The organism is Paenibacillus sp. JT31N7, from assembly GCF_059692095.1.
In genome coordinates this window covers 172431-287773 of record NZ_JCAUAT010000004.1, presented here as the reverse complement: position 1 = coordinate 287773, position 115343 = coordinate 172431, and the positions used below count along the sequence as shown (strand labels likewise).

Genomic DNA, 115343 nt, shown 5'->3' with positions numbered 1-115343 from the left:
CGGCCGGGAAGCCTTCCGGACAGACCGGGTCAGCCACGGCCCCGGACTGTGCGGCTGCCTGACCGGCCGTTATCGTCCCGGGTTGCGAGCCGGGCTGTGCCCCCGAATGCGCGCCGGTCCGCATTCCCGTCTGCGTGCATGGAGCCGCCGGATATGCAGAGCCTGCGGCAAATCCACCGGCTGCCGCGGAGGCCGGCACTTGCACAGGCATCGTATTTTCCTCCGCGAAAATTTCGCCGATCCGGCCCGCGGAAGCCCGCGCGCGCACAAACATGTTAAACACCATGGAAATCAGCATGAGCGAAAACAAAATTTGCGTCATGTAATTGACGAAAGCGATAATATGACCGGCCTGCATCTGGCCCTGGTCTACACGGAGACCGCCGAGCCATAGGACAGCCACAATCCCGAAATTAACCGTGAGCGTAATCCCCGGGTTAAATGCCGACATAACCCTCATGGCCTTAACCGACCGGGAACGGTACTCCTCGTTCGCCCCGCCGAACTTGCCGACTTCGTAATCGAACCGGTTGAAGGCTTTGACGACCCGGACACCGGACAAATATTCCCGCATAATCCCGTTAACCCGGTCAAGCGCCTGCTGCACCTTGATAAAATACGGAAAGCCGACCTTCATATTGATCGCGATCAGAATGCCTACAACGGGAACGACAACGGCCAGAATAACGGAGAGCGGCGGATTCAGACGGGCCGCCATAATCAAGCTTCCGATGCAAAGCAGCGGCGCTTTGACGAATACGCGCATCAGGCCGTTCACGAACATCTGAACCTGCGTAACGTCATTGGTTAACCGGGTGACCAGGGAAGCACGGTCGAACCGGTCGATATTTTCAAAAGACAGGGACTGGATTTTGCGGAATAAATCCGACCTGAGCTCGGCTCCGAATTTCTGCGAAACGTGGCTCGAAATCACATTGCGGACCGACGCAGATATGGCCCCCAGCGCCGTCACCAGCAGCATGATCCCCCCGACCCGCCAGACGTAATCCATCTGTTTGCCGGCTACGCCCACATCAATGATTTTGGACATCAGCGTAGGCAGCATAAGATCGCACAAGGCTTCCAGGGTCAGAAAGGCGACAGCGGCGCTAAAGGGCTTCCAGTACTTCCTTATGTATTTTCGCGAAATGGGCATCCTGTCTCACCTGTCCGTCCTCGTAAACTGTAAGTAAACCACTATGGAATAGTTCTATTATCCACCATACTCCGCTCCTTTTCAAAAGTCACGAGCTTCTCTTTTTTACGTGATATCCGGCAAAAGCAAAAAGAACCGCCGGTGCGCAGGGCACTGGCGGCTCTTCCGTAACATTAAGATTCGGAGACGACGGTAAAACGCTCATTTTCATGCTTCGGCTGTTCAATCTCGTCCAGAACGGCGGCTGCAAAATCTTCATAACTCACGTAGCTTTTACCTTTGGAGTTAACGAGCAGGTTATCTTTGCCCGTACGGTACTGCCCCGTTCTCTCACCGAGCGCGAAAATCGCGGACGGGCTGACGAACGTCCATTTGATGCCCTCGGTGTTTTGCAGGATTTCCAGGTTTTTGCCCTGATTAGAAGCCGTTGCAAAATAGGCGGCCGGGAAATCCGGCGTTTCCAGCACGCGCGTCGTTTTCGCTTCGTCCACGAACAGGCTGCCCGCTCCCCCGACGACGATCAATTTCGTCTCCGGTGCGCCTTTCAGTGCTTCGATCAGCACGTTGCCCGCGTCAACATGGAGATGCTCCTGTCCCGGAGCCGCTCCGAAAGCGTTGACGACGATATCGAAAGCTTTTAGATCGGACGCGGTCAGATCGAAAACGTCCTTTTCCAGAACGGCCGTGCCTTCTGTGCTTACTTTAGCCGCGTCCCTCACGATTGCGGTAACTACATGCCCTCTGTCCTGCGCTTCTTTCAAAATACGGCTGCCGGCTTTGCCGCTTGCCCCGATAATAGCTATTTTCATAACGGATTCCTCCCGGATGATGATTTCATAGTACATTGCCTCTTGTATGTAACCATTATAGTTACAGGTTGCCGGTTTTGTCAACTGTGGCTTATACTGTCTATTTTTCAAAATCGACAATGGCGGGGGATATTATACATCTCGTTCAAGTCAATTCATGCCCGCAACAGGCCAATATTTTATGCGACCTACACACCCAACCAGCTTCTCTCGTTCCAAAAATTATGCTATACTGTGTATAACACTGCGTTTAACGTAGTACTGGATTAGCGTATAAAGTTTCTTTTTGCATCTATACTAAAAAGAGCCTTCACCGTTGGCGCGGTGAAAACTCTTTAGGACCCGAAAGGCTGTGGAACACCACGGCGTGCAAGCAAAACTAAATGTTAGTGCAAGCGAAAACCACCGTTTAGGCTCCGAACCTACTTAGCGGTGGTTTTTTCGCTTGTTCCGCAATTTACGACGCGCCCAGCGATAGAGCTTACGTATACCCAACACAAGGCTCAGTAACGTTACGATCCAGCGAAGTACGTCATAAAACGCCACAAGTGCGACCATCGGCCTCACCCCCTTTCGGGAAGCTGCGCCGTGGTCTGAAAATATCCACCGTTATTCAAAGTCCATAAAACCGATTATAGCATGTCCTTTCCAGACTTCTCCATTGAACTTTTGTTTCCGAACGCTGAAACTTTCAGGAGAAAGACACCGAAAATAGTCTTACGTCCAATCATCTCGGAGCCCTTCGCTCGTATCCTCAAAAAGTTAAAATTCGGTTACAGTTTGTCTCCGGATGGGTAATGTTACCTCTCTGTAACCCACCTTGAGGCAAGGGATGCCTATAATAAAACCGGACAACCTAGGAGGGATACTTATTATGAAAAAATCATTTAAACTTCTGACAATCGGCCTGGCAGGCTCCTGTCTGCTGGCGGCCTCAGCCGGAACTTCTTACGCGAATAGCACGGTACAGGCGCCTGCGGCCGCTTCTGTGTCCGCTGAGGCGGAACCAGCAGCCACTTCGGTTAAAAACGGAGCTGTGCAGGTGACAACCAAAGAAATAAAAGAAGAATCTCCCGAACTGAGCGTCGATCTTCAGATTCCCGTTATACAGGGGATGAAAGATACGCAGTATCAGGATGAGCTTAACGATATTATTTACCGGCATGCCATGAAAGATGTCGAGGCCGTACGCAAACAGGCTCAAGGTGACCTGGCTGCCGCCAACGGTTCCGCAAGCGAGCTGGCCATGCCTTATTCGGTCGATTCGGTAGTTGAAGTAAGCGCATCGGGCGGTCAGGAAGACGCGAACCGCCTGTCGCTGCGGGTGGTAACTTCCGTTTATACGGGAGGCGCTCACGGGATGCCGCGTGTGGATACCTATAACGTCCTGAATGCGGAGGAAGCTCAGATAGTTGAGCTGAAAGATTTATTCGGGGAAAATTATAAAGCGATTATCGACAAGCAGATCGGTCAGAAAATCGCCAAACATCCGGATGATTTCTTCGAAGACGCGTTCTCCGGCATTACCGATACGCAGTCCTTCCAGATCAAGGACGGTAAAGCGGTAATCGTGTTCTCGCCTTACGAAATCGCCCCTTATGCCGCAGGTATCCAGGAGTTCTCCATCCCTATCTCCCAAGGAGGCAGTTCCTCGGCACCTTCCAGTCTCGTAGTGGGCGGCGAAGTGCTGTCAGAGAAGCAGGGCTCTCTCTACACCACAGCGGCAGGCACCACCATGGTTCCCCTGCGCGTTACGGCCGAGAAGCTGGGCTTCCAGCTTAAATGGAACCAGGAGCAATGGGCCGCCGAGCTGTCCAAAGGCGCGGTATGGACAAGCGTTTACAAGGGAAAAGATGCGTACACCATCAACAAGATGGCTCCGATTTCCCTTGGCGAAGCGGCCGTCATTAAAGAAGACGGCAGCATGTACGTGCCGGCTTCCTTCTTCTCCAAGGTGCTGAAGGCCGACGTCACCGTAACCGGCGATCAGCTCGTAATCAAATAAAGCAGGCCTTCACAGCGGCCGGCGCACAGACCATGCACATCCCCTTATAACCCGTTTAAAGAAGCGATTCCGCTCTTTAAGCGGGCTTTTTTTGCGATACCCGACCGTCTTCTCCCAAAAAAACATGCAAAAAAGCCCCGTCACTCCCCCGAAGGAGAATGCCGGGACAATATGTTCAGATCGGTTGATTCCGGAAAATTTCCGGACCGTTCTTAGTAAGCCAGAGCAAACAGGCCATGAATGTGAGACAGGTAACGGATGTTACTTGCTTCCTTCATGAGCGATGCAGGCAGGCCTTTCAGGCGGGTTTGGTTGCCGCCGATCGAACCGATTCCGTCTTTGCGGCCCAGGCTTCCGAGTGTACCGGAGAATACGGGCGTGAAGACGTCCATCGGTGCGCCTTTCTGTGCCGCGAAGAGGTTGTAACCGACCACTTCGCCCATCTGCCAAGCCAGTTGTGCGGTTGGCGGGTAAGGGCGCTCTGCACCGGCCGGGAATACAACCGCGCAGTCGCCTGCGAGGAATACGTCCGGGTGGGACGTGGACTGCATGAACTCGTTGACCGTCGCGCGGCCGCGGTTCACTTCGATGCCGGAGTTAGCGACAACCGGAGTTCCTTGTACGCCGCCCGTCCAGACGAGCGTGCTGGTTTCGATTGTGCTTCCGTCTTTCAGGGAAACGACGGATTCCTGCATTTCGGTGATCGCAACGCCCGTCAGGAACTTTACGCCGCGCTTCTGCAGGCTTGTCGTGGCGCGCTCGATCAGTTCCGGATGGAAGCCCATCAGGATGGAAGGAGCTGCCTCTACGCAGTACAGGGAGACGTCGTTGAAATCGACGCCTTTGCTGCGGCACAGGCCAGGCAGCATGTCGGCGAGTTCGCCCACAAGCTCGATACCGGTCAGACCGCCGCCGCCGACTACGAATGTCGCGTCCGCTTTGTTTTTGGTCTGGCTGTAAGCTTCGATGCGTGCTTCCACGTGCTCGCGGATGCGGTTGGCGTCGTTAACGGATTTCAGCGTGAAGCTGTATTCCTGGAGGCCAGGAATGCCGAAAAACGCCGTTTCGCTGCCCAGGGCAACGACGAGCTTATCGTAATCGAACGATTTGCCGTTCGAAAGAATGACGCGCTTGCTGTCCGCGGAAATCGTTTCGACCGTGCCGATTTCCAGGTTGATGTCTTTGCCGCGCAGGAGCTTTTCCAGAGGCAGGGCAACTGCTTTCTCGTGCAGATTACCTACAGCCAGGCGGTGCAGCTCGGTAATGATTTGATGCGTAGGAAAACGGTTGACAACCGTAATCGTAGCTTCTTCCGCAGTCAAGTGTTGACGGGCTGTCAGTGCGCTGAGCAAGCCGCCGTAACCGCCACCTAAGATCAAAATATGCTTTGACATACTCATCCTCCATTCTTGTTTCAGCTTACCTTATGATTTAACGCTGTTGCTGCCGTTCGGCTTGAACATCCAAGAATGCCTGTACGAAACGGAATGTCTTTTGTACTTGCGGGTCTTTCAGCATTTTGAGAAGTCCGAACAGACCGATCGAGGAATGTTCCGCTTGAGCGCGGTCGTTTGCTTCGATTGCAGCGGCAGCTACGCCTTTGGCTTTCTCGGTGATCGGCTTAACAAACTCGTTCATACCGCCTTTGAGGTCGTCGATCAAAACTTGGTCGCTCGCAACGCTTTGAGCCAAATCGTAAGCTTTGGTAAGAATCGTAACCATTTCCGCCAATTTCGGCAGATTCTCCACGAGAACGGTTAAAGACTCCTGAACCTCTGGCTTCATCAACTGATCAAGGACATCCTGTGTTTCCCTTTTTTCGGTAGTGATTGGGGTTGGATTGGATGTTTCTGACATAAGCTAACGTCCTCCTTTGCTTTGAAATAGAAGCCCGTTTATTTTTCGATCCCTGCCTAGCCATCGAGACGTCTTCTGTCTTCGCATAAGTTTCCCTATTCGAGATAAATGAAAACACGCGGCCTGATAAGATTGTAACATTTTTCACATAAAAGGAAGAAGGTTTTTCTTGGCTGCGAGTCCATTACTTGCAAGGTCGGGAAAAATGTCGAACAGGTCGAAACGGAACCCTATGTACTCCTATTATACCTCCGTCTTGCTGACAAGAGAAAAACAATTTTTTACACATGTGAATAATTTGTGACAAAAATCATTTCTTTTTGCGCCCCCACACCTAAAGCAGGTATACGTGCTTGTCTATTCCAGTAATTCCTCGGATTTTATTGCCAGAAGGGACAAGTCTTCGATAAAATATTTCATCAAAACCGGCCTCCGCCGGACCGCTAAAGGATGATAGGAAAAAGCTATCGGCAGCCCCATTACGGTATGCCATCCGCCCCTTAAGCCTTTGACGTCCTTCTCCTCGTCTGCAAACAAGGTCTGGACGACCGTGTTTCCGAAACCGAACAAAATTTGCGGATTTTTGGCTCCGAGCTGGGCCTTCAAATGAGGAAAACACGCGGCCCTTGCCGCAGGCTTGTCATACGCTCTGACCGGACGGCATTTGAGCAGATACGTGACATACACGGATCGGATGTCCAGCCCTGCTTCATGCAGACCGACCTGCAGCGTTTCCCTCGTTCCGCAGAGGAACGGATCGCCTTCCCGGTTTTCCCGGGCACCCGGATTGTCCAGGATCAGCACGATTTTCGCACCCGGGTCCCCTTCTCCCCAGACGACCCGCTGCCGCTGATCCGCCAGCTCGCACAACCTGCAGCCTGCTGCATGAGACGGGGTTTTTTCTTCCGGCAGGATGGAGGGGGTAAAATTCGCCATGGGCATTGCACCGACCTTCGGTTTTGGAAGTAGTATGACCCTTCGGCTCTTTCTTTACTTGCTTTCCCCTGAGTTAAAACCGGAGGGCAATTAAAAAACCACCCGCATGAAATCAGCGGGCGGTCGGGGCTGCGGCAGCGTTAGCGCCAAACCTCGGTATTTCGAAACCGGGCTATGCCTTCGGCCTTTTAAAAAGCTGGTTCATCACCTCGGAGAAAATAAGACCGGCGGCAATCGAACCGGAAATCATAAACGCTTTGGCGGCAAGCTGGACGGCAAGATTATAGTCGTTTTCCACGAAAGAACGCATCGCATCGTAGGCCATGCCTCCCGGAACGAGGGGAATGATCCCGGCCACACTGAACACGATAATGGGGGTCTTGTAGACACGGGCGAAAACCCGGGATATCACCGTCACGAAGAATGCCGCAGCCAAAGTGGCCACGATGGCATTGGTATCGCTCCGCACGAGAGCGACGTATACGAGCCAGCCCATCATCCCTACGAAACCGCACTGGATCAAAGTATTCCGGGGAACGTTAAAAATAATGCCGAAGGCGGCGGAGGCGATATAACTCGTTACGAGCTGTGCAATCATTGAGGGATTCCTCCGTTAATAAAATGAAAAGACGACCGCGATTCCGGCTCCGATGGCAAACGCCGTCAAGAAAGCTTCCGCGCCCTTGGACAAGCCGGACACGAGATGGCCCGCCATCAAATCCCTCACGGCGTTCGTGATCAGCAGACCCGGCACAAGCGGCATGACAGAGCCGATGATGATTTTGTCCAGCTCCTGCCCAAGCCCTGTCCATATAAACAGAGAGGCCAGCATGCCGATGATGAAGGAAGCCAGAAATTCGGCTACGAACTTGATCAGTACATAACGGTGAAAAATAAGGAACCCGATAAAGCCCAGCCCGCCCGTGACGACGGCCGGAAGAAAATCGGGCCAGCCGCCGTTGAACATAATCGTAAAACAGCCGCTGGACACGGCCGCCGCCGCAATCTGGAGGGCAACGGGGTAGGCCAGATTGGCCTTGTCCACCTTGAGAAGCAGCCTGTGAGCTTCCTGAAGGTCAAGCTGTCCGTCGCTTATTTTGCGGGAGAGGCCGTTGACCAGCGTCACCTTGTGCAAATCGGTGGACCGCGTGGAGATCCGGACCAGCTTGGTCGGATCGCTGCCGTCCACGGAGAATATAATCCCCGTCGGGGTCACGAAGCTGTGGGTATGATGGATGCCGTAAGAGGCCGCGATGCGGGTCATCGTATCTTCCACCCGATACGTTTCCGCTCCGTTCTGGAGCATAATTTTTCCCGCCAGCAGGCACACATCTACGATTTTATAAGTCTGACCGGGACTGGACGCCTGTTCCATCGCGCACCTCTTCCTGTGGATGTAGCTAAGATGCTTGCCTGCACGGCCGCCGTTCTCAATCCAGCAGCTCCGTCAGCCGGGTAAACTCGCTTTCGCTCAGGTCTCTCCATTTTCCTTTGGGGAGTCCGTCCAGCTTGATATTCATGATGCGCACCCGCTGCAGCCGGTACACCTGATACCCGAATGCCTGGCACATGCGCCGGATTTGCCGGTTCAGCCCCTGCGTCAGGACGATCCGGAAGGTATGGTCGTTGATGCGGGTAACCTTGCACGGTTTCGTCTTCGTCCCCAGAATGCGGACGCCCGTGGACATGCCCTGCACAAAGGAGTTCGTGATCGGCTGGTTCACGGTAACGATATATTCTTTCTCATGATTATTTTCCGCACGCAAAATTTTATTGACGATATCCCCGTCATTGGTCATGAGGATAAGGCCTTCCGAGTCTTTATCGAGACGGCCGATCGGGAAAATTCTCTCCGGGTGCCGCACGAAATCGACGATATTGCCCGGAATGTGACGCTCCGTCGTGCACGTGATGCCAACCGGTTTATTCAACGCTATATAAACGGACTTCTTCTTGGTCCCCAGCGGCTTGCCGTCGATTCTCACATCGTCCCCCGGCTCGGCCGTACTGCCCAGCTCCGCCGGAACCCCGTTAATGGTCACACGTCCGGCTTGCACAAGCTCATCCGCTTTTCGTCTGGAGCAAATGCCTGTTTCGCTAATGAATTTATTGATCCGCATGAAGCTGCTATCCCCTTCTTTTACCTGTTAGGTTGTGAGTTCCCACCGATTTATATGCCTGTATTGTACCATAATCGGATGCAATTCGCGCCGCCGCTCTGTCACAAAAACGGCTCCTTCCCCGTCTTGATGGCATTACACCCAAACGGAAGATGAGAAAGATATACGTTTTGGGCAGGGGAGAAGTGCACGGCAACGGGAAAGCACGGAATTTCAGGGAATAGCAAGTTAAATCAAGGCTCCTGGAACTCGGCAAAAACCATCAGCAGCAGGGCCGCAATCAAAGCCCCGGCGACCAGAAAAACGCTCCCTGTTGCGGCAATTTTCAGAAACCCTCGCCCCTCTCTCAGCATGCCGGCATAACCCAGCACAAGGCTTGCGGCGAGCGAACCGATGGCGGTATAAAAAAGCAGCCGAATGCCCACCGACTCGCCTCCGGCAGGATTCTCCGAGATCAGGTAGCTCCCGACAAGCATCAGAACGCCCAGACTGCTTAACAGCGTAGAGCCGGTTCCTAACTTCTTTTTCGATTCCATGGCAGCCTCCGTAATCGTGAGATTTCTTCCATATACACCATTCATACGAAGCAGAACGAAGAAGTTTCCGGATGCCGGTAGAAAAAAGGGAAACGCCCGTCTCTTTTGAGGAGATCCGGGCGTTTTTGTCTGTCGAATAGGGCTTACGTACAATTCAATAACGCGGGAACCCGGAGAGAATGCCTTGAGAGGCCGCGGTTCGCCCCATTCGGCGTTCACTCTACAATCTCATGCACCGGTTTTCATCCTGCGCTGCAGAGCACCCGGTACGCGGTACGGCGTTGCGCAGCGATGGTCACGTACCGGTGGTAGTCGCACACGGTAAGACGGCAGCCTGTTTACTGACGGCTGCCGCTTGTTTTTACGGCTGTTCTTCCCCCACGAGGAAAGTCAGCTTTTTTCCTAGAACCGAGATACTCGCCGGAGTCTGCACATAAATTTCCCCGTCCATATCCGCCTGCATAGGCTGATCCGTGGTCAGCTTCAAGGAAGTGGTGCGGATGAACTCGAAGCTGCTTTTCTCTGAATCCCATTCCTGGAAATTTTTGATTTTGAACAGCTCCTTCAGAAGCGGAAGACCGGCTTCACGGATAATCGCCACATCCAGGACGCCGTCGTAAAGAGCATCCGAAGCCAGGGGCAGCGGCCTTGTGCCGAGAAACCGGCCGTTTGCGACGAAAAGCATAACCGCTTCCCCGCCCGTCTGCCCGCTGTCGTGTTCCAGCGTGAAGCGGAAAGGATTTGCGGACGTTACCGTCTGGAGCGTGCTGATAAAATAACTCAGCTTGCCGATCGTCCCTTTCAGCTGCGGGTTGATATTGACCGAAGCATCGGTAATAAGGCCGATACCGAAGAAGTTGGAGAAGTACCGGTCGTTGGCCTGTCCGATATCTACCTGCTGTGTCTTCCCCCGCATAAGAGTCTCCGCGGCCCGTTCCAGCTCTTGGGGAATTTGGAGCGCCCGGGAGAAGTCGTTGCATGTCCCGCCGGGAAGAATGCCGACGACGGGCGGATCGGCCAGGGGCGCCAGCCCGTTCACGCATTCATGGACCGTTCCGTCGCCGCCCAGTACGAGAAGGAGATCCGTCTCCTCGCCCCGTTCCCGGCAGATCCGCTCCGCATCTCCCGGTTCCTTCGTCTGCACCAGCGTGAGTTCCTCAATCCCCGCCGCAAGCGGACCGATCACCGCTCCAAGCCTGCTGCCCGTTTCCGCCTGTCCGGCGCTGCCGTTATGAATCAGAATCGCTTTTTTGAACATGCTCCCGTCTCCTCCGCTTACACCAATTTCCATCTCTAGCCAGTACTTACCCCGCTGCAGAAATTCAGATCACTTTTCCGGAAACTCGTATCCGGGTTTCGCCATCCCGCTTGCCCGCGTTTACTCCGTTTGCACGCGGCCCCTTATCCGGCTGCACGTCCTTCCTTACGGACCGGCTTTTTCGAATTGACGAACCAGATGCCGATCAGCACGAAGACGATGCCCGTCACAGTGCCTGCCCTCAAAGTCTCACCCAAGAAAAGAACGCCCGACAGAACGCCGATGACCGGTACCAGCAGCAGGGAAACGGATGCTTTGCCCGCCTCGGCGCGCGATAAAATATGGAACCACAGAACGAAAGCGAACGCGGAAGCGACAATGCCCGCAAAGCCGACATAAACCGCAGGCATAAGTCCCCAACGGCTCTCCCCGTGTTCAAAAACGGCCGAATACAGGAACAGCCCCGCCGCTCCCGCTACCATCTGCCAGGTCGTAAACTGGAGGTTGTCGCAGTGGGCCAGCTTGCGCTTGATGATCACGTTGGAAACGGCCCAGGCGAGCCCCGACGACAGAGCCAGCAGCATGGCCCAGAAGCTTCCTCCGAGACGCACGTCCAAAGCGAAGAACATGCCGATGATCCCTGCGATCAGCCCGATCGTTTTGCGGGTCGTAAGCTTTTCGCCCGGAATGAGAAAGTGCGCCATCAGCGTCAGCCAGAGCGGCATGCTGTACGTCAGCACGGAGGTAAGTCCCGCACTGATATCCTCCAGCGAAATCTGGATCGCCAGATTGAAATAGGCCGTCTGGAGAATGCCGCACAGGATAAACCATTTCAAGTCTTTCCGTGACGGAAGCGGAACCTTCTTGAACAGACAGAACAGCAGCAGAGCGGCCGCCCCCACTCCGAAGCGGTACCCCGCGAACAGTACGGGAGGAAATACGCCGTTAGCAAGCTTCATAATGACCCAGTTGTAGCCCCAAATGAGGCATAAAAGTCCGATTAACCCGTTCAACCGCCAACACCTCTTTAATCGAATCACACCTTGCGGAGCTTTTCCGAAAATTTTCGCCCCGTGCGCCTCCGCCTTTCCTTAACGAAAAAAAGAGAAGATGCACCTTTCAGGCACCTTCTCTCATTCTATCATTTATCCAGAAAATTGGGAGAAATCCGTAAAATCTCATCAAATTTCTTTTCTTTGAAAATAACCCAGACCGGACAGGAAGAAAACGACGAAGCCTCCCAGAATGACATAGATCAGCGTTTCAAAAGAAACGTGGAGCGAGCCGAAGCTGTCATCCGTCGCCGGGAGCATCGCCAGGAACGGCTGCGCCCATGGATAGAACGGGCCGTACGTTTCGGAATTGGCCACCAGAATGTTCGGCAGCGTAAAGATAACGTTGAGCGCAAGCGGGGCGGCGAAGCTCACCCAGGCGACGGATACCGAGAGCTGCAGCGCCGCCAGCGGCAGGGTAGCCAGCCAGCCTCCGAGGACGGGCCACAGCAGGTGGCTCCAAGGGATGCTTGCGCCGAGCCCTTTGATCAAGCCCGCTCCGACCAAGCCGCCAAGGAACAGCAGCTGGGTAACGGCGAGCAGTCCGATGACGAGCATGAACTTGGCGATGAACAGGTTGGAGCGCGACACCGGAAGGGCCAGCACCTGCTTCCAGCCTCCGCCCGTATGCTCGTAGCGGCACACGAAAGCCGCGAATACGCCGGTCAGCAGCGGGAGGAACAGCATCGCATGAATGACGGCCATCGTGCTCAGCAGGAGCGCCCATGCGATCAGCGGTTCATTCGATGGCAATGTCATGGCTAGCCCGGCCGCAAAAGCGAGCAGCGGCGAGATGAAAATCAGCAGCCAAATGTTCGTTTTGCGCAGCTTCAGCCACTCGGCACCCAGTATTTTAAAGAAAGCGGCCATCTCAGTTCACATCCTGTCTTGTAAAATGAGTCAGCCCGATCAGGAACACGACGATGCCCGTGCCGATTCCAAGCCAAACGTTAAGCTCGGGCCGTCCGGCCTCGTTCACGAGCAGCGGCCATTTCCACAGGAACCAGTCCGGCAGCCGGATGGAAAAGAGGCTCAGTACGGTTCCCAGAATTCCCGCCGTCAGCGGGATGGCCTGATTTCGGACCGCTACGGACAGCCACAGCTGAATGGACAGGATCGGGATGCCGGCGAGAAGCGGAAACAGGCTGATGCGGATGAGGTGCATAACGGGAACGTTCATCCCGAAGCCGAGCAGGAAGCCCAGAAGCACGGATCCCGCCGCCAGCAAGAGGCACGACACAAGCAGCAGGATGAGAACGAGCAGCAGCTTCGACATGAAGACGCTGAAGCGGGAAACCGGCAGGGCCAGCAGCTGCTTCCAGGAATTTCTCTGATGCTCGTAGCCCGCGATCATCGACGTCAGCAGCGTCATGCCGAGCAGCAGAGCCGGGGCCGCTAGAAACTGGACGTTCGAGAGCAGCCCGTACCAGAGATCGTTCGCGTACTGCTTGGTCAGGTAGTCGTAACGCAGCCCGAAGTTAACGGCCTGCAGGCCGACCACGCCTGCGGGACCGAGCAGCACGAGGAACCAGACAAGCGTCCGGCGGATTTTCAGGAAATCCGCGGCCAGTACTCTGCCGGTCATAAGCTGTCTCCCTCCCCTACCAGGTCCAGGAAGAAATCTTCCAGCGATTTCTTCTTCTCTTCTACCCGGTAGACGGAGTGTCCCGCCTGGACCAGGCCGGTTACAACCTGCGCGATCTTCTCATCGGGAATTTCCTCGAGAAGAAGCGAAGACTCGTCGGCCACCGCGAAGCAGCCGGCCGAGGCGGCGGTACGCAGCGCCTGCTGCGGCGCGTCTACCGCAATGCGGATCTGGCCGCCCGCCTTTCTGCGCAGGCTCTCGATCGTGTCTTCGAAGATCATCGAGCCGCCGCGGATAATGCCCACGCGGCTGGCCATCTGATCCACCTCGCTCAGCAGGTGGCTCGATACCAGCACCGTCACGCCGTATTGCTGCGGCATGCTTTTGATCAGCTCCCGGATCTCTAGGATGCCTGACGGGTCGAGCCCGTTGGTAGGCTCGTCGAGCACGAGTAGCTCGGGGCTGCCCAGCAGCGCGGCGGCGATGCCCAGACGCTGCTTCATCCCGAGCGAGTAGCCCTTCACCGGGCGCTTCGCTTCTTTCGTCAGGCGGACAATCGCCAGCACTTCGTCGATCCGCTGTTTCGGTACGTCGAGAATACGGCGGATAGCCTCCAGATTTTCGTAAGCGGTCAGATGGCCGTAGTAGGAAGGGTATTCCACCAAGGAGCCGACCTTGCGCAAAATCGCCAGCTTCTCCTTGCGCAGGTCTTTGCCGAACAGCTGGACCGTCCCCTTCGTCGGGCGGATCAAGCCGAGCAGCATCCGTATGGTCGTCGTTTTCCCCGCGCCGTTGGGCCCCAGAAAGCCGTAAATATCTCCTTTTCGGATTTGGAGATTTACGTTGTCCACGGCAGTTCTCAATTTGTATTGTTTGGACAACCCGAAGGTTTGAATAATCATTTCGTTCATGGAAAATCACCTCGCCCCTTATGTTAAAGAGCGAAGGTTAATCCCAGGGTGCGGATTGTTTAAAATTCGTTTAAAATCACCGGTCGCGGGGGAACAAATAGATCGACGTTCCTTCCGGCGAGCTGACGACGTCCCAGCCCAGATGCATGTCTTTCACCATCAGGGCGACGATCGTGAGGCCGATTCCGGCCCCCTTCTCCGCCGACGGCGCCTTCATGCCCGGACCCTTGTCCTCGATCACCAGAGCGGTCCGGCCTTCCCTCTCCTCGGTGCGCAGCCCGATATATCCGCCGGACTTGGCGTGGCGAAGCACATTCTGGAACAGATTGTCCAGAATCCGGTTCATCCACTGGGGATCGGCTTTCCAGTATACGGGGTGCTCCGGCACACCGACGTCCATGACCATGCCTTCTTCCTCGAATACGGGATACCAGGCGGCGGCGGACGTCCGGGCGAGCCGGGCCACGTCGATTTCGGTCCGCTGGAGCGGGTACTTCCCGGCGGAAAGCAGCGTATACGACAACAGGTTATCGATGAGCCGGTTCAGATCGTCGGACTTCGCCTCAATCAGCGTCAGCGAAGACTTGCCTGCCGTAGAAATCGGCTCCTTCCGCAAAGAATAAGCATGACTGCGGATAATCGTCAGCGGCGTGCGCAGATCGTGGGAAAGATTCGCGATCAGCTGCTTTCGCAGGCCTTCCTCTTTCCGCTCCCGCTGGCGGCTCGTCGTCAGCTCCTCGATCATCCGGTTGAAGGCCAGCTCCAGCTGCCCGATTTCGTCCTTCTTGCTGACGGCTATCGGATGGGGGATATCCCGGCCCTCCGGCAGCGCCATCGCCTCCTCCAAGTGAACGAGACGTTTGCGGATGCGGTAGAAAAACAGCCACGACATGAACAGGAACAAGCCGAAGGCCAGCAGGACGAGGCCGATGACATACCTGTCGCTGTAAATAGGCCGTTCCTCCTTCATCAGCGCCCGCGGAATCTGCATCACCATAAACCCCTGAGCAGCGTCTTCTCCCACGAAAGCGACCGCTGTAAAAGGATCGCCGTCGTAGCTCTTTTTCATAAAAGAGATCGTATCGGCCGCTTCCCAGACAGCGGGAAGATCCGATCGTTCAGGCAGGGTTAAACGCGTTTTGCCGCTGCCGTCGACCCAGAACAGATCCGCCTTCGGATACTTCTCCTTCAGCTCCCGCATCCGCTTGTCGATTCCCTCGTCTCCGGCACCCTGCAGCTTCTTGGCCTCCCCGTGCCAGAACTTCTCGATGTCATTCCCCCTCGCATAGGGGTTGGTCTTCCGGTTCTCTTCCTGGGTCTTGAACGAATGCGGCAAATAATACAGAACAGCGGCCATCGGAAAAATTACCGGCCAAATCAGCATCGCGAACACCACGATGCACAAATATTTGACCAGCAGCGAGTGACGCCACTTCATGCTCTCACCCGGTAACCGATGCCGCGGATCGTTTCCACGATTTCGGGCTGGCTGGGGTCCCGTTCGATTTTTTCGCGAAGATAGCGGATATGAACCATCAGCGTTTTGTCCCCGTCGATGTAAGGGTCTCCCCAGACCCCTTCATACAGCTGTTCTTTTGTAAGAATCTGATTCGGATGACGCAGGAAGTACATGAAAATCTGAAATTGTTTTCCCGTCAAAATAATTTCTTCTCCGGTCCGCGTGTCCACGATCCGGTTCTCCTCCATATTTACCTGCAAATGATGCAGCGTGAGCTCCGCCTGCGCCAGTTTGCCCGTACGCCGCAGCAGCACTTCGACACGAGCCGCCAGCTCATCCGGATGAAACGGCTTCGTCACGTAATCGTCCGCGAACTGAAGGCCCTGCAATTTATCGTCTATGGAGGTCCGCGCGGAGAGCATCAGAACGGGCGTATCCGGGTAATTCTTTTTCATCCGCTGCCCGATCGAAAAACCGTCAAGTCCCGGAAGCATCACGTCCAGAATGACCAGGTCGCTTTTCTCCCAGTATTCCGCCGCCTTCTCTCCGGATTTCAGCCAGTTCACTTCGTACCCCCGCTCGATCAAGTGGCTGTTGACCCATTTGCCGATTTCGGGATCGTCCTCTATGTACAAAATTTGTTTAACGGCCATGCTTCTAGCTCCTTCCAGTCTCGCTACCGTTACTTTACAAAGACATCCGCCGAATTGTCAAAAGGAGACTGCTACTTCGGGCGGCGCTTTTACGTATAACATGCTTATAGTATGCGGAGGTTACGGATGGATAAAAAAATGCCGCCTCCCGCCTAGTGGTCATTATTCTCCCTGCCTTGATTGTGATCTCAGGTCGTAATACCAGCCGAAAAAGGAGGCTTTGCCATGAGGATGCCCAAACGCTTCAAGCACCTGTATACCTGTCTTCATAAATGCTTCGGCAAAAGCCTCCGGTCTATACGCGGCTTGCCTTTTCGAAAAGCGACCGTAGTTGCCGGAACCTACAGAATCGTGGAAAAACTCGGAGCCGGCAGCTTCGGCGTTGCCTATCTGGCCCTGGATACGAATAACGGACAGCAGGTGGTGCTGAAAAGGGTAGCGCCCGTAAGAGGCGGCAAAAAGCGGGCGGAAGACATCTTCGGCCGGGAAACCGCTATGCTCCGGCAGCTGCGGCATCCAAATATTCCGGCATTCTATGAGGCTTTCCGCTGGCGGGGCGAGTTTTGTTTTACGATGGAATATGTACGAGGAAGCTCGCTCGATGTTCTGCTTTTCCGTGAGGACAGAGCTTTCTCCGAGAAAGAAGCTTTACTGCTTGTCCGGCGGCTGTTGGAGCTTGCCGGAATGCTGCACGATCAGGGAATCGTTCACCGGGACATTTCCATCGCCAACGTGCTTTTGGACGGGAACCAGGTGAAGCTGATCGACTTCGGGCTCGCCCGGACGGTAAGTTCCGACGGCGCCGCTGCGGACAGCCCTGCCGGGGAACATCTCCCCCGCCCGGATGCGGATGTGGACGACGACGATCCGTCGGAGAAAAAATACCGGAGGGCGGTCCATGTGACCAGCGATTTTTACGCGGCCGGTCATCTGCTTTTATTTTTGCTGTACAGCACCTATTCCGCGAAAAACGAACATGCGGCAAAAGGCGCCGAACTGAGCTGGGAAAAGGAGCTTCTTCTGCATCCCGGAACGAAAAAGCTGCTCCGCCGGTTGCTTTTGACGGAACAGCCTTATGAACGTGCGAGCGAGATACAAAGCGAAATCGATGGAATTCTGGCAGAACTTGAAGGATGAGGATCAGCTGCTGTAGGAGCTGGATGAACGTTTTTTCTTGTAGTGGTTGTGACCGTAGTTATTGTGTCCGTTGTAGTTCTTGTGGGAATGTCTGCGGAAATCGTCGCTGCTGCTGTGGGGGCGGTAGTGGGAGCCTTTGTGCTTGTCGGTACCAAGAAGTTTAGTCAGCAATTTTTTTAGCATGGCCATACCTCCTTTTGGGTGTACTATACGGGGAGGCGGCGTAAACGTTTCAGATCGGGCAGAATATCTCCCCTTGGTCAGTTTTTACCCAAGAAGTCAGGGATAGTGACCTTCCCCCTTCGTTAACCTGCAAAAAAAGAAGGAGGAAACCTAAACCGGTCCCTCCTTCTTTTCGTTCATTTCCACAACTTGTCTGCGTTTACCACGCCACGCGGCACCTTACCACTTGGACGATCCCGAGGATCGTCCTCCGGAAGAGCCTCCGCCCCAGCCGGAACTCCCCGAGGAGCCGCCCCCCGGCCCGCCCGGGCCTCTGCGGCGAAGCTGCTCTTCGTACATCCGGCGCTGATAGTCCCGGTCCATCTGCTCCAACAGCTGCTGGCCGGACGAGATGCGCTGCATTGCTTCCGCGAAGAGTCCCCGGGCGATAAGCCGCCGGCTTTCCTCCATCAGCGTCTCGTAGCCGGAGGAATAAGGCGACAGGCTTATGCTGCCGCCGTACCGGTCATGCCGGCTCCGGTACTCTCCTTCGAGCTGCCTGATCGTGCGCAGCGTCTCTTCTTTCTCCCGCAGCAGCTGCTGCACGCGCTCCGCGGCCTGCCCGGCCTGGACGGCCAGCCCCCGCTGGCGCTCTTCCAGCAGGTCCACGTCGAGCACCGGCGCTTGCGCCAGCTGCTCAAGCTGGGCCAGCCTGCTTTCGCCGTCGCTGATCATAGCAGACAACTCCGGTGATTCCACCTGCAGCTCCCCGAAAGCGGAAGCCGCCTGCCGCAGCCGCCCGCGTTCCTCGTCCAGCCCATGCCGGACGGTCCGGACCCGCGCGTCCAAGCTGTCGTGATAACCGAGAATCCGCATGCGCAGCTCGCGGATTTCGGTCATCAGCGCTTGGGCCTCCGTACCGGCCTCCCGGGCCGAGCGGTACTCCTGGACGTCCGGGGCGAGCCCGGACCGGATCTCCGTCAGCCGCCGGCCAAGCTCTTCTCGCGCCCGCATCATGCGGGTGTAATCGGCCTGCTGCTCCCGCCGGTGCACTTCCGCGTAATCGCGGGCGATTTTAAGGGACTCCTCCGGGTAGGCCCGGTCAAATGAGCCGAGGTCCCCCGTCAGCTCCTCGGCCTCATGAGCCGTCTTCCGCGCGGACTCCCTGTCGGCGATCATCGCCTCCACCAGGCTGCGGGCGGCCTCCATGCTCTCCTCTATGGCGGCCGCGCTCCGATCGCCCTCTTCGGTATCGCCTGCTTCCAGCAGAGTGCCCAGACGGGCTGTCTCCTCTCTTGCCTGCTCAAGCAGGGCGTACGGGTCGCCATCGGTAAGCAGCAGGCTTTCCCGCCGCGCTTTTTCCCGGAGTTCTTTTTCCAGCGCTTCAATTTCAGGCAAAAATCCGGGCTGCCGCGCCTCCAGCGATTCGAAGTCCTTAACCGACTTCTTGATGAAATCCAGCTCCCTCAGAGCGGCTTCGACTGACGTTTCGGCCTGCATAAAGTCGAATTCGTCCAGCTCATCGGCCTTGGCATAAGCCGTCTTGGCCTGTTCCGCATGCTTCCTCAGGGCAGTCAACGAGTAACCTGTCCGGCGGGCAAGCGCTTCTATAGCTTCCTCCGCTTCGGCGATGCCGGTCTTTGCCCGGCTCACGGATTTTCTGACTTCCGTGGATTGCTTTTCGATCTCCGCGAGCTGCGTCCTGTACGGCTCCAGCTTTTTGATAAATTCCTGTACGGCTTGGAGAAGCTTCCTTGTCTCAGCCTCCGCCTTGGCGTTAAGGAGGAAAGGAATTTTTTGTGCCGTCAGGCGTCCGCCCAGCTCTTCGGATTCCCCTTGCAGCCGCACTACCGCATTTTCCAGCTCGGCGGCTTTTTGTTTTGTTTCCCCCTGTAAAAATTGTTTCTCCAGATCCTGAAAAACTTCCGAAAACAGCATCCCGTTCAGCACCGGCTGCGTCCCGTCGAGCAGTTGTTTCGCTTCCGTCAGCCGTTTCCGGGCCGCGGCCCTTCTTTTGTACTGCCAGAAAGCCCAAATGCCCGCTCCGATCACGGCCAGTCCCAGAACAACCGGAAGAATCGAGGCCATGCTGCCCAAAGAATCACCGGCTCCCGAGCCGATATCTGATCCGGATGAAGCTCCCGCTCCGGCAAGCGAGTTCACGTAACCGCTGACCGCCAGGATACCTTCTCCAATCTTGCCCTCTCCGGCGGCAGGCACAAACTTAAGGTCTACGATCCCTTTGGCATTCTTCGCTTTGCTTCGCGCAACGGCCGCGGCCAGCTGCTCGTTCTCATAAACCAGATGAACAAAATTAGGCTGAGTCGTGATGACCAGCATCAGCTGATTCCGGCTCAGCTCCCATTGATCGTAAGCCTCATTAGCAAGCCGCTCTCCTTCACTTTCGGTTAAACCTTTCGCGGTAAGCACAAAGACTTCGTAATCTTTGTTCTTCAGTCCGCTTTCCACCTGACGGGCCTGGGTTTGTGTAAGCAAACCGACGGGATCGGTAACGATTCCGTTATTCCGGGGCACCGCCGCGGCAAACACAGCCGTACAAGTAAGAAATATCAGAAGAAGGGCGAGCCCTATCACACGGATTCTCTTCATCGTTGTTCCCCTTTCGCTCGAATGATCTGTTACTTGCTCCTTACCCGAAAATACCGGTTCTGTTCCTTTTCCGTCATAAAAACCTTCGCCGTATTCCTCCCCTTCATTCCCGCGGAAAAAGCTCTCTGGCCATTTGAATAAATAAATGCACCGCCAGCGAAGCTTCTTTCAATGAAGGCACGGCTACGGATATATCGCGGCAGACGCGAGGCTCCAGATCGAGCGTAACCAGTCCCGGGGGCAAGGCGGATAAGGACAAGCGGGACAAGATAGCGAGTCCGAGCCCTTCCCGGATCATATTCAGCACCGTCGCGACATTGGACGCCGCAAAAGCGAGCTGGAGCTCCGCACCCGATTTTTGAAACAAATCGATAATCGGGGCCTCGTATCCTCCTCTGCACAAAATCATCGGTTCCCCGCTCAAATCCGGGATCGTAAGAGAACTCCTGCCTCCCAGCGGATGAGTCTCCGGAAGAACTGCCACCATCTTGTCTCTAAAAAGAGGAACGATCTCCATATCCGCATCGGGAAAAATAACAAGTCCCACATCGATAAACCGCGTCGAAAGCCACTCCTTCACTTCGGCAATCGTGCCTTCATGAAGCACCAGCTGGAGATTCGGATATTTCTGCTTGAACGTGCTCATGATCTTCGGCAAAAAATGAGCCGCGGCTGTAGGAAACGCGCCGATGCGGACAGTTCCGACCTCCAGCCCTTTCTCCGCCGCGATTTCCTGCTCGATGTTCTCGACGCGCTGCAAAATCTCGCGCATTTGAATGAGCACCCTTTTCCCGATATGGGTCAGGGTGATCCCGTTCTTCCGGTCCCGGATCATTAAATGGATGCCCAGATCGGCCTCAAGACTTGAGATGGCGTGGCTCACGGCAGGCTGCGTCATGTTGAGCTCCAAGCCCGCTTTGGTGAAGCTTCCCGTCTCCGCTATTTTCACAAAAACCTGAAATTGAGTAATGGTCATAACCTTTCGCTTATGCTCCTCATAAAAATTATTCATTTTATTTATCTTATAACCCATCGTATCATAAGAAAGCAGTTCTAACCAAGGAGTGATTCATATGGAACGTTCTTCCCGTAAACGAACGGCTTTCCTGCTCGCGTTTCTGGTCTTGATGTGGGGGATCAACTGGCCTCTGACCAAGCACGCGCTCATTTATACACCGCCTCTGCTATTCGCGGGTATTCGTACATTGATCGGCGGCTTCCTGCTGCTGTTCGTCGCAATTCCGAGATACAAGAAGCTCGACTTCAAGCGGACGTGGCACATTTATTTGATTTCCGCCGTGCTGAACATCATTTTGTTCTACGGCCTGCAGACGGTCGGTCTCGGTTACCTGCCATCTGGACTCTTCTCCGCTATCGTGTTCTTCCAGCCGGTGCTGCTCGGAATTCTGTCCTGGCTGTGGCTGGGCGAATCCATGTACGGGCTGAAAATGTTCGGCCTGCTCCTCGGCTTCGCCGGGGTGGCGACCATTACTTCGGCCGGACTGAGCGGGCATATCTCCTTTACGGGCATTCTGCTGGCGCTCGGTTCTGCGGTTAGCTGGGCTTTCGGGACCGTTTTTATGAAAAAAACAGGCGAACGCGTCGACTCCATCTGGATGGTAACGATGCAGCTGCTGATGGGCGGAGTCGTTCTGACGGGCACCGGCCTCTCCACAGAAAGCGTCTCGGACATCGCATGGACCGGCCCCTTTATCTTCAGCCTGCTGTTCATTTCGATCTTCGTCATTGCGCTGGGCTGGCTAACGTTCTTCACGCTGGTCGGCTCGGGCGAAGCGAGTAAAGTCGCCTCGTTCACCTTCCTCATTCCGCTGATCTCGATCACCGTCAGCGCCATTTTCATGAACGAAGCGATTACGATCAACCTGTTGGCAGGACTGATCCTCATCGTGGTCAGCATCGTGCTCGTGAACGTGCCGCGCCGTTCTTTCCTTGCCGCCAAGGCAAAAAAATCCAAAGATCTTCCCCCTTGCGCGAATTTGGCACAGGCAAGGGATTATAAATAACGGTCCGGGAACAAGAAAAACCGGCGGAAGGGCTAAGCCTTCCGCCGGTTTCTTTTTTTGCTATACGCCTATCCGTTAATTCTGCATCCTTGTGAATCCGCGATTACTGAACGGGGATTACCTGGATCAATGCATCGAGAAGAGCGCCCGATTTGTCCATGCTGTATTCCCAGAACATCGCACCGCCCAATCCCTGATCCTGTACATACTGGGCTTTCGCCGTTATGGATTCGGGATCGTCGTAGGAAAGCCATGTGCTGCCGTCAAAGAGATACGGTGCCTTGGCAGCGTCGTCCCAATAACGGGTATAGCCGTTGGCCGCGTTATATTTCTCCAGAATTTCGTTGTACGTCGGAGTAGCGCCGCTGCCTGTTGCAGCCTGTCCCAGACCGTTGTTGGCAGCCGACTTCACATCGGTCCAGAGATGGCTATAGAAAGCCATGCCGATGACGATTTTGTTAGCCGGCACTTTTGCGTCTATAAACCGTTTAACCACGGTATCCATGCTGAGTCCCGGTCCGTAAAGGTTCGTGTGATGCTCTGTCTTCTGAACCCAACCGCCTGAGTAATCATAGGTCATGATATTAAAATTATCCAGATATTTGGAAATCTCCTCGGCTTCTAGAGCTTTCAAGTGACTTGGACCTGCGCCTGCCGCCATCGAGATTTCATAATATTTGTTGTCGTCAAGCCCTTGCTGATTCAGCTTGTCCCGGAGCATTTGCAGGAACAAGGTGTAGTTATGCTTGTCTTCCGGTCTTGCTTTCATTACACCGTCCGCGCTGATCGTCGGATATTCCCAGTCGATATCCACGCCGTCCAGATTGTACTTCTTAATGTAGTCGATAATGCTGTTCGAGAAGGTGTCGCGGGCTTCGTTAGTTAAAACCGCATCGGAGAAACCGTCCGCTCCCCAGCCGCCTACGGCAATCAGCACTTTAAGGTTAGGATTCTGTGCTTTCAGGCTATGAATATATTGATAGTTCTGGTCGTCCTTTTGCTCCGGACGCGTAATGATTTTGTTGTCTTTCACCAGCGTAAAGGAGTAGTTCAGGTGCGTCAGTTTATTGGCGTAAACCGAATTCGTGACGGACCAGTCTTCCCAGCCGGCGATATAAGCAATAACTTTCTTTCTAGGGTCTACTTTGAACTTTACGGTCGTAGAAGCCGTTTTACCGCTTCTGCCGTGAACAGCCGTGACAACCAGGGTATAGTCGCCTGCTTCCGTAATCCCTGTTCCTTTGGTGTATTCCGCTCCGTTCAGCGTAGCCACTCCGACCGTACCCGGTGCATCCGTCCAGTTGGGCAGCACACCTGTCGTGTAGGTCTCTCCGTCCGTTACATTGGCGATCTGCGGTGCGGCAGGTACGGAAGTGGTGTCCGGCGTGTAAGGGTTGCCTTTCAGCCCGTCAACCAGCGCATCCAGCAGGGCACCCGTTTCGTCCTGGCTGTACTCCCAGAACATAGCTCCGCCGAGCTTCTCTTTCAGCGTATAAGCCGCTTTCTCGGCCATGGACTCAGGATCGTCGAACGAGATGAAGATTCCTGTCTGAGGATTATACAGGTATGGAGCTTTGGAAGCCTGATCCCAGTATCGGGTATATCCGTTGGCTTCGCTGTAAGTCGCGAGAGTCACGCTGTAGGTCGGCGTAGCCGCAGTACCTACGGCTTTTTGACCGAGACCGTTGTTCGCGGAAGATTCCACGTTCGTCCACAAGTGGCTATAGAACGCGGCTCCGATAACGATTTTACTGGAAGGTACACCGCTGTTCTTATAAAGCTGTACGGATTGATCGACACTATTGGCGCCGGTTCCGTAAAGATTAGTGTGGTGCTCCGTCTTCTGAACCCATCCGCCCGAAAAATCATACGTCATCAGGTTGATGTTATCCAGCACCGGAATAATTTTATCGATTTCAACGCCCTTCAGATAACCGCTTCCCGCACCGACCGCGATGGTCAACTCGTAATAACGGTTATTCTCCAGACCAAGCGCGTTAAGCTTATCGCGCATCAATTGCAGCAGGGAAGTAAAGTTCTGTTTATCCTCCGGCCGCGCCTTCATGACACCGTCGGCACTTTGCGTCGGGTACTCCCAGTCCAGATCGACGCCGTCCAGGTTGTATTTCTTCACATACTCGATGATGCTGTCGGTAAACGTTTGGCGGGAAGCTTCTGTTAATGCCGCGTCCGAGAAGCCGTCCGCTCCCCATCCCCCTACGGAGATAAGCGTTTTAAGATCCGCATTTTGTGCTTTCAGGCTGTGCAGGTAAGCGTAGTTGGCTTCGTCGTTCTGTGCTTCAATCGGCACGATCTTGTTGTCTTTGACATGCGTAAACGCATAGTTAATGTGCGTCAGCTTGGCTGCATCGACCGGCTTGGCGTCGGACCAGTTCTTCCATCCGGCCACGTAGGCGATTACCTTCGTTTCCGGCTCGACTTTGAACTTCACGGTCGTGGAAGCCGTTTTGCCGCTTTTGCCGTGAGCTGCGGTAACGACAAGCGTGTATTCGCCCGCTTCGATAATGCCGGTTCCCTTGGTGTAAGGGGCTCCGTTCAGCGTAGCGCCGCTTGCGGTGCCTGCCGCGTCCTTCCAGTTGGGCAGTACGCCAGTCTTGTAGGTCTTACCCTCGCTTACGCCTGTAACTACAGGTGCGGCGGGAACGGTTGTCGTGTCAGGATTCAAAGCATGGCTACCCACGCCTTTGACAAGCGCGTCCAGCAGGGCGCCCGTCTGATCCTGGCTGTACTCCCAGAACATAGCTCCGCCGAGTTTCTGGCTCAGCACATAGTTTCCTTTTTCATGAAGGGATTGCGGGTCGTCATAAGAAAGGAATATTTTCGTTTGCTCGCTATACAAGTAAGGTGCTTTGGCTTCATTATCCCAATAGCGCTTGTAGCCGTTAGCTTCATTATAATTCGAAATGATTTCATTATAAGTCGGTGTTGCACCGTTACCGACGGCTTTTTGGCCCACGATCTTACCGCCAGCCGCTTCCACATCCGTCCACAGGTGACTGTAGAAAGCTCCGCCGATTACGATTTTGCTTGCCGGAACTTTATTGGCCAGATACAGCTTAACAGTTGAATCTACGCTCAAATCACCGGCATACAAATTCGTATGGTGAGCGGTTTTGGTGTCCCATCCGCCATGGAAATCGTAGGTCATCAGGTTAATGTTATCCAGCAGCGGAGTAATCTTCTCGATTTCAACCCCGTCGAGGTATTTCTGGGTAGCACCGACAGCAATCGTCAATTCATAATATTTGCCGTCCTGGCTTCCCAGAGCATTCAGCTTCTCACGAATCGTTTGAAGCATCAGCGTGAAATTCTGTTTATCCTCCGGCCGCGCCTTCATTACACCATCGGCGCTTTGCGTCGGGTACTCCCAATCCAGGTCGACACCGTCCAGCTTGTATTTCTTGACATACTCGATGAGGCTGTCCGCAAACGTATTGCGGGAGCTGTCGGTCAGTGCCGCATCCGAGAAGCCGTCCGCTCCCCATCCGCCGACGGAAGGAAGGATTTTCAGCTTCGGATTGTCTTTCTTCAAGCTTTGCAGATAAGCATAATTCGCATCGTCGTTTTGTCCCGGAAGAGCGACGATTTTATTTTCTTTCACATGCGTGAATGCATAGTTGATGTGCGTCAGCTTGGCCGCGTCGATCGGGTTGGAGGCCGACCAGTTTTTCCAGCCGGGCACATACGCGATGACTTTCTTGGCCGTTTCCGTGGAACCGCCGCCGGAGCTGCCGCCAGAACCGCCCCAGCCGCCGCCGATCGGCAATCCGATTATGATGGAGCCTTTCTGCGGGCCATCCACTTTGACGGGAGCTTTCTCGAAGGACGAGCCTTTGCCGCCTTCGTTTACCGTGGCGTTTTCAACGGAGCCGTAGCCTGTAATCTTGGCCAGAGCATTCAGCACGAGAGACACAATGCTCGCGTCACTGCCCACTGCAAGTGTCGTGTCGCTTCCGTCCACGGTTACTTTGGCGATGGAGCCTTTGGAAATCTCGATTTTGATGCCGGAAGCCAGCACGTTAAGGGAATTAAACGCGCCGATCAACTGTGCCGTAGAACCGGCAGGGAGTTCTTTCGGGAAGATCACATCGATAAAGCCGGCACCCGTAAGGGCGCTTTCCTCCAGTTTAACGGAAGATTGGACAATCGTTTGCTGAATGGAGGAATTTCCTTGGGCCACGAGGCGGACCACACCGGTTTCCTTATCGACAACAACTTTGAGCAGAACCGTATCTACGAAGTGGATGGAATTTTCTCCGCCGCCGTTGACCGTAACGGTTCCCGATACTTTCACGTTCTTCAAGGTGACATCCCCGTTTCCGATGCCTTTGCCCAGAAGGAGGTTGCCTTGAATGACGGTGTTTTGCAGGGTAACGCCCGATACATGAACGGCAACGTTCCCGTTAACCGTTTCGGTTCCCGATGCAGGCCCGAACGTACCGGCCTTGTCATAGGAAACGGTTTGTAGCGTTGGAGCGCGGCCCAGCAGGACTACTGTCTCTGCGCGGGTCAGTTTGCCTGCCGGGCGGAAAGAATCATCCTCGTAGCCTTCGATCACTCCCTTGGCTACCATAGCGCTTACCGCGCCTCTGCTCCAATCGGCAATCGACGCCGCGTCTTTAATTTTATACAACGCGTCTTCGGAAGAAGTGTCCAGTTTGAGCAGCTTGGCCAGCATGACCGCGGATTCCTGTCTGCTGACCGGCTGGTCGGGACGGATGCTTCCGTCGCTGTAGCCGTCCACATACCCGGCTGCCACCGCTTTGCTGATTTGTTCATACTGCCACTGCTCCGCCGTAACGTCCGTAAACTGGATCGAAGCGGAAGCCGTTAATTTATAGTACCGGTTAATAAGCGCCATAAGCTCTGCGCGCGTAATGGCATTATCCGGCTGAAGAGAGCCGTCCGAATAGCCTTCGATCAGGCCTTTATCATGCCATTCGCCAAGCTCTTTCTCTGCCCAATGCCCCTTAATATCGGCCGGTTGGGCGCTTGCTTGTCCCGAAACAACAGTCAGATAAGTTGAAAAGACCATGCTTGTACATATAAGTAAAACAAGCCATCTCCAAACAAAAGATTGTTTAAGCGCTTTCATACTACACCCCAATTTCATCAAATTTATACAATGCCATTCCAAAGAGGAATCCTTCTCACCTCCAGTGCGGTCTCTTCGCAGGCACTGCTTCTAAATTCAGCCGCTTGGCATGAACTTAAAACAAACTCGTAAAGCTTGATAATGCTCATCCGAAAACTTGGTAAACGGTTACATAAAGCCGATGAATGATAAACATGTGCTCTGGCATGGAGACGGGAATGAACCTAACGAAAAAGAATACGGATGAAATCATGAATGACGACAAGCCGAAAGTGGGGAAAAACTGAGGGTAAATTTGTGGAAGTTATTATGTAAGTTACTAATAATTATAAGGGTTTTACAAAAGGTTAACAGGGATGTTTTTATCCACTGGAAGGGGATAATTCTCTATCCGGCTATTATATTCACTGATTTTTTATACATATTAACGATAATAAAAAAGCCATTTATAACGCAAAAAACCGCCGAGGGAAAAATCCCCCGGCGGCTCCTCCGGATAGCTCCATGCAAGGATGCGAACGCCATCCAATTACTTCGTAATTCCGTTGTAGATCACTTGCGCCGCTTCCGCGCGCGTGGCTTTCGCACGAGGTGCGAATACGCCATCGGCACGGCCGGTCATCAGGCCCTTCTCTGCCGCTGTTTCCACAGCCGTTTTGGCCCAGGCGCTGATTTCCCCGCCATCCGTAAAGATAGCTTTAGGCGTACCTGTCGTGCCTTGAAGCTGCGCGTACATACGGGTAATCATAACCGCCATCTCTTCACGCGTAATCTTCTGATCCGGCGCGAAGGTATCTGCAGAGTTGCCTTCCACGATGCCCTTCTCGGATGCGGCCGCTACGGCTTCCGCATACCAGCTTCCGGCCGGCACGTCTTTGAACGCGGACGGTTTGGAAGAAACGAGCTTCATTTGCTTCACAATCATGTTCACGAACTGGGCGCGGGTCACATCCTGTTCCGGCTCGAAACGGTTGTCGGCTACGCCGTCAATGATTTGCTTGCCGGAAAGCTCCTGGATGACTTTATAAGCCCAGTGCGTCTGCGGAACATCCGCGAACGACTTCAGGTTGACGATACGGCCCTCGAGAGCCGCCGTGATTTTGCCGCCTTTGAACGTTTTCGTGATGTAGTTGTAGAACACATCGAGATCGATCAAGCCGGCTTGAGAGTTTTTACCTTCAACCAGTACTTTATAATTGTCTCCGCCCGCAGCCATGAAATTATTCACGGTTACGGTATACTCGGCGGCATCCTCAATCGGAGTACCGTCCGCCTTCGTCAGCTTCACGATACGCTCGGCTGCCGGTTTGCTAAAGTCGGCCGTGTATTTCAGACCGGAAATTTGCAGCGTTTTGGTATCTGCGGATCCGTCGGATTTCTTGCTCCACTGCTGTTGCAGGAGCGTTTTGACTTGTGCGCCTGTCAGCGTCATTTTAACCAGCGTGTTGCCGAACGGCTGAATTTTAGCGAGATCGGAGAATTTGATATCTCCTTTAGGCAGGTCGGCACGGATACCGCCCGGGTTCATGAAAGCGAAATCCGTGTTCATGCCGTCACGCATAGCGTCCGCAATCAGGTTGCCCAGCGGAGCTTCTTCGTTGTAGGCGTTGTTTCGGGAAATCACAGAGTCTGTCGTACCGACAGGCTGCTTCAGGACCGGATATTTGTCCAGGTATTTGTTGATCAAAGCGACCGTATCCGCGTCAGGTGTTACGCCTTCCTGCTTCACGTCCACGATTTCCGCCGTCTTCTTCACGATATCGCCGGTAGCCGGATCGATTTCGAGGTCGACGTCGGCAAAAGCGGTGCCGTAAGAATAAGCTTGAACGATCAGCTTGTTGTCTACGACCGTATTGACTTTGGCATGGTTGTCACCTGCGAAAATAACGTCGACTTCATCGTCGATCGCATTAGCCAGATCAATCGCCTCGCCGGAAGCCACGTTGTCTTTCACGCTTGCCGGATCGTGCGCCAGAACGACGATAGCTTTTACGCCTTTGGCTTTCAGTTCTTGTACGGCTTTGTTTACAACGGGCGCCTGCTCGACGAACTTAACGCCTTTCAGGCCGTCCGGAGATACTTTGGACGGAGTGGAATTGGTCGCCACGCCGATAAATCCGACCTTCTGGCCGCCCACTTCTTTGATCACATACGAAGGCAGAATGTTCTCGCCCGTTTTCTCGTCCACCACGTTGGCGTTCACATACGGGAAGTTCAATTTATCGAAGGTCACGTCTTTGTTCTTCGTATCGGTGCCGCCGTTGATTTGAGCGAGCATAGCGCCTACGCCCTGGTCAAACTCGTGGTTGCCCAGCGTACCTACGTCGAATTTCAGCATGTTCATGAATTCCAGGGTCGGTTTGTCGCGCTCCATCGAGGAAACCGGTGCGGTCGCGCCTACGGAATCACCTGCATGAACAAGCAGTGTGTTCGGGTTCGTTTTCTTTCTTTCTTTCAAGTAAGTCGCCAGGTAAGGGGCGCTGCCCACTTTGCCCGACGCGGTTTCAGTCGTCGTATCGAGCTGACCGTGGAAATCGTTGATGCCCAGCAGTTGGACTTTTACGTTCTTGTTGTCCGGCTGAGGCTGGCCTTTTCCGCTCAGGTCGATGGAGTAGACGCTAAAGCCTTTGTCCGTCGTTGCGCCCGTGCTCTTGATATGCGGGTTCTCCGGCAGGTACGTAACCGCGCTCGGGGAGCTGGTGAACGTGACTTTCACGCTGCCGGCAACCGGAGCGATGGACCAGTTTTTGTCCGCAGCCGGGTTAATCGTTTTCTGTTCGGAAATGTAATCCATCAGAGCCTGACGATTCTCGTCGGCGGAATCTACGATCAGCTCCGCGTTCTTGAGGCCAGGGAAGTTGCCGCCGCCGCTTGCGCGGTAGTTGTTCGTGACCACGATGAACTCCTGGTTCGGGTCGATCGGCTTGCCGTTGAACTGGAGATTCACAATCCGGCTGGAGGAAGCGTCGTTAACGGCTCCGTCCACTTTGTATTTCGCCGGTTTGGTTACGTCCACCTGGTAAGTCACTCCGTCGATCACGTCGAAGTTAAACACCTGGAAGGAGGAGTTAAGCAGCTGCTGCTCGTCCGTTTTGGCCGGATCGATCTGGTTGAACATGCCCGCGGACATTTCCAGCCATTCTTTCACGCCGGAGCCTTTGACTTTGACGGCTTTCAGAGTGTTGTCGTAGAGATAAAGGTCGCTCGCGCTCTTGATCGCGATAGGACCTTTGGCGATATCCGTATATTCCGCCGGGCCGTTGCGTCCGGCTTTGAACGGAGCGCCTACGGAGAGAATCGGAAGATCCTTGTACTGCGGCAGAGTCGTCGAAATGTACTTGCTCACATATTCTTTCTGAGCGTTCGTGACGATCTGGACCGAAGGGTCGTCCTGCACCAGCGCGAAATAGCTGTGAATCGGAGCGGTCGTTTCGCCGATCGGCTGATTCGCGTATTTTTTCGTGCCCTCGTGCTCGGCCGCAACCGCTTGTACGATAGCCGGATCGGTATCCACAAGCGCTTTTTTCGTCGTGCTGTCATAGATATAACGGGTCGAGGACTGGGAACCCGAAACCTTCCACTTGCCGCCCTCCTGCACGAGTTTCAGGTCGATCAGACCGAGGTTCGAACCGCCGTAGCCGGATTGCACGGCCGCAACGCCGTTGATCGTGCCTTTGGCGTTGTCTACGCCGGCAACCGGGTTGCCGTTCGCGTCCTTAAACAGCGCGTCCAGCTTCTTCACGTCAGGTGTAGGGAACACCTTGTGAGAGTGCGAGAACGTAATCGCGTCGATGCCGGGCACCTTGCTGAGAGGCAGAACCGCGTTCTCGGCGAGCTGATCATTCGCCGCAGCCGTACCGTCAAAACCGGAGTGCGCCATCGCGATCACGATATCCGCACCTTTGGCTCTCATTTCAGGCACGAATTTCTTGGCCGTCGCGACGATGTCTTTGGCCACGACTTTGCCGGTAAGGTTAACTTTGTCCCACTCCATGATTTGCGGAGTCACAAGTCCGATTACACCGACTTTGATTTTCTGGTCGTTGCCGTTCTCGTCTTTGAACGTCTTGTCCATAATCAGATAAGGCGTGAATTTGTTGACATCGTTGTCCGGGTTGTTATCTTTGTCATCTATGTAGACGTTGGCGTTAATGTATGGGAATTTGGCCCCTTTGATCGATTTGTCCAGAAAATCAAGGCCGTAGTTGAATTCATGATTGCCGAAGGTAGCCGCGTCATAATCCAGTAGATTCATAGCTTTGTATACAGGATGGATGGCGCCGGGGTCTTTGAGCTGGTTAATCTGGGCTATGTACGTTCCCAGCGGAGTCCCTTGAATCAAGTCTCCGTTATCGACCAGGAAAGTATTAGGGTTTTCTTTGCGCGCTTCCTTGATCAGAGTGGCGGTTTTGGCCAAACCTACGCTTGCTGCCGCAGCGTCTTTGTAATAATCATAGTCTACAAGATTTGTATGCAAATCCGTCGTTTCCATGATACGAAGATTAACGGTTGGGGAAGCGGATGTTTGCGCTTGCACAATGCCTCCTAAAGATTGAGATGAAATGATGCCGAATGCTAGGGAAGCGGTCGCGAGCTGCTTCATTCTTTTGAACTTCCTGGATCCCATTACGAGAATTCCACCTTCCTGTAAATAGTTACTTACCGATTTTAGCATGGTTCGGAATTAACCGTGTGTAAAATATTCAATAATTTTATTGAAACCGCTTAAAATGATTCTTAAGTCCTGTATTTAACCATCGGTCAATCCTGATAGGCACCTATATTAAAACGCGCGGGTTTAGACGGGGCGTCCACTTGGGTAACCATTCCTTAGATCAAAAGAGATGAGCGACCCTTTGTTACAAAAGGCCCATAGTCGATTAGGAGGAAACGGAATGACAAGGAATCATACGATGATGCAGTTTTTCGAGTGGCATGTCCCGGCGGACGGCTCTCACTGGAAACGGCTTAAGGAGCTGGCTCCCGAGCTGAAAAAGAAAGGGTTCGACTCCGTCTGGATCCCCCCGGTTACCAAAGGACAGTCCGACCAGGATACAGGTTACGGCGTGTACGATCTGTACGATCTGGGCGAATTCGACCAGAAAGGAACGGTCCGGACCAAGTACGGGACGAAGGAAGAACTGCTGGAAGCCATCAAAGCCTGCCAAGACAACGGGATTTGCGTATACGTGGATCTCGTGATGAATCATAAAGCCGGTGCGGACGAGAAAGAGCTGTTCAAAGTGGTTCAAGTGAACGACCAGAACCGCAATGAGGTGATTTCCGAGCCTTTCGATATCGAAGGCTGGACGAAATTCACTTTTCCGGGGCGGGGCGACAAATACTCGGCTTTCAAATGGGATTTCGGGCATTTTAACGGCACCGATTACGATGCCAAGGAAGATAAAACCGGCATTTTCCGCATCCTCGGGGAGAATAAGAGCTGGAACGACAACGTGGACGACGAATTCGGCAATTACGATTATCTGATGTTCGCCAACATCGATTACAGTCATCCCGGCGTGAGGGAAGAGATGATCACCTGGGGCAAATGGCTCGTTGACACTCTGCAGTGCGACGGATACCGGCTGGATGCCATCAAGCATATCAACCATGATTTTATCCGGGAATTCGCCAGCGAGATGATCAAGGAACGCGGGGAAAACTTCTACATCGTGGGAGAGTTTTGGAACCCCGAAGTGGCGGCCTGCCGCGAGTTTCTCGATAACGTCGATTACAAGATCGACCTGTTCGACGTCGCACTCCACTACAAGCTCCATGCCGCCTCGCAAGCCGGCAAAGATTTTGACCTCACGACCGTGTTAGAGGACACGCTCGTTCAAACCCATCCGCTGCACGCCGTCACCTTCGTCGACAATCACGACTCCCAGCCGAACGAATCGCTGGAATCGTGGATCGAAGACTGGTTCAAGCAGAGCGCATATGCGCTTGTACTGCTCCGCAAGGACGGTTACCCGTGTGTCTTCTACGGGGATTATTTCGGCATAGGCGGAGAGGCTCCGGCGGAAGGCAAGGCGGCTGCCATCGATCCGCTGCTCTATGCCCGTCAGCACAAAGCCTACGGCGAGCAGGAGGACTACTTCGATCATCCGAACACGATCGGCTGGGTCCGCCGGGGAGATGCGGAAATCGAGCGCTCCGGCTGTGCGGTTGTCATCTCCAACGGCGAAGACGGCGAGAAGCGCATGTTCGTCGGCGAAGAGCGTGCCGGCCAGGTGTGGCTCGATATGACCGGCTCGCGGGAAGATGAAGTCACCATCGGCGAGGACGGTTTTGCCGACTTCCCGGTGAACGGGGGAAGCGTGTCCGTCTGGGCGCAGCCGGACGAAGGCTAACGTGGCGGCGCTCGGCACGCATGCGTCTAACGTTCACCGGGAAGAAGGAATCGCACGGGGCATCCGATGCGGCTGAGCTTGCCCTTCCCTTTTCCCGGTGAACCCGGTAAAGAAAAGCGGGGGCTCCTTATAAGGGGCCTCCGCTTTTTGCTTTCTTCAAGGGAAACGCACGCCGCCGGCCGGGCGATAAGCCCGCTGCTTCATACCGATAAAGACACATTGTACCCGCAGGCGACTTACAAGACATAATTACCGGATGTATTTACGGGTATCAATGGGAATACGAGTGTGCCGGATGCCCTCTATCCCTGCCCCGAGGGACTACTATTGTTCCCCGTGAAACATTTATGGGCAGGCTTCATAGCTACCTGTAATCTGTCAGGATGGATCTGCAAAGCTTCCCTGCGGCCGGTCCCTCGCACAATACCTTCCGCAGCCAGCTTTCCGAGCAGGCCGGTCACCGTCTCCCGGATACTTCCGACCATCCCTGCCAACGCCCATTTGTTCCGGGCCAAGCACAAACCGGTTATGGCGCTGAATGCCCTGGTATTGCTGGTGCTTTCCGCAGTCCTTCTGCTGAGCTGAAAAAAAGCCCGGGTCCCTCGGTACGAAGAGGGTTCCGGGCTTTTGCGCATCCGCCGTCCGGGGCGTACACGCTGCAAATACGGATGCGCTTCGTCATACGGCGCAGCATCGCGCCCCGAGTCCGGCCGGCGCGCAGGAGCCGGGCGGGCTAGTGCCTGCTTCCCGGCTCCACGGCCTTGAGCCCGGGAGCGGGGCTGACGCTTCCGCCGGGTTCGTCCGCTTCCACGAGCTGCTTGAGCACGGAGAGCCGGTTCTCCCAGAACCGCTCGTAGTACGCCAGCCACCGCTTCAGCTCCTGCAGAGGCTCGGGCTGAAGCCGGTACCGCTTCTCGCGGCCCACCTTCCGCTCCTGGACAAGGCCGGCATCGGCGAGAATGCGCAGATGCTTCGAAACGGCCGTCCGGCTCATCGGAAAGTGGCCGCTGATCGCGTTGACGGGCATCTCCTGCCCGGCAAGCAAATTCAGGACCTTGCGGCGGGTAGGGTCCGCAATGGCCTGAAATATGTCCTGCTTCGGTTCGACCGCGCCCATATCAGGCCTCGACTTGCTTGCGGAGCGCCTCGACCAGACCTACCCAGCCGCCGGACATCCGCTCGCGGACTTCCGCATGAGACTGTCCGAATTCGGTCACCTTCTCCGGGTCCCATCCCGCGTGAATCAGGGTGAATTCGGTTTTGCCGTCGAGGTCGGCCAGCTCGAAGGTCAGCGTCCAGTCTTTGCCCCACCGGAATGAAAGCCGGTTCGGCGGGTCGAGCTCGGTCACTTTGCAGGGCGACTTCCCGTAGGGGCCCGCTTCAAGGTGGAATTCATATCCGAGTTCGGGCTGAAAATCATTGGGCATAAACCATGCCGCAATGCCTTCGGATGTCGCCACGGCGTTCCATACTTTCTGGATCGGGGCGTTGAAAAGCTGTGTCTGGCGGATATCCGGCAGAGTATTCGGCGTGTTAGTCATCTATAGTTCCTCCTGTAGGCAGGTATTTATTTTTTGGATTTTACCAGGTCCGTCCGGCGAAAACGCAAAGTCGACCACTTGTCGTCGACGGCCACATTGCTGACGGGCCGGTACTCCGTGTTATTTTGTACCTTCGCAGCTAAAGTATCCCGGTTAATGTCTGTCTTGACCTTGGAGCTCTGCTTCGGGTACGTGATCCAGAAAACGGCGTCCTCCCGGAGCATGGGGATCACTTTCGGCACCCACTCGTCAACCTCCTGGCCGTGATTGACAAACAGTTGGAGAAATGCGGCCTTATCCTCCGCGGGTCCCCCGGCGGCCGTTTCGATGCCTAGACGATACCCTTCAGGCGCGTTAAGGACGAGGGCCGGTCCTTCTTTGTAACGAAGTTTTTTGAGCAATTCTTCTGACATGAATGGATTCCCTCCGTTAATTTAGGAAACGTCTTGGTTACCTATTCGATTATAGGAAACCAAACGGTTTCATGTCAAGGCAAAGAAAAACGCCGGCTGGTGCGCCGGCGTCTCCGTTTTAGCGAATGGCGATATAAACCTGGACGACACAGTTCTCGGGGTCAAATCCGCGTCCATCGTACACCTCGAAGTCTCCCGTGTACGTCCGCTGCTCCGCGGCGTTTTGGAAATACGCCCAGATTTCGTGCCACAGCTGCGGCACCACGTCTTTCACCGGGCCTTTGCGCGTCTCGAAAATCATGTATTTGGCTGCGGGAACATCCGCAAGCTGAAGACCGGAAGATATGCTGCCTGCCGTTTCTTCGCTGATTTCATGCCCCAGCAGCGCCGTATATTCTCCCGACGCGTCGCTCTCGTAATCGGTGTACAAGCCGTAAATCAGATGAGGGTTCACAATGCCCGGCCTGGACGCAATATCGCTGCCGAAAAACTGCTGCCAAAGCTGTGACAGCTTTCCTTCCGGTCCCGCCTCCGCGGCGTTCGTGGTTCGGACACTTACACCCGCCAGTCGGAAGGATGGTTTGTTCGTAAGAACGGATTTCATATTCATAGGTTCATTCTCCTCTTTTCCCTGTTTAAGAGTAGTGTAGCCGGGAAAAGTGGACAGCTGTATGTCCTAGTTCTCGTAACGGAGCAAAATTTTGCGGGCCCGTTCCCGGATTTCGTCGGCCAGGCTGGACGGATGCTCGATTTTCAGACTGTCTCCGAAGCTCAGCAGCATCCCGTAAAACCACTCGTCCAGCGCGAAAACCCCTTGGACGCACAGGTTTCCATCCGGCAGCAGACTCACCAGGCCGGGCGGAAAAGCGTCTCCCACGCGGTGCCGGACCTCCGGTCGAAAGTGGAGCGTCATCTCCACTTCCTTGTGGGCGAGCCACTGCGGGTTCCAGCTGTATCCCTCCAGCGGAGGAACTTCACGCGGCTCCGAAGCCTGGGAAAGGACGGACAAATCCGCTATCCGGGAGAGCCGGAAGATGCGAAACTCCTCTCTCATCGTGCAGTACGCGTGCAGGTACCAGACGGACCCCTTGAGGATAAGAGCTGCCGGTTCAACGATTCTTTCGGTCTCCGTCCCGTTCGTGTTCACATAGGCGATAGACGCCCGTCGGCCTTCCTCAATCGCCCCTTTCAAGAGAGAGACTTTGTTTTTCGCCGCCGCCCCCTGCCCCCACGGGTGAAAATCGAAAACGAGCTCGTCCTTGCGCCGCTCCCAATCCGCGGTATCCGTCCGCAAGAGAAGCCCCTGCACCTTTTCCGCCAGATTGGCATAGGTCTGATCGTCGAGTGCCGTGCTTACGCCTTTGACGGCCGCAAGCAGGGACGAAATCTCCTTGAGGGAGACGAGCTGCCTGGCCAGCGTATACGGCTCCATAATTTCAAATCCGCCGGATACGCCCTGGTGGGCGACAACCGGAATTCCCGCCCGGCTGAGCGTCTCCATGTCGCGGTAGATCGTTTTCGTCGTCACTTCGAACCGTTCGGCCAGTTCCTTGGCGCTTATCCGCCCCCGGTTGAGCATCAGCACCGTCATCGCAAGCAGTCGGTCTATCTTCACTATGGTCATCCTTTCCGGAGTTGCGCCGTACTCTGCCCCCCTCCTATTTGTTGTGCGGGTAAGAGGGCTATACAGTCATTGTAGTCTACAGCGCCGGAGAAGGAAAAGACGCTGCGCTTGCGTGTAAGGCGACGTTCTCGTCAGCCGGAGAATAGGGCGTCCGGCAAGAACTGCCTCCGGCCGCCAGTCTCCCTCGCAGACAAGCAAAAAAGCCGCTGCGCTTCCCGGAGGAAACGTAACGGCTTTGCGCTTTGAAGTTTAAGCTGCTCCAGGAACAGGCCACCTCCGTCCGGACTATTCCAGATTGGCATGGCGCCCGAACATCGTTTCGGACGTGTACCCCTTCTTCTCCATCAGCCGGAGAATAATGGCATCGCAGAACAGCAGCAGCGTCTGCTCGAAAAGGGAGCCCATCGGCTGAATCGTCGGATACGGGTTGTCCGACTTGTCTTTGGGCGAGCCCGGGAGCTTTACCGCGATATCCGACAGCCGGCCGAGAGCCGATTCGGGAAAAATCGTGATGGCGGCGACGGAAGCGCCCAGATTTTTCGCTTTCTCCGCCATCGAGACAAGGCTCTTCGTCTCGCCTGAACCCGAGCCGGCGATGAACACATCGTCCTTGGTCAGATTCGGCGTGACGGTTTCGCCGACGACGTACGCATCGAAACCGAGGTGCATCATGCGCATGGCGAAAGCTTTCATCATCAGTCCGGAGCGGCCGGCTCCGGCTGCGAATATTTTGCGGGCGTTCAGAATGGCGTCCGCCAGTTCCTCCGCTTCGCGGCTCACGACAGCTTCGGCTGTGCGCTGCAGCTCTTCCTGAATCCCGGCCAGATATTGAGTCGTCCGCATAGGAGATTACCCCTTCTTGATCAGCTTCTGCATCTCGGCCGCGGCCGCTTTGCGGTCGTCCTGTCCGGTAATGCCCCCGCCTACGATAACGAGATCCGGCTGCGCCTTAATCACTTCCGGAAGAGTGCTGAGCTTGATGCCGCCGGCGATGGCCGTTTTGGCCCGCTTAACGGCCCGTTTGATCGTTTGAAGATCTTCGAAGGAGTTTTTGCCCACTGCCTGCAGATCGTATCCGGTATGGACACAAATGTAATCGACTCCGAACGCATCGACTTCTTTGGCGCGCGCTTCCAGATTCTTCACACTGATCATATCGACCAGAACTTTTTTGTTCTGCTTTCTTGCCTCCTCGACGGCCCCTTGGATGCTCATATCTTCCGCCGCGCCCAGAATCGTAATGATGTCGGCGCCCGCTTCGGATGCTTTCATGACTTCATAGCCCGCCGCGTCCATGATCTTAAGATCCGCAAGAACTTTCAGATTAGGGAAAGCCTGCTTCATTTCCTTGACGGCTCTCAAGCCTTCATTGATGATGACCGGAGTTCCGATCTCGACGATATCGATATAAGGCTCCAATTCTTTAACGAGCTCAATCCCTTCCGGGATGTTTACGAGATCCAGCGCCAGTTGCAATTCCATGTTATGTTACCTCCTAGGATGTCGGTTAGATTTGTTGAATGCCATGCGTTTATTCTAGGACTTCGGTAGCGGAAAATAAAGTACGCACTATTAGGGAACGTAGTCACCAAAAGGATACTAAAGCCTGCAAAACCGGAAACGGATCGCGTCCACGGAACGCAAAAAAGCCCCTCCGAAGAGGAGCCGTCAATAAGCCGGCCTTTTATGATAAATCGTTCCGAACAGAGTTGAAAAAATCGGTCTCAGGCGCTCGTTCCAGCCGTGTATCGGCAGTCCTGATCCGAACAAGAATCAAGGTTCGGTCGCTTCTATATGGGGCCCGGCCGGAGCCGAGTGCATCTTCTTCTGATGGTTAGTCCCCCACTCCGACATCACATTCAATACTTCCTTGATCGTCAGCCCGTAGGGTGTCAGAGAATACTCCACTTTGGGCGGAACCTGTCTGTACACCTTGCGGTGAATAATCTCGTCCTGTTCGAGCTCACGCAGCTGCTGGGTAAGCATTTTCTGGGTAATTTCCGGCATCTCCCGCTTTAATTCCCCGAAACGGTGGGTTCCTTCCGTCAAATGACAGAGAATGACCGGCTTCCATTTGCCTCCGACTACCTTCAGCGTCAATTCCACGGACTGTTTAAATTGCTGATCTCCCATTGGTCTGGCTCCTTTAGTATCCTTAAAGTACCTATATCACTTAAAAGTAGGTACTTGCATTCGGCTATATGCTCTTTCATAATAACAGGTACAGTCGGTTTATTCTTTAACAATTTTGTTTTCCCCATCCTTATCCCGGTTCCGGAGGCTGATGCCGCATGGAATCGTTTCTGTATTCGTATGCTCTTCCTCCAAATGGAGGATTCTATATTGAGAAATGTTCGCCGGGCGCCTTTTATCACCGTTAAGGTGGTCGAAGGAAAAACGAAAGAACAGAAAGGCGCGCTGGTGGAACAGTGACCGGGGCGGTATCCGAAAGTTTTCGACGCGGAGTCCGGCCGGGTCTTTATTTTTATCGGGGACCTCGAAAAAAACAAAATTACGGCAAGGCAGGCTGCCTGTACTTCGATCCGGAAAGCGGGCAGCAGAAATAGATGGCTTTCGCAAAACCGGACACGGACGTTAACCCCCCTACCTTTACCCGAAGGCGGGGGTTTCCTTATCCGGCACCGGTACGATACCTGGTTCCGACACTTATTTAAACAGGAGGCTGATTCCGATGACTGACACCAATCAACCGGCAAAAAGCATCACCCGTATCCCGCTCTCCATTCTGGATCTGGCTCCGGTCGTCCTCGGGGCGACACCGGCGGACTCGTTAAAAAATACACTCGATCTCGCTCAGCACGCCGAACAGTGGGGATATCACCGCTATTGGCTGGCCGAGCACCACAATATGCCGGGCATCGCAAGCTCGGCGACCTCGATCGTGATCGGCCACGTCGCCGGCGGCACGAAGAAAATCCGCGTCGGTTCGGGCGGCATCATGCTGCCGAACCACGCGCCGCTGATCATCGCCGAGCAGTTCGGCACGCTGGAGTCGCTCTATCCGGGCCGCATCGACATGGGCCTCGGACGGGCGCCCGGCTCCGACCAGCCGACGGCCCGGGCTCTGCGCCGCGGTCCCGAGAGCGACGGCCAGCACTTCCCGCAGCAGCTCGAAGAGCTGCGGGGCTATTTGAACCCCGGACCCGGCGCTTCCGCGGGCCGTGTAAGAGCCGTGCCCGGCGAAGGGCTGAACATCCCGGTCTGGCTGCTCGGTTCCAGCGGCTTCAGCGCGCAGTTGGCCGGCCAGCTCGGCCTTCCGTTCGCCTTCGCCAGCCACTTCGCGCCGGATTACCTGACCGCGGCGCTGGAGCTGTACCGCAGCTCCTTCCGCCCGTCCGGGGCGCTGAAGGAGCCTTATGCCATGATCGGCGTCAATGTCTTCGCCGCCGATACCGAGGAGGAGGCGCGCCGGCTGGCGACCTCCCACGAGCAGCAGTTCCTGAAGCTCATCCGCGGACAGACCGGCCTGCTCAATCCGCCGGTGGACAACATGGATGAGCTGTGGAGCCCGCACGAGAAAGCCATCGTCCGGAAGCAGCTCAGCATCACGGCCGCCGGAACGAAAGAGACCGTGCGGGAGAGACTCGACTACCTGCTGTCGGAGACACAGGCGGACGAGCTCATCGTCACCTCGCAGATCTACGATCACCGCGCGCGATTGCGTTCCTACGAACTTCTGGCCGAGGCTGCCAGGAAACAATAAAGCCGCCGATCCTCCGCTTTGAGTGCCGCAGCGGCATCCCTTTACGCACCCGCTCGGCTCTCAGCCTGCGATCATACTAACCTGCCGCTTGCGGCTTCATTCAGCATTTTTCCCAAACCGCTGCGCCCTTTCCGGGCAAGCGGTTTTTTCACGTGGAACAGGGATAATGTCCTCCTTTCTCTCATAATAATTAACATTTGTTTCCTTTTATCCAAAAAAGGGTAAAAATCCAGATGGCCTGTACACCATATACTATTCATTCTTATGAGGGAGGCTTTATTATGGCGGTAAAAGAACAGCTGTTCATTCATGAAATTACCGGCTTCAAAACAAAGGACGAGTTCTGGAATCCCTACCCCTGGTACAAGAAGATGCGTGAAGAATCGCCGATTTTCTATGACGAGCGGCAGGACACGTGGAATGTGTTTCTCTATGACCATGCCAAACAAGTTCTGAGCGACTACAAACTTTTTCCCAGCAAAAGAGACCGGAGCCTGATTCCGGTTCCACTCAGCGACAATAAAGTGAATCTGATTTTCTCCGATCCGCCGGATCACCGCAAACGCAGAGGACTCCTGGCCAAAGCTTTTACTCCCCGCAGTCTGGAAGACTGGAAACCGCGAATTCAGAATATCGTGGACGAGCTTGTGGCCAACGTGGCGGAGAAGAAATCCGTCGATCTTGTTAAAGAACTCGCCGTTCCTCTGCCCGTTACGGTCATCGCCGACCTGCTGGGCGTGCCTTCTAAAGATTGGCAGCAGATTAAAGACTGGTCGGACATTTTGTTCATGCCCCACGATTTTCAGCATATCGAAGAGATGCAAGCCGGCAAAGCCCAAGCCAGCAAAGAGTTCATCGAGTATTTACTTCCCATTGTCGGTCAAAAGCGGACGCAGCTCCGGGACGACATCATCTCGGATCTAATTCTCGCGGAATACGAAGGGGCCTTTTTCACGGACGTCGAGGTCGCTCAAACCGCCATGGGCCTGCTCGGCGCCGGGAACGAAACTACAACCACGCTGCTGACGAACATGTTCTACAGCCTGATCAAAGACCAGCCCGGCGCTTACGGGCAGCTGCGTAAAGACCGGAGTCTGGTGCCCCAGGCGGTTGAAGAAACGCTGCGCTACCGGTTTGCGGCTTCTCTGGACCGGAGAATCGGGGAAGACACGGACGTGTTCGGTCCGAAGATGAAGAAGGACCAGCTGATCATCGCCTGGGTTTCATCCGCCAACCGGGACGAGAACCAGTTTCCGAGCGGAGAATCGTTCGACGTGCAGCGTAAGGACATCAAGCACCTGACGTTCGGCAGCGGCCAGCATTTCTGCCTGGGGGCTCCGCTCGCTAGGATGGAAGCGGTGAAGGTGCTGGAAACGTTCGTGGACCGCTTCTCGGATTACTCGATCCCGGACGACTTCCGGCCGCAGAACCATCTGGCTCCGAATAACCACAATCTGAATTCGCTGCCGGTCGTCGTCGAAGAATAAACCGCCGGAGGAGTGGAGGCTTGACCGTCCGGCCTAAAATGCGCGGGGGACGACTTGTCCATCCGGCGGATATCGGGCGGGCGAAGTGCTACCGTCTAGGGAACCCGAAAAAAGCTCAGCTTAAGGCTAGCTGCTGCAAGAAATGCAGGGGTCCTGCTTCCTATTGAACGCCCCTCTTGCTCATCCGGTTTATTGCCTTTATTGCCCTCATCCCGGTGACATGGTAAAATATTCTTATCTGATAAAGAACGGAGGGTTATGTGTGGGAACAGTTAATTTCGATCGACTTTACGCAGCTAACTAAATAGCGCTTAAAGGCCCTGCCCTGTGCAGGGTGATCGGGATTGGTCTGCCTGCTTCATAACCCAAATTAGCCATGGGCTAAAGAGGGCGGGACTTCTCCGCCCTCTTTTTCTATGCCCTCAGCCGCCGAAAGCGAGCTCGTACGTTAGGGTTTGCCTTCGGCATCCCTTCGATGCTCCGGTAACGGAACGGCTTATCAGCCGCATATTCCGTACCGCCGCATCGTTTGACGGACACTTTCGCGGCAAGACCCTCGTCTCCGTCTCACGGGTTTTTTCACCGGGTGGAGCGGCGGTATCCTGCTTTGTGTCAAGCCGTCGAGCGAGGGGAGTTTACGCATGCATACACGCGTATGGACATCCGGGGCAATCGCGTTCCTTTCCGGTCACCCGAGCACAGGCAGCGCCTGTGTTTTATTTTTTTATAGGAATCGGAGGGTGTATAAACATGAGTGAACGAATGATACGCGTCCAAGATATTGAACTGTGCACGGAAAGTTTCGGCAATCCCGCACATCCGGCAGTACTGCTCATTATGGGGGCAACGGCTTCCATGCTCTGGTGGGAAGAAGATTTCTGCAGGCTTCTGGCCGAGAAAGGCTTCTTCGTGATCCGCTACGATAACCGCGACACCGGGCGCTCCGCAAGCTACGAACCCGGCCGTCCCGGGTATACGTTCGAGGATATGGCGGACGATGCCATCGCCGTTTTGGACGCTTACGAGGTGGAAAAAGCCCATTTCGCGGGAATGTCCATGGGAGGCATGCTCATCCAGATACTCGCTCTCAGGCATCCCGAACGTGTACAGGGCATCTCGCTTCTGAGTACGATGTATTTCGGTCCGGGATGGGAAGAGCTGCCCCCGATGGAAGCGAAAGTGGAAGCTTTCTTTAATTCCATGGATGAGATCGACTGGTCCGATCCGCAAACGGTCCTTCGGAACGCCGTTGACAAATGGCGCATCCTTGTCGGGTCCAAGCACCCGCTTGACGAGGAAAGGGTAACCGCCCTGGCCGAGAGAGACATTGCGAGGGCCCTTAACTACGCAAGCTCTTTCAATCACGGCTATGTGACAGGCGGAGAAGCCTATCTGGGCCGGACCGGCGAGATTCAGGCACCTGCCCTTGTGATTCACGGGACGGAAGATCCTATCATTCCTTACGGACACGGGGAAGCGCTGCGCGACTCGATTCCGGGTGCCGAGCTGTTAACGCTTGAGGGTACCGGTCACGAGCTTCCGCGGGCCGAATGGCCGGCCATTGTCGGCGGTATCGCCAAGTATGCCGCTTTGTAGCCTTTCACGCCAAAAAGCCCTCGGAGCCGCTCTTACAAGCGGTTCCGAGGGCTTTCCTTTGCAATCCGGTCGCCTAGACGCCGGAAGTCGGTCCTCCCGACGGCACCCGGCTCCGGCTTCGACTTTCCGCAGGTGCGTCGCGCGTCTGCCGGGGAACCCGCCTCTTACGGCTTCAAGTCGATCGGCAGATCCCGATTCACGATCACTTCCGCGTTGGAGCGGACAAGCGAGAGCTCGTAGCTGTCTTTTTTCTCCGCCAGCAGATACACATTGAACGAAGAGCTTTGCTCGTTGTCCTCCAATTTTCCGTAGCCGGGAATGCCCAAGCCTTCGTGGATAGACTCCTCCTGCCGCATAAACTCGTGATACTCTTCCACCGATTTCTCCGGCAGACTCTCCCCTATAAAGCGGGCCTCCTTTTCCAGCTTTTTGTCTCACCCGCTGCGAATTTTCCTTGCGGAGCAAGTCTTCCAGAGGGGATGAACCGGAATCCCGGATGATCAGGTCTTCTATGTCCAGACTGTGCTTGTAAGAGTGTTCTTTCCGGGCGACATCGATCGAGCGGTTGGCTGCCACCCGGCTGAACCATCCCGGGAAACGCCTAATTTCCCTACCGCTCATAATTGTCGAATACGCCTCGATCAATGTATTTTGTACGGCCTCTTCCGCCAGCTGTTTAGAGCCCAGAATGGCTAAAGCGGACCGGTAAGACTTCGCGATCAGGGGATTGACCAGGGCACGGAATGCGTCATTGTCTCCCTGCCGGATAGCTTCCAGCTGCTGCTCGGTTTCCAGTTCCATGCTGACACTCCTTCCACACTCTCTCTATCTATTTGGCGTAAGAAGTTCGGCTGCGGTTCAACAAAAGCTAAAAAACTTTTTTGAGCATACTCCACAAGGCGTCTGCCGTTATATAAGGCTCTCCGGCGTTTATTCGGCGGACAATTTCACTCCCCGGTTGATTAATCCCGTCTTCAATCGAGAAAAAGAGCTCGATCCCCGCCCGCCTTCCCTCTACCGCGACAGCGTCCGTATAAGCCCCGTAAGGGAAGGCCAGCAGACGGCGGTGCTTGCCCGTTTCATCATCCAGTCTCTTCTCCAGAAAAGCGATGTCGCTTCGAATCCTTTTCCGGTATTCTCCGTCAATCTCGTTACGCTTTTTCTGTTCCAAGAACATCCGGGCGGTTAGCGCCGGGATCATCGTCTCCGTTCCACCTTCGGGAATTTGCCGGTGCAGATTGTAGGTGTGGTTATAGATGCCCATGCCCGCTTCTTTCAGCTCGCGGATCTGATTCCAATTCAAATGGGGGTCGGTGTCCGGACTGAACAAGTCCGAGGAAATTCCAACGATAAAATTGGAAGCCGTCACGCCGTGTTTTTTCAAAATCGGCAGGGCTTCGGTATAAAAGGTTTCGTATCCGTCGTCGAAGGTCAGAACAACGGCATTGGGCGGCAGTTTCCCGCCTTCCCGCATAAACGGTACAAACTGTTCCATCGGAACGATATGAAATCCCCGGTCTTTCAGCATTTCCAGGTGCTCCTCAAACTGCCCGGGAGTCACGGTTGAAGGAAGATCCTTCCCGCTGCCGGCCGTTTTCCGGATATCATGGTACAGCAGGACGATGGCTTTATTCTCGTAATAGACAGGCCCCGCCGCATTCTCCCGTCCATTCGGGTCCCAGCCAACCGTAAAAACCAGAAGAATTCCGAAAAAAATGCCGCAGGCCGCCAAAACTATGTTTTTCATTCCTATGCTAACCTCTCATACTCCATATTAAGCGCGCTACACTATAGTCGTAAGCGAACGGCCCCGGGTTCAAATCCGATGAATGCAGCACAAAAAAATCCCTTCTGACGGCACGCATGCAACCTTCCGGTCAACATCCTGTCTAAGAAGGGACTTATCGGATCTATTCGATTACCGGCTCCGCCGCTTGTCCGCGTGTCGGCGGTTTCTTCCGGTTCCAGTATAGCAGGTTTGGCGGATAGAAAGGGCTTTTGCCTGCAAATAAGCCGGGCACTGGACTATCGGACGGGCAGCCGGCGCCAGGGGGGTGACGCGGAGTGGTTGACCACCGTCATGTGACGCCGAACACCGCGCGCCGGGAGCTTCGCGCGGTACGTCTGCCGGATTTTTCGCGTCTATACGACCTGTGCCCGCTACCGCAAAAGGCTTAATCCCCGCCGCTATTAAGTCACTTCTTTTCCCAGTCCGCAAGAGAGTGATACAGTCTTTCCAAAGTTTCTTCCAGCCGGGAAAGCTCCGCTTCGGGCCGGCTTCCCAAAATTTCCGAATACGCCCCGATGCACGCTTTGCGGACATTTCCGAACACTTCTCCGCGGGCTCTGAACGCCAAATGACGGAGCTGGCAGGCCAGCTCTTGGCCGGCGGACTTTCCGCCTCGGAAACGAAAAATTCGGCGGCTTCCACTCTTCTCGTGGAGGCGAAAAAATCGGCTCTTCTCGGTGCTTATCAAAATTTGTTCACAATTTTGCTCGTGCTCGGCATCGTCATGCTGCTGGCTTTATTCGGTAGGCCCTGACCGGAAAAGGACGTTCGCTTGTCCAAAAAGAACAGGCCCCGAAGGCTCGGTCCGCGCAGGATCCGGCCCCGGTTTTGGCTCTTCCGCAGCCCCCGGCAGAGCAGATCCGACGCTAAAATCGTACATTAAACATCCAGTGGTCAATTAAAATTCGGTTTTTGCTATCGACCTTTTTTATCGCCCTATAAAGCATTTTTTATGGAAATATGGTTGCTCTCCCATTAAAAACATGTAATAGTATTAGAAAATTAAACCGAACAAGGCTGGTGAAGTGAATGGGAGTATCGCTAGGAGGCAAGGCCGTAAACGAAGTGGCGGCAAGAACGTATATTGAAGAAGTTTATCAGACTGTTTTACAGCGTAATTCGAATCAATATGAATTCCAGCAAGCCGTTAAGGAAATCGTGGAATCTCTCGTTCCCGTTTTCGCCAAAAACCCGCATTACATGAAAGCCGGCATTCTCGAAAGACTGGTCGAGCCGGAAAGGCTCGTTTCATTCCGTGTTCCCTGGGTGGACGATCAAGGCAATGTTAGGGTAAACCGCGGTTTCCGCGTACAGTTCAACAGCGCCATAGGGCCTTACAAAGGCGGACTCCGGTTCCATCCTTCCGTAAACGAGAGCATCATCAAATTTCTCGGCTTCGAGCAAATTTTCAAAAACTCCCTGACCGGTCTGCCGATCGGCGGCGGCAAAGGCGGATCGGATTTCGATCCCAAAGGCAAATCCGACGGGGAAGTCATGCGCTTCACGCAAAGCTTCATGACGGAGCTTTGTAAATATATCGGCCAGGATACGGACGTTCCGGCCGGAGATATCGGCGTGGGAGCCCGCGAAATCGGCTACATGTTCGGACAGTACAAACGGATCCGCGGCGGCTTCGAAGCGGGCGTCCTGACCGGCAAAGGCGTCGGATACGGAGGCAGCCTGGCCCGTCCGGAAGCGACCGGCTACGGCACCGTCTATTTCGTGCACGAGATGCTTCATGCCAAAGGCCTGAGCTTCGACGGAAGCACCGTCGTCGTATCCGGCTCCGGCAACGTGGCGATCTACGCCATGCAGAAGGCCCAGCAGTTCGGCGCGAGAGTGGTGGCCTGCAGCGATTCCGGCGGCTATATCTATGATCCGAACGGGATCAATGTGGAGACGGTCCGCCAGCTGAAGGAAGTCGAAAGAAAACGGATCAGCGAGTATACCCTTCTCCATCCCGGCTCCTTCTACCATGAAGGCTGCGAGAAGATCTGGACGATCCCCTGCGATATCGCTCTCCCGTGTGCGACGCAGAACGAAATCGACATCACGTCCGCCCAGACTCTTATCGGCAACGGTGTAAAAGCTGTCGGGGAAGGCGCGAATATGCCGACGACGCTTGACGCCATCGACGCGTTCCTGCAGGCAGGCGTTCTCTTTGGCCCGGCCAAAGCGGCCAACGCCGGAGGCGTGGCGGTTTCCGCGCTGGAAATGTCACAGAACAGCATGCGCCAAGCCTGGACGTTCGAAGAGGTGGATGCGAAGCTCCACCAGATTATGAAGAACATTTACCAGGCTTCGATCGAGGCTGCCGCCGAGTACGACCACGCGGACAACCTTGTCGTGGGCGCGAATATCGCCGGCTTCAAGAAAGTTGCCGACGCCATGATCGCTCAAGGTATCATTTAATCTTCCTTATGCCCGGAATATATACGAGAAGCCTCACCGCCTTCAAGGCCGGTGGGGCTTTTTTTCGTAAGGAAACAAGCCGATCCCATCGAGTATCAGGCGTCTTGCGGCCCCATACCGGAAGGGAAGCGGGAAGCTACTGCTTCAACAGCCGCAACAGCCCCGCTGTCACCGCGAATATGACCACCATCGTCAGTATGTTTTTCAACGTCTTGTTCATCCGTAATTTCCTCCCTGAGTAGGAATGCTTTTATACCGGTGCAGTCTGCCGGAGATGCCTGAATTTTCCGGGAACACGGGTCCCCCGGCGGCAGAAATCCTTCCACTGGCCGGCAGCGCTTCACTGCTGCCGGTGGACGTCGCGTCGGAATAGGCCGCCAGAGGGGCTCCAGGGTCCTCTGGCGGCCCGACACCCCCCTGCATCATCTTCCCGGATGTTTCGCCTGTTTCAGCGGCACTGGCGGGCTCCTGCGGGCTCCGAAACCGTTCTTGCAGGCATAGGGAACGAAATACCCATCCGAGCCTGAATAAGCGGTTTCCGGATCTTGCACATGGTTGTGCGGTGAATTCCATCCTGCTACAACTTAAAAAACTTGAAGAGACGGAAAGAAACTCTTTTCGGTTTGCCGCGAATCTGCATGGAATCGTCCGGCTTATTTGCCGAGGCGTTCGATCACCGACTCCGGCTGCTCCAGATTGGACCAGAACAGCTTCAATTCGCTGCGCAGCCTGTCCAATTCTTCAATCGTGATGTTCAGCTCTTCATAGCCGCCGAACGTCGGAATGATCTCGCGGTACATATGGTAACGCGAGGGCCTGTACAACGTCTCCGCCCCGTCCCATTCCGCCGCGGACTTGGAGGCCGGGATGCTGAGCGTATTCCGCCGGACAGATAACTGCGCGGCCTCCGAACAGAGGAAATCGACCAGCATACCCGCCGCTTCTTTCTGCCTGGACGCCCGGTTAACGGCAAGCCCCGTCACAAGCAGCAGCGTCCTAGCCCTGCCCGTGTAGGGCAAAGGGGCGAGATCATACTCGAACGGCAGGTCATTCAGATACTTCAAGCCGTAGTAGGTCGTCATGATCATCGCCGTTTTCTGCTGGGCGAACAGCTTCTCCGCGTCGGCGTCCCCTTCGGACAAGAAGGAGGGAACCGGACCCTGGGTATGGATGAGGTCGCGGAAAGTCTCCAGACTCTCCCACAGCAGCGGATCGTCAAACCGGCAGCCGTCTTCCGTGCGCTCGAACTTAAATCCGTTCTGCAGCAGAAAGACAGGAAACCGGTTGGTGGAGGCTACATGCGCGTAGAAGCCGGAAATGCCCCGCTCCTCCCTGATCCGCAGAGAGACTTCCGAAAGCCGGTCCCAGGACCAGCTGCTGTCCGGCTCGGGAAGCTGGAGCTGGCGGAACAGCGTTTTGTTATAGCAGAGAATGACCGGCGAGAACAGCATAGGCTGGGCAGCCTGCTTTCCGCTGCGGACGAATACGTCCGGGAGAAAAGAATAAGAAGCCGGATTCAGCGGCCGGGGCTCGAACAGGTCGAGTGCATCACGGTCCGCCATCTCAAGAAAGTTCCAATTATTGAGGGACATGACGTCCAGCCAGCCGCTGCTCAGATAGCCCCGGACCGAATCGGGATAATTCGTATAGGGCATCGCCGCCATTTCCACCTGAATATGCGGGTGTTGAAGCTCAAACTGCCGCAAAAGCTCCTGCAGCCCGGTTTCGCTGTCCAGCGAGGGATAGCAGCCGATCCTGACGGTGACGGCGTGCTCCGCGTCCGGCTTTATAATCCGGTTTCCCACCCGGGGAACCTTCTCGACCAGTCCTTCGGACACCAGGATATCCAGCGCCTTGCGGACGGATTTTTTGCTCAGCAGATACTGATCGGCCAAAGCCAGCTCAGAGGGCAAGTAATCGCCCGCAGGCCGGATAGAAGATAAAATCTCTTTGCGGAGGGTTCCGACCATCTCTTCGAACCGGGTTTGAAACGTAATGCGGTCTGGCTTATTGCTCATGGTAAATCTCCTCGTTCCAACTGGCAGACATAATTTAACAACAGTATACCATAAGGCGTTTCGAACTTGATCTTTATGTAACCCACACGGTTCTCAGTTTCACCTCTTCCGGACAGGCCGCCCCTCTCCCAAGACCTTTATATAGATACCACATATGATTTTTGCACGAGAATGCTTTGAAAACTTGACATTCCCTTCCACTGTCGAAATTTTGTTTAAATTCCTTGTGTTCATATCGAAATTGAGAGGATGGTGTAACTTTTTGTCGAAATATGAAAATAAAATGTAAAAATTCATTTTAAAAGATTACATTTTCATGTAAGGGCCATACATGAGTCTGTTCAAAGGAGCGATGCGAAAAAAAGACCTGAGCTGTTATGGCCAAGCCAACCATTAACCCGCAAAGGAGCCGGCCGGAGTCATCCGCCAGCTTGCCGAACGCTCGAAGGAGATCGGCGCATCCTCCAAGGCACAGAATGCGGCCGCCGCAGCCGAGGACCAACAACTGTTGCGATGAAAGAAGTCGAAGCAGTGTTGAATGCGCTTACAATGCAAAATCACCAGGAAATTTAGCAGAAATTCAAGTTTTTCGAGTTATGAGCAGCAACGGAATACTGAAAGTTCCGGCTTTCTTTTCAGGCGGCGCCTGCTTGCAATTTTATTTCGCACTATACAGGGAAATTTAAGAGGATATCGTTAAGGGAGGCTCATCTATGAAGGGTTTAAACCGGCTGCGCAGCGTGCAGGGAAAATTGTTTATCATTATAGCCGCGGCTTTGCTGCTGCCCGCGTCTCTGCTGGGCTATCTCACCTACAAACAGACCGAATTCGTCAATTACACGGCAGTAACCGGTAAAAAAGAAGAGTTGGAACAACTGTCTCCCCGCTTCGCCAAAATGTTCTCCGAAGCGGAGAAGCTTGTTCTGGAAGCAGCCGTCAAACCCGAAATGCAGCTTGATAAATACGCCTTCCCTGAACCCAAGCGGACCGACTACCAGAATATGCAGAAAGTGAACGATGTCCGTCAAAACGACTTTTACGTGAACTTTTTCCCTACCCTGCTCGATCAAAGCTATTATTTGAGCATGTTCTACTCGACGGTCAAAGGCCAGTCCTATGTCTACCCCAAGGTTCCCCTTGAAGTGGATTTTACCAATTTCGACACGAGGGAGCGCGGCTGGTACAAAGCGGCCATCGCCAACCCCGATAAGGTAAACTGGACCGAGCCTTACCTGGACGCCGTGAACACCAGCATCTCGACCATGACGCTGTCCAAAGCCGTCAAGGATGCAAGCGGCAACGTCATCGGCGTCATCGGGCTCGATTTCGGTTTGAACGCCATGGCCGGCGTGATGCGCGACAATATCAAGATCCAGACCATCTGGATTCTCGGCATCACCTTTGTCATCGGCATGACGGGCCTCTACCTGTTTGTGCGCCAGTTTGCCGCCCGGATCAAGGCGCTGCGCAGCGGGATGCACAAACTGGAGGCCGGCGATTTCACGCATAAGGTGAAGCTGAAGGGACAAGACGAGATCGCCGATCTCGCCAGAAGCTTCAATGACATGGCCCTTTCCCTGGCCGGGCTGATTCGGCAGGTATCGGTTTCGGCGCACACCGTGACGGAGGTTGCCGGTGAAGTGTTCCAGCAGACGAAGTCGTTCTCCGGCTCTTCGCTGGAAGTCACCCGGTCCGTCGAGGAAATTGCCACCGGCGCAGGCGAGCAGGCGGCCGTAGCCGAGCAGAACAGCCAGATGGTGAACGACATCGACTCGCTGATGCTCCGGCTCCGGGAAGATACCGGAGAGACGGTAGCCATTGCACAGGATACGGAAGAACTGAGCGCGGCCGGGCTCCAGCAGCTCGATTCCCTGCAGGATCTTGCGGCGGAAGGAACCCGGAAGAACGAGCATACCTACGCCATCGTTCACGCACTCAAAACGAAATCCGAAGAAATCGGTCATATCATCCGGATTATCCGGGAGATCGCTTCGCAAACCAACCTGCTTGCGCTGAATGCCTCCATCGAGGCGGCCCGGGCCGGCGAACACGGCTCAGGCTTTGCGGTCGTCGCCCACGAGGTGAAGAAGCTGGCCCAGCAGTCCGAGCAGTCCGCAGACATTATCAACTCCATCGTTATGGACATTCAGCAGGAAATCGGCAGCACGCTTTCTTCTTTCTCCGAGTATAACGAGCTGATGAGCCAGCAGAATCAGTCTCTGGAATATACGAAAGTTGCTTTTGCGGGTATCTCGGACGCGGTCGAAAGAACCACTTCGCGGATTCAAGTGATGTCCCGAAGCATCGATAAGATTACGGCGATAAAAGACGGCATGCTGAATTCCATCTCCAACCTGTCCGCGATCAGCCAGCAGACTGCGGCCGGAACCGAGGAGGTTGCCGCAACGATGGAAGAGCAGCGGACAGCCGTCGTCGCCCTGACCGACATGTCCGATCAGCTTAAAGCGACGGCCCAGCATCTGATCGGCGAGACCAAGAGATTCAAGCTGGAGCCGGACAACTGACCGGGCCCCCTGCCTTATGCAGCCCGATAAAGCCCGTTCGTCCTTCGGACTTGCTTTAAACTAACCGCAGCGGGAACCCGCCAAGACTCAAGAAAGCCTGCCGCCCCAAGGGCGGTGGCAGGAAAACAAATCACCCCTGTGCCGAAGCGCAACCGCTTCGTACAGGGGTGATTTGTTTTTACCGAAGGCCTCTCAATAGTAAGTAACCTCACTCCGGGTCCCGAGCGGAAGCATTTCATAGAGGTAACGCTGAACCCTCTCCTTGACCGCGTCGGTGACGGGAATCGAGGCCCGGGCCACAAAATGGACGGTGCCCGTGACGGAATCGTACCGGCTGAACGTAAAGCGGATGCTCATCGTGAACAAATCGTTCAGCGCCGCCGCAATGCGGTACTGGTTGGATTCCCGGGCCACCGCCGCTTTCCAGATGATCTCCGGCAGCTCCTGGATGCGGGCCTGGGGAATACTGTCCGTCTTGATCTGGTCGTAAGGTCTTACTTTAAAACAAACATGAGGCGGCAAATAACTGGAAGCGAATTGTTTCAGATTGGCCAAATCTTCGGCGGTCAGAAGCAGTTCTTCGTTCCACGCGTAGATGACCGCCGTATTTTTACCGTCTGTATGAACACGGACATATCTCAAATGAGGATAGCGCCGCTGAATCAACTGCTCGGCTAATAATCGGGTTCCCACCAGCCTCACCTCGGCGAAAAAGTTTGGATATCCACTCTGCGAACGGTTGCAAGACTTTCCGATGCTTCTGCTCCGGTTATACAATATATGCAGCGCAAGCTTTCCGTGTTCAAAACAAATACCGCCCTCCATGACGGAGGACGGTATTCGTTACAGTGTTCTTACTGAACCTCGATGGTAAGAAGGGCCGGAACTTCGCGAGTCAGACCCAGCAGTTCCTCCACCCGGTACGTTTCGGGCAGCCTTACGGTGATCTCCAGAACAATTTCATCCGTTTCCTTGGTTGCATTGTCCATTGTGAAGCCGAGCACCTTGATGCCTCGGCCTCGGATGGCTGCCAGAATGTTCTCCAAAGCATCCGGCTCGTTGGCCAGACGTATGAACAAGTGCTCGCTTTTGGGGGCCGCGAGCCAGTTGAACCGGCCATGCAGTACTTTCTGCGCGGCCAGGATCAGCAGCGCAACACCGGTTCCGAGCCAGTACATGCCGGAACCGACAGCCATGCCCACACCGGCCGTAGCCCAGATGCCGGCAGCGGTCGTAAGCCCCTTCACCGTCTGCTTCTGCATGAAGATCATACCGGCACCCAGGAAGCCGACTCCGCTGACCACCTGCGCAGCCACACGGGAAGGGTCCAAACCGAGATTGGGCCAGTCCAGCTGATCCTGGAAGCCGTATTTGGAAATCGTCATCATAAGCGCCGCACCCACGGCCACAACAAAATGAGTACGGATTCCCGCTTCCTTGGAGCGGCTTTTCCGCTCGTATCCGATAAGCGCTCCGCATATCCCGGCGATAAGCACCCTCAACAAGTAATCGAATTGAACCATTGTCTCACTCCCCTGCCGTGTCTTTCAACAATAAGGCAGCCCCAGCCTTATAAGGCTAGAGCCGTTAAGCCGGTCAAGCTGTTAAGCGATTAAACCGTTGAACCGTCGGAATAATGCCTGGCGGTTTCCTGTTTATTACCCGGTTTCGGCTGTTTGATCTCCAGCTTATGCAGCTCCTTTTAATCGTAACCCTTTTTCTTGGCGTTATCCAGCTTTGTCCAGTTTACGCAGGTTTCCAGGATCAGAGACATCAGGATCCCCATCACCAGACCGTTGCCCGCAAGAGGACGGATATAAACCGGTAGGGCCGAGAATACAGCGGAAGGCGTGTTCATGATGCTGACACCGAGGAGAATGGGCAGGGCCAGGCGGTAAATGGTTTTGGAATTGAATCTTGTTCCTTCCACCGAGCGGACGGCCGTACCGAACATTTGCAGATAGGCGACAAAAAGAACCGCACTTCCGACACTGACCGGCAGACCGGAAACCCATCCTCCGAGAGGCGGGATAAGTCCCAGCACGAGAAAAAGGCCGCCGCCGATAGCGAGAGCCTGGCGGTGCAGGATCTTCATGCTCTCCAGCAGCCCCATGGAAGATGTGAAGGTGCCGAACGGGATCAGGCCGAATACCGGCGTCAGCAGGGACATCAGGCCGGTGATCAGGAACGAGCGGCGGTACTGGTTCTCCGTCGCGGCTTCGCCGTACAGCTTTTCGGCGGCTTTCAAAGAAGTCACCGTGTTGGACATGTTGATAAAACCGACGACAAAAGAAGCGGCCATCATCCCGGTATCCAACCGGATACTTCCCCACGGAAAAAGCTCCCGTACGGTCGCAGCATGTTCCGGCACACTGCCGGGTGCCGGAAAGGTGAGCCCGTAAGCGGCCCAGCCCAGCAGAATGCCGAATAGCATGGCAAAGTTGCTCACCCACCCGCGCCCCTTCAAATAAAGCACCGCGACAAATAGCGCGATCAGCACCGACAGAAGGGCTATGGGCGGATTCATCCGCCCGTTCTCCCCGATGCCAAGCATGCCTGTGAAGAAGTTGGCCATAAGCTGGGCGGACAGAAGGAACAGAGAAACGCTGATGACGACGGGGTTAAAAAGCCTGCGCAGAATACGCGCGAAACCGAACCACCCCAAGACGGCCATCATCAGGCCGGACAGGAGGTACCCGGCGGCAAGTCCCCCGCCGACCGCCTTCATATCCGCGCCGCTTGCGGCGGCCGATGAGGCGATACTGAGCGTGAAGCCCCACCACACGCCGGACGGACCGTCCATCAGGGCGAACCGGTGGCCCCAATACGCCTGGAGTACGCAAGCGGCACCGGTCAGCACGAAGGATACCTGCAGGGAGAAAGCGATCTGACCCGGCGGCAGCTGGAAGACGTGCCCCAGTGTGAGCGGCACCACAATCGTGTTCGTGAGGATGAAAAACATCCATTGCAGGCCGGCCAGCCCGATCTTGGGCGTTAAAATCGTGCGCATCTTCAGGTCTGGCTTTCTTTCCAGACCGCATAGGGATGCTCCGGAGAGTCCGGCTCCACGCGGACGAGCTGGACGACTCTTTTATCGGGAGCGAGCGCCAATTGATCATAAACGAATTTCGTGCTCATGCCGATTCGCGAAGCTTCCTCTTCCGTATATGCGTAATAAACGGCCTTGAATTTGGCCCAGTAGACGGCGGCCAGGCACATCGGACAAGGCTCGCCGCTGGCATACAGCTCACAATCGGATAAATCCGGCTGTCTCAGTACCCGGCTAGCTTCCCGTATGGCCTGGATTTCGGCATGTGCGGTAGGGTCGTGCGTCTCCAGCACATCGTTCACGCCTTCCGCGATAATCCGGCCGTCTTTTACAATAACGGCCCCGAACGGTTTGCCTTTTTTATCACGCGTATTCGTGCATGCAAGCTCTATGGCCCGCTTTATAAAAGCATCGGTTGAATTCATCGGGTAACTTCCCTCTTTCCATGATTCGGATTTAATGCAGCAGTTCCATGGTATCATGATGGAAAGTATATAAATAATATCAATAAAATTTGTTTCCTATATGATTTTCGTATGGAAAAAGGAGGCGATTGTGTTGGATCTGAAACAATTGCATTATTTCAAAGCCATTGCGGAAGAAGGCCAGATTACGGCCGCCGCCAAAAGACTTCATATCGCCCAGCCGCCGCTCAGCCAGCAGCTGAAAGCGATGGAGGAAACGCTCGGCGCCGCTTTATTCCGCAGAGAGGGCCGTAGAATGCTGCTCACCGAAGAAGGCCGGACCCTGTACAAACATGCGGTCAAAATCATCGCTTCCATGGAAGAAGCCCAGGAAGAGATTCATGCCGTCCGGAGCGGCTGGTCGGGCAAGCTCTGCATCGGGGTCAATACGCTGTCCGACAATCTGCTTCCCCGTATATTGGGCGAATTCAGGCAGAATTATCCCCGATTTACATTCAAAATCCATCAGAACGAATCGTCGCTTCTCTGCCGGCTGCTTAAAGAACAGGCCATCGACCTGGCCATTGTGCGCATGCCGCTTCCCCTGCCTTTGCAGGATTTTACGGTGCATTATTTGCGTTCGGAGCGTTACTGCTTCGTAACGGCCGCCGGTGACGCGGAAGCGCAGAGCCCCATTACGTTCGAGCGGATCCGCGAGTACCCGCTCATTATTCCGAGTACGGAGGGGCTGGGGCTTCACCATATGATTCATGAAGAATTCGCGAAAAGGAGGCTCACGCCCGACATCGTGTGCGAATGCTCCGACATGTCCACTCTGCTCCAGCTCGTTTCTTCGGGTCTCGGAGCCGGAATCGTGCCGGAAACCGTACCGAAGCTGCACCCGGGCCCGCTCCTTCGGTATATCCCGATCGAAGGGGATATCCTTCCGGCTCAATCAGCCTTGATCGGCCTGAAGGACGGGTGGCTTTCGCGGGCGTCCCGGTCGTTTATCGACGCGTACCGGAACTGGTAACCTGCGCCTGAATTCATCGCGCCCGTCCGAACGTTTTCTCCAGCCGCCGCTTCATGGCGTCCCGGTGATCGGCGAACTGCTTGTGGCGGTGTCCGTTGGCCCCCGAAGGATGCGGAAACCCGTGCAGAATGCCGCACTCCCCGAGGAATCCTTCCTCTTCCATCAGATGCAGCAGACCTTCCACCGTCTTGCCAAGCGGAATAATCAGCGCCCCGGGCTGCCGCTCCAACTCTTCCTTCGTAAAGGCGATGGCCGTTTCCCGCAGAAATTCATTGGATAGAAGCGGCGGCTGGGCTCCCGTGTAGTTTTTTCCCTGTACGAAAACGGGGTACCGCAGCAGAGAAGTCGTATGAAGCACGGAACCGATGCCTTGCGTGAACAGCTCCTCGCTCGAAGCCAATCCCAGATAGCGGTGCAGTTCAAGCTCGTCCAGCATCGAAATCAAGTTGCGGCGCATGCTTCCCGAGAACCTTGCCGCTTCCTTCGCCTTTCTGACGACTTCGTCATCCGGCAGCCCTTGGAGCAGACCGGCCCTTGCCGTTTCGAAGGCCGCTTTCATTTGTGTCCAGCCCGGCGTTATCCCCACGATCACGATTTGGGCGGCCGGACGGACAAATTCGTTGTGAGGCGCGTAATACATGGCCAGCCGGCCGTTTCGCTTCATTAGAAAATCTTCCGTGAGAAGGTCTTCTTTGGTGAGCGGACGATCCGCCGGTAGGGAAAGAATAGCGGGCTTGTACGTATGGAACTCGCTTGTCGGCAGCATGTTATGCTGATCTCCTTCCTATTCGGGATGAACCGGCCCTTTACTTGATTCCGGCTTCCCGCGTGGTTTGCTGTGATTTTTTTCCGTTTTATTACAGGTGGCGCGACTGCTCTAAGGATTTTTTTCCGCCCGCTCGCATCAATAAAAGGCTGGAACCCCGCTTAAAGCAAGGTTCCAGCCTTTACATGTGTGTCAGTCCCTCTCGTGCAGAAATTTAAGAAGAAGCGAATAAGTGCCGTTTTGTCCCGGAACGGAGAGTGCCGGAGCATCCCCACTCGCCGATGCCTTGTCCGCCTGCCCTTCCGCCTGCAGCGGCACCTCCCGCAGGAGCCAGTTTGAAGCCAGAGAACCGCGGAGCAGCTCCGCCTCGTCCACCGTCAGCGAGAGTCCGTCGATCCGGCCTACGGACGCGGTGAAATCCGTTTCGGCTTCCCGGCCGAGCCGTGCTTTGAGCCACGCATGGAGCCCGCCGATGGTATTGAACTTCATCCTGTAGCCGTTTCGGATGCCTTCGGCAATCTGTTCGCCGTGCGTCTCGCCGTAGACGAAAAAATCCTCGTAATCGGAATCGTTGCCGGAGGCTTCCTGCAAAGGCTTTACATCTCCGGACGCCGCACTGGCCAGCAGCACCTCGTCGGAAAGGCCTAACCGGCGCACCTGTTCCAGCAGTATAGCCGTTTTTTGCGAAAATCTTGCCTGCTTCTCCATAGAAACACCTCTATTCGTATGCTGCGGCCTGTTTCTGCCTGCTGCATCTTTAGTCTATTCTGATTCCAGTTTATAGAAAAATCCGCTATTCATGCAAGTGGCAGGCCGCATAATGCCCGGGGGCGATCTCCCGCAGCTCCGGCTCCTGCACCGCGCAGCGGCCTATCGCAAACGGACAGCGGGAACGGAATTTGCATCCCGTTATCGATTCCAGCGGACTCGGCAGATCCCCCTGGAGAATGTGCCGGCCGGCCGGCGCGGCCTTGGGATCGGGAACCGGTATCGCGGAAAGCAGCGCCTCCGTATAAGGATGAGCGGGATTCGTATACAGCTCCTCGCTCGGGGCGACCTCCACCAGCTTGCCCAGGTACATCACGCCGATGCGGGTGGAAATATGCCGCACCATGGATAAATCGTGGGCAATGAACAAGTAGGTCAGCCCGAACTCATCTTGGAGCTCTTCGAGCATATTGACCACCTGCGCCTGCACCGATACGTCAAGCGCCGAAATCGGCTCATCGCACAGTACAAATTCCGGGCCGGCCGCCAGAGATCTGGCGATGCTGATCCGCTGCCGCTGGCCTCCGCTGAATTCGTGAGGGTAGCGGTCGGCATGCTCGCTCTTCAGGCCGACCTGGGCCAGAAGATCAAGCACACGCTCGCGCCGTTCCGCGCGTGTATACGCGCTGTGGATCTCCATCGGCTCGGAGATCAGCTGCAGGACGTTCATTCCCGGATTCAACGAGGAATACGGGTCCTGGAAAATGGCCTGCATCTGCTTCCGGTACGGCTTCAGCTCCTTCTCGGTCATAGCGGCCAAATCGCTGCCCTCGTAACGGATCTCGCCGGAAGTGACGTCGTGCAGCCGGATGATGCAGCGGCCTGTCGTCGACTTGCCGCAGCCGGATTCTCCGACAAGCCCGAATGTTTCGCCGCGGTGGATACGGAAGCTGACGTCGTCGACCGCTCTCAGTTCCCGGGTGGTACGCCCGAACAGAGACCGGGACGCCGGAAAATATTTCTTAAGCCCCCGGACGTCGATCAGCACGTCCCGGTTCTTGTCCGGGGAATCGGAGGTATCGCCCGATTCCCCGCGGACGGAGTCCGGGCCCGCCGAGGCAGTTGAATGGCTCGCATCTCCGGCTTTGCGGCCACCCCCTGTACCCGGACCGGGGACATAGCCCTTAACTGCCGCCCCGGTCTCACCGGGGTTCGTGCCCTTCAACGCGGCAAAGCTCGCATCAGGGGTTGTTGGATCGTGCTTTCCGCTCACGAGTCTTCCTCCTTTCGCTTCGCAACGGCCGCTTGCGGCACGCTCCCGCTATCGGAGCTGCCGGGCTCTCCCGCCAGCCAGCACAGCGAACGGTGCCCCGGCTGCGCTTCGTAATACGGCGGGAGCCGCAGGCACCTCTCCATCGCATGGGGACAGCGCTCCATGAACGGGCAGCCCGGGGGCGGATCGAGCAGATTCGGCGGTGTGCCCTCGATAGGCACAAGCTTCTCCCGGGAACCGCCACCCGTCTTCGGGATAGACCGCAGCAAACCCTGCGTGTACGGATGCAGCGGCGTTTCGAAAATGGCGTCCACAGGGCCCTCTTCCATCACGAGCCCGCCGTACATAACGACGACCCGGGTGCAGACCTGAGCGACCACGCCCAGATCGTGAGTAATAAGCAGTACGGACGTCCCTGTCGTATCGCACAGGTTCTTCATTAAATCCAGAATCTGAGCCTGGATCGTGACGTCTAGCGCAGTGGTCGGCTCATCGGCGATCAGCAGCTCGGGCCGGCAGGAAATCGCCATGGCGATCATCACCCGCTGCCGCATCCCCCCGCTGAATTCGTGCGGATACTGATCGATTCTCTTCTCCGGCGACGGAATGCCGACCTCCCGAAGCAGTTCTATCGCCCGCAAGCGGGCCGCCTTGCGGCCGAGCTTCTGATGGCGGCGGATCACTTCGGTGAGCTGCGCCCCGACTTTGACAACGGGATTGAGCGAGGTCATCGGGTCCTGGAAAATCATCGCTACCCGGTTGCCCCGAAGCTTCCTCAGCTCTTCTTCCGGCAGCCGCAGCGTATCCGTCCCCTGAAGCATCACCTCGCCGCCGACGATCTTGCCGGGAGGCTGAATCAGCCGGATCAGGGATTTGGCCGCCACGCTTTTGCCGCTTCCCGATTCGCCTACAATGCCGACCATCTCGCCTTTCTCTACCGTAAAGCTCACGCCCCGGACAGACTGCACCTCGCCTTCCCGGGTGAAGAACGAGGTTTTTAAATCACGAACCGATAATAAGGAAGCCATTCATCTCCACTCCGTTGCTGAAAAATTAGCGCCGGTTCACCTTCGGTTCGAACGCCGAACGGAACACATCACCCAGGTAATTGAAGCTAAGAACTGTCGTCAGAATGAATAAACCGGGAAACAAGGCCAGATACGGATTTTCGCCCAGATAACCCTTGGCGTTGTTCAGCATACTTCCCCAGGAGGCATACGGCGGTCTTACGCCAAGCCCGAGAAAGCTTAACGCGGACTCCATCATAATCGTCCCCGCTATGGAAATGGTGGCGGCTACGATAATCGTCGGGACAATGCTCGGAATAATATGCCGGGCGATAATCCGGAAGGTGCTCTGTCCGGACACCCGGGCGTACAACACATACTCCCTCTCCTTGACGGAAATGGTCTCCGCCCGGACGATCCGGGAGATATACATCCAGCTGAGCAGACCGATAATCAGAATGATGGTCAGAATACTCGGCTTTAAATAAGCGTTCAGAATAAGCATCAGGAAAAAGGACGGAATGGACAGCAGAATATCGACGCCGCGCATAATAAAACTGTCCGTTTTGCCGCCGAAATACCCGCTGACCGTGCCTACGGCCGTCCCGATAATGACGGACAAGATCATCGACAGGAAGCCTACGCTGAGCGAAACCCGGCCGCCGTACAAGGCCCGCGCGAAATAATCGCGGCCGTTGTCATCCGTCCCGAACCAATGCTCGGCACTCGGAGGCTGCAAACGCTCCGTCAGTTGAATGGCATTGGGGTCGTACGGAACGGCGAAAGCGAATACCGCCGCCAGCACGTACAGCGCGAGCAGGATCAGCGCCGCGAGGCCCGACTTCTGCCGGAGCAGCTGCGCCTTGAGCAGGCGCCATCTCATGGAGTTCATTCGTCCTCACCTCATCGTTTTTATTCGGGGATCTACCAGGCCGTACAGCACGTCGGCCAGCAAATTACCGAAAATGAGCAGGAAAGACGACATCATCGTCATGCCCATAATGAGCGGATAATCCAGACCGAAGACCGCGTTGATGCCGAGCGAGCCCATGCCGGGCCATGAGAAAATACTTTCTACAATAAAAGCGCCGGTGATAATCTCCGCAAAGGACAAGCCGAACAGCGTGATCACGGGCAGCAGCACATTCCTCAGAATATGGCGGAAAAGCACCGTGCGCCGGGTCGAGCCGTAAGCGTACTGAATCTGGACATAATCCTCCTCCAGCTGGCTGATCGTACTCGAGCGGATGTAGCGCATGAACACCGACACATGCGTGATGCACAGCACCAGACAAGGCATGATACCGTGCTTGATGACATCCCAGGCGGAATGGACTCCGATCGTCCGCATCCCCATGCTCGGAAGCCAGTGCAGCTTAACGGTGAAGACATAGATCAGAATCAGCGCAAACCATAAGCCCGGCAGGGAAATGCCGATGTAGGACAGAAGGCTGAGCACACGGTCCGCCACCTTGTTTTTATAAACGGCCGAGATCAGTCCCAGCACAACCGCGAGCAGCAGCGATAACAGGAAGGCCGAGCCCATCAGCCCGATTGTGGCGGGAAGGCGTTCCACGATCAGTGTCAGCACGGGCCTGTGATTGTTGAGCGAGTACCCGAAATTGCCCGCCAGCACATTTTTCAGCCATAATCCGTACTGGATGTACAGGGGCTGGTCCAGCCCCATGTTCTGCCGGATCCGTTCCACGTCCTCAGGGCTCATATTCGGCGTTACAAAAGAAAGAACGGGATCTCCGGGCGCCAGCCGGATCAGCGCGAACGAGACAATCGAAATAAAGAGCAGGATAGGTATCAATTGCAGGATGCGGTGCAGCACGTATTTTCCCAAAAGAAATTCCTCCGTCAATGACGCCTGGTTGTCGTCGGTTCCGTCCTGACTACCGGCCTCATTTCATGTAGATTTTCGAGTAATCGTCAAACAGCACAACCTGTTTCGGCACAGCCTCTTCGAGGCCCCCGAATCTCCCGTCTACCGCCACGATCGACTTGCCGTAAGCGATCGGATACGTCGTGACCTCCTCGGCGGAAATCTCCTGAATCGACTGGTAGAGCTTCGCGCGTTTGGCGGGATCCGTCTCGACGGCGGCTTTCGTCCACAGCGCGTCGAACTCGCTGTTTTTGTAATGCGAATAATTGTACGATCCGTTGCTGAGATAGAGCGGTTTGTAGGCATCGGGTTCGAAGCCCATGCTGTAGCCGCCGAAAGACAGGTCGTATTCCTTGTTGTCTTTGTTCAGGGCTTTCTTGCCGAGCGCCGCTCCGTCCAAGGGAATCAGCTCTACGGTAACACCGATGGCTTTCAGCTTCTGCTGCAGGTAAAGCGACATGTTCTCCTCCGCCTTGCTGCCGTTGAAGTACGCGAAGCGGATTTTCAGCCCTTCCGCCCCGGCCGCTTTAAGCAGTTCCTTGGCTTTTTCCGGGTTATAGTCGTACCCCTTCAGTTCTTTCTGCTGGTACAAAGTATCCGGCGAAAAAATAGAGGAAGCCGGCTCCGCAAACTCCTGCGATGAAAAACCTGTCGTAATCAGTTCCTTCTTATCGAGGCCGTGCACGATTGCCTGACGGACTTCTTTCTTGTTCATGATTTCGATGTTCGTATTGAATACCAGTGTCGTGACGCCGCCCGACGGGAACGTGATGACATTCGCCTGACCGGTTCCCTTCACTTTGTTGTAGTCCTGGGGTTCGATCAGCATCATGTTGATCTCCCCGTTCTGGAAGGCAAGTACAGCCGCACTGCTGTCCTTGGCAATACGGTAAGTGATGCTGTCCAGCTTCGCTTTCCCGGCAAAATAAGAATCGGACCGTTCCAGCGTCACATACTCGCCCGGACGGTACTCCTTGAATTTAAAAGGCCCGGAGCCGACCGGCTGGTTGTTCTTGGAGCTTTTCTCGAGATCGCTTTCTCCGGCGAAAATGTGCTTCGGAATGGGGACCAGCTGCACCAGCGCGCCCTCGAATGCGGCCGTTGTCTGTGGAAGTGTAAATTCCACCGTCAGGTCGTCGATTTTCTTGGCCTGGATAGGCTTGCCGTCCAGCACGAACAGGCTGCGGAAATAGCTGTGCTGCTTCTCGTCCAACAGCTGCTCGAAGGAAAACACGACGTCGTCGGCCGTCAGCTTCTGCCCGTCATGCCACGTCAGTCCGCTGCGCAGCTTCAGCACGTATGACTTGAGATCCGCGGAAGGCGTCAGGCTCTCGGCCAGCACGAATGTTTTCTTGCCGTCATTGATACTGAAAAGCGGCGAAAACAGCGACTTGCCGATCGTAAGAGACATGCGGTCCCCGGCATACAACGGATTGAACGTTTTCGGGTCGTCCTTGATCGCAACGATGAGGCTGCCCCCGGTTTTAGAAGCGGACGAGCTTTCCGCCCCTTCCGGGCTTCCCGTCCCGCTGCACGCGCTTGCCACGAGAAGAATGACAGACATGAAGACAGCGGCCAAACTTTTGGACCATTTCATAAAAACCCCTCCATATAAAGAATAAAGTACCGGAAACCCGGCAAATCTTTTTGTTCACATCTAAACCCATCTGTTTAGTCGGATAAATGATAGCAGAACACCCGGCCTTGGGTACTCCGGCAGGTCACTACCGCTTTCGATGCCCCTTTGGCCGTCATGACTCTTACTGCGCCTTTGTTCCAGCCGGCAATCGACATGCCTCCTTTGATACCCGCCTATGAGCGAGCGTCTTCAGAAGCTTGAGAGGACTGCCTGCCGTCAGGTCATCCGTTTCCGCACGAGGCGCCGCGGCTGCCTGATTCTGTTAACCCGAATCCTGCATCTACTTCATCTTTTCTTTCAAAACGTTATCCAGCAGCCGCTCCAGCAGGGAAAGTCCCCGGACAATAGCCTCAAGCTCCTCCTGCGACGATTGCTTAACGAAAAGCTCCTGAAACTCCTGCACGTTAGCGATAATATCCTTCATCTTGTCCTCCGCCGCCGGGGACAGCTGAATCTTCACCACGCGCTGGTCTTCCTTCGTCCTGAAGCGTTCGATCAGGTTCATATTCTCCAACCGCGAACAAATGGCCGAAACATTGCTGTCGACCATATTAAGCGCCGAACCGATATCGCTGACCCGCATGGCCCCTTCCTTATCGAGAAGAAGCAAAATGTTGATCGACGGAGCCGTAAGATTATGCGGAGAATAGTGCTGGTTGACGATTTTGGCGTGTTTCGTATCGATCACCCGCAGCAGCTCGCCCACCTTAACGCAATAATCCGTAAGTTTCATGGCATTCCTTTCCTGCATTTATTTATTACGATAAATATTATAACGATAAGTATATGGCGTCAATGCTTTTTCTTCCGAAATCGGGAAATATCTTTAATAAATAATCCGTCTCAGCCGGAACGGCAAAAAGCCGCCCTTTCCCAAGGACGGCTTTCATGCGGGGTACCGCTCAGTGCACCCTTTCCCTTGCTTCTGCCCATATGCAAAAAGCCGCCTGCCGCGAATCTTACTCCATGGCAGGCGGCTCCTTGCCGCGGGCAGGCCGGAATGCTTTAGGAAGCCGCTGCTGCCGGCTCCTCGTGTCCCCGGTAATGAACGTCGGGCTGTCTTGCCGCCTCCGGTTCATCGCCCTCGAATTTGAACCTCTGAATTTCGTCCTGCAATTCCTTCGCCATGCGGCTGAGCGTGTCGGAAGACGCGGAAGTCTCCTCCATGGAGGCGAGCTGCTCCTCGCAGACGGCCGCCACGCTCTGGGAATGGCCCGAAATATCCGCGGACAAGAAGACAAGCTGTTCCTCCGCTTTAAGCAGTTGTTCCGTAGCGGCCGACAGCTCTTCGGTTGCGGCCGAAACTTCCTGCACCTGGCCGGTTACGGTCTCGATCGCTTGATAAATGCCGCTGAACGCTTCGCCGGTACGGTTCATGACACGCGTTCCGGCCTCCATCTCGTCGGAGCCACGGTTCATGGCGGTCACCGATTGGGCTACCGTCTGAACCATCCGCTGAATACCTTTCGCGATTTGCTCCGAAGCTTCTCCCGTCTGCTCCGCCAACTTCTTCACTTCTCCCGCCACGACGGCGAACCCTTTGCCGTGCTCTCCGGCTCTCGCCGCCTCGATGCTCGCATTAAGCGACAGAAGGTTCGTCTGCCGGGCGATATCCTTGATGAAGGCCGTGATCTTCTCAATGTTTCTGGACTGCTCGCCCAAGTCGTGAATAACCGCGGCGGATTCTTCTATCGTGGTCCGGATCTGTTTCATCTGGACGACGGTTTCCCCGAGCAGCTTTCTCCCCTCTTCCGCCTGCAGCGCCGCCTGTTCCGACGACTCCACCGTAATGGAAGCCGACTCGGCAATACGCTGGATACTCTGCGCGCTTTCTTCGATGGCCTGCTTGTTTTCGCGCAGCTGGTTCACCTGCCGGTCGGCCGTCCCGGAAATATCCTGCATCGATTCCGCCACCTGCTGCGCGCCCGTGACCGCCTGTTCGGAGCCGTCCGACAACTCCTTGGAAGCGGCGGCCACTTCAACGGCGTTCCGGTTGATTTTGGCGAGCAGCGTCCTCAGGTTCGCTTTCATTTCATTAAAAGCCCCCGCCATTTGGCCGATTTCGTCTTTCTGCTTGAGCCGTACATCGTCGCCCGTCAAATCGCCTTCCGCAATCCGCTTGGCTGCCTGGGCCACAAGCGTTACGGGACGTGCGATCATCCGGGTGATCAGATAAGCGAGCACGACACCCGCGACAAGCGCCACAAAAAGCGTGATCCAAAGAATTGTCTTGATGTCATCCACTTGATTTGAAGTCTCCTGAACGGACTGGTTCAGCAGCGACTGCTGAAACTCTTCCAGCTCCGAAGCCGTATCCGCTAGTTGGCGGGCCATCGGCACGCATTTTTCCTCTACCAGTCTGGTGTAGTTCTTGATATCTTCAACCTTTTTGTATGCCGCTATTTCGGTCACGACGCCCGCATACTGCTCTTCCAGGCCGCTTAACCGGGCGGCCAGTTCTTTAGACTTGTCCTGATGTATGTTAGCCTGCAGTTTGCTCATTTCCGCTTTGAACTTCCCTCTGTCCTGCTCATAGCTCTTAACATGTTCTTCATTGCCCGTCAGGAGGTAGCCCCTGACGTTTTTGGCTTCTTCGGCCGCGGTTGTTCCCAAGTCCTTGATAAGCAGAATTTTTTCTACCCGATCGTTAATGAGGCTCTGATACACCTTGTTTACCGAGGTGAGCTGGTAGAGTCCAATGGCTCCGACCGCGAGGGTCAGCAGCAATACCGCTGCAAAGCTGAGCGTAAGCTTCTGTTTGAACTTCATAAGATTCCTCATTTTTATGTATTTTTAGGTCTTAACTCCTATTAAACTCGAAATCGAGATTTTAAAACAAGGATATTTTCGACTTTTTCGATAAATTTTTAGTAAATTTGAGTCTTTTGACTTAGTTTTACGATTAGAACCCGTTCATCATTTATTCATTTGACAAGCCGGACTGCCAAGCGTAAAATTACAAAAATAAATTACTCTAATTAGAGTACTTTGATTAGAATATATTTTCTCTAGGAGTGAGAGCACTTGAACGAATTTTTAAATTTTATGAAAAGCAAAGCCGTGATCGGCGGATTAACGATGATCCTGTTTTACCAGGTTGCGTTTATCGCCATTTTTATGTCCGGATACAGCGCGATCCCCAAGAATATCGACGAGCTTAAAGTCGCGATAGTCAACGAAGACACGCAGGCCGGCAAGGAAATCGCCGCCGGCTTGCAGAAAGAGCTGCCCTTCCACGTCACTACGGGCGCTTCGCTGGAGCAGGCCCGGGAAAAGCTGAACGACCGCGACGTTCATCTGGTTATCCATATCCCCGCGGACTTTACGGAGAAGCTTTCCCGGCAGAACCAGAAAGCTCCGTTGGATTTTATGATCAACCAGTCTAACCCGGCGACGGTTACCAGCACGATGCAGGCGGTCGTTACGCAAATTACCGGCAGTCTGAACCAGCAGTTCGCCGTACAAAACGCCCAAGGTATTCTGCAAAATCTGAACATGCCCGAAGAGCAGGCCAAACAGCTTGCCGCCGAAATCCCGGCCAAGCTTGCGCCCAACATGATCAATATCAATAAAGTGCCTGCGGGAATGCATAATCAGATGGCGCCTTTCTTCCTGACGATGGTGAGTTACGTAGGAGCCATGGTTTTCTCCATGATGGTGACGGGCGCAACCCGGGCCTACACCCCTATCCTCGGCCGCGCCAAGGCCTTCTGGTATGCACAGGGAGTAAACGCGCTTGTCGCCTTCTTCTCTCCGCTGATCGGCCTGACGATTTACTTCCTGGTTCAAGGCGGTTACGAAGCGAGCGTCTTCCTTCAGGTATGGCTCGTTCATGCGCTGGAGCTGTTCGCGGCAATCGAATTTATGTCTATTTTCTGCTATCTGCTCAAAGACGCCGCTATTTTCGCGAACCTCACGCTTATGCTCTTCCAGACCATCAGCAGCGGCGCCGTGATGACCCAGGATATGATGCCGGCTCTGTTCAGATGGGTAAGCCACATCTCCATCATGTACTACACCGTACAAACCGATTTCAGCCTTCTCTTCGGCGGAGGCAGGATCGGGGAAAACCTTCTCGGACTCGCCGGTATGGCCATTGCGTCGCTTGTGGTCGGACAGCTGGCCTATCTGTTCGTATCTCCCGGATTCAAGAAAAAAGCGCTGACGGATGCTTCTTGAGCCCTCTTCGTGTACAATAAGAAGGCTTGGGGGTCCGTCGGACCCCCGGTTTTTCAACATGATGGTTCAAAGGGGAGACTTTCCGATGTCACTGCAGATTTTTATTCTGGGAATCTTATGCGAAGGCAACCACCACCCTTACGATATAAAGAAAATGTTCAAGAAGAACAACATAGAGGACGTTCACAAAATCAACGACGGAACCCTTTATTACAATTTTGACGTTCTGTTAAAAAAGGGCTATATCGAAAAACGCGAAGTTATCCGCGAGGACAACCGCCCCGAAAAAACGACCTACGGAATTACACCGAAAGGCCGCGAGTTTCTGGAGCAGGAAATCTACGCGAGCTTCCGGAATTTCACCGGAGTCGAATCGCTCTATTCGTCCACCCTTTTTCTGCAGCATGCCGATAAGAACAAGCTTATTTTTCTGATCGAGGAAGTTATGGACAAGATGAGAAACCGAAGCGAACAGCAGAATCAGGATTGGGAGGCCTTCAAGGACAAAACCCCGCCGAGCGTTCATCTCATTCAGGACTATGTCCATAACCGGATGAAGCTGGAGTCGGAATGGCTGGTAAAGCTGCTTGACTTCGTTAAAAACGGAAGCGAATAACCGGTTCCCCTCATGCAAACGGAAAAGTGTCACTAAACGGATCAGGTGCAGAAGAAACTTTTGCCCTGATTTTTTGCTTTGTCTGGATTTTTTTATAAACCAGGATTGCCCCATTCTTCCGGAGGTTGTAGTAGAATGGGTTGTAGTAGAATGAAGAATGGATAAGATTGACTACTTAGAGTAAGGGGCTAGAAGAAGTATGCAGGGGAACATCAAGAAAATTTTTACTCATTACTGGAGTCCTTATATCGCCATGGGTTTGGCCGGTGTGTTAAGCGCTCTGTACTTCGGCATTACGAAAACCGTCTGGGCGGTAACCGGGGAATTCACCCGTCTGGGCGGGCACATTCTCCAGCTCTTCGGCGTAGATGTGTCGGACTGGGCCTATTTCAAGCTGGTCGGCATGAGCGGGACTACGCTGACCCGCACCGACGGGTGGATCGTCTGGGGGATGTTTATCGGCGCCCTCATTATGATTCTGCTCAGCAACAATTTTAAAATCCGCATTCCGAAGCAAAAACGCCGGCTTGTGCAGGGGTTCGCCGGAGGGATTATCGCCGGATTCGGCGCAAGGCTCGCCCTGGGGTGCAACCTGGCCGCCTTCTTCACGGGCGTGCCGCAGTTCTCGCTGCACTCCTGGATCTTCATCGCGGCTACCGCGATCGGCACTTATCTCGGCGCGAAGGTCGTCAACACGGCCTGGTGGAAAGGCAAGCCTGTGCTGAGTAAGGGCAACACGGCCGCAGCCCCGTCAGCCGCGAAGAAACGGATCGTACAGCCCTACGTGGGGGCGGGGATTGCCCTCGGTTACGCGGCGCTCATCGTTTATTTCTTCGCCTCGGGCAAGTCCATGCTGGGCGCCGCCGCGATTTTCGGCGCAGCCTTCGGTATTCTGATCGAACGCGGGCAAATCTGCTTCACCTCGGCGTTCCGGGATCTCTGGATCAGCGGCCGCGCCACCATGACCAAGGCCATTACCGCAGGCATGGCGATAAGCTCCGTGGCTACGCTGATCATCATCCTCGTGTACGGGCTGGAGCCCATCACCAAAATCGCCGCACCCAGCACGCTCGTGGGCGGAATTTTGTTCGGCCTCGGCATCGTGCTTGCAGGGGGCTGCGAGACCGGCATGATGTACCGGCTGATGGAAGGCCAGGTCGTCTTTCTGCCGGTATTTATCGGCAACATTATCGGGGCGACCGCACTCGCTTACGCCTGGGATCATCTCGGCGTCTTCGACCTGCTCGCCAAGAGCGGCTCGAAGATTAACCTGATCCCGCTGATGGGCCCTTACGGCGCCCTGTTCGCTACGCTTGCGCTGCTGGCCGCCGGATTTGCCGTGGCCGCTTATTGGCAGAAAAACTACCGGTTCGGAACCGGATTCAAGAAAGGGGACACCACACATGTCCGTTGATTACACACTCGATATCAGGGGCGAATCCTGCCCGTATCCCGTCATTTATACGCTGGAAACCCTTCGCGATATGACAAAAGGGCAGCTTCTGCAGGTAATTGCAGACTGCCCGGCCGCCTTCCGCAACGTTCCGGAAGAAGTGGTGAAGCACGGCTATACGATGGCCCAGGAGCCGGTTAGAGACGGCCAGGAGTTTACCCTGTATATCCGGGCCTAGAGAAAAGGTTGGCAAGATTGTCCTTAGCCGCGATAAAAGAATGATCTCTTTGGAAAGGTCGGTTGCATCCAGAATGAACGTATTCTTCTCTTCAGGCTTACATACCAGGAACAGCAAGAACGGTAATTCTTCACGTTTCAAAAGTAAAACAGGTCGGTTCTTGCGTCTTGTTCCCGCGCTGATCGGGCTTACTCTGTTCGACTGCTTCACAGGGGTTTCCTCCGCATCGGCATCTCCGGGACAGGATGTGTCGGTCGTCGTCAACGGCGCTGAACTGTTTCCCGATTCCCGCGCCTATATTCAAGCGGAGTCCGGCTTGACTTACGTCCCGCTGAGGTCGCTGTCAGAGGCGTTTGGCACGGAAGTCGAATGGTCTCAATCGACGAAGACCGCCACCGTGCGCAAAGGCGCCACCCTTATCGACCTGACGGTCGGGAGCACTCTGGCGCACATTGACGGGCGGGAGACCGCATTGGAGTCCTCCGCGGAGCAAGAAAACGGCCGGGTCATGGTACCTGTCCGTTTCATTGCCGAGGCACTCGGCATTGCGATCGCATGGAATGCCGATACGCATACGGTAACCCTAGGCGATACGCCGGCACCTGCCGCCGTGTTTGCTCCGGGAGAAGGAAACGACGTCCAGAACATTCTGAACCAGGCATTTGTAACCCAATCCAACGGATGGGTGTATTATCAGAATGTGGGTGATGAAAGCAAGCTGTACCGGATGAAAGAAGACGGCTCCGAGCCTGTAAAAATCACGGACGATCCCGCCGCTCAGATCCAAGTGACAGGAGGCTGGGTGTACTACCGGCTTCTCACTCAAGGAGAGCGGACCGATGCGGGGGAAGTATACCGGATCCGGCCGGACGGCACCGAACGCACGAAGCTCAGCAATGAAAAAGCCGGACAAGTCTATGTAACCGGGGACAGGATTTATTATAACGTTACCGCGGGTTTCGGTTCCGGCCCTCTTTTCAAGATGAAGCTGGACGGAAGCGGCAAACAAGAGCTTTCGCAAAAAGATGAAGATGTGATGGATTTCGTCCCCTATCAAGGACGTATCTATTACAAGCGGAGCACCGGAGGTCTTTATTCCGTCGACCTTGACGGCCGAAACCGCAAAACCTACACCAAGGAATTCGTCCATGAACTGCGCGCGGCCAACGGCTTTATTTACTACCATAAGGACGCTAACCAGCTGCTAAAAATGTCCGTACAGACCGGCGAGGAATCTGTGGCTGTAGATAATGTGCCCTTGAGCCGGTATTATGTAGGGCCCGACTATCTCGTTCTGGAAAAAGCGCTAAGCTTTCTGGACCGGAAAGTCTACCTGACCGATCTGCAGGGCGGCGCAGAAAAGCTGCGAATAGACAACACTCTTGTTAAATTAAACGTAATCGGTGATTGGATCTATTTCATGACTTATGAAACAAAGAGGTCCGAAACGCACCGTTACGCGGACATCGTTTTTTCCCTCGGCCGTGTTAAGAAAGACGGCTCGCAGCGTGAAATCATTACGTCCAAAACGAGCAATCCGTTCCCTAATGAACGGCTGTAACAAAAACACACAAAAAACTTCTCAAACACAAAATTTGAGTAAAAAATAGTTGTTTTAACAAATTTTGTAACTTTTTCCCTCCTCAACTTGTCTATACTATTGGAGCTTAAAGCTCCTAAATTAGAGTTGGAGGAGATCATATGCGAAAAAGATACGCAAAAAATTTGTTGGCCTTAGGTGTTGTTGCTTCAGCATTACTGGTAGGATCTCAATCGGCTTTTGCAAATGACGGAGTGGGAGACTCCCGGGGAACCGCAATCGCTATTTCTCCCAATTCAGCTGCCGTGCAAACTATTTCCGACAGTACGGATGTTGATTATTTCAAATGGACCAATAACACGGGGAATAGGATAAGCAGCGCTTCCGTTCATCTTTACAGCCCTTCGAACAATAATTATGATCTGCAAGTTATACAAATTTTGTCTCAACATAATAACTTCGAGGCTACGACAACAGCCAGTGACCACGGCAATGGGGTGGAAGACAGTATTTCCTTCAGCCCCATTTATCCCGGAGACACCGTCTATTTCAAAATTTACGGACACGACTCCACCCAATACGGCAGTGCCCCTTATACCTTATCTTTCTTCACCTATTAAGAGTAAGCAAAGAACCCTTATACAATCAAATGGATAAGGGTTCTTTGCCGGAAGATTGAAGCTGAATCTTTGTCCGATAAGAAAAGCATCCCAGGAACACCCGGAAAAAGTTATAATGAACATTCCCTAATGAACGGCTGTAAGCATACAAAAACGCAAAAACCTCCGGAACCGCTGAGTGCGGAACCGGAGGTTTTTCTTTATCCGTTCAAGCCTTACGCTTCAGGATACTCTTCTTATGAGAAAACGTATCGAAGCTCCCTTGCCCGTGATAGGAGCCCATCCCGCTCTCGCCTACCCCTCCGAAGGGCAGGAAAGGCGACGTCAGGTGCGCCAGCGTTTCGTACTCCGTACGGCTCCGGATAATGACACTGGTTGCATCGCCCAAAAAAGACGGCGTATCTACCTGCTTCGGCGTCATCCATGACGAAAGGTTTTCCAGTGTAAACCGGATTTCTTCCAGGACGATCCTGATTTCAGAGGAGTAGGCCTCCGCTTCCGACTTGTTCAAATCTTTTCTTATGGCAGCCAGCAAACCCTTCTCATACTTCCCGATGGCGTCTTGCAGCTTGTTCAGTGCTGGGTGCGAAACTGGATCTCTTTCGTTTGTCTGGTATGGAAAAATGTCCCCTGTCGTGTGATCAATTCCTCGTATGCTGCCATCTCTGAATTTATATTTCCTGTGTAACGAGAGGAGGTGGACACCAACTCTCCCGCCCTTCGTCACTTAAACTATATTTCATGCGGCTTGTTGGTCAACTCGGCTTCTGTCTCGCTGCGCGACCGAAAGATTCTCGGTCACTCTCCGTCCGCCTCGCTTACTTTTACAAGCATTTTACCGAGGTTGGTTCCTTTAAAAAGCTCCAGGAACGCTTTAGGAACGTTGTCAAAGCCTTCCACAATCGTTTCTTCGTACTTCAGCTTGCCTTCGGACAGCCACTTGCCCAGATCGGCTCCTGCTTCATGAAAACGGGCAGCATAATCGCTCAGAACGAAGCCCTGGATCAAAGACCGGGTCTTGATGAGCTGAGGCTGAATCCGGGGACCGAGGTCGCCGTCCGTGCTGTTGTAGGAGGAAATGGCGCCGCAAAGCGGGATGCGCGCATGGTCGTTCAGCTGTTTCATCACGGCATCCGAAATTCGTCCGCCCACGTTGTCGTAGTAAACGTCGACTCCGCCCGGACATGCTTTTGCGATCGCTTCGTCGAGGTTATCCGCCGTTTTATAGTTAACCGCGGCATCGAAGCCGAGCTCCTTCTCCAAGTAGGCGGTTTTCTCGTCCGAGCCCGCGATACCGACGACACGCGCTCCTTTCAGCTTCGCGATCTGTCCGACCATCATGCCGACCGCTCCGGCCGCCCCGGACACGACGACGGTCTCGTCTTCTTTCGGCTTGCCGATATCCAGCAGACCGAAGTAAGCCGTCATTCCCGTAAGTCCGAGCACGCTCAAATAAGCGGACAGCGGCGCGAGATTTTCGTCCACTTTGCGGACGGCGGAAGCGTCTACCGTGTTGTAGAGCTGCCAGCCGAGCATCCCCAGCACTTTGTCTCCGGTTTCGAATTGTTCCGAACGGGAAGCTACGACCTCCCCGACAATCCCGCCGCTGATCGGCTCGTTCAGCTTGTACGGCGGCACGTAAGATTTGGAGTCGTTCATTCTGCCTCTCATATACGGGTCCACGGACAAGTACAGGGAACGCACGACAACCTGGCCCTCGGCAGGATCGGATACGGGAACTTCCCGGAATTCGAAATGATCACCGGTCGGCATGCCTTCGGGACGCGAACGGAGTACGATTTGTTTATTCATCGGCATATGAAGTCACTCATTTCTCGTTAGTTTTATTAAACAATGGTTAATAAAAAATAAAGCTATCGTACAAACTAGCTGTATCAAACGGGTGTGACCTGTCTTTTACCCTATTTTGATAGTTTTAAAACTTTGCAACTATTGGGTCAAAAAAACATAGGCTTCCCGACAATTTTACAAACTGTCCAAGAAACCCGGCAAAAACTGATTAAACACGTCTTTCCGCAGTTCACTCGTTTTATTCTGTCCGCTGCGGATCACTTTTATGAGGCCGGCTTCATACAAAATCTTCAGATGATACGATACGTTCGATTTGTCCATGCCTACGGACTCGCCAATCTCCCCGCACGTATTGCTGCGGTCATGACGATGAAGATACCGGATCATTTCGATTCGCTTTACTTCGGCCAATGCTTTAAAAATCTTGACCCGCTGCTCGTCTTCCACAGTTAATTGTTCGATAGTCATAGAACTATTTTATTCTCCCTCCTATGTTATGTCAACTCGTTCGCATCTTCTGCCGTATCAAAACTCTTCTCGTTTAAAAAGCTGTCTTCCAGAACCGCCGACTTGTCTCCGTATACTTTAATAATATGTTTCTCGCCCCAGGCGCAGAGAGAATCGAGGATTTTTTGCAACCCCCACCCGTATTCGCTGAGCTCGTAATCGACGCGCGGCGGGATTTCCTGGTGGATCGTTCTTTTGATCACTCCGTCTTCCTCCAATTCGCGCAGCTGCTGGGTGAGCATTTTTTGCGTAATCGCCGGCATAAGTCGCTTCAGCTCACTGGTGCGTTTTTTTCCGTGCGTCAGGTGGCATAGGATCACGCACTTCCATTTTCCCCCGATAATCTCCAAAGTCGCTTCAACCGGTATGTTGTATTTCTTCTTTGTCGTCATGTTTCGGCCTCCCTATATAGGTTTCCCCAAAGATACTACGGTACTCACAGGTACCTATAATACTTAAAAGTACGTTCTTTTCATGCGGAACTCTATCCCCCATAATAGCATTCACCCGCCCGGTATGCACCATACCGCCGGTTCAACTAACAGACTTCCAATTATACCCGGAATTCTGAACCGATAGGAGAGAGAACCATGATTGCCGATTCACGAAAAAGCACGCTCGCTCTACTGGCTCTGGCCATTAGCGCATTCGCCATAGGCACCACCGAGTTTATCAGCGTAGGGCTGCTGCCTCTGATTGCGGAGGACTTGCAGACCTCCCTGATGACAGCGGGACTTACGGTCTCCATGTACGCGCTCGGTATTACGCTCGGCGCCCCGATCCTGACGTCCTTGACCTCCACGATGTCGCGTAAAACGCTGCTCTTGTGGATTATGGTCGTCTTCATCATCGGCAACAGCCTCGCGGCCGGAGCGTCGACCATAGGCGTCCTGCTTACCGCCCGCATCGTCTCTTCACTGGCCCACGGGGTCTTCATGTCCATCGGCTCGACCATCGCGGCCGATCTCGTGCCCGAACACCGCCGCGCCAGCGCGATCTCCATCATGTTCACGGGACTGACCGTGGCGACCATTACCGGCGTGCCGATCGGCACCTTCATCGGCCAGCAGTGGGGATGGCGGCTCGCTTTTGCGGCCATCGTCGTTGTGGGCGTCGTCGCCTTCATCGCGAACAGCATGCTCATCCCTTCCACACTGCCGAAGGGAGTCCGCACCACGTTACGCGACCAGCTGAGGCTCATGACGAACGGCAGGCTGCTCCTGATGTTCGTCATTACGGCGATGGGCTACGGCGGCACCTTCGTCGTGTTCACGTTCCTGTCTCCGCTGCTCCATACCGTCACCGGCTTCGCGGAGAATACCGTCACCCTGCTCCTCCTCGTTTACGGAGTAGCCATTGCCGTGGGCAACGTGATCGGCGGCAAAGCCGCGAACCGCAAGCCTCTGCCCGCTCTGCTGGTCATGTTCCTTCTGCAGGCGATTGTCCTGTTCGCGCTTGCCTTCACGGCCCCGTACAAGGCAGCCGGACTGATCACCGTCATTCTGATGGGGCTGTTCGCCTTTATGAACGTGGCCGGGCTTCAAGTCTTCGTGCTGACGCTCGCCAAACGCTATGTTCCCGCGGCGGTTGATATCGCATCCGCGATCAATATCGCGGCGTTCAATGCCGGGATCGCCATCGGCGCCTACCTGGGCGGTGTCGTCACCGAACGGGTGGGCCTGATCCATACCACCTGGGTCGGCGGCATTATGGTCGTGGCGGCCGTTCTTCTGACCGGCTGGAGCCTGCTGCTTGAAGGCAGAACGGCTCCTCGGGAAAAAGCCTTGAATTAACCCGGAGCCTGACCACTATACAAAAACACGGCACGCTGAGTCGTTCAGCGTGCCGTGTTTTTATTATCCATCTCCTAAACGTCATACTCCAGCTGTTTCTTCGCCTGGACGATAAAGTCGATCGGCGAGTCGATCGTGTCCGCCTGATACTGGACCGCGCCCATTTTCAAACTGAGGTCGACCTTGTATTTCTGGGCAAAATCCCGGGTATTGAACTCCTCCAGGCTCAGCTTGATCCGTTCCATCACGACTTTGACCCCGTCACGGTCCGTAAACAGCAGCAGCCCCCATGTGGCGTCTTCCTTGTCCAGCAAGTACAGGGCATCGTTGGTGCGGATGCTGGCCTGGCTGATTTTGGAGACGTCGATAATGGCTTCCGCAAGCTGTTCATCGCCGATGAGCGGGCGGATTTCGTTCCAGTATTTCACCTTGATGACGAGCAGCGTCAGCGGAATGTTATACCGGGTCGAGATCCCCGCGAACACACTCGCATCCTTCCGGAACGCGATGCTGTTCTTGAGATCCGTCCGCTCGTCCAGCGTCGCCAGCCGGGCCTTCTGCTTCTGCAGATCGTCGTTCTCGGCCTGGAGCTGCCTTGTCGCCGTCGTAAAGAGCCAGATGACGACCGTCAGGACCGGCGTCATGATCAGCCAGAAGTAAGTCGATACGCCGATGGTCTCCCCGCGGGTTACCGTCTCGTACAGAATGTAGGTCCCGTACCCGAAAATGAAGACGATGTTCAGGATGAGCCCGGCCGTAACCGTGGTGAAGTAAGTGACAACCACAAAGAAGAAAGCGAGATTGAGGAAAATCAGATTTTCCACGTACCTGTTCGGGTCCCCGGCGGTGAAAGCGACGCAAACGTTGCACAGCACCAGCAGCGCCAGAAAAGCGATATCGGATAGAAGCGAACTACGATTAACTTTCATCGCGGCCACCTCTCTTCTTCAAGTGTTTGCGGATCAACAGGATCAGCGAGAGAATCGCAAGAGCGGCGACCAGCACGAAAGCGACCAGGAAGCCGAGAACGTCGCCGCGCTGCAGCACGTCCTTCACCAGGGACTGTTCTCCCTCGCCCGCTTCTTTCTTGAACCGGTAGGCGCTAACGCTGCCGTCCTTATCGGTGATGACGCCGTCGCCGTATACTTTCCACTTGGCGTTCTCGTTAGCGATCAGCTTGGAAGCCAGGTAATAGTTTTCGGCACGGGCCCCCGTTACGGCCAGAAAACCGTTGCCCGCCTGGAAAGGCGAAGCAAGAAGCTGGAGCGTTCCCAGCCGTTTTCCGTACTCGGTTTCTATGCTTATTTTTTCGTTGGACAGAATGCCTTCGCCCTTGGGATCGTACTTGAAGTATAGATTCTTGTTGTTTTCCTGAATGAGCTTGTTGTCGATAAAGGTGCCGATGGCGATAATGTTGGAGTCTTTCAGCTGGTCCGAGCCCGCCGTATCCTTGTAAAAACGGACATCTCCCATGTTGCCGCTGGCGTATTGACCCAACAGGTTGAACACATTCGAGACGGAACGGTACGTATAGTCATCCTTCGCCTCGGGAAGCACGACCGCTACGCGGTTGTACACTCCGTCACGCAGGAACGGGTACGGATAGTTGTTGAACAGCATATCCGTCCGGTCCTTGGTTTTGAAATTGATCATGGAATCCTTCGTAAGGAAGGCCCAAGGCGTCTGATTGCCGTTCTGCGTACAGGCGGCACTGACCATCTGCAGGTCAAAAGCGGCCGTCACGGAGAAGTTGCCGGATACCGCGGCATTAGACGGAATAGCGAAAACGGCCTTGTCTCCGTTCGCCATTTCCTTCGTCAGCTTTTTGCTGCCGATCGGAATGCCGTTAATGGAGACCGTCACCAGGGAACGGTTGAAGTCCAGATTCTGGGCATACCGGAAGTCGAGAGTGATCTGCCCGGCATCGGCAATAGACCGGTTGGTCGGCAGGGATACGAAATAGGACTTCTCCCGGTGGCCCGGCCCTCTCAATTCGTCACCGGTTTCGGTGAACGTCACCTGGGTACTGTAGGCCACGGGAGGCGTCGCCACATCGGTGGTCTCCTCGACGATCTTCAGGTCGCTGTCCATCTGCTCCATCAGGGACGGATTGGCGACGAAGCGGCCGGCCTGAACGAGCAGCTTCGGATTCTGGGAAGTTACGACCAGCGTCGGCTGCGTGTCCTTGTTCACCAGTTGGACGACGGCCTTCGTGTTGTAATCCTGCTTGCTCAGCAGCCCTTTGATTCCTTCCGGAAGCCGGTCATACAGCCCGACAAGGACAACCGCCTGCCTGTCCTTGAGCACATCGGCCCGGTAAGGCAGCAGCGGAATATCCTTATCCGCGTTTTTCTTGGCCTTGGCGAAGCCGGAGAGCGCGTAGACGGCCGTCTCCAGTTCGGCGGGGTCACTGTTATCCGGTACCGTCAGGACGCTCTGTCCGGCGCCGACGGTATCCAGTCCCGCGAAGCGGTGACTGAAATCGTTGATGGCCGCTTTTAGCTCCGCATTCGTGTAGGCCACATCGATGCTCGATGTCGTAAACAGGCTGAGCCAGTGATCGGGCGCATCGTCCGGCGCGCACACCTCGTTATCGACGGTGCGGATGTAGCCGGTAATCTCCAGCATGTTGCTGCCCTTCTTGAGCCATTCTTTCGGCACGGATACCGACAACCGCTGGCGCCCGTTATCGGCAGTCACAGGGCGGAAGGAATGAAACGCATGACCGTTTACGGATAAAGTGACACTGGATATCAGTTCTTTAGCCAATTGCGTGGCCTGATAGTCCAGATTGATTTTGATATTCTCTACATTCCAGTAATCCATCAGCTCGAAATATTTCTGCTTGGAGCTTACGGCACCCGACAAGGATGCTTCGCTTTCGGTGAACGGAGTCTGGTACGTACGCGCTTCCCCGTTCGCGGGAGCAGCCGCGGCGCCCTGGCCGAACTGGGCCGCGAATATCGATAAGAGGCAGATGAACAGCAGCCATTTTTTCATAGTCATCATGAAATTCTCCTGTACTCGATTTTTCATTGAAATCTTCCTAAGCGCATTAATAGCGTTCGGTTTTATACCATTTTACTTCCCGGCCGAAAAGTTGATCCTTGAAATAGTTATAAAGGCCGTAAGCGGCGACCGCCATCCACATCTGGCAATAGGATACGTACATGAGCATGATGATCCAGACATTGGAGAGGTTCATCTCACCTTTTTCGGTGGTTAACGTGACATAAGTGCCTACTACAAAGAGCGTGACCGCCAGCAGCCATAAAAACGTACTGAAGCTTGCGATGGTCGTATGTACATAACCCAGCGCATTGAGCACAAGCAGAACATCCGAGGTCACGAGCGCCGTCACCAGAAGAAAATAGATCGACAGCAGATAGAGGATATCGAACCGGATCCTCTTCGCTTTGGGGTGAAAGAGCAGCTTGCAGTTCTTCACGATCACGTAAATGTTGCCCTTGGCCCAGCGGGTCCGCTGTTTGAACCACACCTTGACAGTCTGCGGCTCCTGTTCCCACGTGACGGCCTTCGGCTGGAACTTGATCCGGTAGCCCATCATGTAGATCCGGAAGCTGATCTCGGTATCCTCGGCGATCGCCTTCACATCCCAGCCCCCGATGCTCTCCACGATATGCCGCCGCATAATGAAGTTGGTACCGGGTATGGTGCACAGCTTGAACAGCTTCCACCTGCCGGCTTGGGCCATCCACTGGAACGACAGCGTCTCGATGTTGATGAAGCGCGTAAGCAGATTCACATCCCGGTTGCGGGTGCGGAACTTGCCGATGACGGCCCCGAGGGAAGCGTCATTCGTGATTTCCGCCACCAGGTACCGCAGCGCTTTTTTCTCCGGCGTGTTGTCGGCGTCGTAGATGGCGATCAGCTCGCCCTTGCTCTGCGCGAATCCCAGATTGAGCGCGTTGGATTTCCCCTTGCCTCCCGTTACGGAATCGGTATTGATGATGATGAGATTGCGCCGGGGATTCCTCGCCTGGATGTTCGCCAGCAGTTCCGCACTGTTATCCGAGGAATTATCGTTGATCACGATAATTTCATACCGGTCGTGCGGGTAATCGAAGGCCAGCAGCGCTTCCACCGTCTGGCTGATCACTTTGCCTTCGTTGTGAGCCGGGACCATGATCGTGACGAAAGGTTCTTCTCCCGCCGGAATGTCCGGTATAGGCTCTCTCTCGGTTTGCACGTAATAGAAGTAGCCCGCGATAATGAGCAGAACGTTCACAAGAAGAAGGGACCAGATGCACAAGACCGCTATCACCATCAGGTAGTCTGAGATAGTCATAGAGAGCTCCTTATTTCATGTATTTTTTACGGTACAGACGATATCCGACCACGATCAAACCTCCGAAGACAACCAGAGACACCATGATAATGATGATAAAAATCCGGTTCTGAACGCTGAATGCCCCTGCCAGACTCTGCTGCTGTTTCTTCTCGTATTCATAATCGGCGCTGATTTTTTGGGGCGTGTATTCCGTATTGACCGGACTGCCGTTAATCGTGACGGCTCCGCGAGACGAGGCGACAACGGTGTCTCCGGCCTTTACCTCATGGCTTCCGGATTTATAATCCGCGAACGGGATTCCGGAGGAGCCCAGCGTTCCGACAGCCTCTTCCATCTCTTCCTTGCTCCCGAAAAAGTCGTAAACGACGGCGGTATCCATCGGGAAGGCGGGTACCGACCTATCCGCAGCGCCGAACTGCCGGAGAAAGCTCATCGGCATACTGTACGGAGCGGACGCGAAAGGCTTCGACGTATCGGACGGATCGATGTACAGCGTCTTTACATCCGGAAAAAGTACCGCGGAATCGAAGAAGCCGAGACCCGACTTCGCGTACTCCTTGTCGTACGCCCAGTACATCTCCGTGCCGACGCCGAGCGGAGCCACCCCGTTCTTCGCCAGAACGGCGATAAACCAGTTCATCTTCTCCCGGAGGGTGCCTCCCTCCCGGCTCACTCCGTCCAGCACGACCGGAGCGTTGACCAGAATGCTTCCGTTGCGGGTCTGCACATACTTCAGCGCTTCCGCATACCGCTGCATAGCCGGGAAGTCGGTATTGCTGAATACGGGCCGGATGCTGATCGCAAAAGGAATTCCCGCTCCGTACAGCCGGTCCGCCGTCTCTTCCAGCAAATCCAGATCGGAGAAGGGATATATCTCTTTGAGGACCACGTAAGCCTGTCCGGTCTCCTCTATGCCGAGCCACTTCTTCAGCACCGAAGCCATGGCAAGCTCGCTTAGATTCCCTTTCTGAAAATAAGGGACATACGCCATTCCCGCCGCCTCGGCGCTAAAGGGCGCCTTGCGCCCGCTTCCGCTCAGCGTAATCGTGCCGTACGTGCTTCCGCTTGTCTGCGTCAGCACCTCGATATCCCGGACAGGGATATCCGGCTGCGTCCGTTTGTCCGCGGCAATCTCGGCGGTGCCGCGGCTCACTGTTTCCGTTGCGGCGGATAGCTTGTCGCGGACCTTGGCAGGCAGCTGATAGCCCGCATGGAGATAAGCGCCCGGATAAGCGGACAAATCGTCGAGATACGCCTGGTTGCTTATCCGGAGATCCCCGTCGTTGACGAGGGTGATGACGTTGGCGTAAGCCTGCATCGTCCCCTGCTTGTACCGGTCGATACTCGACACGGTCACCTCTGTGCGATAGGAGGCCAGCAGCTGCTGGAGCACGGCCACATTCCCCTCGCGCGGCGTTCCTTTGGCCAGGCTGTCGTAGAGCAGCAGCACCTTGACGGGCTGAGACCCGGCAGCGGACGCGGGCGGCAGAGGGATCAGCAGCAGGACGAGCAGGAGGAGGACCGGCAGGCTGATTTTATAGGCTTGGATGCTGCGCAAGCGCGTTCCCACCTTTCCCGGCTGCGGTGCGGATCTCGTCCGCTCCGTCCGCATACCCGTGATTGCGCATCAGGCGGCGGCTCAGAAGATCCGATACCGCCATAAACGTGACGAGGTCGAACGCGACCGTGAACAGAAATTCGTGCTTCGCCAAATCCGCGTCTCCCGCCCCGATGATCGAGACGAGGATGCCCGCCAAGCCGATAAAAATCATCGCGGCGATCAGAATCAGACGCTGGGCAAGCCGGGGGTCGCGGGCGCGGAAAGCGGCGAGGAACGAAGGCATGTACAGGCCCACGATCACAATAATCCAGATCACGATGAATCCGTAGGTTTTGGGCGACAAGCCTTTCTTCATCACACTGTAGCCGGAGAAGAAACCCGCATGCGTCCCGAACGGTTTGCCTGCGGAAGCTTCATAGTTCCCCATTGCGGTAGGCCGGATCGTAAAAGCGTCCTTGGCCGCCACATTCAGCATGGAATTCAGCTTGTCCGGGTGAGTGACATAGTAAGTCAGGATGGAACCGAATCCGTAGCGGCTGTAAAAATCTTTTTCCAGCATGGGTGAATTCACGTCTACGGTAGCGTAAGGCTCGTAAAAAATACTGCCTTTCAGGATCGCGTACTGCTTGTCGATCTCGAACGACTTCAACGTATCCTCGGGATTCGCCGACTGCATAAGAACCCCGCGCGTCATGGCGTGATACTGGTTGATGTTCACGAATTCTTTGGAAATCATGGCGTAAGTCGCCACCCCCGATACGAACAGCAGCACCAGCGATCCCGCCGTCAGCAGCCGGAAGAGCTTCTCTTTGCGGACCCACAGGAGAACCACGGCCATGCAGGCGACGATAATGCCGACCGGGGCGTTCTGCTGCTTGGACGTCGTCAGGATAAGCGTGCTTATTACGAACAGAGCCAGCAGCGCGTAATCGTTGTATCTTTTGCGGTACATGAGCAGCCAGGACGCGAAGACGAACAGCATCATCACGTACACGATGCTTTCGCCGAAGAAGGAACTGAAGTAAGCGGTGTACCCCGTGTCACCGAACATAAAAATAGCCAGGAGCGCGATGAGGTAGCCGTGTTTCCTGGCTATTTTCCAGGTCAGAGCTTCCACCAGCAAATACACGGCAGCCGCCAGCAGCAGCGTAAAGAGCAGCGCTTGAAAGCGGATGTCGAATACAACCGAGCTGAACAGAAGCTGGTTTAGCAGGAGTGCCGCTTTAATGAACAGCGACTGGGATGACACTATGGTCGTGCCGTTTTCGTTAAAGTACTGGTAAATGCCATACTGCTTGACGAAATACCCGAAGCGCTGGCTGTCGTAATCCGGCAGATTGAAATAAAGGCCCTCGCTGTAGATACTGCGGAAAAAGTCCCCGTTATCGGCTACTCCGATATAAGGAGGAACAAACAAGGCGAAGCCGGTGATCAGCAGAACACCCAAAGCGGCCAGCAGAGCAGGGGAAACATAACGTCCCGCCAGCATCAATCCCTGGCGGAGCCGCTCTTTGATGGATTTTTCCGTCGTCATCCGGATCACCTTCCTTTATATAAGTTAGTAGGTATACGCCAGCAGGGCCATGAGATTATCGAAGGAATACGCCTGTCCGGCCGCGACATCTCCGAAGCCTCCGTTCAGCGGGCTGCCTTCATCTTTCACCTGATAGGCGTTCATTCTCTGAATGCTGTCCCGATAAAGCGAAGCATCTCCGAGCTCCGAGCCGATCATCGCCGTGATCGCGTAAATCGCCGTAGACTGTACCTGATTGGCGGGGTCGCCTTCTTTCGTGTACCGGCCGTACAGGGTTCCCGCTTTTACATGTTCCTTGATGTAACGGATGCTGGCCGGATTCGGTTCACCCGCCTCCGCCAAATGCAGGACCGTCAGCAGGGATTCCACCATATTGATCCCCTCGGAGGTGTAGGTGTTCTTCTCGTAATCGAAACGTGTCTCGTAAAAAGGGAACGCGTCCGACAAATAGCCTTTTGCGATAAGGCCCTTCATATTATCCAAAAGCGCTTGCTTGGAAACATCGGACACAGGCAGCATTCCAAGCGTCCGCAGGTCGATATAGCAAAGCGTCACGAACTTGTTCGTGATTCCGTACGTTTCATCGTAAAAATCGTAAAGCCTGCCGTCCTTCACGTTCGTCTCGTAAAACCGTTTGCCGTATTTCTCCGCTTCCTTGGCGTAAGCCGGTTCACCGAAGGCCTTGGCCGCCTCGGCCAGAGCCCGGATCATCCGCAGGTCGTCTACCGCCGCGTTGAGCGGGTATTTCTTCTGCTGTTTGGGGCTGTACCGGTAGCTGAAGCCTTGTTTCAGGTCAAACGTCTGTTTGGCAAGCGCCCAATGCTGCGCGAATTCCTCTTTCCGTTCGGACCGTACGTCTTCCCTCATTTGAAGCGAGGCGGATTCGCTGAGCACTTCGCGGCCCGTAGCCGCCTCCGTGGCTTCATCCGTTTCTTTGAAGTTCGTAAACACGCCGAATGGACCCGTCATGCGGGTCTTTATAAAAGCATACAACGCCTGCCGTTCATTCTGCACGTTGATGATTTTTCCATTCTGCACGGCCGGTTCACCGGAAGGGCCCGGCATCGGAGAAGCGTCATCCGTTTTCCGGTTGAACGTCAGGAACAAAATCAGACACAGAACGACACCGAGCATGATCACGGTTCCTTTCTTCAAGCCGTCACTTCCTTTATATATGAAATCTCATTAATCGCTGTTATCTCCGTTTACGCTTAAAATCCGCTTTTCTTGCCAAAATATTCTACTTTCTTAATACTGCCACAAAGTCACAAATCAAAGCAATGCCCGTTCTATTAAATTTGACATAAGGCGACATTAAGAAAAGCCGCGATCACGGTTTCCCGTCCTGCACGGCTTTCGTCCGAAACGCTTTCTATAACGCGGCATCCGACTCCTTTAAAAAGAAGCATAAACCCGCTCTTACGAGATAGGAATGTACCTGCCTGCCGGTTTCCCGCAAAAAAGAAGACCCTCCCTGGATGGGACGGGTCTTCCGGCTGCTCCCTTGCGGCCTGGCCTGGCGATTCCAGATTCCGGCTTTAGAACGGATTCATGACGTGGAAAAAGACGTTTGGCGACGCCATCCGGTAGTAGAAGCTGCACCAGCCGACGCCTTTGTTCGTGAACCGGTTCGACGTGCTGTACAGGAGACGCTCCTGCTCCAGTTCCTCGATCCGGCCGATCCGGCCAGCGGCATAGTCCAGAAGCCGGACGGAAGCGGTGTCCAGACGGCTCATCACCCCGCCGTACCGGATGTCGATGATTTCCCATCCGAACGGCTTGAACATGCTCAGCCACTGGGTTCTGTGAGCCGCCCGCAGGGCGCGTACCGCTTCCGCAATCTCCGGAAGCACGTCTTCCGCGATACGCTTCAGCGTATCTTTATCGCCCGCATCGTACGCGCGCTTAAGCTCGATGCCGATCTCGCTCTTACGCTTCAGCACGCCGGCCAGTTTCTCCGGCACGTCGAAGATGTAGTCGAGCTCCGCGGCCGGGTCGCGCCTGCTGCGGATGTCCTGCTCCACCTTCGCGTAGTGGGCGGACATCTCCAGCCCCTCGATCTGCTTGTCGAACAAACCGAGCAGCACGTCCTGGTACAGCAGGAACTTCGAAGGGTTGCTCTGCTTGCGGTTGTCGGGCTCCGAGCCGGGCGTTTCGTCCAGATATTTCATCTGAAGGTAGGCTTCCGCCTCAAGGCCGGTGCAAAACTTCACGCGCTCGGCGAGCACCGCCCAGTCCGGGGAGCCCTCCGTATACGCGTGTTCCGCGTAGAACTGCAGGCCGAGCAGCGCGATGTACGGGTTGCTCTCCATTCCGTCGTCGCCCCACATGGTGGCGTAGGCTTCGCGGATGCCGTGCTTCTTGTTCACCCGCAGCGCGGCGTCGGTCGCCTTCAGCGACAAGCCGTAGTTCACGCCGAACGTATTGAACACCCAGACGCCGCCGGCGTATACGAGATTGCAGCCTAGCGGGGCATGCTGGGCAATCTGGTTTTCGTAGTCTTCTTCTTCGGTATGGACGTAATCCCAGTACACCAGATCGACGTCTTTAGGAATACGGGCGGCCATTTCAGCCGGAATTTGCGTCTCCTTGTTGTAGTGCTCGCTGCCCGTGCCGGAAGCCAGCTTGAGGAACATATCGCTCCACATCATGGCTTTCAGTCCACGGCGCCGCGTAATGTCCAGCACCTTATCCAGGTGCGTGATCATAATGTCAAAACGGCTCGTAAACCCGTTGTTGTCCAAATATTTGCCGCGGCCCAACTCTTCCGCCTCGTCCATGCCGATGTGGATTTTACGGCTGCGGAACGGCGCGCTGGCCGCGTCGATCATCTTCTCGACGAGCTCGTCCGTTTTGTAGTAGCCGACCAGCAGGGCGCCCTTCGTGTCTTTGTATTCCTTGACGGGCTCCCACTTCAGGAATTCTTCCAGGTGGGCAAGCGTCTGGATGCTCGGAAACGCTTCGATTCCGAACTGATCCGCATAATCGTCGATCTCTTTCAATTCCGCCTGCGTGTAGCGCCCGCGCATATAGCCGAAATAAGGCTGTCCTTCGATCTCATACGTGTCCTCAAGATACAGCATGACCGTATTCATGCCCATCAGTGCCATTTTACGGATCATGAATTTAAAGCTTTCGAGCGTCAGTACTCCGTTGCGGGACAAGTCGAACATAGGCCCGACTACGTCCAGGTGCTGCTTCTCCCGGATGTTGAACGTCTCTCCGCCGCCTCCGTGCTGCACAAGAAGGCCGAGCGCGCGGTAAAACTGATGCTTCTGCCCGTAACGGATGTAAGCCGATCCCTGCTCCAGGCCCACTTCCAGATCGCCGGAAGACGGCCCTACGGCAACCTTCAACCCATCTTCAGCTTCCGTGACGGAAAGCTCCTGCAGCAATACCTGAAGACCAGGCTGCAGACCTGTCAAATCTCCTTCGAAACGCAACTTCATTAGCGGTTTCCTCCCCAATTGTTTTCTTTTCCCGGCTTGGCCGGTCTCTTTTTGTATAGGCGTAAAGACCGAATCTTACGATGACTGAAAGCTCTTTACACCGTTTCATCGAGTCAAAAGCTTCATGAACTCCGAAAAAAGTGTGGCTCCGGACTGACAGGGTAATTTCCTTCCGCGGAGACTCTCCCTAAAAGGATACGTCTTTGCAGTGTGGACGCGTGTAACCGTTTTTTTACCCAGATACTACGTTCTACAGGCCGCCGGATTGTCCTTCTCGCAACCGTATTCAAATAATTGATTAGGTTAAAAGAAAATGTTTTCAAGGCGGCACAAAAACATCCAGGTACGCGAATGCCGGAATGCTTCGGCCTGCGGCTTGCTAGTATCCGCATCTAGTATTTATCGGTTACCACACCAAGAGAAGACGCTTTAATATAGGACCGGTTCCGAAGAACCTTTAAAGTCTCCACGTCTCCTGTCACCACAACTCCTAAAATACGGATATCGTCCTTGCTCAGTATTTTGTCCGAACCGGCCATTATATCGTAAGTGGACTGCATTCTGGCATTCTTTAAGGCCGGAATAAAAAATTGTTCAGGGTCGGGGAGCTGCTCCCCGTAATGATTAACCGCATGGAAGCCGATCGCGTTATCCTCGTAAATAGGAGATGGAAAGTTCTCATTAACAACGTCCTCTCCATTTTTCCCCTTCTCTGTGTACCGCTGATAAGTATTCGCTTTTCTGGCCTCTTCCTTCTCGGAATTTGCCCAATACCAGACAGGATTAGGCCCTGAGGACATCATCGTTCGAACTTCGTTCAAGGAATAGGATTTATCAAACGACAGCGCCATCTCCACATATTTGTCCTTCCCTATCTGATCCAGAAGTTTGAGGTCATCCATGTAATGATTGTTGTAATCCACGGCAGGATCATAAAATTCCATTTGTTTTAATCCCGCATGGTTATATCTGGGCAGATAATTTTCTTGCTCTTGAGTCATTGCAGTGTACTCTAACGAATTGCCTCCTCCCGAAGAAAATTTTTCTCCCGCTATTTCTCCCGACGTATCGCCGGGCGTCTGCATGCCGTACATATATCGCCAAGTACCGGTGAGCACCCTTTTGCCGTTTACGTATTTGAAGGTATAAAATTCCATTTCCCCGTTAAATACTCCATTCTGCCATCTGAATGAATCCATAAACTGGTTTGCCCCTTTGACCAGATAGCGTGCCTTTAATTGATCAAGCAGCTTTCGGCCGTTCCTATCGACCTGCTCTTTAGCGTACGGGACGACAAAAAATACCGTAGAAACCATTAGGACAAGAGCTGTACAAAAACTGACGAGAACAGTCCTCAGCAAGGTCCGTTTTCTTGCTTTCCTTAAAGTCTGTTTAAATCCTTCACTTAATCGCTTTTCAACCGAAGTCTCGTTTTCATCTTTCTCCGTCGTATTCATGGTTCAGCTCCCATTTTTCTTTAAATTGATTTCTGGCTCTATACATGTAGGTTCTTACCTGGTGCTCGGATAAAAACAAAAGTTCGGAAATCTCCCGGTACGTCAGATCCATTCCATATTTCATAACGAGGAGAGTTCGGTGCGTCTCTTTGAGGGAATCTAAAATGCTTATAATTTCCTGCCGGTGTTCATTCCGCAGAATATGCTGCTCCACCTTCTCCTCTCCTGCCAAACACTCGGTAAACTGCTGTGCAGCAAAGGTCATATGCCGCTTATTTTTGGTATGCAAAGTATAGTAGCTGTTAACGGCCACGCGGTATAACCAAGCCGTCATCTGCTCTTCCGGAATGGAATCGATATAGGTAAAAGCTTTGAGCACCGTATCTTGCAAAATATCTTCCGCATCCTCCTTTCGCGCGCCCATTTTCATTAAAATCCTTAAAATCACTCTTCCTTTGACGTAAAACAGTTGTGCCAATTCATCTTCCATAGTTCACCTGCCCTACCAGAAAAACCAATTAAATTTTCATTTATTAAACTATCGAAATGAAGAAAAGTATACAAATCGCAAAAATATTTAGCGGACAATTTGCCATCTTTCTGACACACAACGCTTTTAAACTGGGAGTTTAGAAAATGGCAGGACCTTTATAAAACAAAGGCTGCCCCGATAGGTCCGACGACCACGGGGCAGCTCTTTTTTATGCAAACATGAGACCTGAACGGTGTACACAGAAGTCTGTTTTTATGGAGCCGTAATTTTTAAAACAGGCCGGCTGGGGGCGGCTGCATTTTCCTTGCTCGCATAGCTGGCGTACGTATCCGAGCCGTTGGTGAGAGAACGGATTTCTACGGCAATCCTCTTGTCCGCAGAAGCCAGGGCACGCTGCACCGCCTCCGATACGTCGATCATGACGGGGCTGCCGGCGGCAGGCACTTTCCACTCGGCAAGAGGCAGGCCCGGAACAGGTTTAGCGCTCCAGGTTAACGCTCTCTCGTCCCACTGCGCGGAAACGAGTCTCGCCTGATGGGTGACGGCCTTGGCCGGAGAGTCGATCGGCGTCAGGACAATCGCTGCGCGGCCGGCTGTGCCCGTATAAGACGAAAGGTCGAACTGCACGAGCGCGCTGCGGTTGTAGCTCACCGCTTCGTTCTTCACTTCCATGAAGCCGGCGGTTCCGTAGTTCGTGCCGGCATAGCTGCCGTCCCTTACAGTCGCGTCCCCTTTGGACGGAAGCAGGGTGGCGGCGGCGTTAGAGAACTTCGCGTGGAACGTCCTGCCGTAGGAACCGCTTACGTCCACCGAGAGCTTCAGCGTCGGGCTGAACTGGGTGACCTGAATCCCCGGATCCAGGAAGACCGCGCTGCTGTAGCTGCGGTTGATTTCGACCTGGATCGTGCCGCTGTTCTGCTGGGTCGGGTCGGACACGGAGACGTCCAGTCCGTCTGCGCTTTCTTTGACCAGAACAGATGCCTTTTTATCCACGGTCAGGAAATCCGCCCCGTCCGCTTTGACCGTCTTGACACCGTCCTGCCAGAAATTCGCGGCGATCAGGTTCAAGGTTTTCTCTTTGACGGCTTGGGCCGCCGTCGTGTTTTCCAGAATCGCAATATCCGGATTGGCGGCATAGCTCTGCACCTGCGCCCGGCTGCGGTTCGGCAGCGTGACATAGCTGTAGGAAGCGTTCGACGGATTTACGCCGTGATCCAGCCAGAGTGCCAGGTAATTGGCGCTTTTTATTTCCTTGTAGCCGTTCAAGACCAGCTTGGGACGGTAGCTTGAATTCGGATTCTCGCGGCTTGCGTAGGCAACCGTTCCGTCCGGATCCGCAGGCGACGAGGCATAGATGCGCAGGGAGAACACCTTCTGGTTGTTCGCCAGGGCATTCTGCAGCGCCTGGGACACGTCGATCGTGACGGGAGTTCCCGCCTGCATGCCCGACCACTGCTGGACCGGACTAAGCGGATTCGAGGCCGGTTTGTTCGTCCAGAGCAGGCCGGTTTCCGTCCAGGAGTTGTCGGGAACCCATTCCGCCGTATGCTGGACCGCTTTAGCCGTAGGTCCGATCAAAGTAGGGACAAGCGTAACTTTCGCGCTGTCGAACCGGACCTGCCCGGGCACGAAATTCGTTAAATCGAATTTCAGATATGTTTCTCTGGCGTAGCCGTTGGCGTCGTTTTTGACAACCAGCGTCGGCTCTGCGCCATGGTTCCCTTCATTGGAACGGACATAGGAATCTTCCGTTCCCATTACGTTATATACGCCGGGCGTCGCCTCGTTAATCTCGTTCCAGGAGCCGGCTCTTGTTTCCCGGGAAGCCTTCAAAGCGGCCGATCCCGGGAAAAAGTACCCTACACTGGACGATTCCCCGCCCGTATTGCCCTGCAAATACGCCCAGTTCGTTCCGGGCAGGGACGCCGACCAGCCGGAAGCCGCAGGCTGCGCCGTTCCGTTCACGCTGAACTCGTTGCCGCCCGTAATCCGGCGGTTCTCCACGATGGTCTCCACCTTGCGGGGAGAACCGTCCCATCCGCTGCCGGTCTGGCCGGAATTCGTGATGCCCGCTCCGAGCGATACGATCTCGTTATCGAACATGAACCACGATTTCTTCGCCGTCAGATTGGACGGATTCAGAATGGCTCCTCCGCTGCCGATATCGCCCGGCGACTTCAGGTCCATTCCGGCTGCGCCGTAGGTTCCCAGCAGCTCCGCTCCGCCCGTCCACCGGTTCGGGCTCAGGTAGCTTGTCCAGTTGCTGCTGTTCGTACGGGTCTGCGTATCGACAGTGGTGCCCGGGAGCCGGTAACGGTTTACCGTCGGCCAGAAGTTGTCGTACTGGCCGCTGTCCGCGTTGTACAGATAGGTCATACCGTCCCCGGTATACCAGCCCTGTACATTGTTTTTATTGCCGGATTCGTATTTATCGACCCGGTTGGACGACAGGCTGAGCCCGAAACCGAAGCCCGGGCGCAGATGCACGGCACGGTCCTGATTCGCGTAGATCGAGGTTCCCGTCTTCTCCCCTCTGGACGGAACCGCCGAATTTACGATCTGCTTGAGCTGAAAATACTGGTACATCGAGGAAGAATCCAGAATCTGATTGGAGGTATCCTTGCTTAACCAGTATTTCAGCATGCCCTGAATGGCCTGGTTCGGGTTGTCCGGGTACTTCTCCCCCATCTGTTCATTCGTGGACGGAGCCGTGAGCAGGAGGTAACCGATGGAGGCGATGAGCCCTTTGCCGGTCAGGACCGGGCCGCTATCCGCATTTCCCAGCGCCGGCCCGTAGGCAATATTTCTGCCCCTTACCATGTCCATTACATTGCCGTCGTAAATAAACGGCTCCACGGAATCGAACACCCACTTGTAGGCGTTCCATTTGCCCGCATCGGTCACGTCCCATTGGGTACCCTGCAGCGTGTAAAGCAGGATTCCGATATCGTTAAGCAGAGTGGTTCCATAACCTCCGATATAGGGCATCGCCGCATGCTGGATAAAGGACCCGTCCTGATAAAAACCGTCGCGGGCCGGGGTATTCGGAGCCGAAGCCGGATTCACGTACGCAAAGACGCTGCCGAGCGCGTCCCTCGCGTTCGTTATTTTCGCGGCATCCTTCACCAGAATGCCCCGGTAAGCGACCGAAATGGCCTGGTCGAGCAGATTGGCGCCGGTCATAACCGGGCTGCCGCTCACTGTCCTTGCCGCCGAATCAGGAATAAACCGGTTCACCGCGTTCATATAATTCGTTAGCTGGGTGGTGCTTAAATCGTCCCGCATCAGAATGCCGATCTTGGTCAGCGCCTGGGGCACGCCGATCTGCCAGTGGTACCAGTTGCCGTAAGGAGCCACGCTCGTGTTGTATTTCTGGGTATAAAGCCAGTCGAGAGCGCTCAGCACATCGCTTTTCAGAGCCGCATTTCCGTAAAAGGAGGAACCCGGCGTGTAATATGCCGTGATCATGGAAAGCAGGCGATTATAGGAATTAGTGATATCGCCCGATTTTGTATAGCTGTCCGTGCTGGTAAAAGGGAGGTCGACCCACAAATAGGTCCGGTCCGCCCCCCGGTTCAGGATATCCCACATTCCTTTGCCACTTGAGCAGGGGGCCGAGGCCGACGCACAGGAAGAAACGGCGCTGTCCATTTTGGCAAGCTTGCCCTGCAGCAGGGGGTCGGAAACAGGAAGGGAGTATTGATCGTCCCCCAGAATCAAATGCAGCAGCTTTATACGCATGCCGTCATAGGGGTCTTCCGCCCGGGCCGGTCGCGTTCCCGCGCCGAGCAAGGTAAATACAAGGGAAAAACAGAGGATCACGGCAAGATAAGATGTTTTTGTCAGACGGTACAATGGGCATACCTCCTCCATTTTATCGAAAGTAGTATGAAAGCGTTATCTTTTCCATCATACGGGATTATAACCCCCTCCACGTGCAAGATTTTTACTTTTATTAGTCTGATTTTGACTTCCATAATTTACATTTTTGACTTTAATAGCATTTTTCTAGTAATCTGGTAGAGTGCCCTCTTGCACCCCTCACGTCATTATAAGCATTCTTTGCCCTGCGAGATTGTAACTTATGACACCTGGGTATTATATCTTGTGGGAAAATCTTACTTGGCTCCGCCCAGAAAGAGAATCGTTTAAACAGGGGAGATTGGTATATGCCGGCTATCGACAAGCAGAAAATCGTAGAAAGTGTACCCCAAAAGGGGTTTTTCGGACATCCCAAGGGGCTGTTCACCTTATTTTTTACAGAGTTTTGGGAACGGTTTTCCTATTACGGAATGAAAGCTATCCTTGTTTTCTACATGTATTACGAAGTGACCCGCGGCGGTCTCGGCTTTCCGGAAGGAACCGCACTGGCCATTGTGTCGATTTACGGTTCCCTCGTGTATATGTCGGGGATTATCGGAGGATGGCTCGCCGACCGGCTGCTCGGTACTTCACGGGCCGTGTTCTACGGCGGGGTTCTGATTATGTTCGGGCATCTCGTGCTGGCCGTGCCGGGGAACATCGCCCTCTTCTTCGTCTCAATGGTGCTGATCGTGCTCGGCACCGGGCTGCTCAAGCCTAACGTATCCAGTATCGTAGGTGAAATCTACAGCGAACAGGATACCCGCCGCGATTCCGGTTTCAGTATTTTCTATATGGGAATTAATCTGGGCGGCTTCATCTCTCCGCTTATCGTAGGAACGGTGGGGATGAAAAACTTCCACCTCGGCTTCGGCCTGGCGGCTATCGGGATGTTCCTCGGGCTGGTCTTGTTCGTTCTGACCAAGAAAAAGAACCTCGGGCTTGCCGGAACCGTTGTGGCCAACCCGATGTCGCCGGCCGAGAAGAAGAAAGTCTTCACGATTATGGGAATAGGAATCGTCGTAGCGGCCATCCTGGTTGCCATCGCCATTCCGGCGGGACTGCTGACCTTCTCCACGTTTATCAAGCTGATCGGGGTGCTGGGTCTTCTGATTCCGACGATTTACTTCATCGTCATGTACAGAAGCCCCAAAACCACGGCGGTAGAACGCTCGCGGCTCGTGGCCTATATCCCGCTGTTCATCGCGTCGATCATGTTCTGGGCCATTCAGGAGCAGGGCTCCACGATTCTGGCCAACTACGCGGATAAGCGGACCCAGCTCGACTTCATGGGCCTGAACATTTCGCCGGCCTGGTTCCAGTCGCTTAACCCGCTGTTCATTATCGTTTTCGCGCCCGTCTTCGCGTGGCTGTGGATGCGGCTCGGCGACCGCCAGCCGACGATTCCGAAGAAGTTCTCGCTCGGCCTGCTGTTCGCCGGCTTGTCCTTCCTCGTCATCCTGCTGCCGGCCTATTTCGGCGGTGACGCTCTGGTGAATCCGCTGTGGCTGGTGCTCAGCTACTTCATCGTCGTAGTCGGCGAACTGTGCTTGTCGCCGGTCGGCCTGTCCGCTACGACGAAGCTTGCGCCCGCGGCCTTTACGGCCCAGACGATGAGCTTGTGGTTCCTGTCCAACGCGGCGGCGCAGGCGATCAATGCGCAGATCGTCAAGTTCTACACGCCCGAGACGGAGATGCTTTATTTCGGCGTCATCGGCGGAGCCGCCATTGTGCTCAGCCTGCTGCTCTACGTGCTGTCTCCGAAAATTCAAGGCTACATGAAGGGTGTAAAATAAGATTCTACGGCGAACCTCCGGTCTCGAATCGGAGGTTTTTTTATGTTTCCGGCGTTTATAGGCGACAGGTTCAACATGTTTTTGCTTCCACCCTCTGGACGCATATCCCCCCTTTAAGGATTTTCTCCTGCCCTTTAACATAACTTTATTACTATTGACAATAAATCCCTGCTGAATTACGCTATTTCTAGAAATACTAAAATACGATGACTTCTTGAAAGCGGGTTTTTCGCAGTGACCGATGATTGTGCGGTTAAAGTCTACAAAGCGCTCGGTGAAATCACGCGTCTGCAGATCGTCAGAGTGTTGGTGATGCAGCGGGAGCTGGCCTGCCTGGAGATGGCCCGGCAGTTAAAGATTACAGCCGCTTCCACTTTAACGCATCACTTGAAGCCGCTGCTCGAGTGTGGAGTGATTGCCGTCCGTAAGGAGGGAACGTTCCGTTACTACCACGTACAGAGGCACGTTCTTGAACGGTACGCGCCTTATTTGCTCCACGAGTAAACCATTTTACTTTTTATTTCGGTATTTGCAGAAATATGAAATTAATAAAAACGGAGGAGATTTAGGATGGCTGAGGACAAAGGAGTCTTTGAAGCAACCGGCATAAGCACTTGGGAGAAACTGCAGAACGGTCCGGAGAGCAAGCTTTTCGAACCGGTGAAAATAGGAGCCTGGAGCCTCCAAACCCGTACGGCCATGGCCCCGATGACCCGCTGTTTCGCGGACGACCGGACTGGCGTCGTCGGCGATGACGTAGCCGAATATTACCGGAAGCGGGCTGCGGACGGGGTCGGCCTGATCATTTCCGAAGGCATTGTGATCAGCCCCCGCGGCAAAGGAAATCCAGGGGTACCCGGCCTTTACACCCGGGAGCAGATCGAAGGGTGGAAGAAAGTAACCGAGGGCGTACATGCGGAAGGCGGCACGATTATCGCCCAGATCTGGCACGTGGGCCGCTTGTCTCACCAAGAGATTACCGGCGATTTGCCGCCGCAAGCCCCGTCCGCCATTCGGGCGGAAGGAAATGTGGCCCGGCTGCGCAAGCCTTATGACACTCCCGAGGAAATGACCCTTACGGACATTCAGGAACTGGTAGGCCAATTCGCGCAGGCGGCCCGAAACGCGATTGAAGCCGGCTTCGATGGCGTCGAAATCCACGGTGCGCACGGATATCTGATCGACCAGTTCAACTCGGATACAAGCAACCGCCGGACAGACCGGTACGGCGGTGACCTTGCACAGCGGTTAACGCTGACGAAAGAAGTACTGAAGGCGGTTATCGATGCGATCGGGCCCGAGAGAACGCTGATCCGCTTTTCCGCCCACAAAGTCGACGATCCGACTTATATGTGGCCGGACCCGGACAGCGCCATCCGCACATTCACAGAGGCCTTCCGGGAAGCGGGCGCTACCATGATCCATCCTTCCACCATGCAGTTCACCCGGTTGCTTGCCGACGGGAAAACGATGCATCAGCTCGTGCGCAAATACTGGGACGGAATCATCGTGGGAGTCGGAACGCTGGACCCCCAAACCGCGGAACAGGCTTTAGCCGAGGGAACGATTGACCTGGCCGCTTTCGGCCGGCCGCTCCTTTCCAATCCGGACTTTATTCACCGCCTGAAGAACGGACAGCCGCTGGAGGAATACGATGCGAAGCGGCACCTGGGCGTTTTAGCATAAAACAAGAACTGACCGCCGCTCTCAAATCACAGCTTTGGCTGCCCATACAAAACAAGCTGACGCCGCTAATTCAGCAGTGTCAGCTTGTTTATTTTAGTCTCAACCTCGGCGGCAAGCGCCCATAGGGTCCTGCCGAGCCGTCATGTCAGCGCCCGCCGCATGGCCCCGGCACGGCGCTGTCGTGCGGCTGTTAGGCCTGCATCCCTTGAGCCTGGGCCACAAATGCTTTGAAATCCGGGACGGTCGGATTCGCCAAATAGTGCCCGCCTTCGACCTGAATCGTCTGGCCGGTGATAAACTTCGACTCGTCCGAGGCCAGGAACAGCACGGTGTAGCCGATATCGTCCGCTTCGCCGTGGTACGGCAGAGCGTTGTACTTGGCGAAAATGTCCAGCACCGGCTGCGGCATGTTGTTTTTCGCGGCAGGCGTCAGAATCAGCCCCGGCGCGACTCCGTTGCAGCGGATGTTGTCCTTGCCGTACTGAGTCGCGATATACCGGGTCAGGTTTACGACGGCGGCCTTGGAGGCACCGTACGCGGAGCGTGTGGCGTCCGAGGCGAAAGCCGCCATCGAGGCCGTATTGATGATCGAGCCGCCGCCGGCTTTGATCATATGCGGAATCGCGAACCGGCTGCCCAGCAGGACGCTTTTCGTATTGACGTTCATGAGACGGTCCCACTCTTCGAGATCCATGTTCACGACGTCGACATCTTTCTTTAAATTAGTCAAGCCCACGTTGTTAAAAAGAACGTTCAGGGCGCCGTATTGTTCCACGGTAAAATCAACGGCTTCGCGGATCGATTGTTCGCTGGAAGCATCCAGGAATATGCCCTCCGCTTCCCCGCCTGCGCTTTTGATCGTTTCGGCCGCTTCTTTCGCGCCTTCGACGTTAAAATCTCCGATGACGACTTTAGCCCCTTCTTTGGCAAGCAGTGCCGCTGCGGATAACCCGATGCCGGATGCCCCGCCTGTTACTAAAGCTACTTTACCTTGTACTCTTCCCATCATGTTAGCCTCCTGTATGCCGATTAGTCCTTATCCTTGAAGTTTTTGCAATATTCGTCATGGCTCCCGGCGTGCAACCGAGTTTGCCGGCCAGCACGCTCTGCTTCCGGGGGCCGTTCTGGTTGAGCTCGGCCAGAGCGATAATCGGAGAAATCCCTATGTTAGACTGAAAAGATTTCGTCCAGCGGATGATCGCTTCGTTCGTGAACAGCCATACCTTTGCCGATACCGGAAGCTCCGCCTGTAATAATCGCGACTTTGCCTTGTAATTTTTCAGACATGATAATATTCATCTCACTTGCATATATTTTAACATCTAATAATTTATTAGTAAACATTATCATGTTAAAGCACCTGACGAACGAAACAACCACAGAGGAACGGCGAACCTTATTAACGTAAAAAAGACGCCCGGCATAAATGCCTGACGCCCTACTAGAATGCTCAACATAATTGGATTTAACAAGGTTTCGGAGCCTGCCGGACCGTTTTACGTACGGGTTTTATTCCTTCCGGCCGCAGCCGGATCCTCCCAGCACTCGAGGTCTTCCAGACCCGGCACACTGTTTCTCGTGAAAACGGGATCCTTGCCCGCTTTTTTCTGTTTCACGTAGTCGTATAATACCGCAAAGGCGATCTTGGATAACCAGGTGATCGCAATCAGGTTCACCACCACCATCAGACCCATAAACAAGTCGGCCAGATCCCAGACCAGCTGGACCTTGGCGACGGAGCCGAAAATAACCATGGCCAGAACGGCGATCCGGTAAAGCCGGACCCAAGCTTTATTGGAATGGAGGAATTCGATGTTCGTTTCCCCATAGTAGTAGTTACCCAGCAGCGTGCTGAACGCGAAAAGAAACACCATAATCGCGAGGAAGCCGGACGCCCACGACCCGATATGCACGCTCAAGGCGGCCTGCGTAAGCTCGATGCCGTTGAGGCTCGGATCGGTATATGCTCCGGAGAGCAGCACGATAAAGGCCGTGCTCGTACAAATGATCAGCGTATCGGTCAACACGCCGAAAGCCTGGATCAGCCCCTGCTTCGCCGGGTGGGACGTGGTGGCCGTTGCCGCGGCGTTCGGCGCGCTGCCCATCCCCGCTTCGTTGGAGAACAGGCCGCGCTTCACTCCCTGGAGCAGCGCCGCTCCCAGCGAACCGCCCGCAATTTGCTCGATTCCGAAGGCGTTTTTGACGATCAGAGCCAGGACCTCGGGCATTTTCGTTATATTCATCAGTACGATGAACACGGCGATCCCGATATACAATACCGCCAGCACAATAACAATGTACTCGGACATTTTCGCAATCCGTTTGACCCCGCCGAAAATAATCGCTCCGAAAATCAGCGTCATGATGATGCCGACCGTCAGACGGTCCGTACCGAAAGAATTTTCGAATGCGACCGTAATCGTATTGGACTGTACCGCATTAAACACCAGACCGAAAGAAATCGTAATCAGGACGGCGAACAACGCTCCCATCCACCGCTTCTTCAAGCCCGTTTGCATATAATAAGCCGGTCCTCCGCGGAAGCCGTTCTTATCTTTGATTTTATAAACCTGCGCCAGGGTGCTTTCGACGAAACTGGAAGCCGAACCGATAAGCGCGATAATCCACATCCAGAATACGGCGCCGGGTCCCCCCAAAGCGACGGCGATAGCCACCCCGGTAATATTCCCGGTTCCTACGCGTGCCGCCATACTGATACAGAACGCCTGGAAAGGCGAGATGTTGTCGCCCGAGCCGCTTTTGGACTCGAACAGCACCCGCAGCATTTCCCGGATCATGCGGAACTGCATGAATTTCGATCTATACGTAAAATAAAGACCGATGCCGATTAACAGGACAATCAACAGTTTGGACCATAGAAGGTCGTTCAGCAGATTAATCATACTTTGTAAAAAATCAATCATGGTGTACCTCGCTTGTCGGTTATTTTTTTGCACAGTATGATAAAAAACTTTTTAAGTATACCAAGTTTTCGCCCGTTGAGGTAGGATCTTAGCGCCTGTTTCAGATTTTGGAAATTGTCGGCGTCATGTCGCGGGAGTAGGGGCAAAAAGGCGTTATTTGCTTGAACAGGGGGGGATCCGACTGATCCAGTAGCTGCGGCCGCGAGTAGACGTCCATCTTCGCTTCCGCCGCTTCGGCGGCCAGAAAAAGCGTAAACAGCAGCCAGGTCAACACCATTTTTCTCATAAAAACCTCCGGTATCCGAATGTGATTGGGGTGTCCGTATTATTCCCTTCTCTGCAAAAAAAAGCAGCCTGCGCGAGTGCAGAGCTGCTTGGATTTTACCGGATTCCGGTGGAATTACATTCCGGTTATAAGGGTTTGCCCCAGAGAACGGTTACGTCCACCGTGACTTCATCTATTGCCATGGCCGAAGCTTCCCGCAGCCGTTCATCCCGGGCTCCCCAGGCTAAAGGGGTCATGCTCAGCAGAGGCTCCAGCAGTTCGGAGCCAAACCGCCAGGAATACCGGAGGCGCCGGCTGTCCAGTATCCTGAAGCGATCCCGGAACCGTTCAACGGCGGGACCGCTCGTGAAAAACTCCCGGTCCGTGCCGGCGTATAACATTTGGCGGATTTCACACAGATAGTTTTCTTCCGGGATGACCTTGATCAGCAGCCCGTCTTCGTCCAGCAGCCTGCCGAACTCCGCGTAGTTAGAAGGCGACAGGATGTTCAGAAGGACGTCGAATCCCGACTCCTTAAACGGCGCGTTCGCAAGGTCTGCGGCGCACCACAGCGCACCCGCGTCTCCTTTGGACGCCAGCCGGACCCCCTCCTTCGCCAGATCCATGCCGACCGCCAATAAATCGGCGCCCGTCCGGCCGCTCAACTGCCTTCTTATGCCGGATAAAAGGGAACCCTCCCCGCAGCCGGCATCCAGTATGCGGATTTTGCGGAGCCGTTTATCCGGTAACACGGCCTCCGTTATCCGTTCGCCGATATAATCGCGTACCGGATCGAAAAGCCCGTTTTCGCTGACGGTTTTCCGGGCCGCGAAAAGATTTTTGCCGTATTTGGTCTTAACGGCTTGCGGCAGCAGATTCAGGTACCCTTCTCTCGCGAGATCGAAATTGTGCCCCCGGCTGCAGCGCAGGCTTTTTCCCTCTATTATCGTCATCTGCCCGCCGCAGAGCGGACAACCGAATATCGTTTCATGGGCTGCCAAAAGCTGAGCAGCCTCGTTTCTGTTTCTTTGAGTGGACATGCCAAAAACACCCCGTTCATTCGAATAGTTGAATGAAAAAGGCACAGATAAACAAACCCTGGACCGTTCGCAAAAAACGGGAGAGTTTGGCTTAGCTGTACCTTTCATTAACGATAGCGAATGAATTGGATAATCATGGTCCGCAGTTCTCCTTGCCGATTATATGGAAGAAGCGCGAGGCCCCTTCTCTTTCGATTATAGCAGATTATCTTTGACAGCAGATGGTTTAGGAACTATACTAATTTTATGGAAAAGAATAGAACTTCTCAGACTACCAACAGAACGGGCGACAATAGCGGCGGCCGCAGCCTCGGCCGTCTGATCCTGCAGCTCCGCCGGCTTGAACGGCGGCCTCAGACTTTCGGAAGCGCAGGGCCGCTCACTCCCAGCGAAATCCACACGATCGAGGCGATCGGAACCGAGGGCGGCATTCTTATGAGCGAACTGGCCGGGAGGCTTGAAATTACAAAGGGAGCGGTGACTCAGCTTATTGTGCGTCTGGAGGCCAAGGACCTGGTGGTGCGTTCACCGCATCCGGAAGATTCCCGGGGAACGCTGATTTCGCTTACCGGCAAAGGAAAGGAAGCCCACGCGGCCCATGAAGAGGTACACCGCGCCTTCTACAATCAGCTCCAGGAGCAGCTGTCCGAGCAGGAAATTGAAGTGTTCGATACCTGTATCGAGAAATTGATCACTTTTTTAAAAAAATAAAAATGTAAAGAATCTTCAGGACGGAGCATTATTTTTTTGTCCAATTAGTTTAGTAACTATACCAATCGTCGGAGGTGACCGATTGTGCAAACAGTAAGAACACGGACTAAGGAACTGCGTCCTTCGCTCATGGTAACGGCTATTTGCTTGGGCGCTTTTATTTCTCATTTTACGGCCGGGATCGTGAATGTCTCTCTGCCCCAATTCGCCGCTATCTTCGGCACTACGCTCGGTACGGCCCAGTGGATCACAACCGGATATCTGCTCGTTATCGCCTCTTTGCTGCCTGTGATGGGCAAGCTTGGAGACCGCTACGGCTTCCGCCTCATCCATAACCTCGGGTATATCCTGTTCGGCATCAGCTCGGTACTGGTGGCCTTCTCACCAAACATAGGGGCGCTGCTCGGTTTCAGAATCGTGCAGGCTGTCGGCGCGGCCATGTTTCAGGCGACCAATATGGCCCTGATCACCCGGCACCTGCCCAAGGAAAACAGGGGGCGTGCGCTGGGCACGGTCAATACCGCCGTCGCCCTCGGCGCCATGAGCGGACCTATCGCCGGCGGGATGGTTGCGGAGTGGCTCAATTGGCACTGGCTGTTCCTGATCCACGTGCCCGTGGCGGTTATCGCTACCCTGCTGGCTTTCCGCTACATTCCGTCCGCTCCCGCCAAGGAAAAGCAGCCGTCCGCTCCTTTCGACACGATGGGAGGCTTGATGTTCATGGCGATCATCAGCTCCGTCATTTGGACGATATCCGGCGGCTCCTCACGGGGATGGCTGTCTCCGGTAACGGCGGCCGTGCTGACTTCGGCGGCGCTACTGCTGGCCGTCTTCCTGATATGGGAGCGGAGGCAGGCGAATCCTTTTATCCCCGTACGGGCTTTCCGGATTCCCGCGTTGTCCGTCGGCCTGATTATCAGCTGCGTGGCATTCGTACTCGCCAACAGCTTCCTGGTGACTCTTCCGTTCTACTTATCCGGCGTATCCGGGATGTCTCCGTCAACCGCCGGAGCGGTCATGACGGCCTATCCGATTCTGCTCGCCGTTACCGGCCCGTTCGCGGGTCACTTGTCCGACCGCTTCGGTTCGGGCCTGCTCGTCCTTCTCGGACTGCTTGCCATGGGCGGCGGTGCGGCTGTATTCTCCCTCGGCCTCGGCGGGCTGCCTATGGCGGGATTGATTGCCCTTCTGGCACTGGTCGGCCTGGGCATGGGCCTGATTACCTCGCCGAACAACAGTACTATTCTCCATCATGCGCCGAAAGAGCACGTAGGTTCTATAGGCGGCATGATCGCGCTGACCCGAAACCTGGGCATGGTCGTCGGAGCCGCTTTGGGGCTCGGAGTCGTCCAAGGGGCGGCTCAATCCGCTTCTTCGGACCCGGACCGGCTTCTCGGCGCGTTGAGTTCGGTTTTTGAAATCAACGTCTGGCTTTGCGCGGGCGCCATAGCCCTCCTGGGCCTCAGCTTTTATCTGGAAAAGCGCCGCCGGGGCAAACTTGAGCTAGCGCGAGGAGTTCATCCGAAAACACACCCTTAGAACCGGCTTTTTACCCGTTCTTCCGTCTGCGCTCCTCTGCTGTTTGTCCCCGTCTCCCGTTCACCGCCGCACCCTCCCTGTATTCAGGTTCCCGATCAAAGAGGAACCTTGCCGCCATTTGCCGGTATGCCTCCGCACGCTGGCGGCTGCCCCGCAGCTCTTCCTTCTCCGCCATCCAGGAGGCCAGGTCGGCAACCTCCATCTCCAGCCAATTCTTCTTCTCGACAAACCACTCATCGTACAGACCCGGCAGCAAAGGGTCCGGCAGCCTGGCGAGCAGGCGGCCGGCCGGTTCATACCGGCGATTTTCGCCGATAGTGCGGATCTCTTCCAGCTCCTTTAAAAAGTCCAGCAAATCGCAACGCAGGAGACAAAGCAGTCTGACATATTCCCGATCGACGGAAACTATGGAAGACTCTCCTTCGAAACTTCGCAGCATATTTTTGAAATGATTCAGATAGACCTTGAGATTCCTCAGAGCCGCTTTGCCGGAAATCTGCGGGAACAGGGCATCGCACAGCTCCTCCCGCGTTGCAGTCGGATGGAAGATCATGTACACCAGCAGACTCTTCGCGTAGCGCCGGTTCCACCCGTCCACCATTTCCCGTCCGTTCAAAAAGACTCGGAAAGACCCGAGCAGATCAATTTTAAGCACCTGGGCAAGCGCCGCCTGCTTCTCTCCTTCGTCCAGGAAAAGCTGAAGCGTATCCCGCAGTTCCCTGACCAGCGGCTCATCCGCTAAAGGCCGGCTGTCTTTTCGATGCAAAAATTGTTCGATCCACAGCGCCGTCGTACCCGGCTGTTCCACAAAGGGCATATTCGCGGCACCGGGCACGATCAGAAAGGACGCGCTGGGCAGAACCCCGACCGCCAGCGAAGCCGCCGTTACATAAAGAGGATCACACTCCCCCGCCAGAACGAGCGTACGGTGTGCGATGAATTTTAATTCCTTCCAGCCGTCTCCCTCCATAAAAAACTCCATAAAGCCGACATACACATCCGGATTCATCCGCCGGTAAGCCTCCCTTACTACCTGAAAGGCGGATGTATGAACAGGAAGCGAAGTTTTAAAGGCAGCCAGTTCAACCGCTAAAGCATCCACCCCCTCTTGTATTAGCCGTTTACGCTCCGTTATCTTTCTTCGGATAAGCGCCGCCGGTATTTTAACAGGAAGTGAAATCAGGACAAGACGGTCCACGCATTCAGGATAGGAACGGCAGAACTGAACCGCAATGCCGGCCCCTATCCCGTGTCCCACAAGATGAGCCGACGTAATTTCAAGCGCTTTCAAAACTCTTCGCAAATCGGCGGTCAAAAAGTCCCAGTCTAAGCTGTTTTCCTTTAACTCCGTGTTGAGTCCGTGTCCTGGAAGGTCATAGAGCACAATGCGGTAATGTCTGGCGAAATAAGGAATCAGCTCGTTCCATATCGTCCGGTCCAAGCCAAGCCCATGCAGGAAAACAAGGGTCTGGCCGTTTCCTTCTTCCGGCGAATATTCGTTATAATAAACGGTTACCCCGTCTTCAAAATGCATCTGCATCTTACTCCCCCAAACGCGTGCCGCAGGTCTTTTTTCCTATTTTAAAGGTCGCGCTCCCTTCCAGGCAACAGAATTTTCCGGTTTTTGTCGAATATTTCCGGTTTTTTGTAACCTTGCTGTAACCCTCACTTTGTTACCATAAAGGAAGTTTTTGTGCCTTTATCTATGCTGTTTACGGGCTGAATAGTATATTTTACGAGAATTATCAGGCGCCAATCGCTGCAAACCGGAGCATTTCAACGAAAAAGGACGACTGCGATGAAAAAGCATACCCGCTTCCAAAAAGCAGCAAGCGTATTGGATGGGTCCTGCTCTTATCGGTTTCCGTGCAGGTCTTAATGCCTATCCAACCGCTTTTTGCCAACGACCGCCAGATCCTGTTCGCCGTGGGCAGCAGGCAAATATCCGTCGACGGGCAGGACCGCGCGCTCTCCGTTCATCCCATTTTGCGGAACAACGTGACGTGCGTGCCGCTGCGCAGCATCGCCGAATCTCTCGGCAGCCATGTCGACTATGAAGACGGATTCATCCGGATCTCCGGCAGACGAACACCTGCGTCAAGCCCCGGCCCGGTCCCGGATGCTCCCATCGACAGGAATAACGCGTTGAAGGAGGGCACGTCTTACCGGGTTTATCAGCATGCCAACTTCTTGGACGGATTCCCTACCCGGCAGGAAACCGTATGCTTTGCGAAGCAGTAGGCGAACGCAACCGTCAAAAACCGCAAGGATGCCGTCGTATGGGACAGCTTCCCGCCTTACCGGGTCTACCAGAGCGAAAACTTTCTGGCCATGAAGATTACATCTACATCCGCGACCCGCATAACAAAACGGGCCGCGTAGCCAAGCAGCCTTTTAAAGAGGCTTGGGAACAAATGGGCCGGCAGGCCGGCAGCCTGCTCCCCGAAGTCTAATCTTTGCTTTTTACCACCTGAATCTATCCAAAGGGAAGTGCCGTGCCATGCCTAAAAAAATGCTTGAAATGCTGCTAGTTGTCTTTGCCCTGGTTTCGTTCCTATTCGCAGCAGCCGCCTATGCGGAAACGACAGATATCGTGAACCCCAATCAGACGTATACCTATGAGCAAATGACAGAAGATATCCGGCAGCTTGCCAAGACTTATCCCGAACTTATCGAATATAAATCCATCGGCAAAACTCGCTACGGACGCGATATCTGGGCCGTCCGGCTTGGAACGGGCGACGCGAAAGTGCTGATTAACGCTTCGCATCATGCCAGGGAATGGATGACCACCAACCTGGTCATGAACATGATCGACCAATATGCCCAGCTTTATGTCCGCAACGGGGCTATGAATGACCGGGCTCTTCAATCCGTTCTGAACAACACGTCCATCTGGTTCGTGCCCATGGTCAACCCGGACGGCGTCACGCTCCAGCAGAAGGGCGTATCCGCTTTTCCGGGCGAAGCCCGCGCAGGCCTTCTAGCTATGAATGAGAAAAGCACCGACTTTTCGCGATGGAAGGCAAATGCGGAGGGCATTGACCTGAACCGCCAATATCCGGCGGAATGGAAAACCATCCGCAATAATTCCGGCCGGCCGTATTACAAGAATTTCAAAGGGGACGAGCCGCTCCAGACAGCGGAAACGAAGGCAATGGTAGCCTTCACCAAAGAAGTCGATCCGGAAATGGAGCTGTCTTACCACTCCTCCGGAGGAATCCTGTACTGGAATTTCCATAACCTGGACAAGAATCTGGAAAGAGATCGTAAAATCATGTCCCAGGTTGCGGCCATGACCGGGTATACACCCGTAAAACCGGAGTCCAACCCGTCAGGCGGAGGCTTTACCGACTGGTTTATCCAATCCCTCGGCCGTCCCGGATTGACGCCTGAAATCGGCAGATATGCCGGGGAAGGAAGCCTGCCCCTGTCGGAATTTCCGCGCATTTGGACCGAAAACAGGGATTTGGGCTTGTTTGCCGCCCAGCAAGGATTCGAGCTTTGGAAGGAGCGGATTCCCGTCGAGTACAAAAGCTTCGATCTTATTCTGACGGAGCCCCTTCCCCTTTATTCGGAGGCGGACAGCCGGAACAAAACCGGCGCTTCCCTGACGGCGCAGCCGTTAAAAGCGGATGCGCGTCTCGGCAACTGGTTCCGCGTCGATACTTGGCTCGGTAAATCGTGGATCCATGTAAACAAGCCCCTTCTGGGGAAAATCGAAGTCAAAGAATCGAAGGTCGAATTGACCGGAAACACCCGTATGTACCGTGAACCCCATCAATCTTCCGGCATTCTGTCGGAGCTTTCCCCCCAGACGGTAGCGGCTTTTGAGCAGATGGAGGACTGGTACCACATCCGTACCTGGTTAGGAGACGCCTGGGTTCAGGTCAAATAGAGACTGGAGCAACTAAACAGGAAGACGAGGCAGGAGCCGTTTACAGCGGCTCCTTTTTTTGTCGTTCATGCCGGTGCTCCGATGCCGAACTAGAAAAGGCCCGTCTTAGCGTCTAAAACCAGCTAACCGGGCCTTTTCTATTTGAGCCTGCGACCGGCAGCCGGACAGGTTTGCGGGTCTGTCCTATGCGGAAGTATTTTCCTTACACTAGCATACAGCCTTTCGGCCCGCTAAACTTTCTCTCCGCCTTCCGCTTCCCACGCGGCAACTTCCTCGCGTACCCGCGGCGCCACTTCGGTCCCCAGCAGCTCGATGGCTCTCATGACTTCGTCGTGAGGCATCGTGCCGACGGGCACGTGCAGCAGAAACCGGGTAATGCCTACGTTCTTGCGGAGATGAACGATCTTGCGTGCGACCGTTTCCGGGTCCCCTACATACAAGGCTCCGTTAAAGCTCCGCGCGGAATCGAAGCTGGATCGGTCGTAAGGCCCCCAGCCCCGCTCCCGTCCCAGCACGTTCATGACGGCCTGCGTGGACGGGAAGAACTTGTCGGCCGCAAGCTCCGTACTCTCGGCGATGAAGCCGTGCGAATGCGAGGCGACCGGCAGCTTAGAGGCGTCATGGCCTGCATGAGCGGCCGCTTTCTTGTACAGCTGCACGAGGGACGCAAACTGCACGGGGCTGCCTCCGATGATGGCCAGCACGAGCGGCAAACCGAGCAGACCCGCGCGGACCACGGACTCCTGGTTGCCACCGCTGCCGATCCAGACCGGCAGCGGATTCTGAACCGGACGCGGATACACGCCCAGGTTGTCGATAGCGGGCCGGTGGCCGCCCTGCCAGGTCACTTTCTCGGACGCCCGGATCTTCAGAAGCAGTTCCAGTTTCTCGTCGAACAGCTCGTTGTAATGGTCCAAATCGTAGCCGAAAAGAGGAAACGATTCGATGAAAGAGCCCCGGCCCGCCATGATTTCCGCACGGCCGCCCGAAATGCCGTCGAGAGTGGCGAAATCTTGGAAAACGCGTACGGGGTCCGCCGAAGAGAGCACCGTGACCGCGCTGGTCAGCCGGATACGGCTCGTCTGCGGCGCAGCCGCGGCGAGTACGATTGCGGGAGAAGACGCCGCATAATCCTTGCGGTGATGCTCCCCTACCCCGTACACGTCCAGCCCTACCCGATCGGCGAGCACAATCTCTTCCACAACCTCACGCAGCCTCTGCGCGTGGCTGATCACCTCGCCGGTATGAACGTCCGGCGTCGTTTCCACAAACGTGCTTATCCCTATCTCCATTTTGCAGCCCTCCTGATTATATGTTCCGTCTGCCCGCAGCTTTGAGAGCGTGCAGGCTTAAATCATCCGCTATATCGTTCACGATGTTGGCTTTATCGGCTGGAGGCGGGCTGTTTATAGACCTCGGCCATGAGTACTTTTTTGTACGGCTGGAATTCTTCCTCGCTCATCGGCTCCGGATAACTCATGATTTGCAGAGCAAGCTCCGGCTGCCCTGCCCTGAGGGGCGGCTGAAAATAGTCAAAGGCGTTCAAATGAAAGCCGAGGCGCTCGTAAAATTCAATTCTCCGTTTGGAATCGGTGTCGTTCGCGGGCTCTACCTCCAGTACGACGGGAGTCGAAGAACCGCTCGTATAAGCCGTCATCAGCTTTTTGCCTATTCCTCCGCCCCGCTGTTTCGGATTGACCGCGATATGTTCCACGAAACGAAACGCTTCGAATTCCCAGACCCCCATAAAGGCCAGGATTTCTCCGTTCTCATTCCGGCTCACGTTAAGCCGGTAAGCGGGATGAGCGAGCAGCGCCCGCTGCCCTTCGCAAGTCCTTATTTCCGTATCGGGAAAAGAAGCCTCCATTAATTCAAATACTTCATCAAACTGTTCCCTGTTCATAAGTCCTCTTCCTTTCGCTGTGTCTCATGTATCTTAAAGTTAAGATTTTATTCTGAAGGTACCGCGCCCGTCTGTCCCGAAGGCCGGCCCGGTTATACGGCGATGCAAAAATAAAGCCCTCCAAGTCAGAGGGCTTCCTGATACAGGCTCGTTTTTGCTCTATTCCGCATTAAATTTTCTTAACGAACTCGGACTTTAATTTCATGGCTCCGAAGCCGTCGATTTTACAATCGATATCATGATCTCCGTCAACGAGACGGATGTTTTTTACCTTGGTGCCTATCTTCAGAACAGAAGAGCTTCCTTTAACTTTCAAGTCTTTGATGACGGAAACAGAATCGCCGTCCTTTAAAACATTGCCGTTGGCGTCTTTAACGACCTTCTCTTCTTCCCCGTTCCCGGATTCGGAATCGGAATTCCATTCATGGGCGCATTCCGGACAAACCAGAAGGTTTCCATCCTCATAGGTATATTCGGAATTGCATGCCGGACAGTTTGGCAGATTCGACATAAGTTCGTGTTCTCCATTCGCTGGTCAGTACCTTCTATCCTTATATTCTGCCACACTCTCATCATCCTGACAAACATTCCGCGGTTCGCCTGCCTTAAAGCGATTCAACCGGAGCCGGGTCTTCGTTGTTTTTTTGAAGTAAAGCAAAATAACCACGGTATACACAGACTTCGTATTTCATTTACTTTTCCCTATGGTTTGTAGTCATATTCCATAAAAAGGGCGAGATAACGGCAGCCGTTAACCGGAACGACAAGCATCAGCGGACAAGGCGCAAGAAAAAGAAGCCCCGCTCGAACCGGATTCGGCGGGGCTTCTCGTAAATCCGGAAGTCAGTTACGGCCGGGCCGCCTTCAGGCGCTTGCCGGGCTAACACGGCCCCCTGCTGAATTGGATCAAGTTTCGCTTATTGGACCGGATTCGGATTCGCGTCCTATTTGGCGATGCCGAACTGGTCGTACAGAGCGGTCGTGCCCGTTTCCGTGGTCGTATAAACCTGGAACGTGATTTTATCGTTTGCCACGGTAATCCCCGTAAACATTTCCTTGCCCGGCTGGCCGTATTTAAACGCATACGGGAACGGCCCGGACTTCGGCGTGTACCTTTTATCTCCGGCGGCGTTGCTGACCAGATAAAGGGTTCCCTTCGGATTAATCAGGTTCCCGTCTTTGTCCACCGCCGTGTCCTTCTGAGGCACGTTATTGTACATCGGATAGGTGCGCGTATACGTATGATCGTGACCGCTCAGCACGACGTCAACGCCGATTTCGTCGAACAGAGCCGCAAGCTTCTTGCGGAAGAAGAGAACATCGCTGTCGGAGGAATGACTCGCTACGGAATAAGGCGATTTGTGGAACAAGACGATCTTCCACTTCTTGTCTGTCTTGGCCGCTTCCGCTCTCAGCCACTCTTCCTGCTTCCGGTACACGGCGTCGGTTCCTTTCGCCTCGTTGTACTCGGTGTTGATGACCAGGAAACGGGCGGAGCCGTAATCGAAGGCGTACACCGACCCGTCCGGCTTCGCTCCCGTATTGGAGGTGTTCGGCAGATTGAAGTGGTACCAGAAGTTGTTGTTGGACTTGCCCTCATGGTTGCCGAGCGCGGGCACGAGAGGCGTCTTCTTCAGAATGGCCTTCGGCTTGCCCAGCAGCCAAAACCATTGATTCTCGATGTCCCCGTTGTCGACCAGGTCCCCCGTGATCGTGATAAAGCGGGCCGCGGGAAACTTCTTGACCGCTTCCTCCAGCGTATGGTTCCAGGTCGCGTACTCCCGTTCGGTCGTACCCTGCGGGTCCGTGGTGTAGAGGAACGTGAACGGCCCGCCGCTCTGTTCCTCGGTCTTGAACGTGCCGGTCTCGCTCCAGTTCCCTTCCTGGCCGTCTCCGGCGCGGTACGTGTACTCGGTGCCCGGCTTTAAGCCCGCTGCCGTAACCTTATGATCGGCGTAAGCGGTCTTCTTGCCCGCGCTCTTGTCCGAACTCGACTGATAAACCTGGATCGGCGCCGTGCTCCCCTCGAAGGAGATAACGCCGCTTCCCGGCCATACGCCGCCGGTAACGAGAGACGATTCCACCACCTGCAGCTTCGTGCCGGTAACGGCGGGATCGGTATACCAGGCGAACCCCTGCGAGGTTTTGGCATCCCCGTTGAACGTCAGCGCCAAAGCCGTTGGAGCCTTGGAGCCTGCCGCGGCCGCTGCGGAGCTTCCTAGAGCTCCGGCGCCCGCTCCCGGTAAAGCGACGGCCGCCGCCATGAGAGCAGCCATGGGCACGGCGAGCCACTTGGACTTGCTGAATTTGTACATCATGCACACCCCTTCAAACAAGAATGAAATCACTTCATCCTAGCAAAGAAGTGTTTGGTAAATATTAACAGTTTATTTGGGGCGAATTAATTTCCTCCCGCCTTGACCTTCGCTCTCCCGGGTCCGCCGCGCTTTCTGTCCGATCAGGCATTTGATATAATGACAGGGCTGAGCAAGAGCAATGGAGGGATTTCTATGAATCTCGCGGAAAAGGTAAAAAACCTTCCCTTAACTCCCGGCGTTTACCTGATGAAAGACCGTCTGGGCCATATCATTTATGTGGGCAAAGCCAAATCTCTCAAAAAAAGAGTCCAAACCTATTTTCAGCATTCCAAAGCCCATTCTCCCAAAGTCAAACGACTCATAAGCAATATCCGCGATTTCGAGATCCGTCTGACCGATACGGAATTCGAGGCCTTCATGCTGGAATGCCGGTTAATCAAACAGCTGAAGCCTTTATATAATAGAAAAATGAAAAATCCGCTGGCGTATACGTACCTCGTCATCCGCAGCAGCCGTGAGGGGCTCCGCCGTATTGACATTACGAACGACCCCGTCGGACAAGAGGGCGATCTTTTTTTCGGACCCTATACGAGCAGAAGCACGGTGGAAAAAGCCGTCCAGGGGCTCCTGGAAAGCTATCGGATCCTCTGCAGCAGTCCTTACGCCAAAAACTCGCCCTGTCTCAATCACTCTCTCGGCTTATGCCTAGGAATGTGCACGGGCAGGGAGGACGCCCTAAGAACCTACAACGCCATCCTCGATAAAATCATCTCTTCCCTGAACGGGAACCCTCCGGTTGTTCTGCAAGATCTGGAACGGCGGATGACGGAAGCGGCCGAAAATCACAATTTCGAAGCCGCCGCCAAATACCGGGACCTGATCAAAACCGTCGGTTCCCTGATCCGGGGCGAGAAAGTGATCGGGTTCGCCGCAGAAGACCGGAACATCGTCATTTTGGAACCCGTTAACGGCCGTGAGGCTAAACTCATCCTCGTTAAAGGGAACCGTATTGTGCGGGATACCAAAGTCGCAGCCCCATGCGAGGATCAGAATGGGCCGGCGGCGCCCCATGCACTGCACAGCCGGATACGCTCCGCGATTCTGGATACTTTCCGCCCGGAAGAACCGCTGTCTCCCCGCCCCGAAATCAGCCGGCACGATATTGACGAAGCGCAGATCCTGTACAGCTTTCTGCAAGGAAGCGACCGCAGCTATCTGATCGTTCCCGGACGTTGGCTGATTCCCGGGCATGAAGACGAGCTTGGAGAAGCGGTTGAAGAGTTGATTGCGGGGTATGTACGCGCACAAAATAGCGCCGGAGAGCAAGACGGCCCCGGCGCTTGAACCTTATTTATGCGAATCACGGATCTCTTACTGGCTGTTACTGTTCCGGTAGGCGGCAACGAGTCTCTCGGTATGCTTTTGCTTTTCCGTCAGAAATTCGTTCACGTAGGGGCTTCCGTTTCTGCGGTTGAACGCTTCGGTCAGCTTTGCGATTTCATGGTCGATCCAGGGTAAAGTAACGCGATCCGACTCGGCCAGCCTTTTCCTTCGCTTCGTCTTTCCCCACTCTTTCAGAAACAAACGGACCGAGTAAAAATATTGCAGCCGGGACCAGCCTATTTTGCTCTCCAAGCCGTATCTTATGGTCTGCTCATAAAGTTTTGTCGCCTTAGACATATCCGTTATGGTGAAGAATTCGAGGAAAACCCCGTATTCCTCCAAATATTGCGGACCTTCGAGTTCACGGACGGCTTTCTTCGCAATTGCGACGGCCCTGTCATACTCTTTTAATTTCAGCAAAGGCATGATAATCAGGCTGTAAGTATTTTGCGGAACCGATCCGCATCTCATCCTGCCTTCCAGAATGGGCTTGACTGCCTGCATGCCTCTTTTTAAATGATTCATTTTAAATGAAAATTCTCCGAATAAGTTCTGTTCGCAGGCTTGGCAGTCCGCCAGTGAATCCCTCGGCGTCGATCTCCACAGCTTGTAGGACTCGGCCGCCTCCTGAAGCATCCCAAGCGAGATAAACAAGTTTACCCGCTTCTGGTGGTAGGCTCGCAAATTATACCCATAGCGGATGCATCTTTCTTTAAAATCCTCAAACATCCGCTCCATTTGCTCAAACGTAATTTCGGGTATTCTCCATACGCTGTCCAGAATCCATTTATAATGCCAGAGTAAATCAAAATGCGAGTATCTCCCCGGATTTTTATCGAATTTGGCCACACACCAGGCAAACGAGATTAACATTTTTTCCGAAAAGCCCGCATCCATGGCAGCTGACGTGTAATTCATCCGGACGTGGTACGAGTCTTCTTCCGTCATGTAAAGATCAGCTATTCGAATCATTTCCTCCATGACCGCCAGCTTTTGTTTCCCGTCCGGCATACTCCAGCTTCCGCGCCTCAATTCATCGAAACGGTTCTTCATTGTCCGACCTCAGGCATCCGGTCCAAACCCATATTCATGAAATGAAACAACGATTCATTCATCATGGAGAGCTCTACTGGACTTAAGGGATGGTTCCCCAGTAACAGGGCTTGAGTATAAAGCAGCTCGATGCAAGCTTTCTGGGCTTCCAAGTCGCGAGACTCCATGGCCTTCCGGACAATGGGATTGTTGTAGTTATAACAAAGCCGCGCAAAGGGTTGATCATACAGCTCATTCTTGACGACGCGCACGGCTTCAGCGAATAGAGGGTTCGCTTCCTTCTCGCTCTCTTCCGCCAGCTTAAAGAAATTAACTTCCTGATTCGTATTGTATAAAACCGGAATATCGGCAGGCTCAAACCATCTGACTACGGAGCGGCACTGGAAACTCCGGAGTATTTCATTGGAATAATCAAGGAAAGGCCGGGTTTCTTGTTTCTCCATGACGTTCAGCTCTTTAAACCGGTTTGCAAATTCCAAAATATCCAGGACATCAACGGAAATATCGTCCATAACGTTACTCAAATTCAGTACGAGATCCAAGTCATGAACATACCCGCCATTGATAACCATCAAGTCCTGCGCCTTAGCCACCCGCGCTACCTGCCGGAATTCATCCAGAGTAGGCGCCACTAGCAGGTGATTGTGACTTTCAAGGATTTCCGCCATTTTAAGATCGCCGAAAGAAGTTTCAAAACTCAAATGCCGAATAAAAAGCTCGTAAAGCTCTTCGTCTTCAACAGCCATTGTTTTGATGGAAGCGTAGTGCACCAGTACGATGCGTTTAAACAGCTCCTGATTCTCCTGGGATAATTCAATCAAGTA

General features: G+C 54.5%; 100 protein-coding genes and 2 pseudogenes (2 of these 102 cut by a window edge). 28 read left to right on the top strand and 74 right to left on the bottom strand.

All coding sequences use genetic code 11. The features are described from left to right. Together AC58P5_RS19960 and AC58P5_RS19955 are read right to left on the bottom strand one after the other, a co-directional pair. A protein-coding gene (locus AC58P5_RS19960; protein ID WP_497389601.1) for an ABC transporter ATP-binding protein crosses the window boundary here: on the bottom strand, positions 1–1156 show its 5' portion. Its footprint begins 788 nt before the window's first position; 1156 of the gene's 1944 nt are visible here — the first part of the coding sequence; its start codon is at positions 1154–1156; its stop codon lies beyond the left edge, outside the window. A 173-nt stretch (positions 1157–1329) separates the two neighbouring features. After that, positions 1330–1965 (bottom strand): NAD(P)-dependent oxidoreductase, encoded by a 636-nt coding sequence (locus tag AC58P5_RS19955; protein WP_497389599.1) that lies wholly within the window; start codon positions 1963–1965, stop codon positions 1330–1332. Between the two features lie 874 nt (positions 1966–2839). Here AC58P5_RS19955 and AC58P5_RS19950 point away from each other — a divergent pair. Then, positions 2840–3970: a stalk domain-containing protein gene (locus AC58P5_RS19950; RefSeq protein WP_497389597.1), complete on the top strand. Its 1131-nt coding sequence runs from the start codon at positions 2840–2842 to the stop codon at positions 3968–3970. A gap of 212 nt (positions 3971–4182) precedes the next feature. Here AC58P5_RS19950 and AC58P5_RS19945 read toward each other — a convergent pair whose 3' ends face one another. The 14 genes from AC58P5_RS19945 to AC58P5_RS19880 all read right to left on the bottom strand — a co-directional run bounded on the left by AC58P5_RS19945 (position 4183) and on the right by AC58P5_RS19880 (position 16337). After that, positions 4183–5364 (bottom strand): NAD(P)/FAD-dependent oxidoreductase, encoded by a 1182-nt coding sequence (locus AC58P5_RS19945; protein ID WP_497389595.1) that lies wholly within the window; start codon positions 5362–5364, stop codon positions 4183–4185. A gap of 37 nt (positions 5365–5401) precedes the next feature. Continuing rightward, positions 5402–5827, bottom strand: coding sequence for a DUF1641 domain-containing protein (locus tag AC58P5_RS19940; protein WP_497389593.1), 426 nt, complete (start codon positions 5825–5827; stop codon positions 5402–5404). A 357-nt stretch (positions 5828–6184) separates the two neighbouring features. Further along, positions 6185–6763, bottom strand: a complete 579-nt coding sequence (locus tag AC58P5_RS19935; protein ID WP_497389591.1) for a uracil-DNA glycosylase — start codon at positions 6761–6763, stop codon at positions 6185–6187. 172 nt (positions 6764–6935) lie between these two features. Next, positions 6936–7361, bottom strand: coding sequence for a threonine/serine exporter family protein (locus AC58P5_RS19930; protein ID WP_497389589.1), 426 nt, complete (start codon positions 7359–7361; stop codon positions 6936–6938). Positions 7362–7376: 15 nt separating this feature from the next. Further along, on the bottom strand, positions 7377–8138 hold the full coding sequence (locus AC58P5_RS19925) for a threonine/serine exporter family protein (RefSeq protein ID WP_497389587.1): 762 nt from the start codon (positions 8136–8138) through the stop codon (positions 7377–7379). A gap of 55 nt (positions 8139–8193) precedes the next feature. Then, positions 8194–8883 carry a 23S rRNA pseudouridine(2604) synthase RluF gene (gene rluF, locus AC58P5_RS19920; RefSeq protein WP_497389585.1) on the bottom strand — a complete coding sequence of 230 codons (690 nt, stop codon included), beginning with the start codon at positions 8881–8883 and terminating at the stop codon, positions 8194–8196. A gap of 233 nt (positions 8884–9116) precedes the next feature. Next, the gene (locus AC58P5_RS19915; protein ID WP_497389583.1) at positions 9117–9419 is read right to left on the bottom strand and encodes a hypothetical protein; all 303 of its coding nucleotides are present in this window, start codon (positions 9417–9419) and stop codon (positions 9117–9119) included. Between the two features lie 361 nt (positions 9420–9780). Beyond that, positions 9781–10677 carry a diacylglycerol/lipid kinase family protein gene (locus AC58P5_RS19910; protein ID WP_497389581.1) on the bottom strand — a complete coding sequence of 299 codons (897 nt, stop codon included), beginning with the start codon at positions 10675–10677 and terminating at the stop codon, positions 9781–9783. A gap of 143 nt (positions 10678–10820) precedes the next feature. After that, positions 10821–11690, bottom strand: a complete 870-nt coding sequence (locus AC58P5_RS19905; protein WP_497389579.1) for a DMT family transporter — start codon at positions 11688–11690, stop codon at positions 10821–10823. 168 nt (positions 11691–11858) lie between these two features. After that, on the bottom strand, positions 11859–12599 hold the full coding sequence (locus AC58P5_RS19900) for an ABC transporter permease (protein ID WP_497389577.1): 741 nt from the start codon (positions 12597–12599) through the stop codon (positions 11859–11861). A gap of 1 nt (position 12600) precedes the next feature. Continuing rightward, positions 12601–13314 (bottom strand): ABC transporter permease, encoded by a 714-nt coding sequence (locus tag AC58P5_RS19895; RefSeq protein WP_497389575.1) that lies wholly within the window; start codon positions 13312–13314, stop codon positions 12601–12603. Further along, on the bottom strand, positions 13311–14225 hold the full coding sequence (locus AC58P5_RS19890; protein WP_497389573.1) for an ABC transporter ATP-binding protein: 915 nt from the start codon (positions 14223–14225) through the stop codon (positions 13311–13313). Before AC58P5_RS19890 ends, AC58P5_RS19895 begins: the two co-directional genes overlap by 4 nt. Before the next feature lie 76 nt (positions 14226–14301). Then, complete coding sequence (locus AC58P5_RS19885) at positions 14302–15663, bottom strand: sensor histidine kinase (RefSeq protein WP_497389571.1); 1362 nt, start codon at positions 15661–15663, stop codon at positions 14302–14304. Then, complete coding sequence (locus AC58P5_RS19880) at positions 15660–16337, bottom strand: response regulator transcription factor (RefSeq protein WP_497389569.1); 678 nt, start codon at positions 16335–16337, stop codon at positions 15660–15662. The genes AC58P5_RS19885 and AC58P5_RS19880 overlap by 4 nt, the downstream gene beginning before the upstream one ends. Before the next feature lie 225 nt (positions 16338–16562). On the opposite strand from AC58P5_RS19880, the gene AC58P5_RS19875 reads away from it, so the two are divergent. After that, positions 16563–17474, top strand: coding sequence for a serine/threonine protein kinase (locus tag AC58P5_RS19875; RefSeq protein ID WP_497389567.1), 912 nt, complete (start codon positions 16563–16565; stop codon positions 17472–17474). 3 nt (positions 17475–17477) lie between these two features. On the opposite strand, the gene AC58P5_RS19870 is transcribed toward AC58P5_RS19875, so the two are convergent. The 3 genes from AC58P5_RS19870 to AC58P5_RS19860 all read right to left on the bottom strand — a co-directional run bounded on the left by AC58P5_RS19870 (position 17478) and on the right by AC58P5_RS19860 (position 21222). Continuing rightward, a complete protein-coding gene (locus AC58P5_RS19870; protein WP_497389565.1) occupies positions 17478–17657 on the bottom strand; it encodes a hypothetical protein in 180 nt (59 codons plus the stop codon). A 219-nt stretch (positions 17658–17876) separates the two neighbouring features. Beyond that, complete coding sequence (locus AC58P5_RS19865) at positions 17877–20246, bottom strand: TPM domain-containing protein (RefSeq protein WP_497389563.1); 2370 nt, start codon at positions 20244–20246, stop codon at positions 17877–17879. A gap of 103 nt (positions 20247–20349) precedes the next feature. Further along, entirely contained in the window at positions 20350–21222 is an 873-nt protein-coding gene (locus tag AC58P5_RS19860) for a LysR family transcriptional regulator (protein ID WP_497389561.1), read from the bottom strand. 97 nt (positions 21223–21319) lie between these two features. On the opposite strand from AC58P5_RS19860, the gene AC58P5_RS19855 reads away from it, so the two are divergent. Then, positions 21320–22270: a DMT family transporter gene (locus AC58P5_RS19855; RefSeq protein ID WP_497389559.1), complete on the top strand. Its 951-nt coding sequence runs from the start codon at positions 21320–21322 to the stop codon at positions 22268–22270. Positions 22271–22373: 103 nt separating this feature from the next. Here AC58P5_RS19855 and AC58P5_RS19850 read toward each other — a convergent pair whose 3' ends face one another. Together AC58P5_RS19850 and AC58P5_RS19845 are read right to left on the bottom strand one after the other, a co-directional pair. Then, positions 22374–27386, bottom strand: coding sequence for a glycosyl hydrolase family 18 protein (locus AC58P5_RS19850; RefSeq protein WP_497389557.1), 5013 nt, complete (start codon positions 27384–27386; stop codon positions 22374–22376). A 529-nt stretch (positions 27387–27915) separates the two neighbouring features. Beyond that, a complete protein-coding gene (locus tag AC58P5_RS19845) occupies positions 27916–31989 on the bottom strand; it encodes a bifunctional 2',3'-cyclic-nucleotide 2'-phosphodiesterase/3'-nucleotidase (RefSeq protein ID WP_497389555.1) in 4074 nt (1357 codons plus the stop codon). Positions 31990–32281: 292 nt separating this feature from the next. Here AC58P5_RS19845 and AC58P5_RS19840 point away from each other — a divergent pair, with 292 nt between their 5' ends. Beyond that, a complete protein-coding gene (locus tag AC58P5_RS19840) occupies positions 32282–33742 on the top strand; it encodes an alpha-amylase (protein ID WP_497389553.1) in 1461 nt (486 codons plus the stop codon). 733 nt (positions 33743–34475) lie between these two features. On the opposite strand, the gene AC58P5_RS19835 is transcribed toward AC58P5_RS19840, so the two are convergent. From AC58P5_RS19835 to AC58P5_RS19800, 8 genes are all read right to left on the bottom strand, one after another. After that, complete coding sequence (locus AC58P5_RS19835) at positions 34476–34859, bottom strand: ArsR/SmtB family transcription factor (RefSeq protein WP_497389551.1); 384 nt, start codon at positions 34857–34859, stop codon at positions 34476–34478. Position 34860: 1 nt separating this feature from the next. Then, a complete protein-coding gene (locus AC58P5_RS19830) occupies positions 34861–35283 on the bottom strand; it encodes an SRPBCC family protein (protein ID WP_497389549.1) in 423 nt (140 codons plus the stop codon). Positions 35284–35309: 26 nt separating this feature from the next. Continuing rightward, positions 35310–35696, bottom strand: a complete 387-nt coding sequence (locus tag AC58P5_RS19825) for a hypothetical protein (protein WP_497389547.1) — start codon at positions 35694–35696, stop codon at positions 35310–35312. Positions 35697–35814: 118 nt separating this feature from the next. Next, positions 35815–36306, bottom strand: coding sequence for a GyrI-like domain-containing protein (locus AC58P5_RS19820; RefSeq protein ID WP_497389545.1), 492 nt, complete (start codon positions 36304–36306; stop codon positions 35815–35817). A 66-nt stretch (positions 36307–36372) separates the two neighbouring features. After that, complete coding sequence (locus tag AC58P5_RS19815; RefSeq protein WP_497389543.1) at positions 36373–37311, bottom strand: helix-turn-helix transcriptional regulator; 939 nt, start codon at positions 37309–37311, stop codon at positions 36373–36375. A 294-nt stretch (positions 37312–37605) separates the two neighbouring features. Continuing rightward, positions 37606–38163, bottom strand: coding sequence for a 6-phospho-3-hexuloisomerase (gene hxlB / locus AC58P5_RS19810; RefSeq protein WP_497389541.1), 558 nt, complete (start codon positions 38161–38163; stop codon positions 37606–37608). 6 nt (positions 38164–38169) lie between these two features. Continuing rightward, entirely contained in the window at positions 38170–38802 is a 633-nt protein-coding gene (hxlA, locus tag AC58P5_RS19805) for a 3-hexulose-6-phosphate synthase (RefSeq protein WP_497389539.1), read from the bottom strand. A gap of 291 nt (positions 38803–39093) precedes the next feature. Then, entirely contained in the window at positions 39094–39453 is a 360-nt protein-coding gene (locus AC58P5_RS19800; protein WP_497389537.1) for a winged helix-turn-helix transcriptional regulator, read from the bottom strand. 210 nt (positions 39454–39663) lie between these two features. Here AC58P5_RS19800 and AC58P5_RS19795 point away from each other — a divergent pair, with 210 nt between their 5' ends. The 4 genes from AC58P5_RS19795 (at position 39664) to AC58P5_RS19780 (ending at position 44127) form a co-directional block, all read left to right on the top strand. Beyond that, a complete protein-coding gene (locus tag AC58P5_RS19795; RefSeq protein WP_497389535.1) occupies positions 39664–39753 on the top strand; it encodes a tautomerase family protein in 90 nt (29 codons plus the stop codon). 259 nt (positions 39754–40012) lie between these two features. Next, the gene (locus tag AC58P5_RS19790; protein WP_497389533.1) at positions 40013–41044 is read left to right on the top strand and encodes an LLM class flavin-dependent oxidoreductase; all 1032 of its coding nucleotides are present in this window, start codon (positions 40013–40015) and stop codon (positions 41042–41044) included. Positions 41045–41325: 281 nt separating this feature from the next. Next, positions 41326–42531, top strand: a complete 1206-nt coding sequence (locus AC58P5_RS19785) for a cytochrome P450 (protein WP_497389531.1) — start codon at positions 41326–41328, stop codon at positions 42529–42531. A gap of 750 nt (positions 42532–43281) precedes the next feature. Continuing rightward, positions 43282–44127, top strand: a complete 846-nt coding sequence (locus AC58P5_RS19780; RefSeq protein WP_497389529.1) for an alpha/beta fold hydrolase — start codon at positions 43282–43284, stop codon at positions 44125–44127. A 164-nt stretch (positions 44128–44291) separates the two neighbouring features. Here the strand turns inward: AC58P5_RS19780 and AC58P5_RS19775 are convergent, their stop codons facing one another. The 4 genes and pseudogenes from AC58P5_RS19775 to AC58P5_RS19760 form a co-directional block, all read right to left on the bottom strand. Further along, positions 44292–44504, bottom strand: a complete 213-nt coding sequence (locus AC58P5_RS19775) for a hypothetical protein (RefSeq protein WP_497389816.1) — start codon at positions 44502–44504, stop codon at positions 44292–44294. 172 nt (positions 44505–44676) lie between these two features. Beyond that, positions 44677–44928 (bottom strand): annotated as a pseudogene (locus tag AC58P5_RS19770) (RNA polymerase sigma factor); the annotation flags it as partial. Between the two features lie 67 nt (positions 44929–44995). After that, the gene (locus tag AC58P5_RS19765) at positions 44996–45874 is read right to left on the bottom strand and encodes a polysaccharide deacetylase family protein (RefSeq protein ID WP_497389527.1); all 879 of its coding nucleotides are present in this window, start codon (positions 45872–45874) and stop codon (positions 44996–44998) included. 448 nt (positions 45875–46322) lie between these two features. Further along, positions 46323–46460, bottom strand: coding sequence for a hypothetical protein (locus AC58P5_RS19760; protein ID WP_497389525.1), 138 nt, complete (start codon positions 46458–46460; stop codon positions 46323–46325). A 24-nt stretch (positions 46461–46484) separates the two neighbouring features. On the opposite strand from AC58P5_RS19760, the gene AC58P5_RS19755 reads away from it, so the two are divergent. Together AC58P5_RS19755 and gdhA are read left to right on the top strand one after the other, a co-directional pair. Beyond that, positions 46485–46670: a hypothetical protein gene (locus AC58P5_RS19755; RefSeq protein ID WP_497389523.1), complete on the top strand. Its 186-nt coding sequence runs from the start codon at positions 46485–46487 to the stop codon at positions 46668–46670. Between the two features lie 275 nt (positions 46671–46945). Next, positions 46946–48328: an NADP-specific glutamate dehydrogenase gene (gene gdhA / locus AC58P5_RS19750; RefSeq protein ID WP_497389521.1), complete on the top strand. Its 1383-nt coding sequence runs from the start codon at positions 46946–46948 to the stop codon at positions 48326–48328. A 653-nt stretch (positions 48329–48981) separates the two neighbouring features. On the opposite strand, the gene AC58P5_RS19745 is transcribed toward gdhA, so the two are convergent. Next, on the bottom strand, positions 48982–50346 hold the full coding sequence (locus tag AC58P5_RS19745) for an ABC transporter substrate-binding protein (RefSeq protein ID WP_497389519.1): 1365 nt from the start codon (positions 50344–50346) through the stop codon (positions 48982–48984). Positions 50347–51059: 713 nt separating this feature from the next. Here AC58P5_RS19745 and AC58P5_RS19740 point away from each other — a divergent pair. Then, on the top strand, positions 51060–52871 hold the full coding sequence (locus AC58P5_RS19740; RefSeq protein WP_497389517.1) for a methyl-accepting chemotaxis protein: 1812 nt from the start codon (positions 51060–51062) through the stop codon (positions 52869–52871). A 192-nt stretch (positions 52872–53063) separates the two neighbouring features. Here the strand turns inward: AC58P5_RS19740 and AC58P5_RS19735 are convergent, their stop codons facing one another. The 4 genes from AC58P5_RS19735 to AC58P5_RS19720 all read right to left on the bottom strand — a co-directional run bounded on the left by AC58P5_RS19735 (position 53064) and on the right by AC58P5_RS19720 (position 56345). Next, complete coding sequence (locus tag AC58P5_RS19735) at positions 53064–53564, bottom strand: hypothetical protein (protein WP_497389515.1); 501 nt, start codon at positions 53562–53564, stop codon at positions 53064–53066. A gap of 161 nt (positions 53565–53725) precedes the next feature. Then, complete coding sequence (locus AC58P5_RS19730) at positions 53726–54394, bottom strand: MgtC/SapB family protein (protein ID WP_497389513.1); 669 nt, start codon at positions 54392–54394, stop codon at positions 53726–53728. A gap of 179 nt (positions 54395–54573) precedes the next feature. Then, entirely contained in the window at positions 54574–55881 is a 1308-nt protein-coding gene (locus tag AC58P5_RS19725) for a uracil/xanthine transporter (RefSeq protein WP_497389511.1), read from the bottom strand. 2 nt (positions 55882–55883) lie between these two features. Continuing rightward, positions 55884–56345, bottom strand: a complete 462-nt coding sequence (locus AC58P5_RS19720; RefSeq protein ID WP_497389509.1) for a nucleoside deaminase — start codon at positions 56343–56345, stop codon at positions 55884–55886. A gap of 133 nt (positions 56346–56478) precedes the next feature. Between AC58P5_RS19720 and AC58P5_RS19715 the strand changes: the two genes are divergently transcribed. Then, positions 56479–57357, top strand: coding sequence for a LysR family transcriptional regulator (locus AC58P5_RS19715; protein ID WP_497389507.1), 879 nt, complete (start codon positions 56479–56481; stop codon positions 57355–57357). Between the two features lie 13 nt (positions 57358–57370). On the opposite strand, the gene AC58P5_RS19710 is transcribed toward AC58P5_RS19715, so the two are convergent. The 10 genes from AC58P5_RS19710 to AC58P5_RS19665 form a co-directional block, all read right to left on the bottom strand. Next, entirely contained in the window at positions 57371–58123 is a 753-nt protein-coding gene (locus AC58P5_RS19710) for a uracil-DNA glycosylase family protein (protein ID WP_497389505.1), read from the bottom strand. A gap of 192 nt (positions 58124–58315) precedes the next feature. Continuing rightward, positions 58316–58831 carry a hypothetical protein gene (locus AC58P5_RS19705; RefSeq protein WP_497389503.1) on the bottom strand — a complete coding sequence of 172 codons (516 nt, stop codon included), beginning with the start codon at positions 58829–58831 and terminating at the stop codon, positions 58316–58318. Between the two features lie 85 nt (positions 58832–58916). Next, complete coding sequence (locus tag AC58P5_RS19700) at positions 58917–59879, bottom strand: ABC transporter ATP-binding protein (protein WP_497389804.1); 963 nt, start codon at positions 59877–59879, stop codon at positions 58917–58919. A gap of 221 nt (positions 59880–60100) precedes the next feature. Continuing rightward, positions 60101–61132: an ABC transporter ATP-binding protein gene (locus AC58P5_RS19695; protein WP_497389501.1), complete on the bottom strand. Its 1032-nt coding sequence runs from the start codon at positions 61130–61132 to the stop codon at positions 60101–60103. Positions 61133–61157: 25 nt separating this feature from the next. Continuing rightward, a complete protein-coding gene (locus tag AC58P5_RS19690) occupies positions 61158–62003 on the bottom strand; it encodes an ABC transporter permease (RefSeq protein WP_497389499.1) in 846 nt (281 codons plus the stop codon). A 6-nt stretch (positions 62004–62009) separates the two neighbouring features. Then, entirely contained in the window at positions 62010–62960 is a 951-nt protein-coding gene (locus AC58P5_RS19685) for an ABC transporter permease (RefSeq protein ID WP_497389497.1), read from the bottom strand. A 58-nt stretch (positions 62961–63018) separates the two neighbouring features. Next, entirely contained in the window at positions 63019–64596 is a 1578-nt protein-coding gene (locus AC58P5_RS19680; protein ID WP_497389495.1) for an ABC transporter substrate-binding protein, read from the bottom strand. A 74-nt stretch (positions 64597–64670) separates the two neighbouring features. Continuing rightward, positions 64671–64793, bottom strand: a complete 123-nt coding sequence (locus tag AC58P5_RS19675; protein ID WP_497389493.1) for a hypothetical protein — start codon at positions 64791–64793, stop codon at positions 64671–64673. A 125-nt stretch (positions 64794–64918) separates the two neighbouring features. Next, positions 64919–65371, bottom strand: a complete 453-nt coding sequence (locus AC58P5_RS19670) for a MarR family winged helix-turn-helix transcriptional regulator (RefSeq protein ID WP_497389491.1) — start codon at positions 65369–65371, stop codon at positions 64919–64921. 272 nt (positions 65372–65643) lie between these two features. Continuing rightward, the gene (locus tag AC58P5_RS19665; RefSeq protein ID WP_497389489.1) at positions 65644–67407 is read right to left on the bottom strand and encodes a methyl-accepting chemotaxis protein; all 1764 of its coding nucleotides are present in this window, start codon (positions 67405–67407) and stop codon (positions 65644–65646) included. 255 nt (positions 67408–67662) lie between these two features. On the opposite strand from AC58P5_RS19665, the gene AC58P5_RS19660 reads away from it, so the two are divergent. From AC58P5_RS19660 to AC58P5_RS19635, 6 genes are all read left to right on the top strand, one after another. After that, on the top strand, positions 67663–68817 hold the full coding sequence (locus AC58P5_RS19660; protein ID WP_497389487.1) for a YhgE/Pip domain-containing protein: 1155 nt from the start codon (positions 67663–67665) through the stop codon (positions 68815–68817). Between the two features lie 85 nt (positions 68818–68902). Next, positions 68903–69433 (top strand): PadR family transcriptional regulator, encoded by a 531-nt coding sequence (locus AC58P5_RS19655; RefSeq protein ID WP_497389486.1) that lies wholly within the window; start codon positions 68903–68905, stop codon positions 69431–69433. A gap of 199 nt (positions 69434–69632) precedes the next feature. Further along, the gene (yedE, locus tag AC58P5_RS19650; RefSeq protein WP_497389484.1) at positions 69633–70847 is read left to right on the top strand and encodes a selenium metabolism membrane protein YedE/FdhT; all 1215 of its coding nucleotides are present in this window, start codon (positions 69633–69635) and stop codon (positions 70845–70847) included. Next, entirely contained in the window at positions 70837–71064 is a 228-nt protein-coding gene (yedF, locus tag AC58P5_RS19645) for a sulfurtransferase-like selenium metabolism protein YedF (protein WP_497389482.1), read from the top strand. Before yedE ends, yedF begins: the two co-directional genes overlap by 11 nt. Positions 71065–71224: 160 nt before the next feature. Then, positions 71225–72625, top strand: coding sequence for a DUF5050 domain-containing protein (locus tag AC58P5_RS19640; protein ID WP_497389480.1), 1401 nt, complete (start codon positions 71225–71227; stop codon positions 72623–72625). Between the two features lie 140 nt (positions 72626–72765). Next, positions 72766–73224: a hypothetical protein gene (locus AC58P5_RS19635; RefSeq protein WP_497389478.1), complete on the top strand. Its 459-nt coding sequence runs from the start codon at positions 72766–72768 to the stop codon at positions 73222–73224. Between the two features lie 208 nt (positions 73225–73432). On the opposite strand, the pseudogene AC58P5_RS19630 reads toward AC58P5_RS19635, so the two are convergent. The 4 genes and pseudogenes from AC58P5_RS19630 to AC58P5_RS19615 form a co-directional block, all read right to left on the bottom strand. Further along, positions 73433–73567 (bottom strand): annotated as a pseudogene (locus AC58P5_RS19630) (aldehyde dehydrogenase family protein); the annotation flags it as partial. 455 nt (positions 73568–74022) lie between these two features. Continuing rightward, a complete protein-coding gene (locus tag AC58P5_RS19625; RefSeq protein ID WP_497389476.1) occupies positions 74023–75042 on the bottom strand; it encodes an NADP-dependent oxidoreductase in 1020 nt (339 codons plus the stop codon). A 168-nt stretch (positions 75043–75210) separates the two neighbouring features. Continuing rightward, the gene (locus tag AC58P5_RS19620; protein ID WP_497389474.1) at positions 75211–75504 is read right to left on the bottom strand and encodes an ArsR/SmtB family transcription factor; all 294 of its coding nucleotides are present in this window, start codon (positions 75502–75504) and stop codon (positions 75211–75213) included. Between the two features lie 26 nt (positions 75505–75530). Next, entirely contained in the window at positions 75531–75935 is a 405-nt protein-coding gene (locus AC58P5_RS19615) for a winged helix-turn-helix transcriptional regulator (protein ID WP_497389472.1), read from the bottom strand. Between the two features lie 198 nt (positions 75936–76133). Here AC58P5_RS19615 and AC58P5_RS19610 point away from each other — a divergent pair, with 198 nt between their 5' ends. Beyond that, a complete protein-coding gene (locus AC58P5_RS19610; RefSeq protein WP_497389470.1) occupies positions 76134–77336 on the top strand; it encodes an MFS transporter in 1203 nt (400 codons plus the stop codon). A 74-nt stretch (positions 77337–77410) separates the two neighbouring features. On the opposite strand, the gene AC58P5_RS19605 is transcribed toward AC58P5_RS19610, so the two are convergent. The 10 genes from AC58P5_RS19605 to AC58P5_RS19560 form a co-directional block, all read right to left on the bottom strand. Beyond that, positions 77411–78265 (bottom strand): diguanylate cyclase domain-containing protein, encoded by an 855-nt coding sequence (locus AC58P5_RS19605; protein WP_497389468.1) that lies wholly within the window; start codon positions 78263–78265, stop codon positions 77411–77413. Further along, positions 78255–80372 (bottom strand): cellulose biosynthesis cyclic di-GMP-binding regulatory protein BcsB, encoded by a 2118-nt coding sequence (locus AC58P5_RS19600; RefSeq protein ID WP_497389466.1) that lies wholly within the window; start codon positions 80370–80372, stop codon positions 78255–78257. The genes AC58P5_RS19605 and AC58P5_RS19600 overlap by 11 nt, the downstream gene beginning before the upstream one ends. Positions 80373–80391: 19 nt before the next feature. Further along, on the bottom strand, positions 80392–81645 hold the full coding sequence (locus tag AC58P5_RS19595; protein ID WP_497389464.1) for a glycosyltransferase family 2 protein: 1254 nt from the start codon (positions 81643–81645) through the stop codon (positions 80392–80394). 10 nt (positions 81646–81655) lie between these two features. Beyond that, positions 81656–83206: a hypothetical protein gene (locus tag AC58P5_RS19590; protein WP_497389462.1), complete on the bottom strand. Its 1551-nt coding sequence runs from the start codon at positions 83204–83206 to the stop codon at positions 81656–81658. Next, positions 83184–84743: a glycan biosynthesis hexose transferase WsfD gene (gene wsfD / locus AC58P5_RS19585; protein ID WP_497389460.1), complete on the bottom strand. Its 1560-nt coding sequence runs from the start codon at positions 84741–84743 to the stop codon at positions 83184–83186. Before wsfD ends, AC58P5_RS19590 begins: the two co-directional genes overlap by 23 nt. A gap of 24 nt (positions 84744–84767) precedes the next feature. Next, on the bottom strand, positions 84768–85898 hold the full coding sequence (locus AC58P5_RS19580) for a hypothetical protein (RefSeq protein WP_497389458.1): 1131 nt from the start codon (positions 85896–85898) through the stop codon (positions 84768–84770). A 383-nt stretch (positions 85899–86281) separates the two neighbouring features. Next, positions 86282–88192 carry a beta-N-acetylhexosaminidase gene (locus AC58P5_RS19575; RefSeq protein WP_497389456.1) on the bottom strand — a complete coding sequence of 637 codons (1911 nt, stop codon included), beginning with the start codon at positions 88190–88192 and terminating at the stop codon, positions 86282–86284. A gap of 392 nt (positions 88193–88584) precedes the next feature. Further along, positions 88585–89649, bottom strand: coding sequence for an anti sigma factor C-terminal domain-containing protein (locus AC58P5_RS19570; RefSeq protein ID WP_497389454.1), 1065 nt, complete (start codon positions 89647–89649; stop codon positions 88585–88587). Further along, the gene (locus tag AC58P5_RS19565; protein WP_497389452.1) at positions 89627–90139 is read right to left on the bottom strand and encodes an RNA polymerase sigma factor; all 513 of its coding nucleotides are present in this window, start codon (positions 90137–90139) and stop codon (positions 89627–89629) included. The genes AC58P5_RS19570 and AC58P5_RS19565 overlap by 23 nt, the downstream gene beginning before the upstream one ends. 255 nt (positions 90140–90394) lie before the next feature. After that, a complete protein-coding gene (locus tag AC58P5_RS19560; protein WP_497389450.1) occupies positions 90395–93997 on the bottom strand; it encodes a polysaccharide lyase family 8 super-sandwich domain-containing protein in 3603 nt (1200 codons plus the stop codon). Between the two features lie 314 nt (positions 93998–94311). Here AC58P5_RS19560 and AC58P5_RS19555 point away from each other — a divergent pair, with 314 nt between their 5' ends. From AC58P5_RS19555 to AC58P5_RS19545, 3 genes are all read left to right on the top strand, one after another. Next, entirely contained in the window at positions 94312–95799 is a 1488-nt protein-coding gene (locus AC58P5_RS19555) for a peptide MFS transporter (protein ID WP_497389448.1), read from the top strand. 234 nt (positions 95800–96033) lie between these two features. After that, the gene (locus tag AC58P5_RS19550) at positions 96034–96303 is read left to right on the top strand and encodes an ArsR/SmtB family transcription factor (protein ID WP_497389446.1); all 270 of its coding nucleotides are present in this window, start codon (positions 96034–96036) and stop codon (positions 96301–96303) included. Between the two features lie 66 nt (positions 96304–96369). Then, positions 96370–97485, top strand: coding sequence for an alkene reductase (locus AC58P5_RS19545; RefSeq protein ID WP_497389444.1), 1116 nt, complete (start codon positions 96370–96372; stop codon positions 97483–97485). Positions 97486–97675: 190 nt separating this feature from the next. Here the strand turns inward: AC58P5_RS19545 and AC58P5_RS19540 are convergent, their stop codons facing one another. The 5 genes from AC58P5_RS19540 to AC58P5_RS19520 all read right to left on the bottom strand — a co-directional run bounded on the left by AC58P5_RS19540 (position 97676) and on the right by AC58P5_RS19520 (position 101714). Further along, a complete protein-coding gene (locus AC58P5_RS19540; RefSeq protein ID WP_497389802.1) occupies positions 97676–98491 on the bottom strand; it encodes an SDR family NAD(P)-dependent oxidoreductase in 816 nt (271 codons plus the stop codon). Between the two features lie 161 nt (positions 98492–98652). Then, positions 98653–98835: a hypothetical protein gene (locus AC58P5_RS19535; RefSeq protein ID WP_497389442.1), complete on the bottom strand. Its 183-nt coding sequence runs from the start codon at positions 98833–98835 to the stop codon at positions 98653–98655. Positions 98836–98981: 146 nt separating this feature from the next. Then, entirely contained in the window at positions 98982–100409 is a 1428-nt protein-coding gene (locus tag AC58P5_RS19530) for an alanine/glycine:cation symporter family protein (protein ID WP_497389440.1), read from the bottom strand. Positions 100410–100509: 100 nt separating this feature from the next. Beyond that, positions 100510–100695 carry a hypothetical protein gene (locus tag AC58P5_RS19525; protein WP_497389438.1) on the bottom strand — a complete coding sequence of 62 codons (186 nt, stop codon included), beginning with the start codon at positions 100693–100695 and terminating at the stop codon, positions 100510–100512. A 125-nt stretch (positions 100696–100820) separates the two neighbouring features. Further along, positions 100821–101714, bottom strand: a complete 894-nt coding sequence (locus AC58P5_RS19520; protein WP_497389436.1) for a putative RNA methyltransferase — start codon at positions 101712–101714, stop codon at positions 100821–100823. Between the two features lie 246 nt (positions 101715–101960). On the opposite strand from AC58P5_RS19520, the gene AC58P5_RS19515 reads away from it, so the two are divergent. Then, positions 101961–102425 carry a MarR family winged helix-turn-helix transcriptional regulator gene (locus AC58P5_RS19515; protein WP_497389434.1) on the top strand — a complete coding sequence of 155 codons (465 nt, stop codon included), beginning with the start codon at positions 101961–101963 and terminating at the stop codon, positions 102423–102425. Between the two features lie 84 nt (positions 102426–102509). Next, positions 102510–103964 carry an MFS transporter gene (locus AC58P5_RS19510; RefSeq protein WP_497389432.1) on the top strand — a complete coding sequence of 485 codons (1455 nt, stop codon included), beginning with the start codon at positions 102510–102512 and terminating at the stop codon, positions 103962–103964. 10 nt (positions 103965–103974) lie between these two features. On the opposite strand, the gene AC58P5_RS19505 is transcribed toward AC58P5_RS19510, so the two are convergent. Further along, positions 103975–105504, bottom strand: a complete 1530-nt coding sequence (locus AC58P5_RS19505) for an alpha/beta fold hydrolase (RefSeq protein ID WP_497389430.1) — start codon at positions 105502–105504, stop codon at positions 103975–103977. 338 nt (positions 105505–105842) lie between these two features. Here AC58P5_RS19505 and AC58P5_RS19500 point away from each other — a divergent pair, with 338 nt between their 5' ends. From AC58P5_RS19500 to AC58P5_RS19490, 3 genes are read left to right on the top strand one after another with little or no spacing between them, the layout of a single operon-like run. Continuing rightward, positions 105843–106205: a copper amine oxidase N-terminal domain-containing protein gene (locus AC58P5_RS19500; RefSeq protein WP_497389428.1), complete on the top strand. Its 363-nt coding sequence runs from the start codon at positions 105843–105845 to the stop codon at positions 106203–106205. Positions 106206–106243: 38 nt separating this feature from the next. Continuing rightward, the gene (locus AC58P5_RS19495) at positions 106244–106417 is read left to right on the top strand and encodes a hypothetical protein (RefSeq protein WP_497389426.1); all 174 of its coding nucleotides are present in this window, start codon (positions 106244–106246) and stop codon (positions 106415–106417) included. 47 nt (positions 106418–106464) lie between these two features. Further along, positions 106465–107862 (top strand): M14 family metallopeptidase, encoded by a 1398-nt coding sequence (locus tag AC58P5_RS19490; protein WP_497389424.1) that lies wholly within the window; start codon positions 106465–106467, stop codon positions 107860–107862. A 230-nt stretch (positions 107863–108092) separates the two neighbouring features. On the opposite strand, the gene AC58P5_RS19485 is transcribed toward AC58P5_RS19490, so the two are convergent. The 4 genes from AC58P5_RS19485 to AC58P5_RS19470 form a co-directional block, all read right to left on the bottom strand. Next, positions 108093–109154 carry an LLM class flavin-dependent oxidoreductase gene (locus tag AC58P5_RS19485; protein ID WP_497389422.1) on the bottom strand — a complete coding sequence of 354 codons (1062 nt, stop codon included), beginning with the start codon at positions 109152–109154 and terminating at the stop codon, positions 108093–108095. Positions 109155–109246: 92 nt separating this feature from the next. Continuing rightward, positions 109247–109765, bottom strand: a complete 519-nt coding sequence (locus AC58P5_RS19480) for a GNAT family N-acetyltransferase (protein ID WP_497389420.1) — start codon at positions 109763–109765, stop codon at positions 109247–109249. 169 nt (positions 109766–109934) lie between these two features. Further along, a complete protein-coding gene (locus AC58P5_RS19475; protein WP_497389418.1) occupies positions 109935–110276 on the bottom strand; it encodes a zinc ribbon domain-containing protein YjdM in 342 nt (113 codons plus the stop codon). Positions 110277–110709: 433 nt separating this feature from the next. Further along, the gene (locus AC58P5_RS19470; RefSeq protein ID WP_497389416.1) at positions 110710–112083 is read right to left on the bottom strand and encodes a metallophosphoesterase; all 1374 of its coding nucleotides are present in this window, start codon (positions 112081–112083) and stop codon (positions 110710–110712) included. Between the two features lie 192 nt (positions 112084–112275). Here AC58P5_RS19470 and AC58P5_RS19465 point away from each other — a divergent pair, with 192 nt between their 5' ends. Then, on the top strand, positions 112276–113427 hold the full coding sequence (locus AC58P5_RS19465) for a UvrB/UvrC motif-containing protein (protein WP_497389414.1): 1152 nt from the start codon (positions 112276–112278) through the stop codon (positions 113425–113427). Between the two features lie 27 nt (positions 113428–113454). Here the strand turns inward: AC58P5_RS19465 and AC58P5_RS19460 are convergent, their stop codons facing one another. Both AC58P5_RS19460 and AC58P5_RS19455 read right to left on the bottom strand, forming a co-directional pair. Further along, on the bottom strand, positions 113455–114519 hold the full coding sequence (locus AC58P5_RS19460) for a hypothetical protein (protein ID WP_497389412.1): 1065 nt from the start codon (positions 114517–114519) through the stop codon (positions 113455–113457). After that, positions 114516–115343: the 3' end of an HSP90 family protein gene (locus tag AC58P5_RS19455; protein ID WP_497389410.1), read on the bottom strand. Its footprint extends 948 nt past the window's final position; 828 of the gene's 1776 nt are visible here — the last part of the coding sequence; its start codon lies beyond the right edge, outside the window — the gene reads right to left on this strand; its stop codon occupies positions 114516–114518. The genes AC58P5_RS19460 and AC58P5_RS19455 overlap by 4 nt, the downstream gene beginning before the upstream one ends.

Excerpts from the sequence above, each read along its gene's own strand:
- AC58P5_RS19955 (WP_497389599.1), bottom strand. The coding sequence starts at position 1,965 with ATGAAAATAGCTATTATCGGGGCAAGCGGCAAAGCCGGCAGCCGTATT.
- AC58P5_RS19950 (WP_497389597.1), top strand. The coding sequence starts at position 2,840 with ATGAAAAAATCATTTAAACTTCTGACAATCGGCCTGGCAGGCTCCTGT.
- AC58P5_RS19945 (WP_497389595.1), bottom strand. The coding sequence starts at position 5,364 with ATGTCAAAGCATATTTTGATCTTAGGTGGCGGTTACGGCGGCTTGCTC.
- AC58P5_RS19940 (WP_497389593.1), bottom strand. The coding sequence starts at position 5,827 with ATGTCAGAAACATCCAATCCAACCCCAATCACTACCGAAAAAAGGGAA.
- AC58P5_RS19935 (WP_497389591.1), bottom strand. The coding sequence starts at position 6,763 with ATGGCGAATTTTACCCCCTCCATCCTGCCGGAAGAAAAAACCCCGTCT.
- AC58P5_RS19930 (WP_497389589.1), bottom strand. The coding sequence starts at position 7,361 with ATGATTGCACAGCTCGTAACGAGTTATATCGCCTCCGCCGCCTTCGGC.
- AC58P5_RS19925 (WP_497389587.1), bottom strand. The coding sequence starts at position 8,138 with ATGGAACAGGCGTCCAGTCCCGGTCAGACTTATAAAATCGTAGATGTG.
- rluF (WP_497389585.1), bottom strand. The coding sequence starts at position 8,883 with ATGCGGATCAATAAATTCATTAGCGAAACAGGCATTTGCTCCAGACGA.
- AC58P5_RS19915 (WP_497389583.1), bottom strand. The coding sequence starts at position 9,419 with ATGGAATCGAAAAAGAAGTTAGGAACCGGCTCTACGCTGTTAAGCAGT.
- AC58P5_RS19910 (WP_497389581.1), bottom strand. The coding sequence starts at position 10,677 with ATGTTCAAAAAAGCGATTCTGATTCATAACGGCAGCGCCGGACAGGCG.
- AC58P5_RS19900 (WP_497389577.1), bottom strand. The coding sequence starts at position 12,599 with ATGGCCGCTTTCTTTAAAATACTGGGTGCCGAGTGGCTGAAGCTGCGC.
- AC58P5_RS19895 (WP_497389575.1), bottom strand. The coding sequence starts at position 13,314 with ATGACCGGCAGAGTACTGGCCGCGGATTTCCTGAAAATCCGCCGGACG.
- AC58P5_RS19890 (WP_497389573.1), bottom strand. The coding sequence starts at position 14,225 with ATGAACGAAATGATTATTCAAACCTTCGGGTTGTCCAAACAATACAAA.
- AC58P5_RS19885 (WP_497389571.1), bottom strand. The coding sequence starts at position 15,663 with ATGAAGTGGCGTCACTCGCTGCTGGTCAAATATTTGTGCATCGTGGTG.
- AC58P5_RS19880 (WP_497389569.1), bottom strand. The coding sequence starts at position 16,337 with ATGGCCGTTAAACAAATTTTGTACATAGAGGACGATCCCGAAATCGGC.
- AC58P5_RS19875 (WP_497389567.1), top strand. The coding sequence starts at position 16,563 with ATGAGGATGCCCAAACGCTTCAAGCACCTGTATACCTGTCTTCATAAA.
- AC58P5_RS19870 (WP_497389565.1), bottom strand. The coding sequence starts at position 17,657 with ATGCTAAAAAAATTGCTGACTAAACTTCTTGGTACCGACAAGCACAAA.
- AC58P5_RS19865 (WP_497389563.1), bottom strand. The coding sequence starts at position 20,246 with ATGAAGAGAATCCGTGTGATAGGGCTCGCCCTTCTTCTGATATTTCTT.
- AC58P5_RS19860 (WP_497389561.1), bottom strand. The coding sequence starts at position 21,222 with ATGACCATTACTCAATTTCAGGTTTTTGTGAAAATAGCGGAGACGGGA.
- AC58P5_RS19855 (WP_497389559.1), top strand. The coding sequence starts at position 21,320 with ATGGAACGTTCTTCCCGTAAACGAACGGCTTTCCTGCTCGCGTTTCTG.
- AC58P5_RS19850 (WP_497389557.1), bottom strand. The coding sequence starts at position 27,386 with ATGAAAGCGCTTAAACAATCTTTTGTTTGGAGATGGCTTGTTTTACTT.
- AC58P5_RS19845 (WP_497389555.1), bottom strand. The coding sequence starts at position 31,989 with ATGAAGCAGCTCGCGACCGCTTCCCTAGCATTCGGCATCATTTCATCT.
- AC58P5_RS19840 (WP_497389553.1), top strand. The coding sequence starts at position 32,282 with ATGACAAGGAATCATACGATGATGCAGTTTTTCGAGTGGCATGTCCCG.
- AC58P5_RS19835 (WP_497389551.1), bottom strand. The coding sequence starts at position 34,859 with ATGGGCGCGGTCGAACCGAAGCAGGACATATTTCAGGCCATTGCGGAC.
- AC58P5_RS19830 (WP_497389549.1), bottom strand. The coding sequence starts at position 35,283 with ATGACTAACACGCCGAATACTCTGCCGGATATCCGCCAGACACAGCTT.
- AC58P5_RS19825 (WP_497389547.1), bottom strand. The coding sequence starts at position 35,696 with ATGTCAGAAGAATTGCTCAAAAAACTTCGTTACAAAGAAGGACCGGCC.
- AC58P5_RS19820 (WP_497389545.1), bottom strand. The coding sequence starts at position 36,306 with ATGAATATGAAATCCGTTCTTACGAACAAACCATCCTTCCGACTGGCG.
- hxlB (WP_497389541.1), bottom strand. The coding sequence starts at position 38,163 with ATGCGGACGACTCAATATCTGGCCGGGATTCAGGAAGAGCTGCAGCGC.
- hxlA (WP_497389539.1), bottom strand. The coding sequence starts at position 38,802 with ATGGAATTGCAACTGGCGCTGGATCTCGTAAACATCCCGGAAGGGATT.
- AC58P5_RS19800 (WP_497389537.1), bottom strand. The coding sequence starts at position 39,453 with ATGGGAGATCAGCAATTTAAACAGTCCGTGGAATTGACGCTGAAGGTA.
- AC58P5_RS19790 (WP_497389533.1), top strand. The coding sequence starts at position 40,013 with ATGACTGACACCAATCAACCGGCAAAAAGCATCACCCGTATCCCGCTC.
- AC58P5_RS19785 (WP_497389531.1), top strand. The coding sequence starts at position 41,326 with ATGGCGGTAAAAGAACAGCTGTTCATTCATGAAATTACCGGCTTCAAA.
- AC58P5_RS19780 (WP_497389529.1), top strand. The coding sequence starts at position 43,282 with ATGAGTGAACGAATGATACGCGTCCAAGATATTGAACTGTGCACGGAA.
- AC58P5_RS19765 (WP_497389527.1), bottom strand. The coding sequence starts at position 45,874 with ATGAAAAACATAGTTTTGGCGGCCTGCGGCATTTTTTTCGGAATTCTT.
- AC58P5_RS19755 (WP_497389523.1), top strand. The coding sequence starts at position 46,485 with ATGACGGAGCTGGCAGGCCAGCTCTTGGCCGGCGGACTTTCCGCCTCG.
- gdhA (WP_497389521.1), top strand. The coding sequence starts at position 46,946 with ATGGGAGTATCGCTAGGAGGCAAGGCCGTAAACGAAGTGGCGGCAAGA.
- AC58P5_RS19745 (WP_497389519.1), bottom strand. The coding sequence starts at position 50,346 with ATGAGCAATAAGCCAGACCGCATTACGTTTCAAACCCGGTTCGAAGAG.
- AC58P5_RS19740 (WP_497389517.1), top strand. The coding sequence starts at position 51,060 with ATGAAGGGTTTAAACCGGCTGCGCAGCGTGCAGGGAAAATTGTTTATC.
- AC58P5_RS19730 (WP_497389513.1), bottom strand. The coding sequence starts at position 54,394 with ATGGTTCAATTCGATTACTTGTTGAGGGTGCTTATCGCCGGGATATGC.
- AC58P5_RS19725 (WP_497389511.1), bottom strand. The coding sequence starts at position 55,881 with ATGCGCACGATTTTAACGCCCAAGATCGGGCTGGCCGGCCTGCAATGG.
- AC58P5_RS19720 (WP_497389509.1), bottom strand. The coding sequence starts at position 56,345 with ATGAATTCAACCGATGCTTTTATAAAGCGGGCCATAGAGCTTGCATGC.
- AC58P5_RS19710 (WP_497389505.1), bottom strand. The coding sequence starts at position 58,123 with ATGCTGCCGACAAGCGAGTTCCATACGTACAAGCCCGCTATTCTTTCC.
- AC58P5_RS19705 (WP_497389503.1), bottom strand. The coding sequence starts at position 58,831 with ATGGAGAAGCAGGCAAGATTTTCGCAAAAAACGGCTATACTGCTGGAA.
- AC58P5_RS19695 (WP_497389501.1), bottom strand. The coding sequence starts at position 61,132 with ATGGCTTCCTTATTATCGGTTCGTGATTTAAAAACCTCGTTCTTCACC.
- AC58P5_RS19690 (WP_497389499.1), bottom strand. The coding sequence starts at position 62,003 with ATGAACTCCATGAGATGGCGCCTGCTCAAGGCGCAGCTGCTCCGGCAG.
- AC58P5_RS19680 (WP_497389495.1), bottom strand. The coding sequence starts at position 64,596 with ATGAAATGGTCCAAAAGTTTGGCCGCTGTCTTCATGTCTGTCATTCTT.
- AC58P5_RS19675 (WP_497389493.1), bottom strand. The coding sequence starts at position 64,793 with ATGTCGATTGCCGGCTGGAACAAAGGCGCAGTAAGAGTCATGACGGCC.
- AC58P5_RS19670 (WP_497389491.1), bottom strand. The coding sequence starts at position 65,371 with ATGAAACTTACGGATTATTGCGTTAAGGTGGGCGAGCTGCTGCGGGTG.
- AC58P5_RS19665 (WP_497389489.1), bottom strand. The coding sequence starts at position 67,407 with ATGAAGTTCAAACAGAAGCTTACGCTCAGCTTTGCAGCGGTATTGCTG.
- AC58P5_RS19655 (WP_497389486.1), top strand. The coding sequence starts at position 68,903 with ATGTCACTGCAGATTTTTATTCTGGGAATCTTATGCGAAGGCAACCAC.
- yedE (WP_497389484.1), top strand. The coding sequence starts at position 69,633 with ATGCAGGGGAACATCAAGAAAATTTTTACTCATTACTGGAGTCCTTAT.
- yedF (WP_497389482.1), top strand. The coding sequence starts at position 70,837 with ATGTCCGTTGATTACACACTCGATATCAGGGGCGAATCCTGCCCGTAT.
- AC58P5_RS19635 (WP_497389478.1), top strand. The coding sequence starts at position 72,766 with ATGCGAAAAAGATACGCAAAAAATTTGTTGGCCTTAGGTGTTGTTGCT.
- AC58P5_RS19625 (WP_497389476.1), bottom strand. The coding sequence starts at position 75,042 with ATGCCGATGAATAAACAAATCGTACTCCGTTCGCGTCCCGAAGGCATG.
- AC58P5_RS19620 (WP_497389474.1), bottom strand. The coding sequence starts at position 75,504 with ATGACTATCGAACAATTAACTGTGGAAGACGAGCAGCGGGTCAAGATT.
- AC58P5_RS19615 (WP_497389472.1), bottom strand. The coding sequence starts at position 75,935 with ATGACGACAAAGAAGAAATACAACATACCGGTTGAAGCGACTTTGGAG.
- AC58P5_RS19610 (WP_497389470.1), top strand. The coding sequence starts at position 76,134 with ATGATTGCCGATTCACGAAAAAGCACGCTCGCTCTACTGGCTCTGGCC.
- AC58P5_RS19605 (WP_497389468.1), bottom strand. The coding sequence starts at position 78,265 with ATGAAAGTTAATCGTAGTTCGCTTCTATCCGATATCGCTTTTCTGGCG.
- AC58P5_RS19600 (WP_497389466.1), bottom strand. The coding sequence starts at position 80,372 with ATGAAAAATCGAGTACAGGAGAATTTCATGATGACTATGAAAAAATGG.
- AC58P5_RS19595 (WP_497389464.1), bottom strand. The coding sequence starts at position 81,645 with ATGACTATCTCAGACTACCTGATGGTGATAGCGGTCTTGTGCATCTGG.
- wsfD (WP_497389460.1), bottom strand. The coding sequence starts at position 84,743 with ATGACGACGGAAAAATCCATCAAAGAGCGGCTCCGCCAGGGATTGATG.
- AC58P5_RS19575 (WP_497389456.1), bottom strand. The coding sequence starts at position 88,192 with ATGAAGTTGCGTTTCGAAGGAGATTTGACAGGTCTGCAGCCTGGTCTT.
- AC58P5_RS19570 (WP_497389454.1), bottom strand. The coding sequence starts at position 89,649 with ATGAATACGACGGAGAAAGATGAAAACGAGACTTCGGTTGAAAAGCGA.
- AC58P5_RS19565 (WP_497389452.1), bottom strand. The coding sequence starts at position 90,139 with ATGGAAGATGAATTGGCACAACTGTTTTACGTCAAAGGAAGAGTGATT.
- AC58P5_RS19555 (WP_497389448.1), top strand. The coding sequence starts at position 94,312 with ATGCCGGCTATCGACAAGCAGAAAATCGTAGAAAGTGTACCCCAAAAG.
- AC58P5_RS19545 (WP_497389444.1), top strand. The coding sequence starts at position 96,370 with ATGGCTGAGGACAAAGGAGTCTTTGAAGCAACCGGCATAAGCACTTGG.
- AC58P5_RS19540 (WP_497389802.1), bottom strand. The coding sequence starts at position 98,491 with ATGGGAAGAGTACAAGGTAAAGTAGCTTTAGTAACAGGCGGGGCATCC.
- AC58P5_RS19535 (WP_497389442.1), bottom strand. The coding sequence starts at position 98,835 with ATGATAATGTTTACTAATAAATTATTAGATGTTAAAATATATGCAAGT.
- AC58P5_RS19530 (WP_497389440.1), bottom strand. The coding sequence starts at position 100,409 with ATGATTGATTTTTTACAAAGTATGATTAATCTGCTGAACGACCTTCTA.
- AC58P5_RS19525 (WP_497389438.1), bottom strand. The coding sequence starts at position 100,695 with ATGAGAAAAATGGTGTTGACCTGGCTGCTGTTTACGCTTTTTCTGGCC.
- AC58P5_RS19520 (WP_497389436.1), bottom strand. The coding sequence starts at position 101,714 with ATGTCCACTCAAAGAAACAGAAACGAGGCTGCTCAGCTTTTGGCAGCC.
- AC58P5_RS19515 (WP_497389434.1), top strand. The coding sequence starts at position 101,961 with ATGGAAAAGAATAGAACTTCTCAGACTACCAACAGAACGGGCGACAAT.
- AC58P5_RS19505 (WP_497389430.1), bottom strand. The coding sequence starts at position 105,504 with ATGCAGATGCATTTTGAAGACGGGGTAACCGTTTATTATAACGAATAT.
- AC58P5_RS19500 (WP_497389428.1), top strand. The coding sequence starts at position 105,843 with ATGCCTATCCAACCGCTTTTTGCCAACGACCGCCAGATCCTGTTCGCC.
- AC58P5_RS19495 (WP_497389426.1), top strand. The coding sequence starts at position 106,244 with ATGGGACAGCTTCCCGCCTTACCGGGTCTACCAGAGCGAAAACTTTCT.
- AC58P5_RS19490 (WP_497389424.1), top strand. The coding sequence starts at position 106,465 with ATGCCTAAAAAAATGCTTGAAATGCTGCTAGTTGTCTTTGCCCTGGTT.
- AC58P5_RS19485 (WP_497389422.1), bottom strand. The coding sequence starts at position 109,154 with ATGGAGATAGGGATAAGCACGTTTGTGGAAACGACGCCGGACGTTCAT.
- AC58P5_RS19480 (WP_497389420.1), bottom strand. The coding sequence starts at position 109,765 with ATGAACAGGGAACAGTTTGATGAAGTATTTGAATTAATGGAGGCTTCT.
- AC58P5_RS19475 (WP_497389418.1), bottom strand. The coding sequence starts at position 110,276 with ATGTCGAATCTGCCAAACTGTCCGGCATGCAATTCCGAATATACCTAT.
- AC58P5_RS19470 (WP_497389416.1), bottom strand. The coding sequence starts at position 112,083 with ATGATGTACAAATTCAGCAAGTCCAAGTGGCTCGCCGTGCCCATGGCT.
- AC58P5_RS19465 (WP_497389414.1), top strand. The coding sequence starts at position 112,276 with ATGAATCTCGCGGAAAAGGTAAAAAACCTTCCCTTAACTCCCGGCGTT.
- AC58P5_RS19460 (WP_497389412.1), bottom strand. The coding sequence starts at position 114,519 with ATGAAGAACCGTTTCGATGAATTGAGGCGCGGAAGCTGGAGTATGCCG.